110 protein-coding genes and 3 tRNA genes (2 of these 113 running past the window's edge) are annotated in these 113,468 nt (G+C 69.9%); 58 read left to right on the top strand and 55 right to left on the bottom strand.

The window, feature by feature from the left end; all coding sequences use genetic code 11:
* The 5 genes in view from M3190_RS01115 to M3190_RS01095 are tightly spaced (at most 38 nt apart) and all read right to left on the bottom strand, a layout consistent with a single transcriptional unit that may run on beyond the window.
* On the bottom strand, positions 1-119 hold the 5' portion of the coding sequence (locus M3190_RS01115; protein ID WP_251577456.1) for an AAA family ATPase. Its footprint begins 1,498 nt before the window's first position; 119 of the gene's 1,617 nt are visible here — the first part of the coding sequence; the start codon lies at positions 117-119; its stop codon lies beyond the left edge, outside the window.
* 23 nt (positions 120-142) lie between these two features.
* Entirely contained in the window at positions 143-994 is an 852-nt protein-coding gene (locus tag M3190_RS01110; protein ID WP_251577454.1) for a hypothetical protein, read from the bottom strand.
* Positions 898-1,713, bottom strand: coding sequence for a hypothetical protein (locus M3190_RS01105; protein WP_251577452.1), 816 nt, complete (start codon positions 1,711-1,713; stop codon positions 898-900). Before M3190_RS01105 ends, M3190_RS01110 begins: the two co-directional genes overlap by 97 nt.
* Positions 1,714-1,751: 38 nt before the next feature.
* The gene (locus M3190_RS01100) at positions 1,752-2,882 is read right to left on the bottom strand and encodes a lactonase family protein (RefSeq protein ID WP_251577450.1); all 1,131 of its coding nucleotides are present in this window, start codon (positions 2,880-2,882) and stop codon (positions 1,752-1,754) included.
* Between the two features lie 3 nt (positions 2,883-2,885).
* Positions 2,886-4,172 carry an adenylosuccinate synthase gene (locus M3190_RS01095; protein WP_251577448.1) on the bottom strand — a complete coding sequence of 429 codons (1,287 nt, stop codon included), beginning with the start codon at positions 4,170-4,172 and terminating at the stop codon, positions 2,886-2,888.
* A 190-nt stretch (positions 4,173-4,362) separates the two neighbouring features.
* Here M3190_RS01095 and M3190_RS01090 point away from each other — a divergent pair, with 190 nt between their 5' ends.
* The 4 genes from M3190_RS01090 to M3190_RS01075 all read left to right on the top strand — a co-directional run bounded on the left by M3190_RS01090 (position 4,363) and on the right by M3190_RS01075 (position 7,719).
* Positions 4,363-5,346 (top strand): methionine ABC transporter ATP-binding protein, encoded by a 984-nt coding sequence (locus M3190_RS01090; protein WP_251577447.1) that lies wholly within the window; start codon positions 4,363-4,365, stop codon positions 5,344-5,346.
* A complete protein-coding gene (locus M3190_RS01085) occupies positions 5,343-6,062 on the top strand; it encodes a methionine ABC transporter permease (RefSeq protein WP_251577445.1) in 720 nt (239 codons plus the stop codon). Before M3190_RS01090 ends, M3190_RS01085 begins: the two co-directional genes overlap by 4 nt.
* A gap of 64 nt (positions 6,063-6,126) precedes the next feature.
* Positions 6,127-6,957, top strand: a complete 831-nt coding sequence (locus M3190_RS01080) for a MetQ/NlpA family ABC transporter substrate-binding protein (protein ID WP_251577443.1) — start codon at positions 6,127-6,129, stop codon at positions 6,955-6,957.
* A 54-nt stretch (positions 6,958-7,011) separates the two neighbouring features.
* Positions 7,012-7,719 carry a Pr6Pr family membrane protein gene (locus M3190_RS01075; protein ID WP_251577441.1) on the top strand — a complete coding sequence of 236 codons (708 nt, stop codon included), beginning with the start codon at positions 7,012-7,014 and terminating at the stop codon, positions 7,717-7,719.
* A gap of 16 nt (positions 7,720-7,735) precedes the next feature.
* Here the strand turns inward: M3190_RS01075 and M3190_RS01070 are convergent, their stop codons facing one another.
* The 6 genes from M3190_RS01070 to M3190_RS01045 form a co-directional block, all read right to left on the bottom strand.
* Positions 7,736-8,743: a LacI family DNA-binding transcriptional regulator gene (locus M3190_RS01070; protein ID WP_251577439.1), complete on the bottom strand. Its 1,008-nt coding sequence runs from the start codon at positions 8,741-8,743 to the stop codon at positions 7,736-7,738.
* The gene (locus M3190_RS01065) at positions 8,740-10,263 is read right to left on the bottom strand and encodes a sugar ABC transporter ATP-binding protein (RefSeq protein ID WP_251577437.1); all 1,524 of its coding nucleotides are present in this window, start codon (positions 10,261-10,263) and stop codon (positions 8,740-8,742) included. The genes M3190_RS01070 and M3190_RS01065 overlap by 4 nt, the downstream gene beginning before the upstream one ends.
* Before the next feature lie 37 nt (positions 10,264-10,300).
* Positions 10,301-11,329: an ABC transporter permease subunit gene (locus tag M3190_RS01060; protein WP_251577435.1), complete on the bottom strand. Its 1,029-nt coding sequence runs from the start codon at positions 11,327-11,329 to the stop codon at positions 10,301-10,303.
* On the bottom strand, positions 11,326-12,375 hold the full coding sequence (locus tag M3190_RS01055) for an ABC transporter permease (protein ID WP_251577433.1): 1,050 nt from the start codon (positions 12,373-12,375) through the stop codon (positions 11,326-11,328). The genes M3190_RS01060 and M3190_RS01055 overlap by 4 nt, the downstream gene beginning before the upstream one ends.
* Positions 12,372-13,964, bottom strand: coding sequence for a sugar ABC transporter ATP-binding protein (locus tag M3190_RS01050; protein ID WP_251577431.1), 1,593 nt, complete (start codon positions 13,962-13,964; stop codon positions 12,372-12,374). Before M3190_RS01050 ends, M3190_RS01055 begins: the two co-directional genes overlap by 4 nt.
* A gap of 91 nt (positions 13,965-14,055) precedes the next feature.
* Complete coding sequence (locus tag M3190_RS01045; RefSeq protein WP_251577429.1) at positions 14,056-15,045, bottom strand: ABC transporter substrate-binding protein; 990 nt, start codon at positions 15,043-15,045, stop codon at positions 14,056-14,058.
* A 344-nt stretch (positions 15,046-15,389) separates the two neighbouring features.
* On the opposite strand from M3190_RS01045, the gene argG reads away from it, so the two are divergent.
* Positions 15,390-16,832: an argininosuccinate synthase gene (argG, locus tag M3190_RS01040; protein ID WP_251577427.1), complete on the top strand. Its 1,443-nt coding sequence runs from the start codon at positions 15,390-15,392 to the stop codon at positions 16,830-16,832.
* Positions 16,833-16,841: 9 nt separating this feature from the next.
* Here the strand turns inward: argG and M3190_RS01035 are convergent, their stop codons facing one another.
* The gene (locus tag M3190_RS01035; protein WP_251577425.1) at positions 16,842-19,127 is read right to left on the bottom strand and encodes a beta-galactosidase; all 2,286 of its coding nucleotides are present in this window, start codon (positions 19,125-19,127) and stop codon (positions 16,842-16,844) included.
* 99 nt (positions 19,128-19,226) lie between these two features.
* Between M3190_RS01035 and M3190_RS01030 the strand changes: the two genes are divergently transcribed.
* From M3190_RS01030 to M3190_RS01020, 3 genes are read left to right on the top strand one after another with little or no spacing between them, the layout of a single operon-like run.
* A complete protein-coding gene (locus M3190_RS01030) occupies positions 19,227-19,838 on the top strand; it encodes a TetR/AcrR family transcriptional regulator (protein WP_251577423.1) in 612 nt (203 codons plus the stop codon).
* The gene (locus tag M3190_RS01025; protein ID WP_251577421.1) at positions 19,835-20,539 is read left to right on the top strand and encodes a hypothetical protein; all 705 of its coding nucleotides are present in this window, start codon (positions 19,835-19,837) and stop codon (positions 20,537-20,539) included. Before M3190_RS01030 ends, M3190_RS01025 begins: the two co-directional genes overlap by 4 nt.
* Positions 20,536-22,431 carry a YhgE/Pip family protein gene (locus M3190_RS01020; protein ID WP_251577419.1) on the top strand — a complete coding sequence of 632 codons (1,896 nt, stop codon included), beginning with the start codon at positions 20,536-20,538 and terminating at the stop codon, positions 22,429-22,431. Before M3190_RS01025 ends, M3190_RS01020 begins: the two co-directional genes overlap by 4 nt.
* 3 nt (positions 22,432-22,434) lie before the next feature.
* Here M3190_RS01020 and mnhG read toward each other — a convergent pair whose 3' ends face one another.
* The 7 genes from mnhG to M3190_RS00985 form a co-directional block, all read right to left on the bottom strand.
* Positions 22,435-22,791 carry a monovalent cation/H(+) antiporter subunit G gene (mnhG, locus tag M3190_RS01015; RefSeq protein ID WP_251577417.1) on the bottom strand — a complete coding sequence of 119 codons (357 nt, stop codon included), beginning with the start codon at positions 22,789-22,791 and terminating at the stop codon, positions 22,435-22,437.
* Complete coding sequence (locus M3190_RS01010) at positions 22,788-23,060, bottom strand: monovalent cation/H+ antiporter complex subunit F (RefSeq protein WP_439957994.1); 273 nt, start codon at positions 23,058-23,060, stop codon at positions 22,788-22,790. Before M3190_RS01010 ends, mnhG begins: the two co-directional genes overlap by 4 nt.
* Entirely contained in the window at positions 23,057-23,668 is a 612-nt protein-coding gene (locus tag M3190_RS01005; RefSeq protein WP_251577415.1) for a Na+/H+ antiporter subunit E, read from the bottom strand. The genes M3190_RS01010 and M3190_RS01005 overlap by 4 nt, the downstream gene beginning before the upstream one ends.
* Positions 23,658-25,229: a Na+/H+ antiporter subunit D gene (locus M3190_RS01000; RefSeq protein WP_251577413.1), complete on the bottom strand. Its 1,572-nt coding sequence runs from the start codon at positions 25,227-25,229 to the stop codon at positions 23,658-23,660. The genes M3190_RS01005 and M3190_RS01000 overlap by 11 nt, the downstream gene beginning before the upstream one ends.
* On the bottom strand, positions 25,226-25,747 hold the full coding sequence (locus M3190_RS00995; protein WP_251577412.1) for a Na(+)/H(+) antiporter subunit C: 522 nt from the start codon (positions 25,745-25,747) through the stop codon (positions 25,226-25,228). The genes M3190_RS01000 and M3190_RS00995 overlap by 4 nt, the downstream gene beginning before the upstream one ends.
* A complete protein-coding gene (locus tag M3190_RS00990) occupies positions 25,744-28,659 on the bottom strand; it encodes a Na+/H+ antiporter subunit A (RefSeq protein ID WP_251577410.1) in 2,916 nt (971 codons plus the stop codon). The genes M3190_RS00995 and M3190_RS00990 overlap by 4 nt, the downstream gene beginning before the upstream one ends.
* An 81-nt stretch (positions 28,660-28,740) precedes the next feature.
* The gene (locus M3190_RS00985; RefSeq protein ID WP_251577408.1) at positions 28,741-29,781 is read right to left on the bottom strand and encodes a LacI family DNA-binding transcriptional regulator; all 1,041 of its coding nucleotides are present in this window, start codon (positions 29,779-29,781) and stop codon (positions 28,741-28,743) included.
* Between the two features lie 66 nt (positions 29,782-29,847).
* Here M3190_RS00985 and M3190_RS00980 point away from each other — a divergent pair, with 66 nt between their 5' ends.
* Positions 29,848-31,062 carry an MFS transporter gene (locus M3190_RS00980; RefSeq protein WP_251577406.1) on the top strand — a complete coding sequence of 405 codons (1,215 nt, stop codon included), beginning with the start codon at positions 29,848-29,850 and terminating at the stop codon, positions 31,060-31,062.
* Positions 31,063-31,069: 7 nt separating this feature from the next.
* On the opposite strand, the gene nucS is transcribed toward M3190_RS00980, so the two are convergent.
* Positions 31,070-31,756, bottom strand: coding sequence for an endonuclease NucS (gene nucS / locus M3190_RS00975; RefSeq protein WP_251577403.1), 687 nt, complete (start codon positions 31,754-31,756; stop codon positions 31,070-31,072).
* Positions 31,757-32,018: 262 nt separating this feature from the next.
* Between nucS and M3190_RS00970 the strand changes: the two genes are divergently transcribed.
* Together M3190_RS00970 and M3190_RS00965 are read left to right on the top strand one after the other, a co-directional pair.
* Positions 32,019-32,957: a hypothetical protein gene (locus tag M3190_RS00970; RefSeq protein WP_251577401.1), complete on the top strand. Its 939-nt coding sequence runs from the start codon at positions 32,019-32,021 to the stop codon at positions 32,955-32,957.
* Positions 32,954-33,631 (top strand): HAD hydrolase-like protein, encoded by a 678-nt coding sequence (locus tag M3190_RS00965; RefSeq protein ID WP_251577399.1) that lies wholly within the window; start codon positions 32,954-32,956, stop codon positions 33,629-33,631. The genes M3190_RS00970 and M3190_RS00965 overlap by 4 nt, the downstream gene beginning before the upstream one ends.
* Positions 33,632-33,635: 4 nt before the next feature.
* On the opposite strand, the gene M3190_RS00960 is transcribed toward M3190_RS00965, so the two are convergent.
* Positions 33,636-33,842, bottom strand: a complete 207-nt coding sequence (locus M3190_RS00960) for a cold-shock protein (protein ID WP_064002832.1) — start codon at positions 33,840-33,842, stop codon at positions 33,636-33,638.
* Positions 33,843-34,015: 173 nt separating this feature from the next.
* On the opposite strand from M3190_RS00960, the gene M3190_RS00955 reads away from it, so the two are divergent.
* From M3190_RS00955 to M3190_RS00945, 3 genes are read left to right on the top strand one after another with little or no spacing between them, the layout of a single operon-like run.
* Entirely contained in the window at positions 34,016-35,662 is a 1,647-nt protein-coding gene (locus tag M3190_RS00955; protein WP_251577397.1) for an FAD-dependent oxidoreductase, read from the top strand.
* A gap of 2 nt (positions 35,663-35,664) precedes the next feature.
* Positions 35,665-35,931 (top strand): metal-sensitive transcriptional regulator, encoded by a 267-nt coding sequence (locus M3190_RS00950; RefSeq protein ID WP_251577395.1) that lies wholly within the window; start codon positions 35,665-35,667, stop codon positions 35,929-35,931.
* A gap of 59 nt (positions 35,932-35,990) precedes the next feature.
* Complete coding sequence (locus M3190_RS00945) at positions 35,991-36,386, top strand: VOC family protein (protein WP_251577393.1); 396 nt, start codon at positions 35,991-35,993, stop codon at positions 36,384-36,386.
* On the opposite strand, the gene M3190_RS15475 is transcribed toward M3190_RS00945, so the two are convergent.
* Positions 36,377-37,399, bottom strand: coding sequence for an FUSC family protein (locus tag M3190_RS15475; RefSeq protein ID WP_251577392.1), 1,023 nt, complete (start codon positions 37,397-37,399; stop codon positions 36,377-36,379). The genes M3190_RS00945 and M3190_RS15475 overlap by 10 nt on opposite strands.
* Positions 37,400-37,490: 91 nt before the next feature.
* A tRNA-Leu gene (locus M3190_RS00935) sits at positions 37,491-37,574 on the bottom strand.
* Positions 37,575-37,717: 143 nt separating this feature from the next.
* Between M3190_RS00935 and M3190_RS00930 the strand changes: the two genes are divergently transcribed.
* The 7 genes from M3190_RS00930 (at position 37,718) to pknB (ending at position 46,660) form a co-directional block, all read left to right on the top strand.
* A complete protein-coding gene (locus M3190_RS00930) occupies positions 37,718-38,449 on the top strand; it encodes an FhaA domain-containing protein (RefSeq protein WP_251577390.1) in 732 nt (243 codons plus the stop codon).
* Complete coding sequence (locus tag M3190_RS00925) at positions 38,446-38,982, top strand: FHA domain-containing protein FhaB/FipA (RefSeq protein WP_251577388.1); 537 nt, start codon at positions 38,446-38,448, stop codon at positions 38,980-38,982. Before M3190_RS00930 ends, M3190_RS00925 begins: the two co-directional genes overlap by 4 nt.
* 12 nt (positions 38,983-38,994) lie before the next feature.
* Positions 38,995-40,224, top strand: a complete 1,230-nt coding sequence (locus tag M3190_RS00920) for a PP2C family protein-serine/threonine phosphatase (protein WP_251577387.1) — start codon at positions 38,995-38,997, stop codon at positions 40,222-40,224.
* Positions 40,221-41,597, top strand: coding sequence for an FtsW/RodA/SpoVE family cell cycle protein (locus tag M3190_RS00915; protein WP_251577386.1), 1,377 nt, complete (start codon positions 40,221-40,223; stop codon positions 41,595-41,597). The genes M3190_RS00920 and M3190_RS00915 overlap by 4 nt, the downstream gene beginning before the upstream one ends.
* Entirely contained in the window at positions 41,594-43,048 is a 1,455-nt protein-coding gene (locus tag M3190_RS00910) for a peptidoglycan D,D-transpeptidase FtsI family protein (RefSeq protein WP_251577385.1), read from the top strand. The genes M3190_RS00915 and M3190_RS00910 overlap by 4 nt, the downstream gene beginning before the upstream one ends.
* On the top strand, positions 43,045-44,874 hold the full coding sequence (locus tag M3190_RS00905) for a protein kinase domain-containing protein (RefSeq protein WP_251577384.1): 1,830 nt from the start codon (positions 43,045-43,047) through the stop codon (positions 44,872-44,874). The genes M3190_RS00910 and M3190_RS00905 overlap by 4 nt, the downstream gene beginning before the upstream one ends.
* Before the next feature lie 70 nt (positions 44,875-44,944).
* On the top strand, positions 44,945-46,660 hold the full coding sequence (pknB, locus tag M3190_RS00900; RefSeq protein ID WP_308222228.1) for a Stk1 family PASTA domain-containing Ser/Thr kinase: 1,716 nt from the start codon (positions 44,945-44,947) through the stop codon (positions 46,658-46,660).
* A gap of 9 nt (positions 46,661-46,669) precedes the next feature.
* On the opposite strand, the gene M3190_RS00895 is transcribed toward pknB, so the two are convergent.
* From M3190_RS00895 to M3190_RS00885, 3 genes are read right to left on the bottom strand one after another with little or no spacing between them, the layout of a single operon-like run.
* Positions 46,670-47,308: an anthranilate synthase component II gene (locus M3190_RS00895; RefSeq protein WP_251577383.1), complete on the bottom strand. Its 639-nt coding sequence runs from the start codon at positions 47,306-47,308 to the stop codon at positions 46,670-46,672.
* On the bottom strand, positions 47,305-47,472 hold the full coding sequence (locus M3190_RS00890; RefSeq protein ID WP_251577382.1) for a hypothetical protein: 168 nt from the start codon (positions 47,470-47,472) through the stop codon (positions 47,305-47,307). Before M3190_RS00890 ends, M3190_RS00895 begins: the two co-directional genes overlap by 4 nt.
* On the bottom strand, positions 47,472-48,269 hold the full coding sequence (locus M3190_RS00885) for a class E sortase (protein WP_251577381.1): 798 nt from the start codon (positions 48,267-48,269) through the stop codon (positions 47,472-47,474). Before M3190_RS00885 ends, M3190_RS00890 begins: the two co-directional genes overlap by 1 nt.
* Positions 48,270-48,324: 55 nt before the next feature.
* Here M3190_RS00885 and M3190_RS00880 point away from each other — a divergent pair, with 55 nt between their 5' ends.
* Positions 48,325-48,561, top strand: a complete 237-nt coding sequence (locus tag M3190_RS00880; RefSeq protein ID WP_251577380.1) for a cell division protein CrgA — start codon at positions 48,325-48,327, stop codon at positions 48,559-48,561.
* 78 nt (positions 48,562-48,639) lie between these two features.
* Here M3190_RS00880 and M3190_RS00875 read toward each other — a convergent pair whose 3' ends face one another.
* Together M3190_RS00875 and M3190_RS00870 are read right to left on the bottom strand one after the other, a co-directional pair.
* Positions 48,640-49,515, bottom strand: coding sequence for a rhomboid family intramembrane serine protease (locus M3190_RS00875; RefSeq protein WP_251577379.1), 876 nt, complete (start codon positions 49,513-49,515; stop codon positions 48,640-48,642).
* 7 nt (positions 49,516-49,522) lie between these two features.
* The gene (locus M3190_RS00870; protein ID WP_251577378.1) at positions 49,523-50,080 is read right to left on the bottom strand and encodes a peptidylprolyl isomerase; all 558 of its coding nucleotides are present in this window, start codon (positions 50,078-50,080) and stop codon (positions 49,523-49,525) included.
* Between the two features lie 100 nt (positions 50,081-50,180).
* On the opposite strand from M3190_RS00870, the gene M3190_RS00865 reads away from it, so the two are divergent.
* Together M3190_RS00865 and M3190_RS00860 are read left to right on the top strand one after the other, a co-directional pair.
* The gene (locus M3190_RS00865) at positions 50,181-50,750 is read left to right on the top strand and encodes a DNA helicase (protein WP_251577377.1); all 570 of its coding nucleotides are present in this window, start codon (positions 50,181-50,183) and stop codon (positions 50,748-50,750) included.
* A complete protein-coding gene (locus tag M3190_RS00860; RefSeq protein WP_251577374.1) occupies positions 50,743-51,240 on the top strand; it encodes an aminoacyl-tRNA deacylase in 498 nt (165 codons plus the stop codon). Before M3190_RS00865 ends, M3190_RS00860 begins: the two co-directional genes overlap by 8 nt.
* On the opposite strand, the gene M3190_RS00855 is transcribed toward M3190_RS00860, so the two are convergent.
* From M3190_RS00855 to M3190_RS00840, 4 genes are all read right to left on the bottom strand, one after another.
* On the bottom strand, positions 51,231-51,656 hold the full coding sequence (locus tag M3190_RS00855; RefSeq protein WP_251577372.1) for an NUDIX hydrolase: 426 nt from the start codon (positions 51,654-51,656) through the stop codon (positions 51,231-51,233). The two genes, M3190_RS00860 and M3190_RS00855, sit on opposite strands and share 10 nt — an antisense overlap.
* A 236-nt stretch (positions 51,657-51,892) precedes the next feature.
* Entirely contained in the window at positions 51,893-53,020 is a 1,128-nt protein-coding gene (sfnG, locus tag M3190_RS00850) for a dimethylsulfone monooxygenase SfnG (protein WP_251577370.1), read from the bottom strand.
* Positions 53,021-53,185: 165 nt separating this feature from the next.
* Positions 53,186-53,258, bottom strand: a tRNA-Ala gene (locus M3190_RS00845).
* Between the two features lie 14 nt (positions 53,259-53,272).
* Positions 53,273-53,346: transfer RNA gene (locus M3190_RS00840), tRNA-Ile, on the bottom strand.
* Between the two features lie 114 nt (positions 53,347-53,460).
* Here M3190_RS00840 and M3190_RS00835 point away from each other — a divergent pair.
* Complete coding sequence (locus tag M3190_RS00835; RefSeq protein WP_251577369.1) at positions 53,461-54,186, top strand: VIT1/CCC1 transporter family protein; 726 nt, start codon at positions 53,461-53,463, stop codon at positions 54,184-54,186.
* A 21-nt stretch (positions 54,187-54,207) separates the two neighbouring features.
* Here M3190_RS00835 and M3190_RS00830 read toward each other — a convergent pair whose 3' ends face one another.
* From M3190_RS00830 to dnaA, 7 genes are all read right to left on the bottom strand, one after another.
* Positions 54,208-54,615, bottom strand: coding sequence for a DUF3566 domain-containing protein (locus M3190_RS00830; RefSeq protein WP_251577367.1), 408 nt, complete (start codon positions 54,613-54,615; stop codon positions 54,208-54,210).
* Positions 54,612-57,170 (bottom strand): DNA gyrase subunit A, encoded by a 2,559-nt coding sequence (gyrA, locus tag M3190_RS00825; RefSeq protein WP_251577365.1) that lies wholly within the window; start codon positions 57,168-57,170, stop codon positions 54,612-54,614. Before gyrA ends, M3190_RS00830 begins: the two co-directional genes overlap by 4 nt.
* A 51-nt stretch (positions 57,171-57,221) precedes the next feature.
* The gene (gyrB, locus tag M3190_RS00820; protein WP_251577363.1) at positions 57,222-59,264 is read right to left on the bottom strand and encodes a DNA topoisomerase (ATP-hydrolyzing) subunit B; all 2,043 of its coding nucleotides are present in this window, start codon (positions 59,262-59,264) and stop codon (positions 57,222-57,224) included.
* A 123-nt stretch (positions 59,265-59,387) separates the two neighbouring features.
* Positions 59,388-59,882 carry a DUF721 domain-containing protein gene (locus tag M3190_RS00815; RefSeq protein ID WP_251577361.1) on the bottom strand — a complete coding sequence of 165 codons (495 nt, stop codon included), beginning with the start codon at positions 59,880-59,882 and terminating at the stop codon, positions 59,388-59,390.
* The gene (gene recF, locus M3190_RS00810; RefSeq protein ID WP_251577358.1) at positions 59,869-61,035 is read right to left on the bottom strand and encodes a DNA replication/repair protein RecF; all 1,167 of its coding nucleotides are present in this window, start codon (positions 61,033-61,035) and stop codon (positions 59,869-59,871) included. The genes M3190_RS00815 and recF overlap by 14 nt, the downstream gene beginning before the upstream one ends.
* A 53-nt stretch (positions 61,036-61,088) precedes the next feature.
* Positions 61,089-62,231, bottom strand: coding sequence for a DNA polymerase III subunit beta (gene dnaN, locus M3190_RS00805; protein WP_251577356.1), 1,143 nt, complete (start codon positions 62,229-62,231; stop codon positions 61,089-61,091).
* A gap of 429 nt (positions 62,232-62,660) precedes the next feature.
* A complete protein-coding gene (dnaA, locus tag M3190_RS00800; RefSeq protein WP_439958001.1) occupies positions 62,661-63,962 on the bottom strand; it encodes a chromosomal replication initiator protein DnaA in 1,302 nt (433 codons plus the stop codon).
* 427 nt (positions 63,963-64,389) lie between these two features.
* On the opposite strand from dnaA, the gene rpmH reads away from it, so the two are divergent.
* From rpmH to M3190_RS00750, 10 genes are all read left to right on the top strand, one after another.
* Positions 64,390-64,527: a 50S ribosomal protein L34 gene (gene rpmH / locus M3190_RS00795; RefSeq protein ID WP_022879826.1), complete on the top strand. Its 138-nt coding sequence runs from the start codon at positions 64,390-64,392 to the stop codon at positions 64,525-64,527.
* A 9-nt stretch (positions 64,528-64,536) separates the two neighbouring features.
* Positions 64,537-64,875 carry a ribonuclease P protein component gene (rnpA, locus tag M3190_RS00790; RefSeq protein ID WP_251577352.1) on the top strand — a complete coding sequence of 113 codons (339 nt, stop codon included), beginning with the start codon at positions 64,537-64,539 and terminating at the stop codon, positions 64,873-64,875.
* Between the two features lie 41 nt (positions 64,876-64,916).
* Positions 64,917-65,228, top strand: coding sequence for a membrane protein insertion efficiency factor YidD (yidD, locus tag M3190_RS00785; RefSeq protein WP_251578959.1), 312 nt, complete (start codon positions 64,917-64,919; stop codon positions 65,226-65,228).
* Positions 65,229-65,234: 6 nt separating this feature from the next.
* Positions 65,235-66,329, top strand: coding sequence for a membrane protein insertase YidC (gene yidC, locus M3190_RS00780; protein WP_251578956.1), 1,095 nt, complete (start codon positions 65,235-65,237; stop codon positions 66,327-66,329).
* A gap of 21 nt (positions 66,330-66,350) precedes the next feature.
* Positions 66,351-66,854 (top strand): Jag family protein, encoded by a 504-nt coding sequence (locus tag M3190_RS00775; protein ID WP_251577350.1) that lies wholly within the window; start codon positions 66,351-66,353, stop codon positions 66,852-66,854.
* Positions 66,847-67,491, top strand: a complete 645-nt coding sequence (gene rsmG / locus M3190_RS00770; protein WP_251577348.1) for a 16S rRNA (guanine(527)-N(7))-methyltransferase RsmG — start codon at positions 66,847-66,849, stop codon at positions 67,489-67,491. The genes M3190_RS00775 and rsmG overlap by 8 nt, the downstream gene beginning before the upstream one ends.
* Positions 67,492-67,669: 178 nt before the next feature.
* Positions 67,670-68,599: a ParA family protein gene (locus M3190_RS00765; protein ID WP_308222227.1), complete on the top strand. Its 930-nt coding sequence runs from the start codon at positions 67,670-67,672 to the stop codon at positions 68,597-68,599.
* Positions 68,599-69,579, top strand: coding sequence for a ParB/RepB/Spo0J family partition protein (locus tag M3190_RS00760; protein WP_251577346.1), 981 nt, complete (start codon positions 68,599-68,601; stop codon positions 69,577-69,579). Before M3190_RS00765 ends, M3190_RS00760 begins: the two co-directional genes overlap by 1 nt.
* A gap of 40 nt (positions 69,580-69,619) precedes the next feature.
* Entirely contained in the window at positions 69,620-69,955 is a 336-nt protein-coding gene (locus M3190_RS00755; RefSeq protein WP_251577344.1) for a tryptophan synthase subunit alpha, read from the top strand.
* Between the two features lie 40 nt (positions 69,956-69,995).
* Entirely contained in the window at positions 69,996-70,985 is a 990-nt protein-coding gene (locus M3190_RS00750; protein WP_251577343.1) for a hypothetical protein, read from the top strand.
* A gap of 55 nt (positions 70,986-71,040) precedes the next feature.
* On the opposite strand, the gene trxA is transcribed toward M3190_RS00750, so the two are convergent.
* The 4 genes from trxA to M3190_RS00730 all read right to left on the bottom strand — a co-directional run bounded on the left by trxA (position 71,041) and on the right by M3190_RS00730 (position 76,202).
* Positions 71,041-71,364: a thioredoxin gene (gene trxA / locus M3190_RS00745; protein WP_251577341.1), complete on the bottom strand. Its 324-nt coding sequence runs from the start codon at positions 71,362-71,364 to the stop codon at positions 71,041-71,043.
* Between the two features lie 74 nt (positions 71,365-71,438).
* The gene (gene trxB, locus M3190_RS00740) at positions 71,439-72,431 is read right to left on the bottom strand and encodes a thioredoxin-disulfide reductase (protein ID WP_251577339.1); all 993 of its coding nucleotides are present in this window, start codon (positions 72,429-72,431) and stop codon (positions 71,439-71,441) included.
* Between the two features lie 85 nt (positions 72,432-72,516).
* Positions 72,517-74,133, bottom strand: a complete 1,617-nt coding sequence (gene murJ / locus M3190_RS00735) for a murein biosynthesis integral membrane protein MurJ (protein ID WP_251577337.1) — start codon at positions 74,131-74,133, stop codon at positions 72,517-72,519.
* On the bottom strand, positions 74,133-76,202 hold the full coding sequence (locus M3190_RS00730) for a DUF6049 family protein (RefSeq protein ID WP_251577335.1): 2,070 nt from the start codon (positions 76,200-76,202) through the stop codon (positions 74,133-74,135). The genes murJ and M3190_RS00730 overlap by 1 nt, the downstream gene beginning before the upstream one ends.
* 107 nt (positions 76,203-76,309) lie before the next feature.
* On the opposite strand from M3190_RS00730, the gene M3190_RS00725 reads away from it, so the two are divergent.
* On the top strand, positions 76,310-77,833 hold the full coding sequence (locus tag M3190_RS00725; protein ID WP_251577333.1) for a DUF7059 domain-containing protein: 1,524 nt from the start codon (positions 76,310-76,312) through the stop codon (positions 77,831-77,833).
* Between the two features lie 174 nt (positions 77,834-78,007).
* Entirely contained in the window at positions 78,008-79,435 is a 1,428-nt protein-coding gene (locus tag M3190_RS00720) for a CCA tRNA nucleotidyltransferase (protein WP_251577330.1), read from the top strand.
* Between the two features lie 20 nt (positions 79,436-79,455).
* On the opposite strand, the gene M3190_RS00715 is transcribed toward M3190_RS00720, so the two are convergent.
* Both M3190_RS00715 and M3190_RS00710 read right to left on the bottom strand, forming a co-directional pair.
* A complete protein-coding gene (locus M3190_RS00715; RefSeq protein ID WP_251577328.1) occupies positions 79,456-79,851 on the bottom strand; it encodes a DUF6992 family protein in 396 nt (131 codons plus the stop codon).
* Between the two features lie 96 nt (positions 79,852-79,947).
* Positions 79,948-80,595 carry an FMN-dependent NADH-azoreductase gene (locus M3190_RS00710; RefSeq protein WP_251577326.1) on the bottom strand — a complete coding sequence of 216 codons (648 nt, stop codon included), beginning with the start codon at positions 80,593-80,595 and terminating at the stop codon, positions 79,948-79,950.
* Positions 80,596-80,667: 72 nt separating this feature from the next.
* Here M3190_RS00710 and M3190_RS00705 point away from each other — a divergent pair, with 72 nt between their 5' ends.
* The 9 genes from M3190_RS00705 (at position 80,668) to M3190_RS00665 (ending at position 90,424) form a co-directional block, all read left to right on the top strand.
* Positions 80,668-80,997, top strand: a complete 330-nt coding sequence (locus tag M3190_RS00705) for a winged helix-turn-helix transcriptional regulator (RefSeq protein ID WP_251577324.1) — start codon at positions 80,668-80,670, stop codon at positions 80,995-80,997.
* 69 nt (positions 80,998-81,066) lie between these two features.
* Complete coding sequence (locus tag M3190_RS00700) at positions 81,067-82,380, top strand: helix-turn-helix domain-containing protein (protein ID WP_251577322.1); 1,314 nt, start codon at positions 81,067-81,069, stop codon at positions 82,378-82,380.
* A 229-nt stretch (positions 82,381-82,609) separates the two neighbouring features.
* Positions 82,610-84,160, top strand: coding sequence for an acetaldehyde dehydrogenase ExaC (gene exaC / locus M3190_RS00695; RefSeq protein ID WP_251577320.1), 1,551 nt, complete (start codon positions 82,610-82,612; stop codon positions 84,158-84,160).
* Between the two features lie 9 nt (positions 84,161-84,169).
* Positions 84,170-84,556 carry a DUF779 domain-containing protein gene (locus M3190_RS00690; protein WP_251577318.1) on the top strand — a complete coding sequence of 129 codons (387 nt, stop codon included), beginning with the start codon at positions 84,170-84,172 and terminating at the stop codon, positions 84,554-84,556.
* Positions 84,557-84,620: 64 nt separating this feature from the next.
* A complete protein-coding gene (locus M3190_RS00685; protein WP_251577316.1) occupies positions 84,621-85,598 on the top strand; it encodes a glycosyltransferase family 2 protein in 978 nt (325 codons plus the stop codon).
* Positions 85,595-86,944, top strand: a complete 1,350-nt coding sequence (locus M3190_RS00680) for an alpha-2,8-polysialyltransferase family protein (protein WP_251577314.1) — start codon at positions 85,595-85,597, stop codon at positions 86,942-86,944. Before M3190_RS00685 ends, M3190_RS00680 begins: the two co-directional genes overlap by 4 nt.
* On the top strand, positions 86,941-88,110 hold the full coding sequence (locus M3190_RS00675) for an acylneuraminate cytidylyltransferase (protein ID WP_251577312.1): 1,170 nt from the start codon (positions 86,941-86,943) through the stop codon (positions 88,108-88,110). Before M3190_RS00680 ends, M3190_RS00675 begins: the two co-directional genes overlap by 4 nt.
* 104 nt (positions 88,111-88,214) lie before the next feature.
* Positions 88,215-89,087 (top strand): N-acetylneuraminate synthase family protein, encoded by an 873-nt coding sequence (locus tag M3190_RS00670; protein ID WP_251577311.1) that lies wholly within the window; start codon positions 88,215-88,217, stop codon positions 89,085-89,087.
* A complete protein-coding gene (locus tag M3190_RS00665; protein WP_251577310.1) occupies positions 89,084-90,424 on the top strand; it encodes a DUF6716 putative glycosyltransferase in 1,341 nt (446 codons plus the stop codon). Before M3190_RS00670 ends, M3190_RS00665 begins: the two co-directional genes overlap by 4 nt.
* 10 nt (positions 90,425-90,434) lie before the next feature.
* On the opposite strand, the gene M3190_RS00660 is transcribed toward M3190_RS00665, so the two are convergent.
* The gene (locus M3190_RS00660; RefSeq protein ID WP_251577309.1) at positions 90,435-91,346 is read right to left on the bottom strand and encodes a LysR family transcriptional regulator; all 912 of its coding nucleotides are present in this window, start codon (positions 91,344-91,346) and stop codon (positions 90,435-90,437) included.
* A gap of 144 nt (positions 91,347-91,490) precedes the next feature.
* Between M3190_RS00660 and M3190_RS00655 the strand changes: the two genes are divergently transcribed.
* Positions 91,491-92,873, top strand: a complete 1,383-nt coding sequence (locus M3190_RS00655; RefSeq protein WP_251577307.1) for an MFS transporter — start codon at positions 91,491-91,493, stop codon at positions 92,871-92,873.
* The gene (locus tag M3190_RS00650; RefSeq protein ID WP_251577305.1) at positions 92,870-93,616 is read left to right on the top strand and encodes a 3-hydroxybutyrate dehydrogenase; all 747 of its coding nucleotides are present in this window, start codon (positions 92,870-92,872) and stop codon (positions 93,614-93,616) included. The genes M3190_RS00655 and M3190_RS00650 overlap by 4 nt, the downstream gene beginning before the upstream one ends.
* Before the next feature lie 15 nt (positions 93,617-93,631).
* Here M3190_RS00650 and M3190_RS00645 read toward each other — a convergent pair whose 3' ends face one another.
* Together M3190_RS00645 and M3190_RS00640 are read right to left on the bottom strand one after the other, a co-directional pair.
* Positions 93,632-94,750 carry a hypothetical protein gene (locus tag M3190_RS00645; protein WP_251577303.1) on the bottom strand — a complete coding sequence of 373 codons (1,119 nt, stop codon included), beginning with the start codon at positions 94,748-94,750 and terminating at the stop codon, positions 93,632-93,634.
* A gap of 114 nt (positions 94,751-94,864) precedes the next feature.
* Entirely contained in the window at positions 94,865-95,329 is a 465-nt protein-coding gene (locus M3190_RS00640) for a VOC family protein (RefSeq protein ID WP_251577301.1), read from the bottom strand.
* A 96-nt stretch (positions 95,330-95,425) separates the two neighbouring features.
* On the opposite strand from M3190_RS00640, the gene M3190_RS00635 reads away from it, so the two are divergent.
* From M3190_RS00635 to rplI, 5 genes are all read left to right on the top strand, one after another.
* Positions 95,426-96,373 (top strand): helix-turn-helix transcriptional regulator, encoded by a 948-nt coding sequence (locus tag M3190_RS00635; protein ID WP_251577299.1) that lies wholly within the window; start codon positions 95,426-95,428, stop codon positions 96,371-96,373.
* A 112-nt stretch (positions 96,374-96,485) separates the two neighbouring features.
* Complete coding sequence (gene rpsF / locus M3190_RS00630) at positions 96,486-96,851, top strand: 30S ribosomal protein S6 (protein WP_308222226.1); 366 nt, start codon at positions 96,486-96,488, stop codon at positions 96,849-96,851.
* A 5-nt stretch (positions 96,852-96,856) separates the two neighbouring features.
* A complete protein-coding gene (locus M3190_RS00625) occupies positions 96,857-97,375 on the top strand; it encodes a single-stranded DNA-binding protein (RefSeq protein WP_251577297.1) in 519 nt (172 codons plus the stop codon).
* 53 nt (positions 97,376-97,428) lie between these two features.
* A complete protein-coding gene (gene rpsR, locus M3190_RS00620) occupies positions 97,429-97,683 on the top strand; it encodes a 30S ribosomal protein S18 (RefSeq protein WP_005054609.1) in 255 nt (84 codons plus the stop codon).
* 11 nt (positions 97,684-97,694) lie between these two features.
* The gene (gene rplI, locus M3190_RS00615; protein WP_064002775.1) at positions 97,695-98,147 is read left to right on the top strand and encodes a 50S ribosomal protein L9; all 453 of its coding nucleotides are present in this window, start codon (positions 97,695-97,697) and stop codon (positions 98,145-98,147) included.
* Positions 98,148-98,776: 629 nt separating this feature from the next.
* On the opposite strand, the gene M3190_RS00610 is transcribed toward rplI, so the two are convergent.
* Positions 98,777-100,990, bottom strand: coding sequence for an LPXTG cell wall anchor domain-containing protein (locus tag M3190_RS00610; RefSeq protein ID WP_251577295.1), 2,214 nt, complete (start codon positions 100,988-100,990; stop codon positions 98,777-98,779).
* Positions 100,991-101,086: 96 nt separating this feature from the next.
* Positions 101,087-102,376 (bottom strand): hypothetical protein, encoded by a 1,290-nt coding sequence (locus M3190_RS00605; protein ID WP_251577293.1) that lies wholly within the window; start codon positions 102,374-102,376, stop codon positions 101,087-101,089.
* A 438-nt stretch (positions 102,377-102,814) separates the two neighbouring features.
* Between M3190_RS00605 and dnaB the strand changes: the two genes are divergently transcribed.
* The 5 genes from dnaB (at position 102,815) to M3190_RS00580 (ending at position 108,678) form a co-directional block, all read left to right on the top strand.
* On the top strand, positions 102,815-104,185 hold the full coding sequence (dnaB, locus tag M3190_RS00600) for a replicative DNA helicase (protein WP_064002773.1): 1,371 nt from the start codon (positions 102,815-102,817) through the stop codon (positions 104,183-104,185).
* Between the two features lie 61 nt (positions 104,186-104,246).
* Positions 104,247-104,585, top strand: a complete 339-nt coding sequence (locus tag M3190_RS00595) for an ArsR/SmtB family transcription factor (RefSeq protein WP_251577291.1) — start codon at positions 104,247-104,249, stop codon at positions 104,583-104,585.
* Positions 104,582-105,244, top strand: a complete 663-nt coding sequence (locus M3190_RS00590; RefSeq protein WP_251577289.1) for a cation transporter — start codon at positions 104,582-104,584, stop codon at positions 105,242-105,244. Before M3190_RS00595 ends, M3190_RS00590 begins: the two co-directional genes overlap by 4 nt.
* A gap of 188 nt (positions 105,245-105,432) precedes the next feature.
* Positions 105,433-107,307, top strand: coding sequence for a carbohydrate-binding domain-containing protein (locus tag M3190_RS00585; RefSeq protein ID WP_251577287.1), 1,875 nt, complete (start codon positions 105,433-105,435; stop codon positions 107,305-107,307).
* Between the two features lie 51 nt (positions 107,308-107,358).
* Positions 107,359-108,678, top strand: coding sequence for a S1C family serine protease (locus M3190_RS00580; protein WP_251577285.1), 1,320 nt, complete (start codon positions 107,359-107,361; stop codon positions 108,676-108,678).
* Positions 108,679-108,756: 78 nt separating this feature from the next.
* Here M3190_RS00580 and M3190_RS00575 read toward each other — a convergent pair whose 3' ends face one another.
* From M3190_RS00575 to M3190_RS00555, 5 genes are all read right to left on the bottom strand, one after another.
* On the bottom strand, positions 108,757-110,145 hold the full coding sequence (locus M3190_RS00575; protein ID WP_251577283.1) for a phytoene desaturase family protein: 1,389 nt from the start codon (positions 110,143-110,145) through the stop codon (positions 108,757-108,759).
* Positions 110,142-111,029: a UbiA family prenyltransferase gene (locus M3190_RS00570; protein ID WP_308222235.1), complete on the bottom strand. Its 888-nt coding sequence runs from the start codon at positions 111,027-111,029 to the stop codon at positions 110,142-110,144. Before M3190_RS00570 ends, M3190_RS00575 begins: the two co-directional genes overlap by 4 nt.
* A gap of 91 nt (positions 111,030-111,120) precedes the next feature.
* Positions 111,121-112,038 (bottom strand): NmrA family NAD(P)-binding protein, encoded by a 918-nt coding sequence (locus M3190_RS00565; protein ID WP_251577279.1) that lies wholly within the window; start codon positions 112,036-112,038, stop codon positions 111,121-111,123.
* 77 nt (positions 112,039-112,115) lie between these two features.
* Positions 112,116-112,616 carry a gluconokinase gene (locus tag M3190_RS00560; protein WP_251577277.1) on the bottom strand — a complete coding sequence of 167 codons (501 nt, stop codon included), beginning with the start codon at positions 112,614-112,616 and terminating at the stop codon, positions 112,116-112,118.
* Positions 112,613-113,468: the 3' portion of an L-idonate 5-dehydrogenase gene (locus tag M3190_RS00555; RefSeq protein ID WP_251577275.1), read on the bottom strand. It continues 167 nt past the right edge of the window; the window shows 856 of its 1,023 coding nt (coding positions 168-1,023); its start codon lies beyond the right edge, outside the window; its stop codon occupies positions 112,613-112,615. Before M3190_RS00555 ends, M3190_RS00560 begins: the two co-directional genes overlap by 4 nt.

Below are 113,468 nucleotides of genomic sequence, written 5' to 3'. Positions count from 1 at the left end.
CGCTGCGCGTGGGCGGCATCGGTGATCGCGGCCACGGCACGCACCTCCTCACCGGTCTCGAGGTACAGCAGCGGCAGGCGCGCCTTGAAGGCGGCGTCCAGCGTGGCGTCGAAGGTCACGTCCGTTCCCTTTCCTGTCGTGATCATGATGTTCCGGATGCCGGTTCGTCCAGCGTGATCGTCCATCGCCCGGCGCCCTCGTCCGCGTCGACCCGGAAGATCACGCGCCCCTCCGCCGGCCAGGACTCCCGGATGTCGACACCGTCGACGGCGCGGACGAGGTCGATCGCCTCGCCGGGGAAGGCGGCGTCGACCGTGAAGAAGCCGTCACCGTCGAAGACGAAACGCGCGCTCAGCGCGTCGCCGTCGTAGGACAGCAGCGCCGGGCCCTCTCCGGTCGCGGTGCCGTCCTCGATGGGTGTCGGCGTCTCACGGCTGACCGTCGCCCGCCAGTCGGTCAGGCGGGGCGCGAACCACATGCGACCGTCCGTCCCGGCGGAGACGACGGTGACCTTTCGACTGCCGCTCACGAGTCCGAGATAGTCGGGTCGGTCGTCGTCGAGACCGACTGTGGCATCGGGCTGCTGGTAGATGCTCAGGTAGTCGTCCGCGCCCTCGGTCAGCGGGCCGACCACCCAGACGTCGTCGCCCGCCGGAAGGTCGAGGAAGCCGCTCGCGGCGGTGCCGATCAGCTCGTCCCCCTGGAGCCGCGCCTCCTGGGCGTCGGGGTCGTCCCAGGGCTCGTTCTCGTACCGGTTCGGGTCGGTGAACACGAGATCGCCGGTGCGCGGGTTGATCCCGACGACCGGCAGCAGGACGAAGGCGAGCACGACCGCGACGGCCGATCCCGCCAGCCAGGTGACCGTCGAGAAGCGACGGATCCGGGCATCCGCCGTGGTCACGGTGTCGCCTCTGGTGTCGGTGTCGGTGAGGACGTCGGTGTCGGCGTCGGCGAGGACGGCGGGAACTCGAGACGCCAGCCGGCGTCCTCCCATGCCTCGACGGAGAAGACGACGAGAGGCGCGTCGGGCCAGGCGATCGACTGGTCGAGGGGCGCGTCGCCGTCGAAGGCGTACTCGCTGCCGTGCGGCGTGACGACCTGGATGGAGACGTTGCCCTCGCCGCGTGCGCTGAGCCGCGCGGTCGACGCCTCGCCCGCGTGGGTGAAGACCGCGGACTCGAAGCCTGATGCGACGTCGTTCACCCAGCCGAGACCGCCGAACGTCACGCGCCCGCGCCAGGTCTCGTCGCTGAGGCCGTCGACCCACAGCTCGACGTCCGGCTGCTCCACCAGCACGATGACCCGATCGTCGGCCAGGGAGAAGAATCGTGGCGGCTCACCGTACTCGCCCTCCGTCACGATGCGTCCGCCGGGACCGGTGACCCGCACGCTGCCGATGTACGTCGCATCCTCGGGGGTCAGGACGACGGGGGTGTCGACATCGAGACCGGAGAGGCGGATGACCGCCCCGTCCGGCCCCTCGTAGACTCCCCCGCCGAGATCGTCCGCGACGATCGGGTCCGGACTCGTCCAGGGCTCCAGCGCGTAGTCCGCGTCGGCACCGACGGGGCCCGGGTCGAATCCGCCTTCGTCCGCGTAGACGAGCGCGACGATTCCCGCCACGACCAGGCCCGCGATCCAGACGAAGGCGGTGAATCCACCCAGCCGCGCGATCGCCGTCCGGCTCGCGCCCGTCTGACCGCCCGCGCTCATGTTCCCCCTCCGCCCCGACACGTTACCGGGGACGCGGGTCAGGCGGAGAAGGGTAGGAGCGCCGTCGGCGACGGTGCTATTGTCCGGTGCCGGACCCGCCCCGGGACCCCGGTGCGTCCGTCGATCGCCAGCGAGACGACCTCGTCGGCCCGCTGCCCCGCGACCAGCAGGGTGTCCCGCGCCACGACGTGATGGCGCGGCCACGAGGTGCCGGATTCGGCGAGCGCGACCGGCTGCAGCGTCTCGCCGCCACCGCGCACCTTGACGGTCGCGATCGTGTCACTGCCCCGGAGGCCCGCATACAGGTGCACGCCGTCGGAGGACATCGCGAGCTCGGCCCCCATGTCACCCGGGAAGGCACCCAGCTGCGCTCCGCCGACGAGGCGCCACTCCCCCTGGGCGTCCGGAGCGAGCGCGAACACCTCACCGGAGTACTCCGTCACGACGTACAGGTGGCCGCTCGGGTGAACCCGTAGGTGTCGCGGTCCGGTGCCCGTCGGCAGGACGAGACGCTGCGCCTCGCGACCGCCGCGCCAGAACCGGACGAGGTCGAGACCGAGATCCGTGGTCGCGATGACGCCTCCCGGCAGCGACGCCGCCTGGTGCGCGTGGGAGGGGCGGCCGGCGGCCTGGTGCGCAGGAGACGTCCGGCCCGCGGCATCCGTCTCGTCATCGGCGTGCGGGATGAGGTGCGCATACTCCGCCCCGGCCGCCGCGCGAAGGGCGCGGGCGGCAGCGGAGACATCGGATGTCGGGCCGCCCTCGGCGACGCCGGTCCAGGCTCGCGCGGTTCCCGGACGACCGTCCGGTGCGAGCCCGACGCGGACGACCGCGCCGTCGCCGTAGCAGGAGACGATCAGCGCGTCCTCGAGGGCGAGTACGTGGCAGGGGCTGTCGCCCACGACGACCTCGTGACCGAGCGGGACGAAGGTCCGTTCACCGGTCCGGAGGTACGCGCGGACGGCTCCGCGGCCTTCGAGCGTCGCGTAGACGACGTCGAGCGACGGATGCCGCGCGATCCACGACGGCGATTCCGCCGCGGCGACGTCGCCGCCGAATCCCAGCGGGCCGCTCGCCAGCGACGAGTCGGCGGTGCCGGCATCCAGCAGTCCGATGCCCGTCGCCGACCCGCCCATGTCGGCGGAGTACCCGCCGAGCAGGAACCGCACGGGTCAGTCGAGCAGGTCGTGGCGCACGATGACCGCGTCGCGCGCGGCTCCGACGCCGATGACCGAGATGCGCGTGCCGCTCATCCTCTCGAGCGCGAGCACGTAGTCCTGCGCCGTCTGCGGCAGATCCTCGAACGTGCGCGCGGTGGAGATGTCCTCGCTCCAGCCGGGGAAGTTCTCGAGGATCGGCGTCGCGTGGTGGAAGTCGGTCTGGTTGACGGGCACCTCGTCGAAGCGCTGCCCGTCGACGTCGTACGCGACGCAGACGGGGATCTCCTTCAGCCCCGTGAGGATGTCGAGCTTGGTGAGGACGAGGTCGGTGATCCCGTTGATGCGGGTCGCGTAGCGGGTGATCGGGGCGTCGTACCAGCCGACGCGGCGCGGGCGGCCGGTGGTCGTGCCGAACTCGAACCCGCGCGAGCGCAGGAAGTCGCCGTTCTCGTCGAAGAGCTCCGTCGGGAAGGGCCCGGAGCCGACGCGCGTCGTGTAGGCCTTCACGATGCCGACGATGCGATCGAGGCGGTTCGGTCCGACGCCTGATCCGGTCGAGGCGCCGCCCGCGGTCGCCGACGAGGACGTGACGAACGGGTAGGTGCCGTGGTCGATGTCGAGCATGGTCGCCTGGCCGCCTTCGAAGACGACGACGTCGCCGGCGTCGAGCGCATCGCTCAGCAGCAGGCCGGTGTCGGCGACCATCGGACGCAGGCGGTCGGCGTACGACAGGAGGTCCTCGACCACCTCGTCGACCGTGATGGCGCGGCGGTTGAAGACCTTCACCAGCAGGTGGTTCTTCTGGTCCAGGGCGCCTTCGACCTTCTGGCGCAGGATGTTCTCGTCGAACAGGTCCTGCACGCGGATGCCGGTGCGGTTGATCTTGTCGGCGTAGGTCGGGCCGATGCCGCGTCCCGTGGTGCCGATCATGCGCTTGCCGAGGAACCGCTCGGTCACCTTGTCGAGGGTGCGGTGGTACTGCGTGATGATGTGCGCGTTGGCGCTCACCTTGAGGCGCGAGACGTCGACGCCGCGGGCCTGCAGTGCGCCCAGCTCGGCGAAGAGGACCTCGAGGTCGATGACCACACCGTTGCCGATGACGGCGTTGACCCCGGGCGACAGGATGCCGCTGGGCAGCAGGTGCAGGGCGTACTTCTCGTCGCCGATCACCACGGTGTGGCCGGCGTTGTTGCCGCCGTTGAACTTGACGACCCAGTCGGTGCGCTCACCCAGGAGGTCGGTGGCTTTGCCCTTGCCCTCGTCTCCCCATTGAACGCCGACGATCACGATGCCTGGCATGGGCTCTCCCCCGTTATCGGACGGTTACACCCCATCCTATCGGGCGGGGTCGACGCCTCGAGCCGCCGCAACCGGCGGCGCAACGCGGCGTCACACGATTTGTCGCAGGCGGCACCGATTCGGTTGCATCGAAGGGACTGGGCGCACTCGCTGCCCGATGTTCCCCACCCCGCATCCGAGAGGACGGCCGTTGATCGCGCTCGATCAGGTCTCGAAGCACTACGGCGGCGTACCCGCCGTGGACGACGTCTCGCTGACCATCCCCACCGGCGAGGTGTTCGGCATCGTCGGTCAGAGCGGCGCCGGCAAGAGCACCCTCGCGCGGATCGTCAACCTCCTCGAGCGGCCCGACCGCGGCACCGTGACGGTCGACGACGTCGAGCTCACCGCCCTCGGCGAGACCGAGCTCCGCGCCGCACGTCGACGGATCGGCATGGTCTTCCAGCGGTTCAACCTTCTCAGCAGCCGCACCGTGCGCGGCAACGTCGAGCTCGCCCTCGAACTGGACGGCGGCTCCCGCAGCGCACGTCGGGACCGCGCGCAGGAGATGCTCGACCTCGTGGGGCTCGGTCACCGCGCCGACGCCTCCATCCACGAGCTCTCGGGCGGTCAGCAGCAACGCGTCGGCATCGCCCGCGCCCTCGCCACGCGGCCGAGCGTGCTCCTCTCGGACGAGGCGACGAGCGCCCTCGACCCCGAGACGACCGAGTCGATCCTCGACCTCTACCGCCGCATCAACGAGGAGCTCGGGCTCACCGTCCTGCTCATCACGCACGAGATGGACGTCGTGAAGTCCAGCTGCCACTCGGCCGCCCTGCTCGAACAGGGCCGCGTCGTGGAACAGGGACGCCTGGTCGACGTCATCCGCACACCCGGCTCGCGCCTCACCTCGCAGCTGTTCCCCCTCGGCCCCGTACCCGACGGCGTACCGGCCGACGCGACCGTCATCGACATCACCTTCGCGGGCGGCACCGCTGATCGTCCGGTCATCGCACGTCTCGCCCGCGACCACGACGCCGATGTCTCGATCCTCGGCGCGGTCGTCGAGCGCATCGCGGGGACGCAGGCCGGCCGCACAAGGCTCGAGGTCCCCGGCCACGTCGCGGCAGCCGTCATCGCCGACCTGCGCGCGCAGGGCCTGCTCATCGAGGTCCTCCAGGGGGTGGCCGCATGAACCAGCAGCTGATCGACGTCCTCCTCAAGGCGACCGGCGAGACGCTCTACATGGTCGGCGTCGCCCTGCTCGTGACGATCGTCGTCGGGCTCCCCCTCGGTGTCGTCCTCGTCGGCACCGAGGCGGGGCGCTTCCTCGAGCGCCCGTTCGGATCGCGCGCCGCCGGTGTCGCGATCAACCGCACCCTCGACTTCATCGTCAACTTCGGCCGCTCGGTGCCGTTCATCATCCTGATGGTCGCCCTGATCCCCGTCACCCGGGCCATTGTCGGCACCTTCATCGGATCGACCGCGGCCATCGTGCCCCTGTCGGCCGTCGCGATCCCCTTCTTCGCCCGCATGGTCGAGATCGCGGTCAAAGAGGTCGACCCGGGTCTGCTCGAGGTCGCCTCCTCGCTCGGCGCGAGCCGGTGGCAGCTCGTGACGAAGGTCCTGCTCCCCGAAGCCGCACCCGCCGCCCTGCTGGGCCTGTCGACCACCGTCACATCGATCATCAACTTCTCGGCGATGGTCGGCACGGTCGCCGGTGGCGGCCTCGGCGACGTCGCGATCCGCTACGGCTATCAGCAGTACAGCTGGATCCACATCGTCGCGGTCATCGTCATCATCTTCGCGATCGTCATGGTGCTGCAGAGCCTCGCCGCCTGGGGTGCGAGGCGCCTCGGCCGCCGTGGTACCCGCCGCGGCGTGCGCGTCGCCGCGGCATCCGCCGTCTGACCCGACCCTCGAACCTCCGGCCGCCCCGACGCCGGTCCCCCGCACCATCGACGAAAGGCATCCCATGTCCCGCTCCCTCCGTACCGCCCTCCTGGCCTCCGCCGCCGCCACCGCGCTCCTGCTCTCGGGCTGCGCCTCGACGACCCCCTCCGCCGGTGGCGAAGGCGAGGGCGACGACCTCGGCACACTCAAGGTCGGCGCGCTGCAGACGCCCGCGGGCGACATCCTCAACCACATCGCCGAGACGAGCGCCAAGGAGGCGGGGCTGACGATCGAGTTCGTGCCCTTCACCGACTACAACACGCCCAACACGGCGCTGGCCGACGGCTCGATCGACGCGAACCTGTTCCAGAACGCGACCTTCCTCGAGACCTTCAATGAGCAGGCCGGCGGCGAACTGGTCAGTGTCGGCGAGGCGTACCTGCCGAGCGCCGCGTTCTACTCCGACAAGGTGTCGAGCCTGGACGAGCTCGCCGACGGTGCGAGCATCGCGATCCCGAACGACCCGACCAACGAGGGACGTGCGCTGAAGCTCCTGGCATCCGAGGGCCTCATCGAGGTGGACGACGACGTCGTCGACCTGAGCGGCATCACCGCGAACCCCAAGGACTTCGAGTTCCGCGAGATCGAGAACGCCACGCTCCCGCAGGCGCTGCCCGACGTGGATGCCGCCTTCGTCACGATCTCCTTCGCGCTGCCCGCAGGCCTCACGAGCGACAAGGCGATCCTGCTCGAAGGCGAGGACAGCCCGTACTACAACGTCCTCGCGACCCGACCCGAGCTCGAGGACGACGCGCGCGTGCAGAAGCTCTACGAGCTGCTGACCTCGCAGGAGACCGCCGACTTCGAGAACGAGACCTGGGGAGGCCTCGTCGTCCCCGTCGTCAAGGGCTGACGACCTTCGGCTGCGCGTGGCCCGGATTCCCGGGCCGCGCGCTAGGGTTCGGTCATGCGCACCCGAACCTGGCCGACGGTGTGGTCGGTCGTCAGGCTGCTCGCCGCTGCGGTCCTCATGATCGCCGTCGTCGGACAATTCGTCACGACGATCCGCTTGGCGATTGCGAACGACCGCGACGTGGCGACCACGATCGCGAACTTCTTCAGCTTCTTCACGATCCTGTCGAACCTCGTCGGGGCCATCTCCCTGCTGGCGGCGGTGATCTGGTTCTTCATGCGGCCGCCGCATGAGGACCGCGAGCCGCGCGGAATCGCGGTGGCCCTCGCCGCAGCCACCACCTATCTCGCGATCACCGGCGTGGTCTACAACCTGCTGCTGCGCGGCCTGCCGACCGCGGATGACCACGTCGCCTGGGCCAACGAGATCCTCCACGTCGTCGCACCGCTGTTCCTGGTGGTCGACCTGTTCGTGGCTCCCACCCATCGCGCCCTCCGATGGCGCTCTGTCCTCGTCATCCTGGCCGTGCCGATCCTCTGGATCGTCTACACGTTGATCCGCGGACCGTTCGTCACCGACCCGGTGCGCGGCGTCGCGTTCTGGTACCCCTATCCATTCCTCAACCCGAACGGCGTCGCCGGGTGGGGCGGCGTGTGGGCCTACGTCGCCGGCATCGCCGTGACCTTCGTCGTCGTCGGCGCGATCATCGTCGCGGTCGGGCGTCTGCGCGGACGCTCGTCGAGGACCGCCGCCGCCGTCTGATCGCGCGAGCCGGGCGTCAGCGCCGCGAGGATTCCCGCACGATCAGGTGCGTCGGCAGCGGGGTGTCCTCGGTGAGCCCATCCGGCTCCTCGACGGCGAGGAGGACCTTCTGCATCATGAGCTCGCCGAGGGCGCGGAAGTCCTGCCGCACGGTCGTGAGCGGCGGCGAGAGGTAGGCGGCTTCCGGCACGTCGTCGAAGCCCACCACGGCGATGTCTTCGGGCACCCGCAGACCGCGCGACCGCAGTGCCGACAGCAGGCCGATGGCCATGTGGTCGTTGCCGGCGAAGACGGCATCGCCCGGCGCCAGCTCAAGCGCCCGACCGATCTCGGCGCCGCTGGCTGCTGTCCAGTCACCGTGGGCCGGCGCGATCACGGTCAGCTGACGGGCCGCGAGTTCGTCCCGCCAGCCACGGATGCGCTCGACCGCATCCGGGTTGCGGGCAGGGCCCGCGATGTGCTGGATGCGGCGATGCCCCAGTTCCGCGAGATGACGCACCGCCGACCGCGCGCCACGGTACTGGTCGATCGAGACGAGCTGCGGATGGCGGCGCTGCGTCGCCGCGGCGGCGACCATGGGGACCCCGAGGTCGAGGCCGCGCACGACTTCGAGGACCCCCAGGTCGGTGACGACCAGCACGATCGCATCCACGCGCTGCCGCAGCAGGCCCTCGACGACCGACCGGACGCTCGCCGGATCGGTGTCGGGAGCCGTCACCGAGTCGACGGAGTAGCGCTCGACCCGGGCCGCGACGTTGAAGTGCATCGCGATCGACGTCGGACCGAAGTCCGCCGTGCCCGGTGTGATCAGGCCGATGGTCCGGGTGCGCTTGGTGACCAGGGCGCGCGCGGCCGGCGACGGGCTGTAGCGCAGCTGCGCCATCGCCTGCTCGACGCGGGCGCGCGTCGCGGGGCGGACGTTCGGCAGGTCGTTCAGCACTCGCGACACGGTCTGGTGCGAGACGCCGGCCAGGCGCGCGACGTCGAAGATGTTGGCGGACTTCGCGCCGCGCTCGTCGCTCACGACTCGTCCTCGGGGCGCGCGACGAGCGCCAGCAGCGAGTCGACGGTGAGCGAGTCCGCCGGGATGGTGTCGACGAGTCGACCGCCGCGCATGATCGCGATCCGGTTGGAGACCCGCAAGACCTCCTCGAGTTCCGCCGAGATGAAGAGCACCGACAGACCGTTGTCGGCGAGGTCGGCGACGAGCCGCTGGATCTCGACTTTCGCGCCGACGTCGATGCCGCGGGTCGGCTCGTCGAGAACGAGCACCCTCGGCGAGAGGGCGAGCAGGCGGGCGAGCAGCACCTTCTGCTGATTGCCGCCGGAGAGGGTGCCCGCCGGACGATCCGGGTCCGCCGGGCGGATGTCGAGGGCCTCGATCCAGCTGAGGGCGAGTTCACGTCGGCGTGCGCGCGACAGGCGGTGCAGGATGCCGCGGTCCGCCTGCAGCGCGAGCGTGATGTTGTCCTGCACGCTGAGCTCGCCGATGATGCCCTCGGTCCGCCGGTTCTCGGACGAGTAGACGATGCCCTGGCCGATCGCCCGGCGGGGCGTCGCCAGCACCGCGGGCGTGCCGCGCACCTCGATCCCACCGGCATCCGGTCGGTCCACCCCGGTCAGCGCGCGGGCCAGCTCGGATCGGCCCGAGCCGAGGAGCCCGGCGAGGCCGACGACCTCGCCCTCGCCGATCGTCAGGGTCGCCGCGGTGAGCCCCGTCCCCGAGGCGAGATCGCGTCCGGCGAGGGCCACGGGCGCGGATGCCGCGGCATCCTCCCGCGGATGGACGTCGAGCTCGTCGGCGCCGCGTCCGAGCATCTTCTCGACGAGGTCGATGCGCAGCAGCTCGGTCGGCACGTACTCGCCGATCAGGCGGCCGCCGCGGAGCACCGTGATGCGGTCGCAGATCTCATACACCTGGTCGAGGAAGTGCGAGACGAACAGCACGGCGACGCCGCGGGAGGTGAGTTCGCGGATGACGCGGAAGAGCTCGGCGACCTCGTCGAGGTCGAGGCTCGAGGTCGGCTCGTCGAGCACGACGACGCGGGCGTCGACCGAGATGGCCCGCGCGATCGCGACGAGCTGCTGGATCGCGAGCGAGTGCCGTGACAGACGCGTGCGCGGGTCGATGTCCAGTCCGAGACCTTCGAGGATCTCGCCCGCGCGGCGGTGCGTCTCGCGCCAGTCGATGGCGCCGAGCCGCCGGCTCTCCCGGCCGAGCAGCACGTTCTCGCCGACCGAGAGGTTCGGCAGCAGGTCGATCTCCTGGTAGACGGCGCTGATCCCCGCGGCGAGCGCATCGGCGGGCGAGCCGAAGTGCACCGCCTCGCCGCCCACGCGGATCGTCCCGGCATCCGGCCGGAGCGCACCCGTGATCGCCTTGATGAGCGTCGACTTCCCGGCGCCGTTCTCGCCCATGAGCGAATGGACCTCGCCGGGCAGCAACCGGAAGTCGACGGCGTCGAGCACCGTCTCGGCACCGAAGCGAACGGTCGCGCCGGTCACCTCGACGACCGGCGCGACCGCTGCTTCGCGCGCATCCATACGGACCATCATGCCCGCGGCGGACCTCCCCCGAGGTTCACCGCGACGTTCTCGCCGTCCGCGCCACGAGCAAGCGCTGCACGACGACGAAGACGAGCAGGAGCGCACCGATCGTGATGCGGGTCCACGACTGGTCGACACCGAGGAACGAGATGACCGTCTTGATCGTGCCGTAGACGAACACGCCGATCATCGAGCCGAGGACGAATCCGCTGCCACCCGTGAGGAGGGTGCCGCCGATCACCACCGCGGCGATGGTGTCGAGCTCGGTCCCGATGCCGTTCAACGGGTAGGACGCCCCGGTGTAGGCCGTGAAGACGACGCCCGCGAGTCCGGCGCAGACACCGCTGATGACGTAGGCGAGGAGCTTCGTCCGGACGACCGGCAGGCCCATGAGCCGCGCCGACTGCTCGTTGCCGCCGATGGCGTAGATCGTTCGTCCGAAGCGGGTGAACTGCAGGATCAGGATGCCGGCCAGCACGACCAGCAGCGCCAGGATGCCGGTCGGTGTCAGGTAGAAGCTGCCCGGCCCTCCCTGCATGCGGGTCGACTGCAGCCACAGGATCGCCGGCTCCTCGACGCGGATCGACGACAGGCTGACCATGAACGCGAGCCCGCGGGCCGCGAACATGGCCGCGAGCGAGGCGATGAACGGCTGCACCCCGAAGTACTGCACGAGCACCCCGACGAACAGACCCATGAGCGCCCCGAGGACGAGCATGACGGGGATGACGAGGGCCACCGGCATCCCCTGGCTCAGCATGCTGGCCCCCAGCATCCCGGTGAACGCCATCACCGCGCCGACGGAGAGGTCGATGCCACCGGTGAGGATGACGAAGGTCATGCCCACGGCGAGGATCAGCAGGTACGCGTTGTCGAGCAGGAGGGCGGACAGCACGCGCGGGGTCACGAAGTTGCCGAAGTAGGCCTGCGCGCCGATGAGCATCGCGACGAGGATGACGACGGCGGCGAAGACGGGCACCCACGAGGCGCGCCGGCTGCGGAAGCGCTGCACCGTGTCGGCGAACCCGCCGGTGCGACCGAGGTCTGCGGTGATCGCGCTCACGAGGCCACCTCCGCGGTGCGACGGGTGCCGCCCCGGACGGCATCGGCCCCCTTGGCGAACAGCGACCGCGTCCGGGGCGACTGCACGAGCACGACGATCACGACGACGATCGCGAGGAACAGCGGGCTGACCGCCGGCGGCACCCCGAGGAAGGTGATCGTGGCCTTCAGCGTCTGGATGGTGAAGACGCCGACGACGGTGCCTGCGATCGTGAACTTGCCGCCCATGAGGCTCGTGCCGCCGAGGACGACGGCGAGGATCGCGTCGAGCTCGATGTAGAGGCCGGCCGCGTTCGCGTCGGCCGCCATGATGTTGGACGAGTACAGGATGCCGGCGAACCCGGCGAGCAGGCCGCTCGCCGCGTACGCGCCCCAGATGATGCCGCGCGAGCGCACCCCCGCGAGGCGGCTCGCCTCGGGGTTGATGCCGACCGCCTCGGTGAGGACGCCCAGCGCCGTGCGCCGCTGCAGGACCGCCACGATCACGATCGCGATGACCGAGACGTAGAACGCGAACGGCAGCCCGACGAGGTATCCCTGGGCCATGAAGCGATAGGGCGCACTCGTGATCGTCGTGATGAAGCCGCCCGTGATGAGGAGGGCGACGCCGCGGCCGGCGAGCATCAGGACGAGGGTCGCGATGATCGGCTGGACGCCGACGACCGCGACGAGGAAGCCGTTCCAGACGCCGAGCACGAGGGCGACCCCGACGGCGAGCGCGATCGCGATGAGCACCGTCGAGAGGTCCTCGGGGGCCGGCGACGACGAGATGAAGGTCAGCGCCACCGCGCCCGAGACCGCCATGATCGCGCCGACCGACAGGTCGATACCGCGCGTCGCGATGACGAGCGTCATGCCGAGCGCGACCAGCATGAGCGGTGCGCTGTTGCGCAGGATGTCGATGAGCGGCCCGTAGAGCTGACCGTTCTGCACCGTGATCGAGATGAACGAGGGACGGGCGATCGTGTTGACGATCACGAGCACGAGCAGTGCCGCGATCGGCCAGACGAGACGGTGCGCCAGGAAGCGCTTCAGGGTCGGGTTCATGCCGCTGTCTCCGGGTTGAGGCGAGACGTCGTCGTCTCGCCGGACTCTTGCGCGATGAGGGCGACGAGGTCGTCGACCGTCACGTCGGTGGCGTCCAGTTCGCCGATCTTAGAACGGTCGCGCAGCACCACGATGCGCTGCGCGATGCGGACGACCTCCTCGAGCTCCGAGGAGATGAAGACGACGGAGAGACCCTCCGCCGAGAGCTCGGCGACCTTGCGCTGGATGTCGGCCTTCGCGCCGACGTCGATGCCGCGCGTGGGCTCGTCGAGGATGATCAGCTGCGGCGCCGTCGCGAGCCACCGCGCGAGCAGCACCTTCTGCTGGTTGCCGCCCGAGAGGTTGCGCACGAGCGCGTTCGGGTCGGCGGGGCGGACGCCGAGCGCGGAGATGTACTCGGAGACGATGGCGTCGCGCTCGGCCTTACCGATGGGACGCATCGCGCCGCGCTTGGCCTGGATGCCGAGGACGATGTTCTCGGCGACGGTGAGGTCGGCGATGATCCCCTCGGCGCGACGGTCCTCGCTCGAGAAGGCGATGCGCTTGTCGATGGCGTTTCGCGGGTTGGTGATGCGGGCGGCATCCCCCCGCACCTCGTGGGTACCCGCGTCGGCGCGGTCGGCGCCGTAGACGAGACGGACGAGTTCGCTCCGCCCCGAGCCGAGCAGGCCCGCGATGCCGACCACTTCGCCCTCGTAGACCTCCATGTCGACCGGCTCGATGACGTTCTTGCGTCCGAGACCGTCGATCCGCAGGACCGGCGTCGCAGTGCGGTCGATCTCGCGCTCGGAGGTCCGCGAGAGGGCCTCGAGCTCGTCGAGCTGCCGGCCGATCATCTTGGCGATGAGCTCGCCGCGGGGAAGCTCGGCGGGCAGGTACTCCCCCACGAGCTGGCCGTTGCGCAGCACCGTCAGGCGGTCGGAGATCTCGTAGACCTGATCGAGGAAGTGCGTGACGAAGAGGATGGCGACGCCGCGGTCGCGAAGGCCCCGGACGACGGCGAACAGCTGCTCGACCTCGCTGCGGTCGAGGCTCGACGTCGGCTCGTCGAGGACGAGCACGCGGGCGTCGGCGACGGTCGCGCGGCTGATGGCGACGAGCTGCTGGACGGCGATCGAGTGCGAGGCGAGCGCCGAGCGCGGATCGATGTCGAGCCCGAGAGCGGCGAGGTAGCGCGTCGCCTCGCGGTGGGTGGCACGCCAGTCGATGAAGCCGGCCCGGCGCACCTCGCGCCCGAGCATGACGTTCTCGCCGACCGAGAGGTTGGTGCAGAGGTTGACCTCCTGGTAGACCGTGGAGATCCCGGATGCCTCGGCGTCGGCCGTCGAGCGGAACACCCGCTGCTCGCCGGTCACCTCGATCGTCCCGCCGTCGATGGCGTAGACACCGGTCAGCGCCTTGATGAGGGTCGACTTGCCGGCGCCGTTCTCACCCATGAGGGTGTGGACCTCGCCGGCCCGCAGCGTCAGGTCGACCCGGTCCAGGGCGAGGACGCCGGGGAACCGGATGGTGACGTCCCGCATCCGCACGACCTCGTCGTGCGCGGGGACGGTGGCCGGGGACTCCGGCGTGGCTGCGACATCGACCATGACGCGCACCTTTCCGTGGTGACCGCCGGGGACCGGAATCCGGTCCCCGGCGGTGGTTCGGTGATCCGTACGGACCGTGGGGTTTCGTCGATCAGTAGGGGCGGGAGTCGAGGACCTCGGCGGCCTGCTCCTGCGTGAACGACTGGTCCTCGACGATCGTGCGCTTCTCGACCTCGTCGCCGGCGACGACGGCCTTGACGAGCTCGGCGGCCTTGTCACCGAGGAGCGGGTTGCACTCGACGATGAAGTTGAACTCGCCGCTCGCGAGGGCGGTCATGCCGTCCTTCACCGCGTCGATCGTGACGATCTGGATGTCCTTGCCGGGGGTCAGACCGGCGGCCTTGATGGCGTCGAGCGCACCCAGGCCCATGTCGTCGTTGTGCGCGAACAAGACGTTGATGTCCTTGCCGTACTTCTGGAGGTAGCCCTCCATGACCTTCTTGCCGCCGTCACGGGTGAAGTCGCCGGTCTGCGAGTCGAGCACGTTGACGTCGGTGCCTTCGATCGCCTCGTTGAAGCCCGTCGCCCGGTCGAGCGCGGCCGACGAACCGGTCGTGCCCTCCAGGACGACGAGGTTCGCGCCCTTGCCGTCGAAGTTCTCCTTGACCCACTCGCCGGCGGTGCGACCCTCCTGCTCGAAGTCGAGGCCGACCCACGAGGCGTAGAGGTCGTCGCTGGCCGAGACGGTGCGGTCTTCGAGGATGACGGGGATTCCGGCATCCTTCGCCTCGGTCAGGACGTCGTCCCAGCCGTCGACCGTGATGGGGGCGATGACGATGGCGTCGACACCCTGGTTGATGAAGTTGCGGACGGCGGAGATCTGCGCCTCCTGCTTGTTGTCGGCCGCGTTGAAGATCAGCTCGAAGCCGTTCTCCGCCGAGAAGGCATTCTTCATCGACTCGGTGTTGGCGGCGCGCCAGCCCGACTCGGATCCGGTCTGTGCGAAGCCGACCTTGATGACGTCGTCACCACCGCCACCGCCGTTGCCACCGGCACCGGGTGCTGCACCGCCTGCGCAGCCGGTTGCGACGAGCGCGAATGCCCCCAGCATGGCCGCTGCCGCGAAAACGCTCTTCTTCATCCCAAAACCTCCTTGTTCGGGTCCGGCTCACCGCCGGTGTTCCGGGCCGCCCTGGCTCTCGGATGCTCGAATGTTAGCCTTCACATTTCTCGCAGCGCTAGATTGTGAGCGATAACATTCCGGTAACGCAGCGCCGGCGTCGGAGGCGGGTGCCCGGGTCTTCTTCGTGGCGACTCGCTCCCATGTGAGCACTCACATCTCGGCACCCCGTGCCGAACGACGGGATCTTCGCAGACACGCGGCGCCGCAGCATCCGCTCACCGGCGCGTCGGGCGGATCTCCGCTGCGCGGCCGGGGCGTAACCGCGCCGGAGGCGCGACCGCCCCCTCGATAGGATGGAGGCCATGTCGAAGGTCCTCCAGTCCCTGCCCGTCGGCGAGCGCGTCGGCATCGCCTTCTCGGGGGGTCTCGACACCTCGGTCGCGGTCGCCTGGATGCGCGACAAGGGCGCCGTCCCCTTCACCTACACCGGCGACCTCGGCCAGTACGACGAGGACGACATCGCCTCGATCCCTGGCCGCGCGCTCCAGTACGGCGCCGAGGGATCGCGCCTCATCGACTGCAAGCCGATGATGGTCGAGGAGGGCCTCGTCGCCCTCTCGTGCGGCGCCTTCCACATCCGCTCGGGCGGACGCACCTACTTCAACACGACGCCGATCGGCCGCGCGGTCACCGGCACCATGCTGGTGCGCGCCATGAAGGAGGACGGCGTCGACATCTGGGGCGACGGCTCCACGTACAAGGGCAACGACATCGAGCGGTTCTACCGCTACGGCCTGCTGGCGAACCCCGCGCTGCGCATCTACAAGCCGTGGCTGGATGCCGACTTCGTCACCGAGCTCGGCGGTCGCACCGAGATGAGCGAGTGGCTCGTCGCGCACGGTTTCCCCTACCGCGACTCCGTCGAGAAGGCGTACTCGACCGACGCGAACATCTGGGGCGCGACCCACGAGGCGAAGACGCTCGAGCACCTCGACGTCTCGCTCGAGATCGTCGAGCCCATCATGGGCGTCCGCTTCTGGGACCCCGCTGTCGAGATCGAGACCGAGGACGTGTCCGTCACCTTCGAGGCGGGTCGCCCCGTCGCGATCAACGGCGTCGAGTACTCGGATGCCGTGGCCCTGGTCATGGAGGCCAACGCGATCGGCGGGCGCCACGGCCTCGGCATGAGCGACCAGATCGAGAACCGCATCATCGAGGCGAAGTCCCGCGGCGTCTACGAGGCACCGGGCATGGCGCTGCTGTTCATCGCGTACGAGCGCCTGGTCAACGGCATCCTCAACGAGGACACCCTCGCCACCTACCACGAGCAGGGTCGGCGTCTCGGTCGCCTGATGTACGAGGGCCGCTGGCTCGAGCCCCAGTCCTTCATGCTGCGCGAGTCGATCCAGCGGTGGGTGGGCTCGGCGATCAGCGGCACGGTCACGCTGCGCCTGCGCCGCGGCGAGGACTACACGATCCTGAACACGGAGAGCCGCAACCTCTCGTACTCACCCGAGAAGCTGTCGATGGAGCGCGTCGGCGACGCCGCGTTCGGGCCGACCGACCGCATCGGGCAGCTGACGATGCGCAACCTCGACATCGCCGACTCCCGCGCCCGCCTGGAGCACTTCGTCTCGCTCGGCCTCATCGGCGGCGCGACCGGCGAGCTCGTGGGCGACCTCGAGCGCGGCGGCGCAGCCGCCATCACGGGGCACGCGCAGCCGTTCGACGAGGAGCGCGAGGGTCTCGCCGAGGCGTTCGACGAGGCCGGCGAGTCGGCGTCGTTCGACTTCGGCGCCGACTGACCGCGAGTCTCAGTCCCGGAGACCGCGGTAGGCGAGGCGCGCCGCCGTCTCACCGGGGTGACGGACGAGCCACGTCCCGCTGCGCCGCGCGAGCGCGAACGGCTCGTCGGTCAGCGGTCTCCCGTCGCGTTCGAGCGCGACCGAGGTGTCCCACGGCGACACGTTGATGACGTGCACGAGCTCGACGCCGTCCGAGGTGCGGCACGGCACCACGACGACGCCGCGGCTGTCCGACGTGACCCGGACGGCGGGCGCGGCGTCGAGGCGTGCGAGCAGGGCGTCCCAGATCTCCGGCAGACACGGCAGGTCCGTCGCCGCCACCACGACGCGCCCGGCGCCGAGCGGCACCTCGACGACGCAGGGCTCGCCGCTGCGGGCGAGGTGCGCGAGCGGCGTGACACCGGCATCCGCTCGACGCGCGATGAGCGGCTGAGCGAACCCGACGGCGACCTCGGCACCGCGCCAGACCGGGCCGTCGGCGGTCGCCGTGGGGGCGACGAAGGGCGTGCGGCCGGGTGTCGCCGCGTAGGTCATGGCGTGCAGACCCGATTCGTCGCGCACGCCGGCATCCAGTCCGAGCGCGTCCAGCAGGGCGGTCGCGGGTCGCCCCTCCATGTCGTGCTGGGGAATCGGCCCGCTCAGCAGCAATCGGCCGCCGCGACGCACCCAGTCGGCGAGGGCGCCCTGGACGTCGTCGTCGAGGAACGGCGTCGGGGCCAGCGCGAGCACCCGGTCGTTCGGCAGGTCGGCGAACGCGTCCGGTCCGTCGATCAGGGTCGCGTCGGGTGCGTATCCGCCGACCGCGAGCGCGCGGGTCATGATCTCGCGCGGACCCGAACCGCGGAAGCGTTCGAGCTCGGCGACGAACTCCGCCTCGCGAGGCGACCCCGGGTAGCGGTACTCGGTCATGTAGTGGTCGACGACGAATCCGATCGTCACCGGCGGGCGCTCGGGCCGCGCCGCGCGCAGCAGCTCGGCGGCGTCCGTCACCGCCTCGGTCAGGTGCACGGTCTCGGCGAACCAGGGGGCGAGGTCGCCCTCGGGCCGGATCGGCGCCGCGAACCCGTGCCGCTCGCCCGTGAAGGCGATGCGGTCGTTGCCGTCGCCGACGGGTTCGAACAGCGCAGGGTTCCGGCCGCCCGCCAGCAGGTAGTAGTTGACGAGCGAGCTGCCCTGCGCGATGGCGAGCTGCAACTTGAGCCCCGCGGCCTCGGGCCCGGTCGTGACGTCGAGGGCCTCGCCGTAGTCCCCCGACCCGACCTCGAACTCGAGCACTCCGTACGGCTGATCTTCCCGGCAGGTCGCCGCGAGGAACGCCGTCGACGCCCACAGCCCCGGGAGGGTGTCGAGGTCGAGGTCGCCGATGTAGATGTCGGTGCCGGGGAAGGTCGCCCCATCGGACCACGTGCGGTGCAGCTGCGAGATCCCGAGGGGGAACATCGTGGCGCGCTCCCCCCAGCACCCGTGGACGTTCACGAGCAGCGGCACGTCGTCACCGACGCCGCGGGCGCGCACGCCGTCCCGAAGGTGCTGCACATAGCGGGCGTAGCGGTCGCGCGTGAAGCGGCCGAGGTCACGGTGCAGCGCGAGCACCTGCTCCTCGACGGGCGAGCGGAGCGCCGGGCCCCACGTCTCCGGGTCCGCCACATGGAAGGATGTCGCGCCGACGCTGTACCGGGCCTGGACAGCCGCCGACGAGCTCGCCGCGATGAGGCTCTGCACGAGCTCCGCGACGGTCCGGTCCGAGAGGTCGGGGCTGTTCGTCACCCAGGGCAGCATCCCGATCTCGTTGTCGAGCTGGATGCCGACGATCGGACCGCCGCGGTGGACCGTGCGCGCCGCAAGAAGGGGGATCACGGCGTCGAACCAGCCGTCGGCGGCCGCGAGGTAGGCGGGGTGGAGGTAGTCGACGATCATCTCGGGCCGCGTCTGCCCGTCCCAGCCGATCGCGCGGATCTCGGGATGCCGCCGCAGCACGGAGTAGCCGAGGCCCTCGTTCTTCAACTCGGCCATCACGAACGGGCCGGGCCGCGCGATGACCGCCAGGCCGCGCTCCGCGCACAGACCGAGGAAGCGGCTCAGGTCGAGGTGAGGATGCCGCTCGCCGAAGTCGAAGGAGCCGTCGGGCAGTTCGTGGACGAGCCACGGGACGTAGGTCGCGATCGCCGTCACGCCGGTGCGCAGGGCGGTGTCGAGTCGGTCGGCCCACTCGGCGGGATCGAGACGGAAGTAGTGGATCTCCCCCGAGACGACGAGATCACGGCGAAGGTCGGCGGGACGGTCGGCGGCGCGCATCGGGCGACGGTATCGCCGGTAAACGGTTACATCAAGCCGGCGCTGTGCGTTCGCTGAGTTATCTTGCACACGTATGTGCAAGATATCTACACTGGAGGCGTGACCGACACCGCCTCCCCCCGCCGCCCCCGGCGCGACGCCGTCGCCAATCGGGCAGGCCTCCTGTCCGCCGCCGCTCAGACCCTCGCGGCGGATCCGAACGCCTCCGTCGACACGATCGCGCGCGCTGCCGGCCTCAGCCGCCGCGCCCTGTACAGCCACTTCGACGACCGTGACGCCCTCATCCGAGAGATGATCCACGCCGGCGCCGAGCGCTTCAACGCCATCGCCGACACGGTCGACGACGAGGGACCGGCACCCCTGGCGCTCGCTCGCCTCGCCCTCGCCCTCTGGGAGGGCGCCGCGCACGTGCAGTTCGCCGCCGCCGTCGCGCTCGACGACACGCACGTCGGCGAGACCGCCGCCATCCTCACGCCGGTGCGCCGGCGCGTGCTCGAGATCGTCGACCGCGGACGGTGCGAGGGCACGCTCCGCGGCGACCTGCACGTCACGACGGTCGCCCGCCTCGTCGAAGAAGCGGCCCGCACCGTCATCACGCGGCTGGATTCGAGCCGACCGGATGCCGCGGGCGTCGCCGTCCGCGCCATCCTCGGCGTCGCGGGACTCGGGTGGCGTGAGGCCGACGCGGTGCTGACGGAGGCGCGCGCGTGAGGATCGATCTCGATGCAGTCGCGAAGGGGAGAGACGGCGGCGTCCTCCCGCCCACCTCGGTCTCCGTCGAGACGGGGCGCGTGACGCTCGCGACCGCCGAGACCGAGCAGCGCCCCTCGGTGCTCGGTCTCGTCGCGGTGGGGCGGATGCGACCGGATGCCGGCAGCGTGACCCTCGACGGCCGCCGCGGTGGCCGTCGTCTGCGCCGGGTGGCGGCCCTCGTCGACGCCCCCGAGGTCAACGATCCCGCGCCCGACGTCGCCGTCGTCGGTGTCGTGGAGGAGGAGCTCATGTTCGCAGGGCGGCGCGCCGACCCGCTGTCGGCCCGGCGCTGGCTCGACGAGCACGGCTGGCGTCACCTGACCCGCACGCCGATCGGCGAGGTCGCGGCGGACGTCCGCATCCGCATGCTCCTCGAGCTCGCCGCCCTCCGCCGCGGGATCGAAGCGCTCGTCCTCGTCTCGCCCGACCGTCACGGCGGCGATCCCCGCCAGTGGCAGCGGATCGCCGCCGACTTCGCGGGTCGCGGTTTCGCCGTTCTCGTCATCGCCGGCACCGCCTCGGCATCCGCCCTGGCCCCCACCTCCGCGCGTCCGCGCGTGGGGCGTCCACGGCTCCGCGCCGCCGCCGGACTGCGCGCGTCGCGTCGGCACCCGGCCTCCGCCATCGCCCGCCGTTCCACCGGAAGCATCCGCTCGTGAAGATCCCCGCCCTGTTCGCCGCCGAGCTGCGGCGACTGACCTCGACCCGCATGCGCGTCATCGCGCTGATCGCGCTGATCCTCGTGCCCGTCCTCTACGGCGGGCTCTACCTGTGGGCCAATCAGGACCCGTACGGCAACCTGTCGCAGGTCCCGGTCGCTCTGGTCGTCAGCGACGACGGAGCCGCGCTCAACGGCAGCGATCGCAACCTCGGCGACGAGGTCGCGGACTCGCTCCTCGAGGACGGCAGCTTCGACTGGCACGAGGTGGATGCCGCCGGTGCCCGCCGCGGCCTCGATGAGGGCTCCTTCGACTTCGCCGTGACGCTGCCCGCCGACTTCACCTCGGCCGTCGCCTCGATCTCGTCATCGCACCCGCGGCAGGCCGAGATCGACCTCACGACGAACGACGCCAACAACTACCTCGCCTCGACGATCGGCACGCAGGCGGTCGAGCGGATCCGGACGACGATCAGCGAGAAGGTCGTCCGCGAGGCCGGCCTGACGATGCTCGATGCGCTGAACACGGTCCGCGTGAAGCTCCTCGACGCCGCGGACGGCGCCGGCACACTGACCGACGGCCTCAAGACCGCGGGCGACGGCGCCGACACCCTCGCCGACGGAGCGCACACGTTGGCGCAGGGCACGACGAAGCTCGAGAGCGGCGCGACCGAGCTCGCGTCCGGCGTCGACACGCTCGCCGGTGGCCTGCGCTCGCTCTCGTCCGGAGCCGAGCAGGTGTCGGGCGGCACGGCGACGCTCCGCAGCGTCGCCGACCGGGTGGGGTCGGCCGCCGATCGGGTGTCGTCGGCTGTCCCCACCGTCCGCACCGACCTCACGAGCGCACTCGAGGCGCAGGGACTCGATGAGGCGCAGATCAGGAAGGTCCTGGGCGTCCTCGATCCCCTCGGAGCCCGCGTGTCCGACCTCGACTCGCGCGTGCAGCAGGCGGTATCGCAGATCGACGCGCTCGACGACGGTGCCGCCCAGGTGGCCTCCGGCAGCGCGAAGCTCGCGAGCGGGGCGGCGAGTGCCTCGACGGGTGCGCACACCCTCGCCGACGGCCTCGCGACGGCGGATGCCGGGGCCCAGAAGCTCGACACCGGCGCACACTCGCTGGTCACCGGCATCCACCGGCTCGAGGGCGGTGCGGGCACGCTCCGCGACGCCCTGCGCGACGGAGCGCAGCAGCTGCCCGACGACAGCGCCGCGACCCGGGCCGCGCAGGCGGCGACCCTCGCCGACCCCGTCGGCGTCGCCGAGGACTCGCTCACCCAGGCGCAGAACTACGGCGCCGGACTGGCGCCGTTCTTCGCCGCCCTCGCCGGATGGATCGGCATCTATGCCCTGTTCCTCATCGTCAAGCCGGTCTCGCGGCGCGCGGTGACGGCGCTCCGCTCCCCCGTCCGCGTCGCGATCGCGGGCTGGCTGACGCCGGCCGCCCTCGGCGCCGTGCAGATGGTGTCGCTGTTCGGGGTGCTCTCGATCGCGCTCGGCTTCTCGTTCACGCATCCGCTGCCGACCCTCGGCATCCTCCTGCTCGCGTCCGCCACCTTCGCCGCGATCATCCTCGCGCTCAACGTGTGGCTGGGCTCGGTCGGGCAGTTCCTCGGTCTCGTCCTGATGGTGCTGCAGCTCGTCACCGCCGGAGGGACCTTCCCCTGGCAGACGCTGCCGGCGCCGCTCGCCGCGCTGCACCACGTGCTGCCGATGGGCTACGTCGTCGACGCGATGCGGCAGGTCATGTACGGCGGCCAGGCCGGTCGGGCGTGGGCGGATGCCGCGGTCCTCGCGACGTGGCTCGTCGGTGCGCTGGTGCTCGCCGTCGCCGGCGTGACGCGGATGACGTTCCGACGCACGATGCGCGATCTGCAGCCGAGCCTGATCGGCTGAGGGTCAGCCGCCCGCGCCGGGCGGGGTCTCCTTCGCGTCGGCGAGCTCGTCGACGTGGAGGTTGCGGCGGTCGATCGTGCCGTTGCGGTACGCCTGACGGCCCACCATGTGGGCCGACAGCGGAGCCGTGGCGAACTGGATCACGAGGACCGGGACGAGGAAGGCGACGACCGCCCACGACTGCAGCTCGATCCCGACCGCGATGGCGATGAGCAGCAGGCCGAGCACCTGCGGCTTGGTCGCGGCGTGCAGACGGGTCGGCACGTCGCGGAAGCGCAGCAGCCCGATCGCGGCGGTCAGGCAGAGCAGCGCTCCCGCCAGGATGAGGACGAGAGACACGACGTGCAGGATCTCGGTCATCGCTCCGCTCCATCCCGGCGGGCGACGAACCGTGCGATCGACACCGAGCCGAACACACCGACGGCCGCGACGATCAGCAGGACCGGGAGCGTCCGGGTGTGGTGGTTGATCGCCATCTCGGCGCCGAGCGCGCAGATGAGGAGCGTCAGCAGGACGTCCGAGGCGACGGCGCGGTCGAGGATCGAGGGACCGACGATGATCCGCCAGACGGTGAGCAGGGCGGCGACGCCGAAGACGGCGCAGATGACGAAGATGAGGACGGCGATCACGAGCGCTCCTGCTTCCTGCCGTTCATTCCACCGGTATGGATCTCTGCCGCTCCGGAACGGGACGACCGGATCGCCTCGAGCTGCGCAGGCGAGCCGACGGCGCGCACGATGCGCGCCTCCCAGCGCTGCACCATCCGACGCTGCTCGTCGACCTCGGCGTCCGTCGCCGCACCGAGGACGTGGAGGTAGAGGACGCGGCGGTCGCGATCGGTTTCGAGGACGAGGGATCCCGGGATGAGGGATGCCGTGACCCCCACGTGCGCCATGATCAGGTCGTCGTCGGTCACGAGCGGCACGGCGACGACCGAGACGCCCGGCTGACGGCCGGGCCGCACGACCTGCCAGGCCACGACGAGCGAGCCCTTCACGACCGCGGCGAGGAACTGGACGAAGAAGACGATCAACCACCACGGGTTCAGGCGGCCCGAGAGCTCGACGGGCGGCAGGCGGAAGACGCTCGTCACGAAGACGGCCACGATCGTTCCCGTGAGGAAGGCGAGGAGGGTGAACTGACCCCACAGCAGCATCCAGAGCGCGACGAGCCACAGGAAGAACGGCAGCTGTCGCCAGATCCCGGTCAGGGCGCTCCGCTTGACGTCAGTTCCCATCGTTCACCTCGTCCTGCAGCTGGGTGAGGGTCACGGGATTCAGCAGCGACGACCCGATGCCCGCGCACAGGTTGTAGAGCGGACCGGCGAAGACGGTGAGGGCGACGGTGACCGCGACCATGCCGGCGGTGGACGCGGTCATGATGCGCGGGATGACGCGACGTTCGGTCTGCACCCCGGCCGCGGGGGCGTCCCCGAGGTAGGAGATCCGGTCGACGACGCCCGACTCCTCGGTGAGGTCGTCCTCCTCACGCCAGAACGCGAGGTTCCAGGCGCGCATGAGTGCGAGCAGGGTCAGCAGCGAGGTCATGATGCCCGCGACGATGAGGGCGTACATGAGCGGCGTCCCGACCTCGGCGGCCGCGTTGAAGAGCGCGTACTTTCCGATGAAGCCCGAGAACGGCGGGAGACCGCCGAGGTTGATCGCGGGGATGAAGTAGAGCACCGCCAGGACGGGCGCCGCCTTCATGAGCCCCTTCACCTTGAGGATCGACGTGGACCCCGCTCGACGCTCCACGAGGCCGACCGCGAGGAACAGGGTGGTCTGCACGACGATGTGGTGGACCATGTAGTAGATCGTGGCGCCCAGCGATGCGGGGGTCGCGATCGCGAGCCCGAAGACCATGTAACCGATGTGACTGACGAGCGTGAACGACAGGATGCGTTTGAGCTCGGCCTGCGCGACGGCACCGAGGATGCCGACCACCATCGTGGCGAGGGCCACGATCAGCAGCAGCTGGTTCACGTCGTTGTCGCGGAAGATCTGCGTCTCGGTGCGGATCATCGCGTAGACGCCGACCTTGGTCAGCAGGCCGGCGAACACCGCCGTGACCGGCGCCGGGGCGGTCGGGTACGAGTCCGGCAGCCAGAACGACAGCGGGAAGACCGCCGCCTTGATGCTGAAGGCGAGAAGGAGCATCAGGTGCAGCACGAGCTGCACCTCGTCGGGGAGCTCCCCCATGCGGTCGGCCAGCTGCGCCATGTTGACGGTGCCGAGCGCCCCGTAGATGGCGGCGATCGCGGCCAGGAAGAGGATCGACGAGACCAGCGACACGACGATGTAGACCACGCCGGTGCGGATGCGGGACTCGGTGGAGCCGAGCGTGATCAGCACGTACGACGCGACCAGCAGGATCTCGAACCCGACGTAGAGGTTGAACAGATCGCCCGCGATGAAGGCGTTGAAGATGCCCGCCGCGAGGATCAGGTACGACGGGTGGAAGATCGAGACCGGCGTCTCCTCGTCGCCGTCGGCTGCGCCCTGTCCGACCGAGAAGAGGAGGACCGCGAGCAGCACGATGCTCGAGACCAGGACGAGCAGCGCTGCGAGGCGGTCGACGTACAGCACGATGCCGAACGGGATCGGCCAGCCGCCGACCGAGACCGCCAGCGGCATCCCGCTCGCGTCGACGTACCAGAGGAGCACGGCCGCGATGGTCGCGGCCACGGTCAGGGTCACGATCGACACACCGACCTGGACGCGGCGTCGCCGGCCGAAGATGAGGGCGATGCCGGCGCCGAGGAGCGGCAGGGTGACCAGGAGCGGGACGAGCGCGGTCATCGCGGGCCTCCCGGGGTGTCCGTCGGGGCGTCGTCACGCAGTTCGGCGATGTCCTGCGCGTGGAGGATCACGATGGGCGAGGTCTCCGTCCCGATGAAGTCGGTCGTGGCGTCGTCGTCCTCGTCCGTGATCTCGTCGTCCATCGCCTCCTCGTCGCGGGCACCGCGCTCGCGCACCTCGCGGTCGGCCTCGTCGTCCGTGACGGTGTCCGCCTGACCGAGCTGCCACGACCGGTAGATGAGGGCGAGGAGGAAGGACGAGATCGCGAAGGTGATGACGATCGCCGTCAGCGAGAGCGCCTGCGGCAGCGGGTCGCTGAACGACTCGCCCTCCCCGGCGCTGCCGTAGAACGGCGCGACGCCCGGCGCGCCCATGACGATGAGGAGGAAGAGGTTCGCCGCGTTGCCGAGCAGGAGGAACCCGATGAGCACACGCGTGAGGCTGCGTTCGAGCATCGCGTAGACCCCCGCGGCGAACAGCACGGCCATGATGATGACCAGGACGAGCGAGACGGTCATGCGCTCACCCGCTCCCGCTGCGCCTGCGTCTGACGGTCGACCTCGGCCCCGAGCGACCGCAGCACGTCGAGCACGAGGCCGATGACGACGAGGTAGACCCCAACGTCGAAGATCGTCGAGGTGACGAACTCGATCTCGCCGAGGATCGGCACATCCCACTCCCAGTACGTGCTGGTGAGCGGCGCGGCGCCGAAGAACAGGGGCACGATGGCACAGGCGAGCGCGAGGGTCATGCCGGCACCCAGCAGTCGACCGGCGTCCGTCGGCGCAGCCGCACCGAGCTCCCATCGTCCGCCCGCGACGTAGCGCATCACGAGGGCCATCCCCGCCACGAGTCCGCCCGCGAACCCGCCGCCGGGCAGGTTGTGACCGGCGAACAGCAGATACACCGACACGACGATGATCGAGTGGAACAGCACCCGGACGATGACCTCGAGCAGCAGCGAACGGTTCTCGGGTTTCACCTTGAGTCCGCCGACCAGCCACGCCTGACGGGTCGACCCGGGGGCGGTCGAGCGGGGCCGCGGACCGTCGGCCGTCTCGACGAGAGGGCGGCGGCTACGACCGGTTCCGGAGGGAAGTGACGGCAGGATGCGGCTGTCGGAGCGGTTCGTGACGAACACGAGGGACGCGACACCGGTCGCCGCGAGGATGAGCACCGAGAGCTCCCCCATGGTGTCCCAGCCACGCAGGTCGACGAGGGTGACGTTGACGACGTTCCTGCCGTGCCCGATCTCGTACGCGAGGTCGGGGAACGGCCCGGAGACGGGGTCGGCGACCCGGGCGCCCGTCGCGATGAGGGCGACGGCGGCCATCGTGACACCGACGCCGATGCCGATGACGGCGCGGACGACGGGCAGGACCGACGCGTTGTGATCGCCGAGGCGGGCCGGGATGCGGCGCAGCACGAGTGCGAAGGCGATGAGGGTGACGGTCTCGACGAGGATCTGCGTGAGCGCCAGGTCGGGCGCGCCGCTGGTCGCGAACAGCAGGACCATGCCGAGACCTGTGACCGACACGAGCACGACGCCGGTGTAGCGTTTGCGCGCGCGGATGGCGACGAAGCCCGCCAGGATCATGACGGGCGCCGCCAGCAGCTGAGCCGGGCTCTGCCATGCGTCGACGGCGATGCGCCATTCGCTGCTCGCCAGCAGCGCGGTCGCCTCGGCGGCGATGAAGACGACGAAGATCGTCCCCACGTAGAACGGCAGGGACCCCCGCTGGGTGAGCGACGTCGTCCAGACCGACAGTCGGGCGATGCCGCGCAGCGACAGGTTGTAGGCGTCGTTCGCGGTGAACGGCAGGATGCGGGCCTTCAGCGCGCGGCGCTGGGTGATCCAGAACAGTACGGCGCCGAGGGCGATAGAGCCCAGCGACAGGAACAGCGCCGGCTCCCAGCCATGCCAGAGCGCCAAGTGGTACGCCTTCCCGCCCTCTTCGAGCGGGATGCCGTCGGCGTAGCCGGCGATCGCCGAATCGACCACGGGCGAGGCCACGCCCGCCACCATGGTGAGCCCGCTGAGCACGACGGGGGCGATGAGGAAGCCGATGGGCGGGTCGGGCCATTCGGTGCGCTCGCGCGGGGCGCCCGCGGCATCCTTCTTCGTCCAGAAGGCCCCCCACACGAAACGGATGCCGTATGCCGCCGTCAGCGCGGATCCGAGCAGGATGCCGATCAGCGGGATGAGGGCAGCCGGCTCGGCACCGCCCTCGAGGAAGGAGGTGAGCGCCGCCTCCTTGGCGACGAAGCCGACCGTGGGCGCGACGCCCGCCATCGAGGCGATCGCGATGATCGAGAAGGTCGCGAGTGTCGGCGCCTGGCGGCCCACGCCCGAGAGCTCGGCGATGTCGCGCGTGTTGAGCTGACGGTCGATCACGCCGACGATCAGGAACAGGGCCGACTTGAACAGGGCGTGTCCGACCAGCAGCGCGAGGCCGGCGAGCGCGCTGTTGCGTTCCCCGTAGCCGAGCACGACCGTGAGCATGCCGAGCTGGCTGACCGTGCCGAAGGCGAGGATGCGCTTGAGATCGGACTCCCGCAGCGCCTGGAAGCCGCCGAGCAGCATGGTGAAGATGCCGAGCCCGATGACGATGGGGCGCCACGGATCGGTGTCGGCGAAGGCCGGGGCGAAGCGGGCGATGAGGTAGATGCCCGCCTTCACCATCGCCGCCGCGTGCAGGTAGGCGCTCACGGGGGTCGGCGCCGCCATCGCGCCCGGCAGCCAGAAGTGGAAGGGCAAGATGGCCGATTTGCTGAGCGCACCCACGAGCAGCATCACGATCGCGGCATCCAGGGCCACCGCCTGGCCGCCCTCGAAGACGGGACCGGTCTCGAGCATCGCCGCGATGCTCGTCGTGCCGTACAGGACGACGAGCATGACGACGCCGATGAGCATGACGAGTCCGCCGAGGGTCGTCACGAGGAGCGCCTGCAGCGCCGCTCGTCGGCTCGCGCCGCGGCGGTGGTAGAAGCCGATGAGGAGGTAGGAGAGGACGCTCGTGACCTCCCACAGCATGATGAGCACGACGATGTCGTCGGTGAGCACGAGCCCGTACATCGCGCCCGCGAAGGCCAGGAGCACGGCCGAGAAGGTCGCGAGGCCCTCGGTCTTCCCGGCGAAGTACCACCGGCAGTAGATCATCACCAGTGCGCCGACGCCGGTCACGATGAGCGCCATGACCCAGGACAGCACGTCCATCCGCATGGCGAGTTGGACGTCGAGGTCAGGAATCCAGCTGTATGTCTCGAACGGGATATCCCCCGCGATCACGGCGGGTGCCTGCAGCGCGGTGTGCACGAAGGCGGCGACCGGCACGACGGCAGCGACGAGGAAGGTGCGTGACCCGAGGCGCGCGACGAGTGCCGGCAGGAGGAGGGGCACGAGGGCGAACGCCGCGAGGAGGATCAGCAACCTGGCCTCCTCTGTGTCATCGGGGGTCGAGGCCTCCAGTCTACCGGCTGACCGACAGCGGGTGCCCGGCCGGCTCCCAGGTCAGGCCGGTACCGGACCCGTTGTGTTCCCTCGCCGGAATGTGCAGGTGAGGGTGAGGGATGCCGGCTCGCGCCCCTCGAGCATCGCGACGACGGCCTCGCCCGCGGCGCGTCCCTTCGCGATGGCGTCCTGGACCAGCGTCGTGAGGACGTAGGGCGCCAGACCGTCGACCGTGATGCCGTCGAACCCGGTCACGCTGAGGTCCTCGGGCACCCGCAGACCCGCCTCTTCGGCGGCCCTTATGACACCGGCCGCGAGCAGATCGCTCTGCGCGATGATCGCGGTCGGTCGGTCGCCGGCGAGGAGGACCCGGCCCGCGGCCAGACCCTCGTCGATCGAGCTCGCGCCGACCGCGTAGGCAGCCGCATCGGGGTAGATCTCGCGGGCGCCGCGCAGCCGGTCGCGCGTGACCTCGACGGCGATCTGCGCCGGATCGTCGATGAAGCCGCGGGGTCGGGTGGCGTCCTTCGTCAACGTGATGATCGCGACGTCCTCGTGCCCGAGCGAACGCAGGTGCTCCGCGGCGGTGCGCTGGGCCTCGACGTTGTCGAGAAGGATCTGCGGGACGTCCGGGCCGGCGTCGCCCTCGATGACGACGACCGGGATGCCGCGGCGCCCCAGGACGTCGACCGAGGACTGCAGGATCTCGTTGCAGCCGAGCAGGATCGCCGCATCGACGGGAGCCGTCGTGAGTGTGGGCGCCGACTCGACGGGCCCCTCGTCGTGCAGGAGCAGGACCCCGGCGCCGATCGGTGCGAGCGCGTCGGTGAGGCCGTCCATCATCGCCGCCGTCACGGGGTCGCGGAAGGCCGAGCCGAGGCGCTCACGGAAGAGCACCGCCACGACTCCGGCGCGCCCCGTCCGCAGTGACGCGGCTCGCGGATCCGGCCCCGTATAGCCGAGGATTTCGGCCGCCTGCAGCACCTTGGCGCGGGTGGCGTCCGACACCGACACCTTGCCGCTGAAGACGACGGATGCCGTCGACGCCGATACCCCGGCTTCACGTGCGACGTCGGAGATCGTCGCGCGGCGGGTGCTCATGGTTCGATCGTAACCGCTCGACCGGCGACTTCGAATCGATTCGGAGATCCCGCTAGAGTGACGTCCATGACCCTGCACCTCACCGCCGCCCGCCTGTGGACCTGGCGTCTCGCCGTGTTCGCGATCTTCACGGCGAGCGGTCTGAGCATCGCGACGTGGGCATCGCGGGTCCCGTCCATCAAGGCCGCGCTCGGCATCGAGAACTCCACGATCGGGCTGCTGCTGCTCGGGATGGGCGTCGCCTCCATCCTCGGCCTGTCGGTGTCGTCGGTGATCGCCGCCCGCATGGGCACCCGGCGCGGCATGCTCACCGTGATGCTGGTGCTGTCGGTGGGACTGTTCCTCATCGGCCTCGGAACCGACGTCGCGCCCTCGCTCCTCCTCGTCCTCGTGGGGCTCGCCCTCTTCGGGTTCGGCAACGGCGCGCTCGACGTGCTCATGAACGTGGACGGCGCCGCGATCGAGGTCGAGGTGGGCAAGACGATCCTGCCGCTGTTCCACGCCTTCTTCAGCCTGGGCACCGTCATCGGCGCCGGCATCGGCGCACTGGTGGCAGGTGCGCGCATCGCCGTCTTCCCGCACACCGCAGCCATTGCCGTCGCGATCGTCGTCATCGCGGTCGTCGCCTTCGCCTATGTGCCCCAGCGCGACTTCGGCGCACCCGACGCGGCTCCCAGCGGCTGGCGCTCCCGCCTCAGCGCGGCGCTGTCGGCCTGGCGCGAACCCCGCACGTACGTGCTCGGGATCGTCATGCTCGGCATGGCGTTCGCCGAGGGCGGGGCGAACGACTGGATGGCCCTCGGCGTCAGTGAGGATCACCAGGGCGGTGTCGCCCTCGGTGCCGCTGCGCTGACGGTCTTCTCGGTCGCGATGACCGTGGTCCGGGTCTTCGGGGGTCCGCTCGTCGACCGGTTCGGCCGCGTCGCGACGTTGCGGGTGCTCGCCGTCACGGCCGTGGTCGGCATCCTGCTCTTCATCCTGGCGCCGAACCTGCCTCTCGTCTTCGTCGGCGCCGCGCTGTGGGGCGTCGGAGCGTCACTGGGATTCCCGCTCGGGATGTCGGCGGCGGCGGACGACCCGGAACGGGCCGCCGCGCGGGTCAGCGCCGCCGCGACGATCGGCTACGTCGCCTTCCTGTGCGGGCCGCCGATCCTCGGCGTCATCAGCACGCACATCGGCCTGCTGAACACACTGTTCATCATCGCGGCGCTCGTCGCCGCCTCGGGGTTCGCCTCGGGCGCGGCCAAGCCCCTCCCGGGCACCCGCGGCACGAGCCACTGAGGCGCGGTCAGAACAGGCGGGGCGCTCCCGACTCGATGCCCTTCATCTCGTCGTAGTCGAGGGTGACGCAGCGGATGCCGCGGTCCGCCGCCAGAACCTTGGCCTGCGGCTTGATCTCCTGCGCGGCGAAGACCCCGGTGACGGGCGCGAGGTGCGGGTCGCGCCCGAGCAGTTCGAGATAGCGCGTGAGCTGCTCGACGCCGTCGATGTCGCCTCGGCGCTTCACCTCGACCGCGACGGTGCCCCCTTCCGGGTTGCGCAGAAGCAGGTCCACGGGCCCGATGGCGGTGGGGAACTCGCGGCGCACGAGGGTCAGGTTCTCCCCGATGACGCCGACCTGTTCGGCGAGCAGGCGCTGCAGGTCGGCCTCGACGCCGTCCTTCACCAGACCCGGGTCGACACCGAGCTCGTGCGAGGAGTCGTGCAGCACGTCGTAGATGCGGATCGTGAGCTCGTCGCCCGACTTGGCATGCGTGACCCGCCACTTCTCCACGACGTCGATATCGTCCTCGCCGGGCTCGACGACCGTCAGCGTGCACGGCGGGCTCATCCAGTTGAGCGGCTGGTGCTGGATGTCCCGGTGGAACGCGACCGTGCCGTCCGCCTTGACCATGATGAGCCGGGTGGCGGGAGGCAGGTGGGTGTTGAGGCGACCGGTGTAGTCGACGGAGCAGCGGGCGATGACGAGACGCACGGCGACGAGCCTACCCGCGGGTCTGTACGGGATCGTCCGGGAACGGGTGCTCGACCCGTCACTCCGGATCGCGGTCCGTAGCGTGGATGACGAGCAGGTGCCCGATGGCGGTCCGTCTCCGGGGGGAGCACGAGACCACCCACGCCGTCCGGCTCCGTCGTGCACGCGTACTCGGGCTCGCGCGCAGCTCACTGCGGTGGCGCCGCGTCCGCATCCGCGACCCGGGTCGGGGGCGGCGCCTCCGCGCCTCTACGATGACGGTGTGGGGGGCTCCAGCGACACGGGTGCGGCGCGCGTCGACGAGCTGATCACGGAGCTCCGCACGCTGCGCGACGCGCGCGGCGTCTCGTATCGGGAGCTCGCGGCCAGGGTCACCGAGCAGCGCGTCTCCGCGGGCGCGAGCCCCGCCGCGGCGCGCGTCCCCCACACCACGATCTCGGACACGTTCCGGCTCGGGCGACGACGCCTCAACGCCGGGCTCGTCGCGGAGATCGTCGAAGCTCTCGGCGAGGATGCCGCCGCCGTCGCCGTGTGGCGGGCTCGCGTGGCCGCCGCCCTCGCCGCCGGTCCGAGCGCGGTGCCTGCGCCTCGCCCCGAGACCCTGTCGCCCGAACCGCCCGCCCCCGAGACGACCGGACGATCCTGGGGACGCCTCGTCGCCCTGATCGTCGCGGGCGTGCTGCTGAACTCGACCGGCAAGTTCGTGAACCCCCTGCTCGGCGATGTGTTCTTCTTCGACATGGTCGGCACGGCGCTCGTCGCGATCCTCGCCGGCCCCTGGGCCGCTGCGACCGTCGGGTTGGTGTTCATCGTCGTGGAGCTGCTCAAAGGCCAGGTCGTCGCCGCGGTGTTCTCGGTGACGATGGTGTCCGCCGGGCTCCTGTGGGGCTTCGGGGCGACACGGTTCCGCCTCGCCGCCACCCTCCCCCGCTTCCTCGGGTTGAGCGCCATCGTGGCGGTGGTCACATCGGCGATCGCCGTCCCCATCACCGTCTTCTATCTGGGCGGCTCCACCGACCGCGGGCTCGACGCGCTGCGCGATCTCGTGATGGGGATGACCGGGGTGCACCCCGAGATGGCCATCGGCATCGTGAACGCCACCATCTCGCTCATCGACAAAATGGTCGTCGGCGCCATCGCATACGCGCTCGCGGTCGTCGTCCGTCGGGCGCTGCGGCCCGCCCCTAGGCTGGGAGCATGACGGCGCGCTCCCCCTGGTCCTGCATCCTCTGGGACGTGGACGGCACCATCGTCGACGCATCCGACGGCATCCTCAGCCGTCTCGACCGCTGTCTGACCCACTTCGGGTACCCCGCACCGACGCGCGCGGAGCTGGTCCACTGGATCGGGCCGCCGATGTACGACTCGTTCCAGAAGAACGTCGGCATGACGCCGGAGCAGGCGTCCGAGGCCGTCTCGTACTACCGGGTCCTCGGCAAGCAGGACGGCTACACCGCTCGGACGCGGCTCTACCCGGGAGTCGGGGAGCTCATCGCCGAGATCTCGGCGTGCGGCATCCCGCAGGCGACGGCGAGTTCCAAGCCGGAGGTCCAGGTCGTCGCGCTGATGGAGCACTACGGTCTCGCGGAGCACATGCAGGCCATGGCGGGCGCGACTCCGGACGAGAAGACCCTCGCTACGAAGGCGGACATCGTCGCCGAGTCACTGCGCCGGCTGCGCGCGGTGGGCGTCGACACGAGTCGACCGATCCTCATCGGAGACCGCCATCACGACGTCGACGGAGGCGCGGCGAACGGCGTGCCGGTGATCTTCGTGCGGTGGGGCTTCAGTTGGCCCCACGAATCCGAAGGAGCGCAGGCGGCGGTCGACACGATCGTCGAACTCCGCCGCCTGCTCCTCACGGAAGAGGTGTGAAACCTCAGAGGGGACGGATGTTCTCCGCCTGAAGACCCTTGGGGCCCTGTGCGATGTCGAACTCGACTCGCTGGTTCTCCTCCAGCGAGCGGTAGCCCGAGGATTCGATGGCCGAGTAGTGGGCGAAGACGTCGGCGCCGCCTTCATCGGGAGCGATGAACCCGAAGCCCTTCTCCGAGTTGAACCACTTGACGGTACCGCTGACGCTCATGAACTGCCTTACTGATTGGTGCCGACGACACGTCCGCCGGTCGATCCCCAACCTAGCCGCCCGCGCCCTCGCTGTCTCCCCCTCCGTCCGAAGGTGACATAAACGTTGCCCGGCGTACACCTCTCGGCCCCCGGACGAGCTGCCTGTGATACCCCCAGGGGTATCGTGTCCTCATGCGAACCATCATCATCGGGGGGGTCGCGGCGGGGATGTCTGCGGCGACCCGGCTTCGCCGGCTCGACGAAGAGCGCGAGATCGTCGTGTTCGAGCGCGGCGCCTTCGTCTCCTTCGCGAACTGCGGCCTCCCCTATTACGTCGGCGGCGTGATCGAGGATCGGTCGGCGCTGCTGCTGCAGACACCGGAATCCCTCAGCGCCCGCTTCGCACTCGGGGTGCACGTGCGGCACGAGGTGACTGCGATCGACACCGCGAGCAGGACGGTGACCGTCCGCGACCTCGACACCGACACCGAGCGGGAGGAGCCGTTCGACGACCTGGTGCTGGCCCTGGGAGCGGCGGCGACCGGCCGCATCCCGGGAGAGGGCGTTCCCGTCACCACCCTCCGCACCGTCGACGACGTCGATGAGATCGTCGAGATCCTCACCGGGCTCTCGCTGCCGAGAGTGGTCGTCGCCGGCGGCGGGTTCATCGGCGTGGAGGCGGTCGAGAACCTCGTGACCCGAGGTGCGCAGGTCACGCTCGTGCAGCGGGGAGCGCAGATACTGAGTCCGCTCGACCCCGAGATGGCGTCGCCGGTGCAGCGGGCGCTGTCGGCCGCCGGCGTGGACGTCCGCACCGGGACCACGATCGCCCGCCTCGAGGCGGGCGGGGTCGTCCTCTCGGACGGCACGCGTGTCGCCGCTGACCTCGTGGTGGACGCCCGCGGCGTCCGCCCCGACGTGCGGATCGCGGTCGATGCGGGCATCGCCATCGGCCCGACCGGCGGCATCGCGGTCGACGACCACCACCGCACCAGCGTTTCGGGAGTCTGGGCGGTCGGCGACGCCGTCGAGAAGACCGACCACCTCGACGGCGCGGCGACGCTCGTGACGATGGCGGGTCTCGCCAATCGGCACGGCCGGGCGGCAGCCGACGACATCGCGGGCATCGCCACGGATGCGGCGGCACCCGCGCTCGGGACGACGGTCGTCGGCATCCTCGGCCTGACCGTCGGACTCGTGGGGTGGAGCGAACGGCGATTGCGCGCCGAAGGCCGCGCGCACCGCATCGTCCACACGCACCCCTTCTCCCACGCGACGTACTACCCGGGTGCGGATCAGATGGCGATGAAGCTGCTCATCGACGCCGAGACCGACCTGATCCTGGGCGCGCAGATCGTGGGGCGCGCCGGTGTCGACAAGCGGCTGGACGTCCTCGCCGTCGCGATGACGGCCGGGCTCACGGCATCCGCACTGTCTCAGCTGGAACTCGCGTACGCGCCGCAGTACGGGTCGGCGAAGGACCCGATCAACATGGCCGGGTATGTCGCGGAGAACCTCGCGATGGGGACGGACCGCACGATCCAGTGGCACGAGGTGGATGCCGCCCGCGCGGCCGGCGCCGTGGTGGTCGACGTCCGCACCGCCGAGGAGAACGAGGCGGGTTCGATCCCCGGGGCCGTCCTCCTTCCCCTTGACGAGATCCGCCGGCGTCATGGCGAACTGCCCGTCGCGCCGCTCATCGTCCACTGCCGCGTGGGTCAACGAGGGCACACCGCGAGCCGACTCCTTCAGCAGCTCGGGCACGACGTCCGCAACCTCGACGGCGGATGGCTCACCTGGACCGACGGCCTCGAGGCAGCCGCACGCGAGGAGGCCTGACGATGTCGACCGCCCTGCATGACGAGGATGCCGTGCGCCGGATCGCCAATCGGCTGAAGCGGGCCCAGGGCCAGCTGGCGGCCGTCATCGCGGCGATCGAGGAGGGCGGGGACTGCCGAGAGGTGGTGACGCAGCTCTCCGCCGTGTCGGGCGCGATCGACCGAGCGGGGTTCGCGGTCATCGCGGCGGCGATGCAGCAATGCGTCGAGGACGACGATTCGGAGCTGCGCATGGCCGAGCTCGAGAAGCTGTTCCTCTCGCTCAGCTGAGCGGCGGTCAGTGGCATCCGCTCTGTTCAGGCCGGTACCGAGCGGTCTACGGTGAGCGGATGACCGGTCTCACCCCGTACCTGACGTTCCCCGGTTCGGCGCGCGACGCGCTCACCTTCTATCAGGGTGTCTTCGGCGGCGACCTCGTGCTGAACACGTTCGCCGACTTCGAGCGTGTCGACGGTCCGGGCGACTTCATCGCGCACGGAATGCTCACCGGGCCGGTGCCCCTGTTCGGATCGGACGGCGGGCCGGGCGACGAGGCCTTGCAGCTGCGCGGCGTGATGTTCGCCTTGCTCGGAGCGGCGGAGCCCGCCGTGCTCGAGACGTGGTTCGGGCGGCTCGCCGAAGGGGGTCGGATCGTCGACGATCTGCAGCTGCGCGCCTGGGGCGATCATGACGGAACGGTCACCGACCGCTTCGGCGTGACCTGGCTTATCGGCTATCAGGGCTGACGTCGGATGAGCGCGGAGGCGACCGCCACCGCCGTCCCCGCGATGATGCCGACGAGGGTCTCCGCCAGTCGATCGGTCAGGAGGACGGTCGCCGTCGTGGGCGCCGCGAGCTGCACCATGAGCAGCGCGAGGGGCGTGATGAAGATCATCGCGATCGCGTAGTTGCGGCCGACGAACAGTTCGGCGCCCGCCTGCAGGGCGACGGCGGTGAGGATGACCGCGAGCGGCGGCAAGCCGAGAGCGAGGATGCCGGCCGCCACGAGCACGCCGACCACGGTGCCGATGAGGCGCTGCAGGCCTCGGATCACCCGGGCTTTCACGTGCGGCCCGCTGACCGCGGCGACGGCACCGACCATCGCCCAGTACCAATGCGAATCGAGCAGGAGGTATCCCGCCGTGCCCGCGAGCAGGGTCGCAACCGCGACCGTCACCGCCATCTCCATGGCCACGGCACCGACGGCGAGCCGGTTCTTCGTGCGCGGGAGCCGCGGGAACGACCTCTGGCTCACCGTCTCAGCGGCGAGCGTCACGAGGACGGAGAAGGCGACGGCCGCGAGACCGACGATGAGCACGTCGCCGAAGCGGGCGGCACCCGCCGGGATGGATGCCGTCGCACCGGCGGAGAAGACGACGAAGAGCGCTCCGGGTGGATGCCACTGCGTCGCGTACGCGAGCAAGGTCGCCGTCGCGGCGACTGCTGCCACCACGGCGACGGCCCCCAGGGCGGCAAGCCCCGACACCGACACGGCGGTGCCGATGAGCATCGCGGCGACCATGACGGTGCCGGCGGCCCCCTGCATCCGCATCCGGTCGCCGATCGCATCCGTCCGGCCGTACAGCGCCGCGAAGGCCCCGAAACTCGCGTAGATGCTGAGGTCGAGCCGCCCGATGGACCAGAGGACGAGCAACGGCACACCCACGCTGACAGCGGCGCGGATCGCGACGGTGTGGTCGCGATCGTACGGAGCGACGCGGATGACCCCGGTCCAGATCCGGCCGCGCGACGTGCTCACCGTACGAGCCTACGAGGCGCGCGACATCACCCGGAAACGACGAAGCCGGTCGGGGTTCTCACCACCGACCGGCTTCGTGTCGCACTGTCTGTGCGCGAGGGGGGAGTTGAACCCCCACGCCCTTTCGGGCACTGGCACCTGAAGCCAGCGCGTCTGCCTATTCCGCCACTCGCGCGAACCCGTGTCGCCACGGGATCAACTTTCCGAGGATATCATGGCGCGAGCCCGCCGGAGAAACGGCCGCAGCTGTGTTCCCCAGACCCTGCCAGGGTCGACAACTAGCATGTGAGCACCGGTCCAGACTGCCTGAGGAGCCCCGTGGGACTACTTGACAGCTTCGAGAAGGGAATCGAGCGCGCCGTCAACGGTGCGTTCGCGAAGACCTTCCGCAGCGGTGTGCAGCCTGTCGAGATCGCGTCCGCACTCCGTGCCGAACTCGACGCGAAGGCCGCCGTCGTCTCGCGCGACCGCATCCTCGTGCCCAACACCCTCGTCGTCCGACTCGCCCCCGCCGACCACGAGCGGATGGGCGCCCTCGGCCGCACTCTGCACGACGAGCTCGTGCAGCTCGTCGAAGGTCACGCCAAGGCGCAGAAGTACAGCTTCGCCGGCCCCGTCTCGCTCGCCATCAACCCCGACGAGTCGTTGACGACCGGAACGGTGCGTGTGGACTCCCGGTCCGCGTCGGCCGAAGAGGTCTCGTGGCACGGCGTCGTGGAGATCGACGGCACGCAGCACCCGCTCACCGGCAGCCGCACCGTGATCGGTCGCGGAACGGATGCCGACATCACGATCCCCGACGCCGGCACCAGCCGCCGGCACGTCGAGATCCTGTGGGACGGTCGCCGGGCGATGGTCCGCGACCTCGGCTCCACCAACGGCACGCAGCTCAATGGTCAGAAGGTGTCGGAGGCCGCGCTGGACCCCGACTCCGTCATCACCATCGGGCGCACGCGCATCACCTTCCGCGTCGTCGCGCAGGCATCCCGCATCCCCCCGCGGCCGCAGGATCCCGCGACCCGCTTGTTCGACCTCGGAGGCCAGGCATGAGCGAACTGACACTCCTGCTGCTGCAGATCGGGTTCCTGATCCTGCTGTGGTTCTTCGTCTTCGCGGTGGTCTACTCGCTGCGCGCCGACCTGTTCGGCGTCAAGGTCCGGAAGATGCCCGAACCCGCTCCGGCGGCTCCCGGCCCCGTCGCGACCGCCCCGGCCAACGCCGAGACCTCCATCGTCTCGCCGGTCATGACGCGCCCGGCGGCACCGTCCGGCCCGCAGAAGGCGACCGTGAACACGGTCTCGCGCATCGTCATCACGAGCGGCCCCAAGGCGGGACTCGAGCTCCCTCTCGGGAACGAGCCCCTCACGATCGGCCGCTCGAGCGAGTCGGGACTGGTCATCCGCGACGACTACACCTCGAGCCACCACGCCCGTCTCGTTTTGTGGGGCGAGCAGTGGATGGTGCAGGACCTCGACTCGACGAACGGCACCTGGCACGACGGTGAACGCGTCGCCTCTCCCGTCCCCGTGACCGTCGGCGCCCCGATCAAGGTCGGCGCCACGACGTTCGAGCTGCGGAAGTAACGGCCCGCACCGATGGTCTTCGAGGGCTCGAGCGCCGCCATCTCGCATACCGGGAAGGTCCGCTCCAACAACCAGGATTCGGGCTTCTCGGGCTCGAACCTGTTCGTCGTCGCCGACGGCATGGGTGGTCACGCCGGCGGCGACATCGCCTCGAGCATCGCCGTCCACCACCTCGAAGGCCTCGACCACGCGTTCCCCACACCGGCCGAGGCCGAGCGGGAGCTGCGCGAGTCCATCGTCGACGCCGCCCACGTCCTCGTCGACACGGTCGCCGAGCGTCCCGAGCTCGCCGGGATGGGCACGACCGTCAGCGCCGTGCTCATGGTCGACGACTACGCCGTCATCGCCCACATCGGCGACTCCCGCGTCTACCTCTTCCGCGACGGCGCCCTCACGCAGATCACGACGGACCACACGTTCGTCCAGCGCCTCGTCGACTCGGGACGCATCACTCCCGAAGAGGCCCGCTACCACCCGCGCCGCTCGGTCCTCATGCGTGTGCTCGGCGACATGGGCACCGACCCCGAGGTCGACGCCTTCATCATGCAGACCCAGCCGGGCGACCGCTGGCTCCTCTGCTCCGACGGTCTCTGCGGTGTCGTCGACGACGCGCAGACCGCGAAGGTCCTGCGGCAGGATCTCGCCCCGGGGCGCACCGCGGACATGCTCCTGAAGCTGGCTCTGGATGCCGGTGCCCCCGACAACGTCACGATCGTCCTCGTCGACGTGGGCGGCCGGCATCCGATGTTCAGCGGCACAGCGACCGTCGTCGGTTCCGCCGCCACCCCCAAGGGGATCGAGGTCCCGGTCGCCCGCCCGGCGCGCACCGGCTGGTTCCAGACCGGTCGGCAGGCGGCCAACGAACCCAGCCACTTCGAACCCGCCGCCGAGTACCTCGAGGAGCTCATCGAGGAGGACCGTCGCCGTGCGCGTCGGCGCCGCGTCTGGTGGTTCGTCGGCTTCATCGCGATCGTCGCCGTCCTCGCCGCGGGCGTCTTCGCCGGGTACGCCTGGACGCAGACCCGCTACTTCGTCGGCCCCGACGACGACAGCGTCGTGATCTACCGCGGCATCCAGCAGGACATCGGCCCGATCTCGCTGTCGACGCCCTACGAGGACACGAACATCCTCCTCGCCGACCTGCCCGCGTATCAGCGGCAGTCCGTCGAGCAGACCATCTCCGCCCGATCGCTCGCCGACGCGCAGGCGATCGTCGACAACCTCCGCCAGGGGACCCCATGACAGCGGCCGTAGAGACCGACACGACGGTCATCAAGGCGCTCCGGAAGCTCCGGATGCCGGCGACCCAGCGCAACCGCGAGCTGGGTCTGCTCCTCTTCGCCATCGCGATCACGACCGTGGCCGTGCTCCTCGTCCAGCTCGGCGCGCGCGACGAGATCGACCCGACCTTCCTCTCCTACTGCGGATGGCTCGCGGGACTGTCCTTCGCCCTCCACATCGTGACGCGCATCTGCGCGCGCGACGCCGACCCCTTCGTCCTCCCCATCGCCACCCTCCTCACCGGCATCGGCGTCGCGATGATCTACCGACTCGACATCGCGGAGGACCGCGTCGGCTGGTCGTCCCTCGGGTTCCGCCAGCTCGTCTGGGCGGCGATCGCGATCGGCGGTGCGATCCTCATCGTGGTGTTCCTGCGCAACTACCGCGTGCTCTTCCGCTACACCTACGTGTTCGGACTCAGCGGCATCCTGCTGCTCCTGCTCCCGTTCGTGCCCGGGCTGGGCATCGAGGCGGGCGCGGACGTCTGGGTGTCGGTGGCCGGTGTCTTCTCGTTCCAGCCCGGTGAGCTCGCGAAGATCTGCCTCGCGATCTTCTTCGCGGGCTACCTGGTGCGCACCCGCGAGGCCCTCACCTCGGTGGGCACGCGGTTCCTCGGGATCACGTGGCCGCACGCCCGCCAGCTCGGACCCTTGCTGATCGTCTGGGGCGTCTCGCTGGGAATCATCGTCCTGCAGCGCGACCTCGGTACCGGCATCCTCATCTTCGGGATGTTCATCGCGATGCTCTACGTCGCGACGGGCAAGGCGAGCTGGGCGATCCTCGGTGTCCTGCTCGCCGTCGCCGGAGCGCTGGCGGCCTCGCAGATCCTGCCCTACGTCGCGTCGCGGTTCTCGAACTGGCTCGACGCGTTCAACCCCGACTACATCAACGGCAGCAGCTTCCAGCTCGTCTCCGGCATCTTCGGCCTCGCGCACGGCGGCCTCATCGGAACCGGCTGGGGCCTGGGGCGGCCCGACCTGACCCCGCTCGCCCACAACGACTACATCCTGCCGAGTCTCGGCGAGGAGCTCGGCCTGGTCGGCGTCTTCGCGATCCTCGCGCTCTACATGGTGTTCGTCAGCCGCGGCATCCGCATCGGCATCGCCGGGCAGGACGACTTCGGGAAGCTGCTGGCGACGGGACTCTCGTTCACGCTCGCGCTGCAGGTGTTCATCATGGTCGGCGGCGTCACCCGTCTCATCCCGTTGACGGGTCTGACGATGCCGTTCCTCGCGGCCGGCGGTTCGTCCCTCATCGCGAACTTCCTCATCATCGCGATCCTGCTGAGGATCTCGGATGCCGTCCGCTCCAGGCCCCGGGTGGTGATCGGATGACCAAGCAGCTCCGACGACTGAGCGTCGTCGTCCTCCTCATGTTCCTCAGCCTGTTCGCCTCGACGAGCGTCATCCAGGTGGCCCTGGCAGGTCAGCTGAACGAGAACCCCGAGAACCGGCGCACGCTCTACGACTCCTACGCGGTGCAGCGTGGCACGATCTTCGCCGGCAGCACGGCGATCGCCTCGTCCGCGCCCAGCGACGACGTGTACAGCTGGATCCGGACCTACCCGGATGCCGAGATGTGGGCGCCCGTGACGGGGTTCATCAACCCCGTGCTCCGCTCCTCGACCGGCCTCGAGTATGCGATGAACGCCGCCCTCGCCGGCACCGGCAGCCAGCAGTTCCTCACCCGCCTCGACCAGATCGTCAGCGGTCAGCCTCCGCGCGGGTCGAACGTGCTCCTCTCCCTCGATCCCGAGGTGCAGAAGGCCGCCTACGACGCCCTCGACGGCCTGGAGGGCGCGGTCGTCGCGATGGAGCCCGACACCGGCCGCATCCTCGCGATGGCCACGAGCCCCAGCTTCGACACGAACAAGCTCGCGTCGCACAACAGCTCGGCGGTCAACGCCGCCGATCAGGAGCTGCAGGCCGACCCGCTCCGACCGCTCACCAACCGGGTGACCCGCGAGACGGAGCCCCCCGGATCGACCTTCAAGCTCGTGGTCGCCTCCGCGGCGCTCGCATCGGGTGAGTACACACCCGAATCAGAGTTCGACAACCCGGCGACCTTCACGCTCCCCGGCACGGACAACGTCCTGCACAACTTCGACCGCGGGACCTGCGGCCCGGGCGAGAAGACCACCCTCGAGACGGCCCTGCGCCTGAGCTGCAACATCCCGATGGCGGAGCTCGCGCTCGAGCTGGGTACCGACGCGATCCGCGAGCAGGCGCAGAAGTTCGGATTCAACTCCGCCTTCGAGATCCCCCTCGACGTGACCGCGTCCAGCTACCCCGAGGGCTTCGACCAGCCGCAGACCGCCCTGAGCGGCATCGGTCAGACCGACGTGCGCGCCACCCCGCTGCAGATGGCGATGGTCGCGGCCGGCATCGCGAACGACGGCGTCGTCATGAACCCGCGGATGGTGGACCGCGTCGTCGCCGCCGATCTGACGGTGCAGGACGAGCCCGCGAACACGCAGTTCGGCGAGGCGCTGAGCCGCGAGGTGGCCGAGACGATGACGACCATGATGATCGGCAATGTCCAAAACGGCGCCGCGTCGGGTGCGAGAATAGACGGCGTCGACGTCGCCGGGAAGACCGGAACGGCGGAGCACAATCCGGGGGACCCTTACACGCTCTGGTTCACCGGTTTCGCGCCCGCGGAGGACCCGGAAGTGGTCGTCACGGTGATGGTGGAGAACGGTGGTGGGCTCGGTCAGAACGGCACGAGCAACGGGATCGCGGCCCCGATCGCGAAGAAAGTGATTGAGGCGGTGCTGAGCGAATGAGACCGACGCAGGGTGTGAGCTTCGGCGGACGGTACGAACTGGACTCGCGGATCGCGATCGGCGGCATGGGGGAGGTCTGGGAGGCCACCGACCACGTCATCGGCCGTACCGTCGCCATCAAGATCCTCAAAGACGAGTACATGGGCGACCCGGGCTTCCTCGAGCGCTTCCGCGCCGAGGCCCGTCACGCCGCGCTCGTGAACCACGAGGGCATCGCCAGCGTCTTCGACTACGGCGAGGAGAACGGCTCCGCCTTCCTCGTCATGGAGCTCGTCCCCGGCGAGGCACTCTCGACGATCCTCGAACGCGAGGGCGCCCTGTCGACCGACAAGACCCTCGACATCGTCGCGCAGACCGCCTCGGCGCTGCAGGCGGCGCATGCGGCCGGCCTCGTTCACCGCGACATCAAGCCCGGCAACCTCCTCATCACCCCTGACGGCCGCGTCAAGATCACCGACTTCGGCATCGCCCGCATCGCCGACCAGGTGCCGCTCACCGCGACCGGCCAGGTCATGGGCACGGTCCAGTACCTCTCGCCCGAGCAGGCGTCGGGGCACGCGGCATCCCCCGCCACCGACATCTACTCGCTCGGCATCGTCGCGTACGAACTCCTCGCGGGCCGTCGTCCCTTCACGGGCGAATCGCAGGTCGCCATCGCGATGGCGCAGATCAACGACACTCCGCCGCCGCTTCCCGACACCGTGTCGGAGCCGGTCCAGCGCTTCGTGATGAGCATGATCGCGAAGAAGCCCGAGGACCGTCCGGCCTCGACCTCCGCCGTCGCGCGCGCCGCCGGTGCACTGCGCCGCGGAGACGTCGCGGGCGCGGCGGCCATCGTCCCGGCGATCGCCGGGGCCGCCGACGCGGACGCGTTCACGCAGCTGTTGACCCCGACGCCGGGGTCGGATGCCACGACCCGCCTCCTTCCCTCGGGTGGGGCAGCGGCCGCCGGTGTCGGAGCGGCCGCCGCCGTCGGGACGGGGACGGCCGCGCTGTCCACCGATCAAGCAGCGCCCGATCAGGGGCAGCGCAAGAAGAAGCGCAGCCCGTGGACCTGGCCCCTCGTCGCGCTCATCGTTCTGCTCACGATCGTCCTCGTCGGCTTCCTGATCACGCTGTTCATGCCGCAGAACTCGGCGGGACCCGTGCAGAGCTCGTCGAGGCCTCCGGCGCTGTCGAGCCCCGCGGCATCCTCGCCGACGCCGACGCCGACCGAGACCGAAGTGACGAACCCCAACCCGGCGACGCTCGGGCTCGAGGGCAAGACGTGCGATGAGGCGACGAAGATCCTCAACGACAACGGGTACCCGAACGTGGTGTGCCAAGACGGAGACGCTGCGGATTCCGACGCTCAGGTGGGGCTGGTCTACCGGGTGAACCCGACGGGCAACCCCGAGCCGACAGAGCGCATCACGCTCACTCTGTACACCGAGGCGGCCGAAATGGCGACCCCCGCGGCCCCCCGCATCGAGGGCGGCAACGGCGACGGCACGGTCACCGCGGGTTCGACCGTCCAGGTCATGTGGGACAGCTACACCTGCCCCGCGGGTGCACCGACGGCGTCGAGCTACACGATGACGCTGTCGGGAGGCGTGTTCGACACCAACGGGGAGTCGACGGCGAGTTTCGACATCGATCAGCGCCCGGCGAGGATCGTCGTGGACGACAACGGCAGCCAGGCGCTCTCGGTGACGTACACCGTGACGTGCTCGGGCGAGAGCACCGAGCGCGAGTCCGGGAGTTCTCCGGAAGCGTCCGCGTCGATCGTCGCCGCACCCGAGGAGACGCCGCCGGCCGACGGCGGGGACGACGGCGCCGACGGCTGATCACGTCCGCTTTCAGCAGGCTTTAGAGCGGGGTCGGATAGGCTGTCCGGGTTCCATTCCGGGGAGTGATGTGTCCGTACAGCAACGCGTGCTTTCGGGCCGCTACCGCGTCGATGACCTCATCGGCCGAGGCGGCATGGCTTCGGTGTACCGCGGGCAGGACCTCACCCTGGGGCGCGAGGTCGCGATCAAGATCCTCGAGCCGGATCTCGCCGCGGACGGCGCGTTCCGCACCCGGTTCCGCCTCGAAGCGCAGTCCGCGTCGCGCATGTCGCATCCGGCGATCGTCCGCGTCTTCGATGCCGGCGAGCAGACGCGAACGGATGCCGCGGGGCAGCCGCATCCCGAGCCGTACATCGTCATGGAGCTGGTCTCCGGGCGTCTGCTGAAGGACATCATCAGCGAGGGTCCCGTTCCGATCGAGGACGCCCTGCGCTACACCGACGGCATCCTCGAAGCCCTCGAGTACTCCCACCGTGCGGGCGTGGTCCACCGCGACATCAAGCCCGGCAACGTGATGGTGACGGATGCCGGCCAGGTGAAGGTCATGGACTTCGGCATCGCCCGTGCCGTCTCCGACTCGTCGTCGACGGTCGCCGAGACCACGGCGATCATCGGCACCGCCTCCTACTTCTCGCCCGAGATGGCCAAGGGCGACCCGGTGGACGCGCGCGCCGACATCTACTCCGCCGGCATCGTCCTCTACGAACTGCTGACGGGCCAGCCGCCGTTCCGAGGCGAGAACCCGATCGCCGTCGCGTACCAGCATGTGTCCGAGGCTCCGGTCCCGCCGTCCGAGGTGGTCGACACCGTTCCGCGTTCCCTCGACGCGCTCGTCCTGCGTGCACTCGCGAAGGACCCGTTCCAGCGCCCGCAGACGGCGGTCGCGTTCCGCGACGCCCTCGCCGCGGCGACCGGTCGCAAGGCCCCCAGCAAGCGGCGGGTCGAGCACCTGAGCAACGAGCTCTACGGCCCCGACCCGAAGCAGGCCGCCGAGACGGCCCGCTCGCTGCGCCAGCTCACGAGCGACGACACGATGCGACGCACCCAGGCCGGTCCTCCGGTCGCGTGGGTGTGGGCGGGCATCGCGATGCTCGCCGTCCTCCTCGTGTCCGTCTTCATCTGGGTGGGCACCATCCGCCCCGAAGAAGGCACCGTCACCCCGAACGCCCTCACCGTTCCCGATGTGGTCACGATGACCTGGGACCGTGCGCAGCAGGTTCTCGACAAGGACCAGCTCGAGTCCCAGCAGGTGGGTGAGACGAGCGCCGACATCCCCGAGGGCGCCGTCGTGCGCACAGACCCCGTCGCCGGCACCACCGTCGCACCGGGTGATCAGGTCACCGTCTACGTGTCGGAGGGTGTCGAGACGGCCGCGATCCCCACACTCGTGAACCTCACCGTCACCGAGGTGACCGCCGCGCTCGAGCAGGAAGGCCTGAAGCTCGGTTCCGTCACGCGACGCAACGACCCTGACCGCGCGGCCGATGTCGTCATCAGCGGAGCGGTGGACGGTGCGGCGGCGAACCCCGGCGACGAGGTCCCGCTGGGCACCGCCGTCGACCTCGTCGTGGCCACCGGCACGGTGACCGTCGAGGACTTCGCGCTGAACTACACGGTCGACAAGGCCGTCGAGATCCTGAGCTCGGACGAGTACGGCCTCGAGCCCGTCGTCCAGGAGGATGCGTCGTGCCCGGCCACCGACCCACGGATGGTCAAGGTCCAGTCGGCCATCGGCGAGGTGCCCGTGGGCTCCGAGATCGTCCTCACGACCTGCAGCGGCTGACCCGGTCGATCACACCACGGTCCGGTGCGGCGAGAGCCGGGCGCCGCGGCCGGCGGCATCCGTCACGCCGATGCTCTCCAACCACGTGCCCAGCAGCTGGTAGCCGCCCTCGGTGAGCACGCTCTCGGGATGGAACTGCACACCCTCGATCGGCAGCGACCGATGGGCGAGGCCCATGACCGTCCCCGGTGCGGTCCAGGCCGTCACGCGCAGCTCGCCCGGAACACCGCCGCGCTCGACCGCGAGCGAGTGGTAGCGCGTGGCGGTGAACGGATCCGGCAGTCCGGCGAACACGCCCGCGCCCTCGTGGTGCACGGCCGACGTCCGCCCATGCATGAGATCGGGTGCGTGAGAGACGACGCCGCCGAACGCCGCGGCGATGGCCTGGTGTCCGAGGCAGACGCCCAGCAGCGGCGTCACCGTCGTCGCACATCGACGGACGACCTCGATCGACGCGCCCGCGTCCTCCGGCGTCCCCGGGCCGGGCGAGATGAGGACGCCGTCGGCAACGTCGATGCGGGAGAGGACGTCGGCGGCATCCGATTCGACCATCTCGACATCGGCGCCCAGCTCGACGAGGTAGCCGATCAGGGTGTGGACGAAACTGTCGTGGTTGTCGACGACGAGAACCCGGATGCCGGCGGTCACCCGCCGCCGCCGACGGTGGACTCCTCGCTCGGCCAGAGCGTGTGGAAGACCCACGGGAACGCGTAGTAGAAGAGCAGGTACAGGATGATCGCGGCCAGCACGATCAGGATGAGCACCCGCACCCACCACGGACCGGGCAGTACGCGCCAGAGAGCCGCGTACATCAGGCGTCCACCCCGCCGGTCAGCGACGCCGGCGGTCCGTCGGCGGCGGGAGTGAACTCGTCGAACACGGCGTAGGCGATGATGCGCTCCAGGGAGTTCAGTTTCGGCGCGCAGCTGGTGAGCGTGAGGTAGCGGCCGTTCGCGGCGACGTCCGGCTCGTTGGGGACCGGAAGCAGCACCTCCACCTGGGTCTCCTGCACGTACTCGAGCGAGCGGAATCGGTAGGTGTACCAGCCCGCCTTGGTCTGGATGACGATCGCGTCGCCGATGACCAGGCGATCGATGGGGTCGAAGGGAGCGCCGGAGGTCCACCGGTGCGCGGCGTAGGCGGTGTTCCCGACCGCTCCGGGCATCGCGGTGTCGGGGTAGTGCCCGATCTCCCCGCGATCGAGGATGTCGGGTCGGGTGATGCCGGAGGCGATCTTGAACTGCCAGTTCGCCCCGAACCGCGGCACCTTCATGATCCCGAACACGTCGCCGTGCGACTGGTCGCCGAGGACGGGGATCGCCGCCGGCGATCCGGGCTCCGCCGTCACGTCCGGCGCCGGAGTCTCGGACGGTGCCGGCTGCTCCTGGGCCTCATTCGCCCACTCGTCGGCGAGCGCCTGCGCCGCAGCATGCTGCTCGCTCTGCACGATGGCGTCGCCGATCCAGGTGTGCCAGGACACGTAGAGCAGCGTCAGCACGCCGAAGGTGAGGAGGATCTCGCCGAGGACACTCGCCACCGTGGCGCGACGACGAGGACGCGGGCGACGCGAACGTCGGGTGGGGTGCTCCGTGGGCGAGGAGTCGGTCACGATCGGAGTTTAGCCAGCGAAGGCTGAATCCGGGCTGGCAGGTAGACTTCCCCCCATGGCACGTGGAGACAAGGACGACGACCGACTCGTCCAGACCGAGGGCGAAGCCGCCCCCAACCCCGTCTGGTTCAAGCCGATCATGCTCGGGCTGATGCTCATCGGTCTGATCTGGATCATCGTCTTCTACCTGAGCGGCCAGGCCTTCCCGATCCCCGACATCGGACCGTGGAACCTCGCGATCGGCTTCGGCATCGCGTTCATCGGGTTCTTGATGACCACTCGCTGGCGCTGAGCCGGCGACATCCCTCTCTTCCGACCGGAATTACACCCGTGTGATTCATCCCCACCTGGGGATGAATCTGTGGATAACTCAGAGGTAGAGCAGACCGGGCACCGTGACCGCAAGGGAGACGAGGCCGATCGCGACCGCGATGAGCAGGAGCGCCTGCAGCTTCTGACGGTTCTGCGCGCGGGTACGCGCGAAGACGAAGCCGACCAGCAGGCCGACGAGGCCGCCGCCGATGTGTGACTGCCACGAGACCCCGGCGCCCACGAACGAGAACACCAGGTTGATCCCGAGCAGGATCGCGATCGGCAGGATGTTCGCACCGACGTGGCGCCCGATGATGAGCATCGCCGTCAGCAGGCCCCACACCGCACCGGATGCGCCGACGACCGCCGAGCCCGGCGCGATCAGCGCCACGAGGACCGACCCGCCGATCGCGCTCAGGAGATAGAGGGCCAGGAACCGGACCTTGCCGAGCAGGGGCTCGAGGCTGCGTCCGAGCGCCCACAGCGCGAGCATGTTGAGGGCGACGTGGAAGGGCAGCGGTGTCGAATGCACGAGGGCCACCGTCACCATCCGCCAGGGTTCGAAGGGCGCACCGCTGGCCGGCACGACATAGGGCGGGGCGAATGCGAGAGCACCCGTGACCGCGCCGCCGACGACGGGGATCAGCTGCACCAGGTAGACCGCGACCGTGACGATCATGATGGCGTAGGTGACGACGGGGCGGTCGCTGCGCATCTTGCGTGCGAACCGCCCCGGCATCCGCCTCACCTCGGCCGACCGCGCCCCCTTCTGCTGCTCCGCCAGGCACTCCGGGCAGATGACCCCCACCGGGAGCGGGGTCTGGCACTCGGGGCAGATGGTGCGGAGGCATCGCTGGCAGAGCACGAAGCTCTGACGGTCGGGATGCCGGTAGCAGAAGTTGTCCGGATTGGTCCGGGGGTCGGCCGAGGTCACGAAGGGATCAGGCCTCGGAGATGTCGATCGACGAGATGACGACGGGCTCGATCGGACGGTCCTGCGCACCGGTCGGGACGGCGCTGATGGCGTCGACCACAGCGCGGGACGCGTCGTCGGCGACCTCGCCGAAGATCGTGTGCTTGCCATTCAGCCACGGGGTGGGGTCGGTCGTGATGAAGAACTGCGAGCCGTTGGTGCCCTCGGCCTTGCCCGTGATCGCGTTGCGACGCAGGCCCGCGTTGGCCATGGCGAGAAGGTACGGCGTGCCGAAGTTCAGCTCGGGGCTGATCTCGTCATCGAAGTTATAGCCGGGTCCGCCGATGCCCTGACCGAGCGGGTCGCCACCCTGGATCATGAAGCCGGGGATGATGCGGTGGAAGATGACGTCGGTGTAGAGCGGACCCTCGCCCGGCTTGCCGGTGGCGGGGTGCGTCCACGCCTGGGATCCGTCGGCGAGACCGATGAAGTTCTTGACGGTGCGCGGCGCCTGATCGCCGAACAGGTTGACGACGATGTCGCCGTGGTTGGTGTGCAGGGTTGCGACAGCGGAGTGAATCGGCATACCCATCATCCTCTCACTTGCAACCCCCCTCACAGCCTGAATGCGTCTGGCAGTATGGACCCACTACGTCCCCGGATGAACCCCGAAAAGGGAGGGCCCCGTGAGCCTCAACCGCAAGACCAAGAAGGAACTCCGCAAGCTGCAGAAGCAGGCTGCGAACCTCTGGGAGTCCCAGCAGGTGCTGGTGGGCCAGGCCGGTGAGGTCGCGCGCGAAGCGGGCCGCCAGCTCGGCAAGTACAACCACGACCACGTGGTGCCCGCCGCCAAGCACTCCTACGAGCGTTACGCCGCTCCGTACGTCGGCCGCGGTGTCGAGACAGGCCGCAAGGTCCTCAACGGCGCCCTCGTCCCCGCGGCGGGCGCCGTCGTGGGCACCGCGCTGTCGGTGTGGGATGTCGCCAACGACCAGCGTCACCGCCTGTCGAAGGGCAAGGGCCTCGGCGGCTTCGACGCCGAGGACTTCCGCAAGAAGGCGAAGAAGGCCGGCAAGAAGGCGAGCAAGAAGCTCAGCGTCCCCGAGAAGAAGAGCGGCCCCGGCGCCGGCGGCGTCATCGCCCTCATCCTCGGCATCGCCGCGGCAGCGGGTGTGCTCTACGCCGCGTGGCAGACGCTGCGCGCCGATGACGAGCTGTGGGTGGCGGACGACCCGCTGCGCGCCCCGGATGCCTGAATCCACGCCCGTACCGTCGGAGCGCGTCGCTGAGGCGGCGCGCTCCCGGTCTTTGTCCGTCGAGTTCGTCGCCCGCCCGGCGGCGGGGAGTCTGGAGGAGGCGGCCGGCCTCCTGGGCCTCGCAGCATCCGACATCGTGAAGACGCTCGTCGTCAAGCGCAGCGACGACACCTACCTGTTCGCCCTCATCCCGGGCGACCGGGCCATCTCGTGGCCGAAGCTGCGCGCCGTCGTCGGCGTGAACAAGCTGCGGCTGCCCGAGCCCGAACTCGCGCTGGCCGCGACGGGTTTCGAACGCGGCACGATCACACCGATCGGCAGCACGACGGACTGGCCGGTATACGCGGACGAGTCCATCGTCGGTCGGCGCATCGCGATGGGCGCCGGTGCCCACGGGTTCAGCCTGTTCGTGGATGCCGACGAGCTCATCCGCGCATACGGTGCGACGGTTGCCGACATCTCCCAGCCGATGGGCGGGCGTCAGGCCTGAGGGAGCAGCCTCGCCATCCGCAGCGCGGTGTCGACGAGACCGACGCGGGTCAGACCCGGGACATCGGCGAGGGGGAACCAGGCCGCCTCATCCGTCGACCCGTCCTCCTCGTTCCGAAGGTCGCCGCCGACGACGTGCGCGCGGTAGACGATACGGAGCGCCTGGATGGGTCCCTCGCCGTGCAGTCTGTCCTTGGCGGCGATCACCTGCGAGTCGGTGCCGAGGATGCCGTCGAGTTCCACGTGGAACCCCGTCTCCTCGAAGACCTCCCGGACCGCGGCATCCTTCGGATCCTCGCCCGGGTCGATGCCACCGCCGGGCATTGTCCAGGCCGGTCGCGTGGGGCTGTTCCAGTGAGCGAGCAGGATGCGATCCCCGTCGGTGACGACGGCGTACGCGGCGACGCGGATGTCCACGCGTTCACCCTACGCGTCCCCTCGGCGCCGTGGGACTGCCTGGGGTGCGAGCTCCCCAGCCACGCACCCCAGGCCATGTCGCGGCAGAGCCCCCAGACACTCCGAGTCCCCCCGCGGAGTTGCTGCTCTTCGGTGGATCCGACTTTCGGGGCGTCGTCTCCAACGGCGACATCATTATGGTGTCGCCGCCGCTGCAAGCTCAGCGCAAGGTCACCTCAAGATAAGCGCAAGATTCGTCAGGCGTCGGCGTGGTGTCGCTGCGGAGCACCCTCCTGTGCCTCCAATTCCCGCACGAGCGGGATGACCTTCTCGCCGAACTGCTCGAGCTCCTCCTGGAAGTGCAGGAAGCCGAGGAGGAACAGATCGACTCCGCGCCGCCTGTATTCGACGATGCGTCGAGCCACCTGCTCGGCGGTACCGATGAGCTGCGTGCGGAAGCCGTCGTTGTACTGCACGAGGTCCTCGAAGCTCGAGTCGGCCCACATGCCCTTGCGATCCGCGGTGGCAGCGCCCGCCTGCTGCACCGACTTCCGGAAGCCCTCGACCGCCTCGGTGTCGGCCTTCGCGATGATCTCGCGCAATTGCTCCCGCGCCTCCGCCTCGGTGTCGCGCACGATCGCGAACCCATTGAGACCGAAGCGCACGCGCCTGCCGTGCTCGGCCGCGATCCGCGTCACCTCGTCGTACTGCTCGGTGAAGCCGTCGAAGTCCTTGCCGTTGGAGAAGTACCAGTCCGCGTAGGCACCGCCGTTGAATCGGGCGGCCGTCGAGTTGCCACCCTGGAAGATTTCCGGATGCGGCCGCCCCGGGACCTCGTACGGTCCGGGCCGCAGGGTGAAGTCGTTCACCCGGTAGAAGTCGCCGGCGAAGCGGACGTTCTCCTCGGTCAGGAGCTTGCGCAGGACCTGGAGGAACTCGCCGGAGCGCCGATAGCGCTCGTCGTGGTCGAGCCAGGGGAGTCCGAGCTTGGTGAACTCGTCCTTGAACCACCCGGAGACGACGTTGACGGCTGCGCGACCCTTCGAGAAGTTGTCGGCCGTGAGCAGGAACTTCGCGAGGACCGCCGGTTCCCACAGACCCGGGTGCACGGCGGCGATGACCTTCAGCTTCTCGGTGGCGAGGAGGAGCGCGAGACTCGTCGACGTGGATTCGTGTTGCTGCGCGGCGCCGTAGCTGGACAGGTAGCGGACCTGGCTGAGGGCGTACTCGAAGCCGACGCGCTCCGCGGTGCGGGCCAGCTCGATGTTGTAGTCGAGGTCGAACGACGTCCGCTGCTCGATGGACGACACCACCAGCCCACCCGACACATTCGGCACCCAGTAGGCGAACTTCGTGGGCTCTGCGGCCTCCGTCGTCTCGGTCATCATCCGCTCCCTTCCGCCTCGTGGTGAGGACTCCGGGAACGACTCTCGGACCGCAGCGGCGGCGCGTCAAACACGACGACGATCCGTGACGCGGCGTGACGGGATGTGACGCCGCGCGAGACGCGAAACGCCGGACCCGAACGGGTTCCGGCGTTTCTGTGATTGTGGAGCCTAGGAGATTCGAACTCCTGACATCCTGCTTGCAAAGCAGGCGCTCTACCAACTGAGCTAAGGCCCCCGGTGCGGTGACGGTGGGGCTACCAGGACTTGAACCTGGGACCTCTTCATTATCAGTGAAGCGCTCTAACCGCCTGAGCTATAGCCCCGTCGCTGCCGGCTCGCGCCTGCAACCTCCAAGACTTTACCCGAAGAGGACGCCGTTTGACGAATCCGCGTCGGACGCGGCCCGCGGCATCCGCTCGTTCTGATTCACTGGCCTCATGAGCACGACCACCCCGCGCGAACCCGCCCACCGCGAGCCGCAGGGTGCGGGCCTCGGACAGCGACTGAACTGGCTGCGCGCAGGAGTGCTGGGCGCGAACGACGGCATCGTCAGTGTCGCCGCCGTCGCCGTCGGCGTGGCGGGGGCGACGAGCGATCTCGGCCCCATCCTGACGGCGACATCCGCCGCGCTCGTGGGTGGCGCCATCTCCATGGCCCTAGGCGAGTACGTCTCGGTCAGCAGCCAACGCGACACCGAGCGTGCGCTCATCGCCAAGGAGACTCGCGAGCTGGCCGAGATGCCCGAGGAGGAACTGGCCGAACTCGCCGAGCTCTACCGGGAGAAGGGCCTGACGGAGGAGACCGCACGGAAGGTGGCCGAAGAGCTGACGGCGCACGACGCTCTGCGCTCCCACCTCGACATCGAACTCGGCATCGACCCGGATGAACTGACCAGCCCGTGGCAGGCGGCCGTCTCCTCCGCCATCGCGTTCACACTCGGTGCGCTGCTGCCGTTCCTCGCGATCCTGCTGCCGCCGGCAGAGTGGCGGGTCGCGACGACCTTCGTCGCCGTGCTCATCGCGCTCGGACTGACCGGCACCATCTCCGCGACTCTCGGCGGAGCCGGCAGGCGTCGCGCCGTCGTCCGTCTCGTCGTCGGCGGCGCGCTCGCCCTCGCCGTCACGTGGGGATTGGGTCTGCTGCTGGGCACCTCCGTCGCGTGACGGGATGCCGCGGCATCCGACTCAGTTCGAGGTGAAGCCGACGAGCAGGCCGCCGGTGACCTTGACCATGAGGTTGTAGATCCCCGCGAGGACCGCACCCAGCACCGTGACGACGATGAGGTTCAGGATCGCGACGACCGCGGCGAACGCCATCACCTGCGGCAGGTTCAGGATCGACGCGAGCGTGAATGTGTTCTCACCGTTCACCGCGCCGAGCAGAGCATCGACCTGACCGACGAGACCCGTCGAGCTGATCACGAGGTAGACGAGCAGCGTCGAGATGACGGTGACGATCGCGAGGGCGACCGCCGCCAGGAACGACAGCTTCACGGCCGACCAGAAGTCGACGTAGACGAGACGGAGGCGGACCTGCTTCGCGGTCGTCCGGCTCGAGGACTTCTTGGCCAGCTTGTCGGCTACGGAGCTCATGCGTCACTCTCTTCGGTGGTCTCGGGAGTCGCAGCGGCCTCATCGGCCTCCGCACTCTCAGCCAGTCCACGCTCGCCGTTTCGGGCGATCGCGAGGATCCGGTCGTCGTCATCGGGGCGAGCGAAGACGACACCCATCGTGTCGCGACCCTTCGCAGGCACCTCAGCAACGGCCGAGCGTACCACCTTGCCGCTGGCAAGAACCACGAGGACCTCGTCGTCGGAGCTGACGATCAAGCCGCCGGCGAGCTCGCCGCGGTCGTCGTGCAGCTTGGCGACCTTGATGCCGAGACCGCCACGGCCCTGCACCCGGTACTGGTCCACCGAGGTGCGCTTGGCGTACCCACCCTGGGTGACGACGAACACGTACCCCTCGTCCCGGACGACGGATGCCGAGAGCAGGCTGTCTCCCTCACGGAAGGACATGCCCTTCACACCCTCGGTCGACCGGCCCATGGGACGCAGGGACTCGTCGTTCGCCGTGAAGCGCAGCGACATCCCGAGGCGAGACACGAGCAGGAGGTCATCGGTCGAGTCGACCAGCATCGCGCTGACGAGCTCGTCGCCGTCCTCCTCGTCCTGACCGCGCAGGCGGATCGCGATGATGCCGCCCTGCCGGTTCGTGTCGTACTCCGAGAGCGCGGTCTTCTTGATCTTGCCGTCACGGGTGGCGAGCACGAGGTACTCCGCCGCCGCGTAGTCGCGGATGTCGAGGATCTGCGCCACGTCCTCGCCCGGCTGCAGCGCGAGCAGGTTCGCGACGTGCTGCCCCTTCGCATCGCGTCCGCCTTCGGGGAGCTCGTAGCCCTTGGCGCGGTAGACGCGGCCCTTCGTCGTGAAGAACAGCAGCCAGTGGTGCGTCGTCGAGACGAAGAAGTGCTCGACGATGTCATCGGCGCGCAGCTGCGCGCCCTTCACACCCTTCCCGCCGCGGTGCTGCGAGCGGTAGTTGTCACTGCGGGTGCGCTTGACGTAGCCGTTGCGGGTGACGGTGACGACGATCTCCTCTTCGGGGATCAGGTCCTCCATCGACATGTCGCCGTCGTACCCGTGCAGGATGTGGGTGCGGCGTTCGTCGCCGAACTTCGCGACGATCTCGCTGAGCTCCTCGGCGATGATCGTGCTCTGCCGATCACGCGACGCGAGGATGTCGTTCAGGTCGGCGATCCTGATCTCGAGCTCTGCGGCCTCGTCGATGATCTTCTGGCGCTCGAGGGCGGCGAGGCGACGCAGCTGCATCGTGAGGATCGCATCGGCCTGGTCGGTATCGATGTCGAGGAGTGTCTTCAGACCCTCGCGCGCCTCGTCGACGGTGGGGGAGCGGCGGATGAGCGCGATGACCTCGTCGAGCGCATCGAGCGCCTTGAGGTAGCCGCGCAGGATGTGCATGCGCTTCTCGGCCTCGCGCAGGCGGTAGCGCGTGCGACGGACGATCACCTCGAACTGGTGCGCCAGCCAGTAGCTGATGAACCCGTCGAGGGGGAGCGTGCGCGGCACCCCGTCGACGATCGCGAGCATGTTCGCGCCGAAGTTCTCCTGCAGCTGGGTGTGCTTGTACAGGTTGTTGAGGACGACCTTCGCGACCGCATCCCGCTTGAGGACGATCACCAGTCGCTGACCCGTGCGGTCACTGGTCTCGTCGCGGATGTCGGCGATGCCGCTGAGCTTGCCCTCCCGAGCGAGCGCCGTGATCTTCGCCGCGACGTTGTCGGGGTTCACCTGGTACGGCAGTTCCGTGATCACCAGGCACGTACGGTTCTGGATCTCCTCGACGTTCACGACCGCGCGCATCGTGATCGAGCCGCGGCCGGTGCGGTAGGCCTCGCGGATCCCCTTCGTGCCGAGGATCTGCGCACCGGTGGGGAAGTCGGGGCCGGGGATGCGCTCGATCAGCGCGTCGAGGAGCTCCTCACGGGTCGCATCCGGGTGCTCCAGTGCCCACAGCACACCGTTCGCGACCTCGCGCAGGTTGTGCGGCGGGATGTTGGTGGCCATGCCGACGGCGATGCCGACGGATCCGTTGACCAGGAGGTTCGGGAACCGCGAGGGGAGCACGACCGGCTCGCGCGTGCGGCCGTCGTAGTTGTCCTCGAAGTCGACGGTCTCCTCGTCGATGTCGCGCACCATCTCGAGCGCGAGCTGAGCCATCTTGGTCTCGGTGTACCGCGGGGCCGCGGCGCCCATGTTGCCGGGGGAGCCGAAGTTGCCCTGGCCGTCGGCGAGCGGGTAGCGCAGCGACCACGGCTGGACGAGGCGGACGAGGGCGTCGTAGATCGCGCTGTCACCGTGCGGGTGGTACTGACCCATCACCTCGCCGACGACGCGCGCGCACTTCGAGTAGCTCTTGTCGGGGCGGTACCCGCCGTCGTACATGCCGTAGATGACACGGCGGTGCACGGGCTTGAGGCCGTCTTCGACGCGCGGCAGCGCACGACCCACGATGACGCTCATCGCGTAGTCGAGGTAGCTCCGCTGCATCTCGACCTGGAGGTCGACCTGGTCGATGTTGCCGTGGTTGTATCCGGCGTTCGGGTCGGGACGCTCTTCGTCAGCCATGTTCTCTCAGTTCGTTCGTCGTCGGAGTGCCGGGGCGGGATGCGGGCGGACTCAGATGTCCAGGAACCGCACGTCCTTGGCGTTGCGCTGGATGAACCCGCGCCTCGCCTCGACGTCCTCGCCCATGAGCACCGAGAAGATCTCGTCGGCCGCGGCCGCATCGTCGATGGTCACCTGACGCAGCGTGCGCGTCTCGGGGTCCATCGTCGTCTCCCACAGTTCCTTCGGGTTCATCTCGCCGAGACCCTTGTAGCGCTGCACGCCGTTGTCCTTCGGGATGCGGCGGCCGGCCGCGACGCCCTCGCGCAGCAGCGCGTCGCGCTCGGCGTCGCTGTAGACGTACTCATGGGGAGCGTTCGACCACTTCAGGCGGTACAGCGGCGGCTGCGCGAGGTACACGTACCCGGCCTCGACGAGTCCGCGCATGTAACGGAACAGCAGGGTGAGCAGCAGCGTCGTGATGTGCTGGCCGTCGACGTCGGCATCTGCCATCAGGACGATCTTGTGATACCTGGCCTTTTCGACGTCGAAGTCGGGCCCGATCCCGGCACCGAAGGCCTGGATCATCGCCTGGATCTCGGCGTTGCCGAGCGCGCGGTCGAGCCGGGCCTTCTCGACGTTGAGGATCTTGCCGCGCAGCGACAGGATCGCCTGCCGCTCGGGGTCGCGTCCCGACACGGCGGACCCACCAGCGGAGTCGCCCTCGACGAGGAAGATCTCGCTGATCGAGGGGTCCTTGCTCGTGCAGTCCTTGAGCTTCTCGGGCATGGATGCCGACTCGAACACGCTCTTGCGACGTGCGGTCTCGCGCGCCTTGCGCGCCGCCATCCGCGCGGTCGCCGCCTCGACGGCCTTCGTGATGACGAGCTTCGCCTGCTGCGGGTTGCGGTCGAGCCAGTCGGTGAGCTGGTCGCCGACGACCTTCTGGACGAAGGCCTTCGCCTCGGTGTTGCCGAGCTTGGTCTTGGTCTGACCCTCGAACTGGGGCTCCGACAGCTTGACGGAGATGACCGCGGTGAGGCCCTCGCGGATGTCCTCGCCCGCCAGGTTGACGTCCTTCTCCTTCAGCATCCCCTTCTCGCGGGCGTACCGGTTGATCTGGGTCGTCATCGCCGCGCGGAAGCCCTCTTCGTGGGTCCCGCCCTCGTGCGTGTTGATCGTGTTGGCGAAGGTGAAGACGTTCTCGGTGTACGTCGTCGTCCACTGCATCGCCAGCTCGAGCGAGATGTGTCGGACGGTGTCCTCGGCCTCGATCTCGATGATCTCGTCGTTGACGACGTCGGCCTTGCGCACCTTGTTCAGGTACTCGACGTAGTCGACGAGGCCGCGCTCGTACAGGAAGTCGTCGTGCCGCTGGACGGTGTCCGACCCGCCCTCGGGGAGGTCGACGACGTCGACTGCGTCCGCGCGCTCGTCGGTGAGCGTGATGCGCAGTCCCTTGTTGAGGAACGCCGTCTGCTGGAAGCGGGTGCGCAGCGTGTTGTAGTCGAAGTCGGTCGTCTCGAAGATCGATCCGTCCGGCCAGAACGTGATGGTCGTGCCGGTCGTCCCGCTCTCCTCCCCCTTCACGAGGGGACCCTCGGGCTTGCCGCCGCCGGAGAACGTCTGGCGCCAGATGAATCCCTGGCGCGCGATCTCGACCTCGAACCGCGTGGACAGCGCGTTCACGACGGACGAGCCGACGCCGTGCAGACCACCCGAGACGGCGTAACCGCCGCCACCGAACTTGCCGCCCGCGTGCAGGACGGTGAGCACGACCTCGACCGTCGACTTGGTGGGGTCGGAGGAGTGCGGATCGACGGGGATGCCGCGGCCGTTGTCGACGACGCGCAGACCGCCGTCGGCGAGGATCGTGATCTGGATCGTGTCGCAGTAGCCGGCGAGGGCCTCGTCGACGGAGTTGTCGACGATCTCGTAGACCAGGTGGTGCAGGCCGCGCTCACCGGTCGAGCCGATGTACATGCCGGGGCGCTTGCGGACGGCCTCCAAGCCCTCGAGGACCTGGATCTCGTCGGCCCCGTACTCCGCGGGGATCCGGGGTGCGGCGGGCGGGTCGAGATCCTCGGGAGTGTTGTCGGGGGTATCTGACGTCATCGGTTTCGCGCGCTCCACATCCATCGTCTGGGCTTCTTCCCAGTCTAGTGCCTCGCACCGCTTGTGCGCCGCTGAACGCCGCTGTGGCGGCCCGAAACGTTTCCGAAGGGTCCGGGACGTCGGTCAGCCGTAGGTATCGCGCGGACCCCGCCCTGGAACGGCTCTGGGGCCCCATTTCCAGGAGGGGACGTCGGGTCCCACGAATCGAACCGACTCGACACCGGCCTCCGGGAAGCGTCGAATGAGCTCGGTGACGATCGTCGCCCGCATGAGGTGGAGGTTCTTCGCCCACGCCGTCGAATCGCACTGCACGGTGAGGACGCCGTCGCTGAGGGCGACCGGATCGGCGTGACGAGCCGTCTCCTCACCGGCGACCTCGGCCCACTGGAGGACCAGGTCCTCTTTCGCGAGCTGGGCGTCCCACCCCGACGAGCGGGTGAGGTCCGCGAGCAGGTCGCCGACCCCCTTGGGATCGCGACCCGGGGTGAAGGGCTGGTTCTCGTCGTCGTCGTTCCGCCGCTTGCGGCGGCGCTTCTTCGCGGCCGACGGCTCGAGACCGCGCAGTCGCAGGTAGGTCGCGACCGTCTCGGGGATGCCGGCGGGATCAGACATCGGCATCCGTCACGATCGTCCCCGCCTCGACACGGACGGTGCGGACCCGCAGCGACGCGGGGACGTCGCCCTCGACCGCCGCGGTCACGATGACCTGCTCGAAGTCCGCGACGACGCCGGCCAACCGCGCACGTCGGTCGGCGTCGAGCTCGGCGAAGACGTCGTCGAGGATGACGATCGGGTCGCCGAGGCGCAGCTGATCGCGCAGGAGCTGTGCCGAGGACAGCCGCAGCGACAGCGCCGTCGACCAGGACTCGCCGTGCGAGGCGTACCCCTTCACCGGGAGCCCGCGCAGTCGCAGGAGCAGGTCGTCGCGGTGCGGTCCCACGAGGGTGACGCCGCGCTCGAGTTCCTGACCCCGCTTGGCGGCCAGTCCCGCGCGGAAGGATGCCGCGACAGCATCGGCGCCGATCGCGGAACCGGTCTGCGACACCGGTGCGGCGTCGTCCTCGGGGTCGGCGCCCTCGACGGTGAGCACCCACTCGAGCTGCGGATCGTGGTCGGCGCCGGCGATCGCCTCGTACGCGTCGCGCATCGGCTGGGCGAGATCCTCAGCCAGCCGCAGGCGGGCGAGGATGATCTCGGTCCCGAGCGAGATGAGCTTGTCGTCCCACACGTCGAGGGTGGTGAGCTGATCGGCTTTGAGCCCTCGGGCCCGGGCGGATTTGAGGAGGGCGGTGCGCTGCTTGAGCACGCGGTCGTAGTCGGCGAGAACACCGGTCATGCGCGGCGCGCGCTGCACCAGGAGCTGATCGGCGAACCGACGACGCGCGGAGGGGTCGCCACGGACGATCTGCAGATCCTCGGGGGCGAACAACACGACCTGCGCGTATCGGGGGAGTTCGGACGTGCGGACAGGGGCCCCGTTGACCCGTGCCTTGTTCGATCCCGAACGATTCAGCTGCGCCTCGAGCTGGATGCGGCGGTCGCCGTACCCCAGGCGTGCCCGGACGAACGCGGCATCCGCCCCGTACCGCACCATCGGCGCGTCCTGCGAGACCCGGTGCGATCCGAGCGTCGCGAAGTAGCCGATGGCCTCGGCGAGATTGGTCTTGCCCTGGCCGTTGCGGCCGACGAAGACGTTCGGACCGGCCGCCAGACTCACGTCGGCCGCCGCGTAATTGCGGAAGTCGACGAGACTCAGGTGCTCCACGATCACCAGATCACCCTCCCTCGAGGCACCGACACGCCTCGATGTGGACGGACGCCGGGTCAGCGCAGCAGGAGGTTCGGCTGCAGCAGGTACTTGAAGCTCTCGGGAGTGCCCGAGGTCTGCGGCGTGATGAGGACCGGACTCAGCTTGTTCGCGTTCTCGCTCGAGGTGAACGTGATGCGGGTGAACTCGCTCTTCACGGCGCCGAGCGCCTCGAGCAGGTACTGCGGGTTCAGACCCAGGGTCACCTCGTCGCCGGCGAGCGTCGCGTCGACCGATTCCGTGGCGCGGGCCTGCTCGGTGCCGGCGGCATCCATCGACACACCCTCGTCCGAGAATGTGAACCGCAGCGGGGCGGACCGGTCGAGCACGAGCGAGACACGACGGACGGCCTCGCCGAGCTCGGCCGTGTTGACGACGGCGTAGTGCTCGGTCTGCGCAGGGAACAGCCGGCGGACCGGGGGGAAGTTCCCCTTGATGAGAAGAGAGGTGACGGTCTTGTTGCCCGCCGTGAACGCGATGATCTCGCGGTCGCCCGAACCGGAGAACGAGATCTGGATGTCGCCGGAGTGCGCGAAGGTCTTGCCCACCTCGGTGAGCGTGCGCGCCGGGACGAGCGCGGTCGTCGCCTCCTCGCGAGCGACGGCGCCGCTGTCGAAGTTGATCTCGCGCAGCGCGACGCGGTAGCGGTCGGTCGCCACGAGGCTGAGCTCGTTGCCGGTGACCTCGAGCTGGACACCCGTGAGCACGGGGGTGACGTCGTCGCGGGATGCCGCGAACGCGACCTGCGCGATCGCGGTCGAGAAGTCGTCGCCGGGGACGAGACCCGAGTCGCCCGAGACCTCCGGGATCGCCGGGTACTCCGCGACGGGCATCGCCGCGAGGGTGAACCGCGCGGAGCCGCACGTCAGGAGGATCTCACCGTCGGCATCCTGCGTGATCTGGATCGGCGCGTTCGGCAGTCGGCTCGCGATCTCGGACAGGAGTCGTCCGTGGACGAGGATCGTGCCCGGCTCGTCGACCGTCGCCTCGATGCGGGTGCGAGCGGATGCCTCGTAGTCGAACGCGGCCAGCGAGAGACCGTCGTCACCGGCCTCGATGAGGACACCGGCGAGGATCGGCTGCGGGTTCCGCTGCGGGAGCAGTTTCACGACGAACGACACGGCTTCGCTGAATACATCGCGGTTGACGTGGAACTTCACTGATGCTCCCTTGACGGCGAGATGGGCCCTCTCATGCTAGTGCCCACGACAGGACGCTCCGGAAGCCGTCCTTCGGAGCTGCTCGCGGCCCGACCGCACCGGTGGGTGTGATCGAACCGGGCTTTCAATAGAGAGAGATCTGTCTTCTTGTTAACAGCTGTGGAAACTGTGGATAAGTCGGTGGATGCCAGTCGTCGAGCCGGAACCACATCCGTGTAACTTGTGCACTGACTGCGGAAACACGCGTGAGTCGCGCCGGCGCCGCACGATTCTCTTCAGCCGTTCATCCACAGGCTGTCGCCGTTCGTTCACATCCGAGGCCCCGCGACGCACAGTTATCCACAGGCTTTCCACACTGTGGGAAACGGCATTTTGGTGGTCGCGCGGCACACGTGTCAAGTACGGCCGCACAGCCGGGCGTGTGGGCCGTCAGCGAGCAGATCGACCCAGCTGCGACGTGATCTCGGACACCTGGTTGTAGATCGAGCGACGCTCCTTCATGAGTTCGCTGATCTTCTTGTACGCGTACATGACGGTCGTGTGGTCGCGGTTGCCGAAGAGCTGCCCGATCTTCGGCAGGGACAAGCTGGTGCGCTCGCGGCACAGGTACATCGCGATCTGGCGGGCGGTGGCGACGGACTGCGAACGGCTGGACCCGTAGAGGTCGTCGACCGTGAGGCGGAAGTACTGCGCCGTCGCCGAGATGATGTCGGTCGGCGAGATGACGTTCGCGTCATCCTGATCGACGATGTCCCGGAGAACCGTCTGTGCGAGCGAGATGTCGAGGTTCGACCGGTTGAGGCTCGCAAACGCCGATACTCGGATGAGGGCGCCCTCGAGTTCACGGATGTTGCTCGACACCTTGGTCGCGATGTACTCGAGCACGTCGTCCGGCACCTGGAGACGTTCGGACTGCGCCTTCTTGCGGAGGATCGCGATGCGCGTCTCGAGGTCGGGGGCCTGCACGTCGGTGATGAGGCCCCACTCGAAGCGGCTCCGCATCCGGTCTTCGAAACCGGTGAGGTGACGCGGCGGCACATCGCTGGTGATCACGACCTGCTTGTCGTGGTCGTGCAGCTGGTTGAAGGTGTGGAAGAACGCCTCCTGCGTCTCGGCCCGGCCCTGCAGGAACTGGATGTCGTCGATGAGGAGGATGTCGACGTCCCGGTACCGCGCCTGGAACGCCGAAGCGCGGTTGTTGACGATCGAGTTGATGAAGTCGTTCGTGAACTCCTCGCTCGAGACGTACCGGACCTTGATGCCCGTGTAGAGGTTGATCGCGTAATCGCCGATCGCGTGCAGGAGGTGGGTCTTGCCGAGGCCCGAGTCCCCGTAGATGAAGAGCGGGTTGTACGCCTTGGCCGGAGCCTCGGCGACGGCGACGGCCGCAGCGTGGGCGAACCGGTTGGACTGGCCGATGACGAAGTTGTCGAACGTGTACTTCGGGTTGAGCCGGGTGTCGTTGCGGGATGCCGGCGCCGCCTGCTCGCTGTAATCCTCGGCGTTCGGGCGGGTCGGGGCCGAGGGTGTGGGCGACAGAGCGGACTGCACCGGGACGGGGGCGGTCAGGTGCGCGTCACCGAGCTCGGGGTTGACGACCACGCGGAAGGTGCTCGCGGCCGGCTCGGCGTCGACCTGCGCGAGAGCCTCCATGATCGGCCCGCGCAGACGCTTGTTGAACTGCCCGGCTGTCAGGTCGTTGGGCACATCGAGGTAGAGCGTGCCGCTCATCACTCCCTGCGCGACGGCGAGGTTCACGAAGCCGTGCAGCTGCGGGGTCACCCGGTCGTCGTTCGCCAGCACGTCGAGCACGGCGCTCCAGACGGGGACATCTGGAAGTTCGTGCTCGGACATGACCCTCCCGGGGTGTGGACAGTGGTGTGCACGGTACTGTGCACAACCTGTGGATAAGTGTCCGGATCACGCTAGTCATCGGCGCTCCGCAAGGCAAAACCCACTGTAGAACCGGCCCGCGTGTCGTCGCCAGCAGCCTCCCGGCGTCGGTGGATAATGGCCGGTCGGCGTCCCGGTTTGGGATCTCAGGAATCTCGACGTATCCTAGGTCGGTTGACTTGCGCCTTTTCGACGCGAGTCCCCCATGTACCTGTGTCCCCGGTCTCGAGCGTTCGGGTGACCCCGCCCATCCGGAGTGATCTTCATGAGCAAGCGCACGTTCCAGCCCAACAACCGCCGCCGCGCCAAGAAGCACGGCTTCCGCGCCCGTATGCGCACCCGCGCCGGCCGCGCCATCCTCTCGGCTCGTCGCGCCAAGGGGCGCACCGAGCTCTCGGCCTGACACCACGAGGTGCTGGCGCGCGGGAACCGCATCACCCGCGGGGCGGACTACCGTTCCGTCGTCCGCGGAGGTTCCCGCTGTCCGGCGATACACACCGTGACCCACGTGGTCAGCACGTCTGAACAGCGCCCCCCACGCTTCGGCTTCATCGTGAGCAAGCAGGTGGGGGGCGCTGTCGTGCGCAACACGGTGCGTCGCCGACTGAAGGCGATCTGCGCCGAGGTCCTGCCGGGCGTCCGGCCCGGGGCGGATGTGGTCATCCGCGCGCTGCCGGCCGCGGCATCCGTCGACTTCGCGACGCTTCGCGCCGAGGTCGTCCGCTGCATCGAGCGGAAGGCTGCGGCGTGAGCTCGGCTCCTCTTCCGTCTTACACACGCGGGGACGCGGTGATGGATGCCGGCGCACTGCCGGCGGCGATCGCGCTGCTCCCCCGCAATGCGGCCATTGCGCTGTTGCACGGGTACCGGGCGACGGTCTCCCAGCTGTACGGCGATGTGTGCAAGTACTATCCCTCGTGTTCGGCCTACGCGCTGGGCGCCGTGCAGCAGCACGGGGTCCTCAAAGGGTCGGCACTCGCGGCTGCCCGTCTTGCGAGATGCCACCCCTGGGCCGCGGGCGGCATCGATGACGTCCCCGCTCACACGCACTTCCGGCACGACTTGACTTCGCACGGCTACGTCGTGCCCCGCAGAAAGGATTGATCCTTGGTGGATCTCTTCGCCGCGGCGACCCTCCCGCCGCTTCCGAACCCGACCACACCCGAACCCGGTGATCCTGACTTCTTCAGCATCATCCTGTGGCCGTTCAAGTTCGTCGTCGAGGCGATCCTCGTCTTCTGGCACTGGATCTTCACGTCCATCGGTCTTGCACCGGATGCCGGTCTGACCTGGGTTTTGTCCATCATCGGTCTCGTCGTGGTGGTCCGCGCCGCGTTGATCCCGCTGTTCGTGCGCCAGATCAAGAGCCAGCGCAAGATGATGGAGCTCGCGCCGGAGATGCGCAAGATCCAGGAGCGCTACAAGGGCAAGCGCGACCAGCTGTCCCGCGAGGCGATGAGCCGCGAGACGATGGCGATGTACAAGAAGCACGGCACGACACCGCTGTCGAGCTGCCTGCCGCTCCTCGTGCAGATGCCCATCCTCCTCGGCATGTTCTACACACTCAGCGAGGTGAAGCGGCACGCCGAGTGGGGCGTGGGAGGCACCGGTCTGCTGAACGCGACGCTGACACGCGAGTTCTACAACGCCGAGCTGTTCGGCGTCGCACCGCTGCACGTCAACATGATCGACGCGATCAACACGAATCAGACGGCGACCGTCGTCATCCTGGTGATCCTCGTCATCCTCATGATCCTGTCGCAGTTCTTCACGCAGTTGCAGATCATCTCGAAGAACCTCTCCCCCGAGGCCAAGACCGGCCAGGCCTACCAGATGCAGCGGATCATGCTGTACGTCCTGCCGCTGGCCTTCATCTTCTCGGGTGTCTTCTTCCCGCTCGGCGTCGTCATGTACTGGTTCACGTCGAACATCTGGACCATGGTTCAGCAGTTCGTCGTCATCCGTAACCTTCCGACCCCCGGCTCCGAGGCGGCGAAGGCCCGCGAGGAGCGACTGGCGAAGAAGGGCAAGGCGCTGGATGCCAGCGGCAAGGTGATCCCGCTGGCCAAGTACGAGGCCGAGCAGCAGCGCCTGTTCGAAGAGGCGGAGCGCGCGAAGGCGCAGGCTCCCAAGCGCCAGCAGCCGGTGAGCAAGCAGCGCGCGAAGAAGCAGGCTCAGAAGGGCAAGCAGGACGGCACGTCCTGACGAGGACTGAAGGATCGATCGATGACGACCACTGACCAGACCCCCGGTGCCCGCGCGGTGCCCACCGTCGACGAGCTCGAGCAGGAAGGCGACATCGCCGCGGACTTCGTCGAAGGCATCCTCGACATCGCGGACATCGACGGCGACCTGACGCTCGACGTGCGCGCCGGCCGTGCCTACGTCTCCGTCGAGAACGACCAGCCGGAGGCGCTGGCCCTGTTGTCGGACCCCGACACGGTGCAGGCGCTTCAGGAACTGACCCGGATCGCCGTCCAGACCAAGACCGGCCGATTCTCACGCCTCATCCTGGACGTCGGTGGGTCCCGCGACGCGCGACGCACTCAACTGCAGAAGCTCGTCGAGCGCGCGGTGGAGCGCCTCGACGATGGCGCGTCCCAGGCATCTCTGCCTCCGATGTCGAGCTACGAGCGCAAGCTCGTGCACGATATCGCCGCTGAGCACGGCCTGGTCTCGGAGTCGTACGGCGAGGGCGCGGACCGCCACACCGTTCTCCGCCGTGGCTGACGTTTCACGTGAAACATCCGAGCGCGAACCGGGTGCCGCGGCATCCGTCTTCGGTGACCGGATCGACCTGGCGCGGCGCTTCACTCAGTCGCTGATCGCGCAAGGGGAGGAGCGAGGCCTGATCGGCCCACTGGAACTCCCCCGCATCTGGACGCGCCACATCCTGAACAGCGCCGTCGCTGCACCGCTGTTCACTGCAGGATGGCGCGTCGGCGACATCGGATCGGGAGCCGGCCTGCCGGGTCTCATGCTCGCCATCGCGCGTCCCGACGTGCGCTGGGTGCTCATCGAGCCGATGGAACGTCGGATCGCATGGCTCACCGAGCAGAAGGACGAGCTCGGGCTCGACAACGTCGAGATCGTCCGTGCACGCGGCGAGGACTGGTCCGAGGGGGCCGTCCTGGACGCGGTGACCGCTCGGGCCGTGAGCGCGTTCCGGACACTGATCCCGATCACGGCGCCGCTGGTGCGCGATGGCGGCGAGCTCATTCTGCTGAAGGGTGCGAACGCGGCGAACGAGATCGCCGCTGCGGAGAAGGCGATTCGGCGATTCCGACTGTCGGACGTGCGCGTCGAGCCGATCGGTGATGGCGTCGTCGCGGAGCCGACCCGCGTGATTCGGGCCACCGTCCGCTGACATCCCGCCGTGATGTTTCACGTGGAACGTCGCTCCCCGGACCGGCGACTCCGAGCGTTTCGCGTGAAACGTCGCGGTACGGCAGCCGGATCGTTTCACGTGAAACATGGCCCGCGCAACAGGGCGGTCAACAGCCTCGACTACAGTGGAAACGTCCTCGACACGACAGGAGTAACAGGTGCCGGATCCGGAGAACACCAGCTCTCCCGCACCCTTCTCTTTCGACGACAGTCCGATCGCACGTGAACTTGCGAATCTGACGTCGCGCAGGAAGGCCCTCGCCGAGGTGCAGGTCGACTTCGACGGATCCACCCGGGTGTTCACGGTGTCGAACCAGAAGGGTGGCGTGGGGAAGACCACGACGACCGTCAATCTGGCGGCAGGTCTCGCCTCCGTCGGCGCTCGCGTGCTCGTCATCGACCTCGATCCCCAGGGGAACTCGTCGACGGCTCTCGGGATCCCGCACAGTGCGGACGTCGCGAGCATCTACGACGTCCTCATCGACGGGGAGCCGCTCGCGGAGGTCATCCAGACCAGCCCCGAGTCGGAGAACCTCCTCTGCGCTCCTTCGACCATCCACCTCGCGGGCGCGGAGATCGAACTCGTCTCGCAGGTCGCGCGGGAACACCGCTTGAGGACGGCACTCGAGACGTATCTCGCGGAGAACCACGTCGACTTCGTCTTCATCGACTGCCCGCCGTCGCTGGGTCTCCTCACCATCAACGCCTTCACGGCAGCGACCGAGGTGCTCATCCCGATCCAGTGCGAGTACTACGCACTCGAAGGCCTCAGCCAGCTGCTCGGGAGTGTGTCGATGATCCAGAAGCACCTGAATCCCGCACTCCACCTCTCGACGATCCTGCTGACGATGTACGACGGCCGGACGCGGCTCGCTCAGCAGGTCGCGGACGAGGTGCGCACGCATTTCCCCGACCGGGTGCTGACCACCGTCATCCCGCGCTCGGTCCGTGTCTCCGAGGCGCCGAGTTTCGGTCAGACGATCATCGCGTACGACGGTCAGTCCGCCGGTGCCGTGGCGTACCGAGAGGCGGCCGTCGAGATCGCGCGTCGCGGACGCGCACAGAACTCAGAAGAAGGAGCCCCCTGATGGCGAAGCGAACCGGATTGGGACGGGGCATCGGAGCACTCATCCCCACGCAGGACACGTCGGAGGCCCGTCCCGTCGACGTGTTCTTCCCCGGTGCGTCCCGATCGGCGACGGAGACGGATGGGGGGACCCCAGAGGCGCCTGCGACCGCGGCGGCGGAGGACGACCTCGTCGCCGTCCCCGGCACGCGCCTCATCGAGGTCGACCCGAACGCCATCGTCCCCAACCCGCGGCAGCCGCGGACGAACTTCGACCCGGATGACCTGGCGGAGCTGGTCCACAGCGTCCGCGAGTTCGGCGTCCTGCAGCCCGTCGTCGTCCGTCGCAACGAGGAGGGCGAGTACGAGCTCATCATGGGTGAGCGTCGTACCCGCGCAGCGCGCGAAGCGGGACTCACCGCCATCCCCGCGGTGCTGCGGGAGACGGAGGACGAGCACCTCCTGCGCGATGCGCTCCTCGAGAACCTGCACCGGTCGCAGCTGAACCCTCTCGAAGAGGCGTCGGCGTACCAGCAGCTGCTCGAGGACTTCGGAATCACGCAGGAGGAGCTGGCGACCCGCATCGGACGATCTCGGCCGCAGATCAGCAACACCATCCGCCTGCTCAAACTGCCGGTACCGGTCCAGCAGCGCGTCGCCGCCGGTGTGCTGAGCGCCGGCCACGCGCGTGCCATCCTCTCGGTCGACGACGCGGAGCACATGCAGCGTCTGGCCGACAAGATCGTGAACGAGGACCTGTCCGTCCGCGCGGCGGAGGCGGCGGCCAAAACCATCGGCAATCGGGTGCGCCCGCTCCCCAAGGCCGGCGCGCGCCGCGCGCACCTCGACGACGTCGCTGAGCGGCTCGGTGACCGACTCAACACAAAGGTGAAGATCTCGCTGTCGGCACGTAAAGGCCAGATCAGCATTGATTTCGCTACCATTCAGGACCTGAACCGCATCCTCGCGGAACTGGGAGAGACGGAATACGGCGCCTCCTGATCCGGCCCCGTTCGCACGGGTCCACGCGTAGGCTGGAAGGGTGACCGATCGTCCCAACCTCCCTCGACGCGCGAGCCTCGAGGTGCTGCGCGCAGAGGCGTCGGACGAGTTGTCGGTGCTGGTCGAGGAGCGTCTGCGCGACGGGGAGGACCCGTGGTCTTTCATGGAGGACCTCCCCTCGGTCGACGAGTTGGTTGTCCTGACGCTGCGTGCCGAGAACATCGCCGCGGACGGGGGACAGCGTCCGACGCAGGCCCGGAATTACCGCGTGCTGCGTCAGATCGCCCTCGACTATCCGCCACTCAGCGCTGCGGTGTGGCGTCTGCTGGGGAGCGAACCCCACCGCACATGGAATGTCTCGGTGCGAGCGTCCTGACCGTTCCACGTGAAACACCCTCGGTCGTGAGGGTCCGCGTGTGAGCGAGCGGGACGTGAGGGCGGCGATCCTCGACATCGCCCCGTCCAGCGGTGTCGTCCTGGACGTCGTCACGGTGTCGGCGGCGCTGCGAGAGCGCGGTGTCGTCGCGGTCGTGGGTGAGGAGGACGGCGCCGTGACCGCCCGGGTCGCCGTCACCCCCAGCGGCGGCCTCGTCGTGGCGTCCGAGGAATCCCTGTTCGACACGGCGCCACAGCCTGTTCTCGACGCACTTGCACGCACGTGGGGGGCCGATGTCCTCCTGGAAGCGCAGGACCTCTTCCTCGTCGCTCGTGGCCGGGGTGCCGAGGAGGACGCGGCGACCCGCCTGGTGAATGACGAGGTGGTCCGCGTGCACGTGGTGCTTGGAACCCATGCCCAGCCCTACGCATCGCTTTCACGGCAGCTGGAGGCATCCGTCACCGCAGCTGAGGCCGGCGGTGCGTTGCTCGTCATGGCTCACGAGCGGGGCCGGGATGCGTGGCCGCCGGCGCAGCGCCCCGTAGTCACGATCAGCCGCTCCTGGACGAGTGTCCTCGTCGAGGTGTTCAGCGTCGCTGGACTGGCCGCCTTCCCCGACACGGAGCGGATGCGGGGACGCGGCATCCCTGATCTGACCCTGTCATGGCCGGCCCGGTGGATGTCCGTCCTCGCGGACGACGGACCCGCGGGGGAGGTGCTGCGGTCGTTGCGTCAGGCCTCCCTGGAGCGGATCCCGGAGCTGGTGGATGAGCGTCTGGTGCTCGCCGAGTTGCAGGTGACGCAGTTCGAGCTGGATCGCCTCCGTCGGTTCGAGAACGACGACGACCTGGTCGGGCGGATCGTGCGGACGTTCCATCTTCCCGAGATCGTCGGCGACATCGTGACCAGTCGAACGGAGATCGGGTCCGTGCCGGGCGCCCAGCGCGTCGAGCGCACGGACTGGGGTCGTCGCGCGCGGGAACTGACGACGCGACCGTCGTTGTGGTCGCGGCTGTTCCGGCGAGGGTGAAACGACGAAGGACCCGGCGACCGGGGTCGCGCGGGTCCTTCGGGAAGTGAGCTGCTCAGCCGATGTAGTCGGCGAGGTCCTGCTCGAGGGCGAACTTCGGCTTCGCGCCGATGATCGTCTTCTCGACCTCACCCTTGTTGAAGACCTTCATCGCCGGGATCGACGTGATCTGGTACTCCATGGCGAGGTTCGGGTTCTCGTCGACGTTGAGCTTCAGAACCGTGATCTTCTCGGGGTTCTCGGTCTGGATCTCGTCGAGGATGGGGCCGACCATGCGACAGGGTCCGCACCACGCCGCCCAGAAGTCCACCAGAACGGGGCCTTCGGCGTCGATGACGTCCTGCTGCCAGGTGCTCTCACTCGTGGCCTTGGCGGTCATATGTCTGTCTCCTTAGGAATCGACACGTCGGTGTCAGGGAAAAGAACGCAGCGGATGCCGGAATTGTTCCGCGCTCAGGCCGCGTCGGCCTCGGCATCGGGGCGATCGTCGATGACGGCGGCATCCTGCGCCGGTGCACCCGCATCGCCGCGCGCGGCGAGGTAGTGCTCGAGGTCGAGCGCGGCGACCGTCCCGCTGCCGGCTGCGGTGACCGCCTGGCGGTAGGTCGGGTCGATGACGTCACCCGCGGCGAAGACACCGGGGACCGAGGTCTTCGAGGTGCGGCCGTCGACCCACACCGTGCCGTGCTCCGTGATGTCGAGCACGTTGTGCACGAGGTGGGTGCGGGGGTCGTAGCCGATCGCGACGAACACACCGTCGAGGGCCAGGTCGCGCTCGGAGCCGTCGACGGTGTCGCGCAGGCGGACGCCGCTCACGGCATCCGCTCCCAGGACGTCGATGACCTCGCTGTTCCAGACGAACTCGATTTTCTCGTTCGCCTTGGCGCGGTCCTGCATGATCTTCGAGGCGCGCAGCTCGTCACGACGATGGATGACGTAGACCTTCGAGGCGAACTTGGTGAGGAACGTCGCCTCCTCCATCGCGGAGTCGCCGCCACCGACGACGGCGATGACCTTCTCGCGGAAGAAGAAGCCGTCGCACGTGGCGCAGTAGGAGACTCCGCGCCCGGACAGGCGCGACTCGCCCTCGATGCCGATCTTGCGCGGAGCGGAGCCCGTCGCGAAGACGACCGCCTCGGCCTCGTGCGTCTCGCCACGGCCGAGGGTGACCTTCTTGATGTCACCGGAGACGTCGAGCGAGACGACGTCGTCGTAGACGACCTCGGCGCCGAACTTCTCGGCCTGCTCCTGCATCTTGGTCATGAGGTCGGGACCCATGATGCCCTCGGGGAACCCGGGGAAGTTCTCGACCTCGGTCGTGTTCATCAGTTCTCCGCCGGCCTCGACCGAGCTCGCGACGACGAGGGGCGACAGGTTCGCGCGCGCCGCATAGATCGCCGCGGTGTAGCCCGCCGGACCCGAGCCGATGATGATGACCTTGCGCACGATGAATCCTCTCTTCGTCTGGGCGATGTTCGCGCCCGGACAGTTCAACCCATGGTAGCCGCGTGGCATTCCACGGACCTGGGGCTCACCGGCCGGGGAGGAAGCGGCGCGCGGCGCGGAACGCGACGCCGAGTTCGGGGGTGCGGAACAGGGCCAGGATGCCGCCGTAGACGAGCAGAGTGACGCCGCCGATGAGCGCGGCGCCGACGAAGCCGAGGAGACCATTCGCGGTTGTCCATCCCGACACGCCTCCGGCCAGGAGGAAGACGGCGACACCCGCACCCGCGGCCGGAACGGCCGCGAGGAGGAAGCGGACCACGGCGCGAGCGGCCGCGCCCAGCCCGAGCGGACCGATCTTGCGTCGGAGCAGCGTCACTGCGAGCGAGAACTGCACGATGTTCGCCACCGACTGGCCGAGCGCGATGGCCACTGCCAGGAGCGTCACGGGCAGGACCCCGCCACGCAGCAGCGCACTCGCGGTGAGCGCGGAGGCGATGACGAGCACGGCCTGCACGAGCGTGTAGAAGAACGGCGTCCGCGTGTCCTTCAAGGCGTAGAACGTGCGCTGCAGTCCGAACTGGAACGACAGCGGCAGCAGTGCGACGAGATAGGCCGCGAGGACGGCTGCGAACGCGACCGCATTCTCGGGGCTGTTGGTGAAGATGCGGGAGAGGGGGACGATCGCGGCCACGATGGCCGCGAGCACGCCCACCATGAAGATGCCGACCGTGCGGGTCAACGACGCAAGATCCCGCGTCACCTGGTCGGTGCGTCCCTCCGCCACGTGCTCGCTGAGCCGTGTGTAGTACGGGGTGCCGAGGGAGAGCACGATGACAGAGAAAGGCAGCATGAAGAGCAGCCAAGCGAACTGAAGGCTCGCATTCGCTGCGCCAGTTCCGGACGCGGCACCGACGATGTTGACCTGGAACACCCCCGCCACCTGGCCGACGACGACCATCAGGAAGGTCCATCCGGCGAGACGACCGATGTCACCCAGGCCGAGACCACGCCACTGGAAGTCGGGGCGGACGCGCAGACCCGCACGACGCCAGAAGAGAAGCAGGATCACGGCCTGCACGACGATGCCGAGTGTCGCCGTGCCTCCGAGGAGCGCGACCATGCCGGGCGTCCAGCCGACGACCTCTTCGTGAGGCCCGAAGATCCAGATGAACGCGCCGAAGCCCACGATGGACACGAGGTTGTTGACGATCGGCGACCATGCGAAGGGTCCGAACACCCGATTCGCGTTCAGCACTTCGCCCACGAGCGCGTACAAGCCGTAGAAGAGGACCTGCGGGATGCACCAATACGCGAGGGCGAGCGTCAGGGCCTGCTTCTCCGGCGAGAACTCCCCGCCGTAGAGGAGGATCAGCAGCGGCGCCGCGATCACCGCGATCACCGTGACCGCCGTGAGGACGACCATCCCGAGGGTGAGCAGCTTGGAGACGAAAGCGTCGCCGCGGTCGTCGTGCGTCCGCACCGCCTTCACGATCTGCGGCACGATCACGCCGGCGAGGAGGCCCGAGGAGATCAGGTTGAACACCGTGTTGGGGAGCGCGTTCGCTACCGCGAATGCGTCGGCCGCGCCACCGGCGACGACCGGAAGCGCTGCCGCCAGCACGATGTTGCGGATGAGCCCGGTGATCCGGGACGCCATGGTCCCGGCGGCGACGGTGGCGCTCGCGCGTCCGAGGCCGGCCATCAGGCGTCCACCGGCATCCGCTTGCGACGGCGGATCGTGCGGACGACGCCGAAGACGAGCAGCGCCGAGACGAGGACGCTGAGGATGACGAGGGCGACCGACTCCCACTCGGCGCGCACCGACACCTCGACGCTCTCGCTCGGACCGATCTCGACGCCCGCGGGGGTACGCAGCTGCAGGTCGACGGAGGACTCCCCGCTGCCCACGAGGGCGGAGACGGGGATCGCGACCCGGCTGGTCTGCTGTGCGCCGATCTCGACCTCGGTCGACGCCTCGATCACCAGACGCGCATCGCCCGGTGCGGCCAGCAGGTCGACGCGCGCGGGCCACGGGAGGTCGTTGCGGACAGTGAAGACGAGGGGCGCGGAGGAACCCGCCAGGGTGATGGGACCGCCGAGGACCAGAGCCACCCCGTCGGTCCACGTGGCGATGCGCTCGCGTTGGGCCTGGATCGCGGCATCCCACGCGTCACGATCGTCGAGCCAGCCGTTGCCGAGCAGCTGCAGCTCGGTCGCGCGCTCCGACGACGTGAGCAATGAGGAGTCCTCGAGCACGCCGGCGATGCGCTGCAGCCCGCCCTGAGCCGCGCGGAACTCGTCGATCACCGCGACGCGGTCGACGTCGGCGGGGACGGAATCGACCTCGACCGTCGCCGCAGGTGCGGCGAGAAGGCCGTCGAGGTCCGTCGCGGTCCATCCGGGCAGGTCGGTGGCGGCATCGATCGCGGCGCTGAGGGCCGCCGCGGATCGTTCGTTCGCGCGATCGACCGTCACGAGCAGGGGCGCGGCCGGCTCGCTCAGCTCTGCCCGTGCGGTGAACTCGGCCAGGACGGCACCTCGTGCGGTCTCCGCATCCGTCGTCGAGGCATCCTCGAGCAGACGCGAGAGGTCGGCGTCGTAGACGAGCAGGTCGGCGTCACCCGAGACCGCGTGGGCTCCGGCGTCCGATCGCACGACCGATGTCGGGAGCAGGGTGACCGGGGCGTCTTCGCCACCGGTGACCGCGCCGAGCGCGGCGGCTGTCTCGGCGCCGGCCGTGCCGGTGGCCGGCCAGAAGACGGTGTCGCGATCGGCGCCGATGTCGAACAGCTCCTCGAGGGTGGGGAGCACCGGGTCGACGGGTGCCGGGGTCGGGGTGGGTGTCGCACCGGCGCCGTCGGTCGCGGCGCCGAAGTTCGACGGGTCGAGGTAGGCGGCGAACGAGACCGGACGGACGGGGGATGCCTCACCGGCGCCGATCTGCGCCGCGAGATCTGCGTCGCCGTACTGCAGCGCGAACCGGTCGTTGGGAAGGGCCAGCAGATCGTCCAGCCAGGCGACGGCGTCGGTGGGAGCCGCGGAGCCGAGCGCGCGGATGGACGCCGTGATCGCCGGATCGACGGCGAGGATCGCGGGCGTGCCCGTCACGGCATCCAGCTGGTCGCGGAGCCCGCCCCCGTCGGCGGTGAGCTCGGCGAGGGACTCGGAGCTGATGACGCCACCGGATTGCGGCCCCGCGGTGATCGGGACGACGACACCGATCTGCCGCGTGGTGCCACCGGTCTCGGGCACCAGGAGGACGGTGCGGGTGCGGACGGCGTCGTCCCCCGCGCCGTACACGGCTCGCACCGGGTACACGCCGGGTTCGAGATCGTCGACGCCCGCGTCGTCTGCCTCGATCACGAGAGAGGCGGATGCCGACTGCTCCGACGCGATCTCGGGCATCGCGATCTCGCCGACCGCGTCGAACGAGGCCCCCGTGGAACCGCTGTCGAGCCACGAGGTCAGTGCCGCCGCCGACCCGATCGGTTCAGCCCCGATCTCGACACTCGCCGCGCCGGCGGGAAGGGTGTCGGGCCCCGGGTTGTCGGCCGTGAGCGTCAGGGTGAGCTCGCCGACGGCCGGGACCATGCCGCCGTCGCTCGGCGCGAGCGAGGCGGTGACCGTTTCGTCGGCCGGGTCGTCGACCGCCGCGAACGCTGCCGGTGCGGGCACGGCGAGGGCGAGCACGGCCGTCGTGGCCGCCGCGGCGCGCAGCCACCGGGATCGGCGAGGCGGACGTCGGCCCGGAGCAGGCGAGATGAAGGTCATGAAGAGGTCGATTCCCGTGCGATCGATGACCGCACCATCGGGAGTGATTCTAGGGTCCCGGTCCTGCGGACCCCCTGATTGCCCCCGAGGGCCGGTTGAATGGGACGGTGAGCGACACCCGGCATCCCGACCCGTCCTTGATCGCTGCGCTGCGCGCGGACCTCGCCGCCGCCGGGTACACCGCCGACGCGGTCCGAGCGGCGTGGGGCCCGCTGGCCGACGACGCGATCGGCCGCGGCCTGCTCGCCCCCGCGCGCCGGTCCCTGGAGGGGCGCGACGACGCGCTCGCGGTGCTGTGCCGTGCCTTCTTCCTGGGCGACAGTGCCCCGACCGCAGCGCTCGACCGCGCGTTGCCGACGGCCGGCGCGACCGGTCTCGCCGGCGTGGGCCTCGTGCGGATCGAGGGTGACACCGCGACACCGCTCGTGCTCCTGCGCCCGCAGGACTTCGCGGATGCCGCGGGTGCGGGACAGTGGTGGATCGTGAGCGACCTCGACGAGGCGGCGCTGGGCGGGGCGCTCCCGACCGGGCACGTCCTCGGCGTGGGCGGAGCGTCGCTCACTCTTGCCGGCCTGCAGCTCGACACCCCCGCGCAGCGCGTGCTCGACATCGGGACGGGATGCGGCATCCAGTCCCTGCGGGCACGGCGCACCGCCTCGAGTGTCGTGGCGACCGACGTCTCGGAGAGGGCGCTGCAGTTCACGCTCCTGAACGCCGCGCTGAACGACGTCGACGGGATCGAGGTGCGCCACGGCAGCCTGTTCGAGCCGGTCGTGGGTGAGGAGTTCGACCGTGTGGTTTCGAACCCGCCCTTCGTCATCACGCCGCGCGTCGCCGGGGTGCCCGAATACGAGTACCGGGATGCGGGCTTCGCGGGCGACGACCTCGTCGCGGCGTTCGTGACCGGTGTCGGCGACGTGCTGACGCCCGGCGGCACGGCCCAGCTGCTCGGGAACTGGGAGTACCGCGACGGCCAGGACGGTCTCGACCGCGTGCGCACGTGGGTCGCGGCATCCGCGCAGCCGCTCGACGCGTGGATCGTCGAACGCGAGCAGCTGGACCCCCTCGCCTACGCCGAGCTGTGGGTGCGTGACGGCGGTACGACGCCGGGGAGTCCCGACTACGCCCGGCTCATCGACGCCTGGCTCGCCGACTTCGCCGAGCGGGGCGTCACGGCGATCGGGTTCGGCTACCTGCTGCTTCGACGGACGCCGATCGGGATGCCGCCGCTGGCCCGCTACGAGCGGATCACCCAGCCGGTCGCCGGCGCCCTCGGACCGCACCTGGGATCCGCGCTCGCTGCGTGGGACCGCCTCGGCCTGCTCGACGACGACGGGCTGGCCGAGGCGACCGCGATCGTCGCGCCGGACGTCACCGAGGCGCGCCATCACCGGCCCGGTGCCGAGGAGCCGTCGGTGATCGAGCTGCGTCAGGGAGCGGGGTTCGGCCGCGTGCTGAACGTCGACCCCGCGCTCGCCGCCCTCGTCGGCGCGTGCGACGGGGATCTGCCGCTGGGCGTGCTGATCGACGCCATCGCGGACCTGCTCGAGGTCGACGCGGCAGCGCTGCGCGCCGACCTGCTGCCGCGTGTGCGCGCACTGGCGTTCACGGGGTTCCTCCGCGTCGTATGAGCCGGCGCGACTCGCGCGGCTGGTGTGCGCGGATGCAACAGATCCGCGGCGACGCGCCGGGGACGGATGCCGGGGCGCGGCGTGTCGCGCAGCATCCATCGCATCCGCGAGCGGCACGCCCGAGCGGCGCCCAGGCCCGCGGCGCGGGCGGCCGGCCTCGGTAGGCTCGTAGGCATGCTGAACATGGCCGAGGGTCTCGCGCGCCTGGGTGCGCTCGCCGAGGCTCCCGTGTCGGCCACGCTCGCCCGCGCCTTCGCGGATGCCGGTTTCGAGCTCGCCGTCGTCGGCGGGCCCGTCCGCGACGCGTTGCTCGGCCGCACGGTCAACGACCTCGACTACACGACGAACGCCCGCCCCGACGACATCCTGCGGATCGTGAAACCGCTCGCGACGGCGACGTGGGACATCGGGCGTGCGTTCGGCACCATCGGGGCGAAGGTCCGCGGCGAGCAGGTCGAGATCACGACGTACCGCGCCGACAGCTATGACGGCACGACCCGCAAGCCCACGGTCGAGTTCGGTGACACGCTCGAGCAGGACCTCGTCCGGCGCGACTTCACGGTCAATGCGATGGCCCTCCGCATCCCCGGTCCGTCCCTCGTCGACCCGACCGGCGGCGTCGAGGACCTCGTCGGCGGGTCGTTGCGCACACCGACCGACCCGGACGTCAGCTTCGGCGACGACCCGCTCCGGATGCTGCGAGCCGCGCGCTTCGCGAGCCAGCTCGGCATGGACGTGCATCCCGCGACGCTCGAGGCGATGAGCCGACTTGCGCCGAGCCTGTCGATCGTGAGCCCGGAGCGGATCCAGGGCGAGCTCGTGAAGCTCCTGTCGACGGATGCGCCGGACCGCGGCATCCGTCTGCTCGTCGACGCCGGCCTCATGGCGCTGTTCCTGCCCGAGGTGCCGGCGCTGCGCCTCGAGGTCGACGAGCACCATCACCACAAGGACGTCTACGAGCACTCGCTGACGGTGCTCGCGCAGGCGATCGACCTCGAGAAGCAGCGGCACCCGGGGCAGGCACCCGACGTGACCCTGCGCCTGGCGGCGCTCCTGCACGACATCGGCAAGCCGGCGACCCGCAAGCTCGAACCCGGCGGCGCGGTCAGCTTCCACCACCACGACGTCAAGGGCGCGCGCATGGCGCGCAAGCGCCTGCAGGCTCTGCGGTTCGACGGTGCGACGACGGATGCCGTGTGTCAGCTCATCGAGCAGCACCTGCGCTTCTTCGGGTACGCCGAGGGCGCGTGGACCGACTCGGCCGTCCGGCGGTACGTCCGCGATGCGGGCGAGCAGCTCGAGCGGCTGCACATCCTGACGCGAGCCGACGTGACGACCCGCAACAAGCGGAAGGCGACGCGCCTGCGCACGGCGTACGACGACATCGAGTCGCGCATCGCGGCCCTCGCCGAGCAGGAGGAGCTCGACGCGATGCGCCCGGAGCTCGACGGCAACCGGATCCAGGAGGTCCTCGGCATCCGTCCCGGCCGGGAGGTCGGCGAGGCGTACCGTTTCCTGCTCGACATCCGCCTCGACGAGGGCGTCATCGGGGCGGAGGCCGCCGAGCAGCGCCTGCGCGAGTGGTGGGCCGCACGGGGCTGAGCGCCGCGCCGGCCTGACCCTCAGCGCAGTCGGCGTGCGGCCGTCAGGTCGATGACGAACAACGCGGCGCCCTGGAGGATGACGGCGAGGCCGTGTCCGCGGGCCTGCGCGGGGCTCAGCCGGCCGCCGAAGGACGGGGTGCGGGCTGCGAGGTGGCCGCCGGTCGCGACGTACCCCACGTCGAGGGCGGTGTTGACGAGGAGGATGCGGCGCAGCATCCGCTTCTTCGGAACGCTGTCCTGCCGTCGGGTGAACTCCGCGAGGGCCACGTCGATCGCCCCCCACATCAGGTTCTGCAGACCGAAGGCGCGGGTGCGCGGCAGCAGGGCGAGCGCGCCGCCGATGACGACGGATGCCGTGCCCCACCGTGTCAGGCGGTGGACGACGGTGGCGGCGACGGTCTTCGCGGAGCTCATGGCTTCATCATCGTCCAGCCAGGGGATCCGAGGGCCGCTCGCCCGTCACGATCTGCGGCCCCCCGCGGCGCGTCGTGACGGGCGAACGACGGGTGGTCACGCTGCGCGCGAGGCTGCCAGCGTGCGGCCGGCGTCGACCGCGGCCTGCTCGGCGCCGGCTTTGAGCTCGGCGGCTGCGTCGGTGAACGCGTCGAGCGCGGGGTTCACACCCACGAGCGTGAAGGGGCGGTGGACGACGGTGAGGTCCAGACCCCAGACATCCTCGAAGACGCGGCGGAGCCAGCCGGTCGAGTGGTCCCAGCCTTCCTTCGGGCTGCCCGGCTCGTAGTTGCCGCCGAGAACGGTGACGAGGGTGGCCGGCTTGCCGCGCAGGGCGGTGCCCTGCGGGTCGATGCGCGGGTCGGTGTAGGCGAGGTCGAACCACGTCTTCACGTGCTGCGAGACGCCGTAGTTGTAGAGCGGCACGGTGAACAGCAGCGCGTCCGCGCCGATGAGCTCGTCGGCAAGCTCGGTGCGGAGGGCGATCGCCGACCGCTGCCCGTCGGTGTGCTGGTCGGCGGGGGTGAAGCCCGAGGTCACCGAGTCGCGCCACGCGGTCGCGGGGATCGGGTCGGCGGCGACGTCGCGCCGGACGACGTCGCTCGAGGGGTGGGCGGCGAGCCACTCGGCCTCGACGAGGTCGCCGAGCTCGCGGCTCGCGGACGTGGCGGGCAGGATGCTGGCATCCAGACGGAACAGGGTCATGTGCTTCTCCGATCAGAGTCACTATGAAAAAGAAAGCGGCTTCGGGAACGCTAGCACACGTACGATGGAGGCATGGCCGACGGACACGATGCGCGACAGTGCGACGCCGCCGTCTCGCACGCGTTCTCGGTGCTCGGCAAGCGCTGGAATGGCATGATCCTCGACGTCCTCGGGCAGGGCGAGCTGTCGTTCTCGGGTGTCCGACGCGCCGTCGCCGGCATCAGCGACGCCGTCCTGTCCGACCGCCTGACCGAGCTGGCGGATGCCGGTCTCATCGCCCGCCATGTCGATGCGGGCCCCCCGGTCGCCGTCTCGTACGCGCTCACCGAGGCGGGCTGCCGCCTCATGCCGATCCTGAGCCAGCTCGGCGAATGGGCCGACGGCAACCTCGTGCGTCGCTGAGACCTGTCGCCCGCCGGCACGCCGATCTAGACTGACCGGCACCGCTCCTTCGACGATGATCGGAGCCCCATGAGCTCGCCGTGGTCCGCCCGGGTCGAGGTCGCGCCCGCCACCTCGCGCCTGCTGATCGAGCGTGCGCACGAAGAGCTCCTCGCCGGGAACGCCGGCGACCCGCGACTCGAGGACGTTCGGCCGCTGGTCCGGGAGTCGTGGCGCAGATCGCTGGCCTCGGATGCCGCGGCCGAAGGGCTTCCACGGCTCGACATGACGGCCGACGAGCTCGAGGCCTATCGGCGCGAGCACCCGCTCGCCGGGGTCATGGAGATGGTCCGCTCCCTCCTGCTGCCGGGCTCAGCGGAGGATTCCGGAGTGATCGTCGCGGTCGGCGATGCGTCGGGTCGCCTCCTGTGGGTCGAGGGAGACCGCGGGGTGCGGACACTGACCGGCGACATGGGCTTCGTCGCAGGCGCGGACTGGGCCGAGGCATCCGTCGGCACGTCGGCACCCGGCACGGCGCTCGCGCTCGACCGGGCCGTGCAGATCCGGCAGGCCGAGCACTTCAACCGCTTCGTGCAGCCGTGGTCGTGCACGGCGGCGCCGGTCCACGACCCCGAGACCCGCCGGCTGCTGGGTGTCATCGACGTGACCGGCGGCAGTGAGGCCGTCACCCCGCAGGCACAGCTGCTCGTCGACGCGACCGCACGCGCGATCGAGGGCGAGCTGCTCGTCGGCCGGCTGCGCTCCCGCGCTGAGACGATCCGGCGCCCTCCGTCGCGTCCGGCGGCCGTGCGGCATGCGACCCTGCGGGTGCTGGGACGCGACCGGGCGCTGCTGGAGACCGAGGGGGATGCCGCGGCATCCGTCGTCGAGCTCAGCGCGCGGCACGCGGAGATCCTGCTCATGCTCGCGAGCCACCGCGAAGGCCTGTCTGCCGAGGCGCTCGCCGATCTCGTCTACGGCGAGCCCGCCGTCGAGACGCTGCGGCCCGAGATGGTGCGCCTGCGGAAGGTGCTCGAGAAGCGCGCGCCGCACCTCGTGCCCCTCTCGCGGCCGTACCGGCTGCCCGCAGATCTCGAGACCGATGTGCACCACGTGGTCTCGCTGCTCGGCCGCGGTGCGCACCGGGTGGCGCTCGCCGCCTACACCGGACCGGTGCTGCCCGACTCGGTGGCGCCGGGAGTCGAGGAGCTGCGGACCTCGGTACGCGCGACCCTGCGCGAGACGATGGTCGGTGAGGCCGGCATCGAGGCGCTGCTGGCCTACGCCGACAGCGCCGACGGACGGGAGGATGCCGAGGTGCTGCGCCTCTGCCTGCGCATGCTGCCGGCGCGCTCGCCGCGCCGCCCCGGGCTCGTCGCCCGGCTCGAGGCGCTGGGGGCGTAGACCCCGAGCGTTGGCCGCGCCGGTTGGCCGCGTTCGCCAATGCAATGGATCCGCGGCGACACGCGGGGGTGGGATGCCGGGGCGCGGCTTGTCGCGCGAGATCCCCTGCATCCGCGCACACCGCGGCCGCGCGGCGCCCCCGCAACCGGATGCAACGTTGCGCGGCGTAGCGTGCCGGCATCCGATCCGCGGCGACGTCGCCGCATCCATGTCCGTCGAAGGAGACAGCATGACCATCGTCGAAGAGGGCGTCTCGAGCGTCTACGCCGCACCCGGCCAGCGGGGAGCGGTGGCGGAGTACCGGGCACGCTACGGCCACTACATCGGCGGCGAGTTCGTCGAGCCGGTCAAGGGCCAGTACTTCGAGAACATCACCCCCGTCACCGGCAAGCCGTTCTGCGAGGTCGGCCGCGGCACCGTCGAGGACATCGACCGCGCGGTCGACGTCGCGTGGAAGGCGTTCGCGTCGTGGAGGAAGACGACTCCCGCCGAACGCGCCGTCATCCTCAACAAGATCGCCGACCGCATCGAGGAGAACCTCGAGAAGATCGCCGTCGCCGAGACGTGGGAGAACGGCAAGCCCGTCCGCGAGACGCTCGCCGCCGACATCCCGCTCGCCGTCGACCACTTCCGCTACTTCGCGGGCGTCCTGCGGGCGCAGGAGGGCACGCTCAGCCAGCTCGACGACGACACCGTGGCGTACCACTTCCACGAGCCGCTGGGCGTGGTCGGGCAGATCATCCCGTGGAACTTCCCGATCCTCATGGCCACGTGGAAGCTCGCCCCGGCCCTCGCGGCGGGCAACTGCGTCGTGCTCAAGCCCGCCGAGCAGACCCCGGCATCCATCCTGTTCCTCTTCGAGATCATCGGCGACCTGCTGCCTGCGGGCGTCGTGAACATCGTCAACGGGTTCGGCATCGAGGCCGGCGCCCCGCTCGCCTCGCACAAGCGCATCCGCAAGATCGCGTTCACCGGCGAGACCACGACCGGCCGCCTCATCATGCAGTACGCGTCGCAGAACCTCATCCCGGTGACGCTGGAGCTCGGGGGCAAGAGCCCGAACCTGTTCTTCGAGGACGTCGCCCGCAGCACCGACGACGCGTACTACGACAAGGCGCTCGAAGGGTTCACGCTGTTCGCACTCAATCAGGGCGAGGTCTGCACCTGTCCGTCACGCTCGCTCATCCAGCGCTCGATCTACGACTCGTTCCTCGCCGACGGGCTCGATCGCGTGTCGAAGGTCGTCCAGGGCAACCCGCTCGACCCGGCCACGATGATCGGCGCCCAGGCCTCAAACGACCAGCTCGAGAAGATCCTCAGCTACATCGACATCGGCACGCAGGGCGGCGCGAAGCTGCTCACCGGCGGCGAGCGGGTCGACCTCGGCGGCGACCTGAGCGGCGGCTACTACGTCGCCCCGACGGTCTTCGAGGGAACGAACGACATGCGCATCTTCCAGGAGGAGATCTTCGGCCCGGTGCTGTCGGTCACGAGCTTCGACGACTTCGACGACGCGATCTCGCTGGCCAACGACACCCTCTACGGTCTCGGCGCCGGTGTCTGGAGCCGTTCGGGCGACATCGCCTACCGCGCGGGCCGGGCGATCGAGGCGGGTCGCGTGTGGACGAACACCTATCACCAGTACCCCGCCCACGCGGCGTTCGGCGGGTACAAGCAGTCCGGCATCGGGCGCGAGAACCACCTGCGGATGCTCGACCACTACCAGCAGACGAAGAACCTTCTCGTGTCCTACGCCGAAGGCGCCATGGGCTTCTTCTGAGCCGACACGATGACCGACACCACCTACAGCAGGGTCGCCGTCTCCGACGAGGCGGCGGCCCTGCTGCGCACCCTCACGGCCCAGCACGGTCCGCTGATGTTCCATCAGTCGGGCGGATGCTGCGACGGCAGCAGTCCCATGTGCTACCCCGTGGGCATGTTCCTGACCGGACCGGGAGACGTGAAGCTCGGTGAGATCGACGCGGGTCTGGACGATCCGATCGAGGTCTTCATGTCGGCATCCCAGTTCGAGTACTGGAAGTACACGCACCTCACGATCGACGTGGTTCCGGGCCGGGGGGCGGGGTTCTCGGTCGAGGGGCCGACGGGCATGCGGTTCCTCATCCGGTCGCGGATGCTGACGGACGAGGAGGCCACGGCCTTCGGGCTCGCCTGAGCGCGACAGCGATCGTTCACCCGGACGCCACCTTCCGGTCACACCCGCTTGTTTGTATCGCGGCGTGTCCTCACCGATCGTGACCGTCATCCTGCCGGCGAAAGACGCCGGCCCGTACATCGGCACGACCGTCACGACCCTCGGCCGTCAGTTCGAGGACCCGAGCCGCCTGCGCCTCGTGGTCGTCGACGACGGATCGACCGACGACACCCGCGCGCAGGTGCAGCACTTCGCGCGGGAGATGCCCCACGTCGAGATCATCTCGAACCCGCAGCCCGTGGGTCTGGCAGCCGCGCGCAACCAGGGGCTCGACCTCGTCGACACCGAGTTCTTCTGCTTCGTCGACGGCGATGACTGGATGCACCCGGACCGTCTCGAAAGCCTCGTGGACTCGATGCGACGCCTGGGATGCGACTTCGTCCGCACGGATCATGTCACCGACACCGACGGTCGACGCCGCCTCATGCGCGCGCCGCACGGACGACGCGGACGGGTCGTCTCGCCCCGCGACGCCATCATGCCCGCCGACGAGACGACGATGGTCGACTACCCCTATGCCTGGGCGGGCATGTTCCACCGCCGGGTGCTCGACCGAGGCCTCGCGCACTTCGAGCCGGGCCTGTTCACGGCGGAGGACCGCCCGTGGATCTGGCGCCTGCACCTGCGCGCGGAATCGTTCGCGGTCGTGGACGCCCCCGCGATCCTGTACCGCCGCGGCGTCACCACCTCGCTCACGCAGGTGCTCGACCGGCGCCAGCTCGACTTCCTCCCGGCTTTCGCCGAGGCGATCCGCGTCGTCGAGGAGGACGACGATGCGGACCGCTTCCTCCCGAAGATCGCGACCACGACCATGTCGGTGTGCGCCTACCACCTGTTCCGCGCTCGGGCGATGTCGACCGCCGACCGCACGGCGCTGCGGACCGGCATCCGTGATCTGCTGCGGGCGATCCCAGCGGAGCAGATCGACCCGGCGCTGTCGAGATTGTCGGATCGTCGTCGCCGCATCCTTGCGCGTCTGGTGCGCGAGGTGCGCACGGCATGACGCAGATCTTCGTCCTGAACTCCGCGTACGGACTCATGACCGCGGTCGCGGCCATGGATGCCGGGGCGATTCCGGCATCCCCGTCGGGCCGCATCCTCATCGCGGTGAACGCGGCGATCATCCCCGAGGCTGCGCCCGGCATCGTCGAGGCCCGCGAGCTCGCGACTCTGCGGGCGCGATTCGACCGCGTCGTCGACCTCAACGAGCTGCTCGCGCCCACGCGCCCGCCGCACTGGCGCGTGACCGCGAACGAGGCGCCCGTGCTCGAGCGACTGCTCCGGCAGGCCTGGGACATCGGCGGCGAGGTCGAGCTCTTCCTGCAGAGCCCCCAGGTCGCGCCGTCTCGCGTCTTCATCGACGTGTTCGCCGGTGCGGATGTCGCGATCATCGGCGACGGTCTCATGACGTACTCGCCCATCCGCAACCGCTGGCCGCACACGGTCGCCGGTCGGGTGAGCGCCGTCGTCTACGCCGATACCGTGCCGGGGGTCGAGCCCCTCCTGTTCCCGGACGCCGACCGGATGCCGGTGGCACCCGCCGCCCTGCGCGCGGTCGTCGACGAGGTCGCCGCGGCGACCGACGATCCCGAGATCGGCGCGCTCGCCGGGCTCGACCGCCCGGCGCTGATCCTCGGTCAGTACCTCTCGGCGCTGAAGCTCATCACGCCCGACGAGGAGCTGCGGATGCAGTGCGAGATGATCGACCGGGCGCTCGAGTGGAGCCCCGGCACGATCGTCTTCAAGCCGCATCCGTCGTCGGCCCCGGCGCTGATCGACGGACTCGCCGGACACGCGGCCGAGCGCGGTGTCGCGTTCACCGTCTTCCAGGGCGGCACTCCGGCCGAGGTCCTCGCTGTCCGGGCTCCGTTCGTCGGCGCCGTCGCGGGATTCTCGACCGCGCTGCCGACCCTCCGCGCGCTCACCGGCCTGCCGATCGCCGCCGTCGGGACCGAACTGCTGCTGCAACGGCTCACCCCGTTCGAGAACGGCAACCGCATCCCGGTGACCATCATCGACGCGCTCACCCGGCCAGACTCCGCCCATGCAGGTGAGCGGATGCAGCTGCTCGTCGATGCGGTCGGCTACGCCATGCAGCCCGTCATCGCCGCGCACCTGCGTTCGCGCGCCGAGGAGTTCCTCGCCGCGGCGACGGCCGCTGAACGCCAGCGGTACTTCGCACGCAGCCGCCTGACCTCGCTCGGGCTCCCCGGGGGAGGCGCTCCTGGCCTGCTCGCGCGCGCCCTCGGCCCGCGGGACGGCGCGAGCCGGATCACCGAGGTGCAGCTCGCGCTCCGCGGCGCGCAGCGGCGCAGCAGACGTGCGTGGAAGGCCCTACGAGGAGGATGACCGTGACCCGGACAACCGTCGAGACGGTCGCCGTCATCCCCGCCCGCGGCGGGTCGAAAGGCGTGCCGGGCAAGAACGTGGCCCGCGTCGGCGGCATCCCCCTCGTCGCGCGTGCGGTGCGGGCCGCGCTGGCCTCACGGGCGATCGATCTCGTCGTCGTCTCGACCGATGACGCCGCGATCGCCGACGCCGCACGCACCGCCGGCGCCCGGATCGTCGAGCGACCCGCCGAGATATCCGGCGATCAGGCGAGCTCCGAGAGCGCCCTCCTGCACGCGCTCGACACCCTCGGGGCAGACGGCATCACACCGCGCGTCACGGCGTTCCTGCAGGCGACGAGCCCGTTCATCCCCGCCGAGGCGCTCGCCCGGGCGGTGGCGCTCGTGCGCGACGGCCGCGCCGACAGCGCCTTCTCGGCGCGGGAGAGCTACGAGTTCGTGTGGCGGAGGGATGCCGACGGTGCGGCATCCGCTCTCGGTCACGATGCGGCGCACCGGCCGCGCCGGCAGGACCGCGATCCCCACTACGTCGAGACGGGCGCGTTCTACGTCTTCACGACCGACGGCTTCCGCGCGGCGCGGCACCGCTTCTTCGGACGCACGGAGATCGTGGAGGTCCCCGAGGAGACCGCGATCGAGATCGACGACCCGGCGCAGCTGCGCACGGCGCAGACCCTCGCCCAGCTGCTCGAGCCGCCGGCGCCGCTGGCGGCCCGGGTCGTCGTGACGGACTTCGACGGCGTCCACACCGACGACACCGCGTGGGTGGATGCCGCCGGGACCGAGCACGTGCGGGTCAGTCGCTCCGACGGCATGGGTGTCGCCCTCCTGCGGCGCGCGGGCGTCCCTGTGCTGATCCTCTCGACGGAGCAGAACGCCGTCGTGCGGGCCCGCGCCGAGAAGCTGCAGGTCGAGGTCATCCACGGCGTCGACGACAAGGCGGCCGTGCTGCGGCGATGGGCCGCCGAGCGCGGGGTAGACCTCGCCGAGACCGCCTACCTCGGCAACGACGTCAACGACCTGCCCGCCATGGCCCTCGTCGGCTGGCCCGTCGCCGTCGCCGACGCGCGACCCGAGGTGCTCGCCGCCGCGCGGGTCGTGCTCGCGCGCGCGGGCGGGGCCGGAGCGGTCCGCGAACTGGCCGACCGCGTCCTCGCGTCACGCTGACGCACGCATCCGACAGCCAGTCGTCCGGTCCTCGCCACCGGGGGTTCATCCGTCATTCACGGTCGGAACCCACGCTGGGGACAGCCACGACGAAAGGACTCGCCATGACGGTGACCATCGGAAACCACGTGCTCGGCGGCGGACACCCCGTGTACGTCATCGCCGAGATCGGCCTCAACCACAACGGCGACGTCGAACTCGCCAAGCGACTGATCGACGTCGCCGCCGACGCCGGCGCGAACGCCGTCAAGTTCCAGAAGCGCACCCCCGAGATCGCGACGCCCGCGCACATGCGCGACACCCTGCGCGAGACCCCGTGGGGCACCATGACCTACCTCGAGTACCGCTACCGGGTCGAGTTCGACCGCGACCAGTACATCGAGATCGGCGACCACGCCACGATGCGCGGCCTCGACTGGTTCGCCTCGCCGTGGGACGTCCCGAGCGTCGACTTCCTCGAGGACCTCGGCGTCGTCGCCCACAAGGTCGCCTCCGCCAGCCTCACCGACGTCGAGCTGCTCGAGGCACTCCGCGCGACCGGCAAGCCGATCATCCTCTCGACCGGCATGTCGACCATCGAGCAGATCGACCGCGCGCTCGAGGTCCTCGGCACCGACCGCACCGTCCTCCTGCACGCCACCTCGACCTACCCGATGGAGCCCGAGGAGGCGAACATCAAGATGATCGCCTCGCTCCGCGACCGCTACGCCGGCATCCCGGTGGGGTACTCGGGTCACGAGCGCGGCCTGCAGATCTCGCTCGCCGCCGTCGCCCTGGGTGCCGTCGCGGTCGAGCGCCACATCACCCTCGACCGCACCATGTGGGGATCGGACCACGCCGCCTCGCTCGAGCCGACCGGCCTCGAACACCTCGTGCGCGACATCCGTGTCATCGAGACGGCCCTCGGCGACGGTGTGAAGCGCATCTACGACGGCGAGCTCGCGCCCATGGCGAAGCTGCGGCGCGTCCCGGCATGACCATGCGCGGTGACCGTCCGGGACGCGTGCGCGTCGTCGCGATCGCCGACGCCGACTCCTTCGTGAAGTGGTCGGCGGCGCTCATCGACTCCGCGCCGTCGGTGGATCCCCACCTGCTGCTCGTGCGTACCCCGCTCACGGTGAGCGTGGCGCAGGAGCACGCGGCGCTGGCGGGCACCGGCATCCGTCCCGAGGCGGTCACCCGCCTGGCCTGCGATGACATCGCGGCCTGGCTCGCGAAGGACCGGCCCGATGTCGTGGTCATCGGTGGGCGCGGGCCGTTCGTACGGCTCGTGATGCGCCAGATCGACCGCGTCGCACCGCGTCCGGTCGTGGTCTCGGGGCTGCCGGGCATTTCGATCCCCGCCCAGCGCGGCGCGGCGATGTACCGCAAGCACTGCGATCTCATGATCGTGCACTCGCAGCGGGAGCGACGGGCCTTCCGCCACCTCGCGCAGCGGCTCGGCATCGAGCTGCGCGTCGGTCTCGCGACCCTGCCGTTCGCGCGACCCTCCCGTCCGTCCGGGGGCGGCACGGACCTCGTCTTCGCCGCGCAGGCGATCGTCCCCCGTGAGCCCGCCGACCGGGTCGCGATCGCGGGCATCCTGCGCGCGGCGGCGCTCGCCGACCCGTCCCGCCGCGTCGTCGTCAAGCTGCGCTCACGCCCCGAGCTCGGCGAGACCGAGACGCACTACGAGCGCACCGAGCTCACCGAACTGCTGCGGGACCGCCCCGACAACCTCGTCTTCTCGCACGAGCCGATGGCGCAGGCCCTCGCGCACGCGGAGGGCCTCGTCACCGTCAGCTCCACGGCGGCGATCGAGGCGATGGCGATGGGGGTTCCGGTGATCGCGCTCGACACCTTCGGTGTCACCAAGACGCACCTCAACACCGTGTTCAACGGCAGCGGTGTGCAGGGCAGCGCAGAGGACGTCATCGCACGCCGGTTCCGACACCCGAACGCGCAGTGGCTCGCCGACAACTACTTCCACGAGCCGGAGCAGTCGACCTGGTGGCAGGACGTCGAGCAGCTCGTCTCGCTGCGGCGCCGGGGTCTGCTGCCCCCACGCTTCGTGCCGACCGCGCGCGGAGGTGCGCTCCACGAGGCGTGGCAGCGCAAGGCGGTGCTCGGTCGCGAGGACCGTTCGCTCGTGGGCGCCGTCGCACTCGTGGTCGGGGCTCCGCTGGTGTGGGGCATCCTCACCGCGCGCAAACTGCTCGGTCGCCGCGGTGCCGGCAGCTGGTTCGACGACCAGACCGACATCACCGTCACGCCGGCGCGCTACCAGGACCCCATCGTCCGGCCGCGGCGCGCAGCGCTCGTCGCGATCGACTGACGCGAGCGGCTCAGCCCGCCCGGCCGGCGAGCATGTCGGCAGCCGCGGCGGTCTCGTCGCGCAGCGCCTCGGCGAGGGCGGCGACGGCGGGGATCCGCAGCGATTCGGGCCGCACGATCATCCAGTACGGCAGCCGCTCGTCGAACCGGTCGGGCAGCAGGCGCACCAGGTCGTCGTGCCGGTCCGCGACGAAGCAGGGCAGCAGCCCGATCCCCGCACCGGCACGCGTGGCCTCGACGTGCACGAACACGTTCGTCGAACTCAGTCCGTCGCGCATCTCGGGCACGAGGCGTCGCGGCAGGTCGAGGGCGTCGACCTGCAGGATCGCGTCGACGAAGTAGACGAGCGGATGCCGCATGAGCTCGGCGGCGTCCCGCGGCATCCCCTCCCGTTCCAGGTACGCGCGCGAGGCGTACATCCCGAGTGTGTAGGCGCCGAGCTCGACGCCCTGCGTGCGCCGGGACTGCGGCGCGCCGACGACGACCTCGATGTCGAGACCGGGGCGGTGGGCTGCGGCACGACGGGTGGCCGTGACGATCTCGACGCTCAGGCGCGGATGCCGGCGTCGCAGCCGGGCCACCGCGGGGGCGGCGATGAAGGCGCTGAAGCCGTCGGTCGCCGACATCCGCACCACCCCGGCGATGGGGTCGTGGTCCTCGCCGGCCCCGGCGAGCTGCGTCAGCGCGGACTCGATCCGCCCGGCCGTGTCGACCGCCTGGCGTCCGAGCGCCGTGAGCTCCCATCCGCCGCCGGCCTGAGCGACCAGGCGCCCGCCGACGGCGTCCTCGAGGGCGGCGATGCGTCGCGCGACGGTGGTGTGGTCGACGCCGAGGGCGCTCGCGGCGGTGGTGTACCGACCGGACCGCGCAACGGCGAGCAGAACGAGCAGATCATCGGCGCGGAGGCGACCACGGGCATCCATGTGTGCAATTGTGCACATCCGAGGTGCAGGACTGGGCATTGATCTACATCGAGCCCGCTCCGCAGACTGTGGGGCGGACGCCACCGCGTCCCGTGTCAGAGCAGACCACCCCGGATGTCATCGACGACATCGATCGGAGAGACCATGTCAGCCCCCACCCGCGCCGCCGACCCCGCGGCATCCGCCACCCCGTCCGGCCTGCGCCGTGTCGTCGCCGCCTCGATGGCGGGCACCGTCGTCGAGTGGTACGAGTTCTTTCTGTACGCCACCGCGGCCAGCCTCGTCTTCGGCACCTACTTCTTCCCGCAGACCGGCTCATCGCTCGACGGGATCATCGCCGCCTTCGTCACCTACGCCGTCGGCTTCATCGCGCGGCCTCTCGGCGGCGTCGTCTTCGGCCAGATCGGCGACCGCTTCGGCCGCAAGCCCACGCTGCAGGCGACGATCATCATCGTCGGCGTCGCCACGTTCCTCATGGGTTGCCTCCCCGGCTTCGTCGAGATCGGCTACTGGGCGCCCGCGCTCCTGGTGGCGCTGCGCTTCCTGCAGGGCTTCGCCGTCGGCGGTGAGTGGGGCGGTGCGGTGCTCCTCGTCGCCGAGCAGAGCCCGAACCGCTCGCGCGCGTTCTGGTCGAGCTGGCCGCAGGCCGCCGTCCCCGTCGGCAACCTGCTCGCGACGCTCGTCCTGCTGATCACGTCGTGGGTCCTCAGCTCCGAGGACTTCCTCGGCTGGGGATGGCGTATCGCGTTCTGGCTGTCGGCCGTCATCGTCCTCGTCGGGTTCTACATCCGGCGTCACGTCGAGGAGGCGCCCATCTTCCTCGAGGCCAAGGCGCAGGTCGAGGCCGAGAAGGCCGTGTCCTACGGCGTCGTCGAGGTGCTGCGTCGTTACCCGGTCGGCGTGCTGCAGGCCATGGGTGTCCGCTTCGCGGAGAACATCGTCTACTACATCGTCGTCAGCTTCTCGATCGTCTACTTGAAGACCGTGCACGAGTACGACACCAGCCAGCTGCTGCTCGCGCTCCTGATCGCGCACGTCGTGCACTTCCTCGTCATCCCGCAGGTGGGACGCCTCGCCGACCGGTTCGGGCGACGGCCGGTCGCTCTGACCGGCGCGATCCTCAGCGCGACGTGGGCGTTCTTCGCCTTCCCGCTGTTCGACACCCTGAACCCCGTGCTCATCGTGCTCGCCGTGACCGTCGGCTTGACGTTCCACGCGTTCCTGTACGCACCGCAGCCCGCGATCATGGCCGAGCTGTTCCCCACCCGCATGCGGTACTCGGGCGTCTCGCTGGGCGCCCAGGTCACGGCGATCGCAGCCGGCTCGCTCGCCCCGATCCTCGCGACGCAGTGGCTGCGCGACTTCGGCTCGTGGACCCCGGTCTCGATCTACATCGCGATCGCCTGCCTCATCACCGGGACCACGATCGTCCTCATGCGCGAGACGAAGGGTGCCTCGCTGCAGGCGATCGACGACGCGGATGCCGCCCGTACAGCCGAACTGCTCCGCGAGAAGGAGCGCGCATGACCGATCTCACCGGTCGGACGGCTCTCGTCACGGGTGGCGCGAGCGGCATCGGGGCGGCGTGCGCCTCGGCGCTCGCCGCCGCCGGTGCCCGGGTGACCGTCGCGGACGTCGACGCCGACGGCGCGCAGCGGATCGCTGCCGCCGTCGGCGGTGAGGCGTGGGCCGTGGACCTGAGCGACACGGCTGCACTCGCCGACCTGCGGCTGGACGTCGACATCCTCGTCAACAACGCCGGCATCCAGCACGTGCGCCCCATCGAGGAGTTCGAGCCCGAGCGGTTCTCGTTCATGATGCGGCTCATGCTCGAGGCGCCGTTCCTCCTCATCCGCGCGGCGCTCCCCGCCATGTACGAACGCGGCTTCGGCCGCATCCTGAACATGTCGAGCGTGCACGGACTCGTGGCATCCCCTTACAAGTCGGCCTATGTCGCGGCCAAACACGGTCTCGAGGGACTGTCGAAGGCGACGGCGCTCGAGGGCGGCGCGCACGGCGTCACGAGCAACTGCATCAACCCGGGCTATGTGCGTTCGCCGCTGGTCGAGAAGCAGATCGCCGACCAGGCCAAGCTCCACGGCATCGGCGAGGACGAGGTGCTGTCGCAGGTGCTGCTGGCCGAAGCGGCGGTCAAGCGTCTCGTCGAACCGGAGGAGGTCGCCGCCCTCGCGGTCTGGCTCGCGGGATCGGATGCCGGCATGGTCAGCGGGGCGAGCTACACGATGGACGGCGGCTGGTCCGCGCGCTGACCCCGGTGCGTTCGCTCAGCGGAAGATGGCGTCGAGCAGTCCGCTCTGCATCGCGAAGACACCGAGGACGAAGAGGCCGCCGATGATGATGGCGGGCCACGAGACGCCCCCCTTGAGCCGACGTCCCTGCGGCGCGACGCCGGGCGGCGGGCGCAGCGTGCCGCGCGGCGGCGCGAACGGCAGCGAGTCCGCCGTCGCACCGGGCGCCACTGCGGGCCGCGTCAGCCGATCGTCGCGCCAGCGCTCCCACTGCGCGAGCTTGTCGAGCAGGGCGCCGACGGCCGAGAACAGCCATGCCCACGTGTTCGGGTCGAGCGTGGACAGGTCACGCTTGGCGTAGAGGAACAGCCAGTCGTCCACGATCTCGACGTCGAGCTGTGCGGCGTGGTCGATGAAGCGGGCCATGATGTCGGGCGTGAAGAGGTAGAGCGCGTCCTGCTCGTAGCCCTCGGGGCAGTAGAGGGCGAAGTGCTGGTCGAAGTCGCCCTCGAGGCTGAGCCGCTGATCCTTGTCGAACGCCTGCGGCAGATTCGACCCGAACAGTCCGTTGTTGCCCGTCGCGTCGAGGACGATGTGCGGCAGCGGCGTCGCGAGGCGGATCGCGACGTAGCCCCAGCGGTGGGTGGTCTGGTTCTTGCCCGAGCCCGTCGTGTAGCGATAATTCGCGAACTCGACGAACCGGGGGCGTTCGCCGCGCAGGATGTCGCTCGATCTGCGCGAGTGGCCGCGCGAGAAGATCATGCCCGGCAGCGGTGGAGCGGATGCCTGGGCGTACCAGGTCAGTCCGTTCGCCCGCGCGAAGCGGTCGAGCCGGTAGATCCGCTCGTGCGATCCTGCGAACCCGCGGATGATGAGGGCCACGATCCCGATCGCGAAGATCGCCACCACGACGACGAACCCGACCGCGAGCGGGTTGCGGTCGGAGCCGCTGAGGAACGCGCCGAACACCGTGGCGAAGACACTCGAGATGAAGAAGCCGACGAAGACGAACACCGCGACGGCGATGACGATGCCCCAGACGGTGCCGCCCGAGGGCAGCCGTCCGGCGGCGCGCAGCTCCTTGCGGTGCGCGGCGATGGCCGCACGCTCGACCGGCTCGGTCAGCGGCGTCGGATCGAAGGTCGATGTGCTCATCGGTTCACCTCGTCGGAGTGCATGACCGCCACGGTACCGGCCGGCGGCGCCGCCGAGCGGGACGGATGCGGCGACGCACCGGCATCCGTCCCTTCGGGCCTCAGGCCCGGTCGATCACGCCGGCTGCGGGACGCGGACGTCGACGACCCAGGTCACTCCGAACCGGTCGGTGAGCATCCCGAAGCCCGCGCTCCACGCCGAGGCGGCGAGCGGTTCGACCACGGTCGCGCCCTCGGCGAGGGCGTCCCATCGCGCGGTGACCTCGTCGAGGCTGTCGCCTTGCAGCGAGACGAAGAAGGCGCGATCGGTGAACGTCACGCCGTTCTGACGCGTGGTCGTCCCGGAGACCGCTTCCGCGCCGGCGTCCTGCCCGGGGACGTCGTACGCCATGAGGCGGAACCCGTCGGCCGCGATGAGGATGCCGAAGACGATCCTGTCCGCGCCGGGTGCGTCGGCGGGCATTCCGAGGTCGGCGTAGGTGGTCGTCATCGCCTGGCCATCGAAGACGCGGGCGTAGAACTCCAGGGCCTCGCGCGCGGTGCCGCGGAAGTTCAGGTGGGTGGTGGTGGTGAGGGTCATGATGCGTCCTCCGGTTCGGGGGTGGGTTTCGATGTGATGACCACGCTCCTCTCCGTAGAGGTCGGATCCTGTCCTCTTCTCCCGCAGGATGGAACCATGACCTCGCCGTCGCATCGGATGCTGAACCTGCTGTCGGTCCTGCAGTCGCGACGAGACTGGGGCGGTCAGGAGCTCGCCGACCGGCTCGGCGTCACCGTCCGCACCGTTCGCCGCGACGTCGACCGGTTGCGTGAGCTCGGGTATGCGATCACGGCTGCCAAGGGCCCCTACGGCGGTTACCGCCTCGCGCCGGGCGAGGAGCTGCCGCCTCTCCTGTTCGACGACGAGCAGGCCGTCGCGATCGCGGTGGCGCTGCAGTCGGCATCCGGTGTCGACATCGCGGATGCCGCCGCCCGGGCCCTGGGCACGATGCGGCAGGTCATGCCGTCGCACCTGCGTCACCGGATCGACGCCATCCGGTTCGAGACCGAAGCGCCGGCTGATCAGGCCGCGCCGGATGTGCTCGAGGCGGTGAGCGCCGCTGCGCGCCGCCGCCGCACGCTGCGCGTCGACTACGGCGCCGACGGCCGCGGTCGTCGGATCGAGCCGCATGCCGTCGTCGCGCGCGACGGGCGCTGGTACGCCGTCGCCTGGGACCTGGATGCCGAGGACTGGCGCATCCTGCGGCTCGACCGCGTGCGCCTCCGGCAGGGTGGCGGGGTCCCGTTCGAGCTGCGCGAGATCCCCAATGGCGATGCGCGTACGTACCTCGCGGCCCGATTCAAGGGTGCGTCGGACACGGATCGCTGGCCCGTCACGGCCGACCTCATCCTCTCCGTGCCCGCGCGACGGGTCGTCCCGTTCGCCGGAGACGCGGAGATCGAGGACCTGGGAGACGGACGGACGCGTGTGCAGGTGGGGTCCTGGTCGTGGGCGGGAGCGCTCGCCTGGGCGCTGCGGTTCGACGCGTCGTTCGAGGTGGTCGGGCCGCCGGAGCTGGCGGATGCGGCGGCCGCGCTCGCGGTGCGACTGACCGATTCCGCGGCAGGGCCGGGCATCCGCTAGACTGTTGTGGTTGTCCGTCTGCGCTCGCGCGCGGAATCACCGGACACGTGCATCAACCCTCCTGATGCCGGGAAACGCCCGGCATCCGTTCTAGTCCGAAGGAGGTGGGTTAGTGACGCACATCCACCAGTACGAACTCATGGTGATTCTCGACCCCGAGGTCGACGAGCGCCAGGTCGCTCCCAAGCTCGACGGGTTCCTGAAGGTCATCACCGCTGATGGTGGCTCGATCGACAACGTCGACGTGTGGGGCAAGCGCCGTCTCGCCTACGAGATCCAGAAGAAGAACGAGGGCATCTACGCCGTCGTCAACTTCACCGCCACGAGCGAGGCCACGCAGGAGCTCGACCGTCAGCTCAAGCTGAACGAGCAGATCATGCGCACCAAGGTCCTCCGCGCCGAGGAGGCGATCGCTCAGGTCGCCGCCGAGAAGGAGCGCGCCGAGGCCAAGGCCGCCCGCAAGGCTGCGAAGGCCTGACGCTCATGGCCGGCGAGACCATCATCACGGTCGTGGGTAACCTCACGGCGGACCCCGAGCTGCGCTACACGCAGAACGGCCTTCCCGTCGCGAACTTCACGATCGCATCGACGCCGCGCAGCTTCGACCGCCAGGCCAACGAGTGGAAGGACGGCGAAGCGCTGTTCATGCGCGCGTCGGTCTGGCGCGAGTTCGCTGAGCACGTCGCAGGCTCGCTCACCAAGGGCATGCGGGTCGTCGCGACCGGCCGCCTGAAGCAGCGCTCCTACCAGGACCGCGAAGGCAACAACCGCACGGCGATCGAGCTGGAGGTCGACGAGATCGGCCCCTCGCTCCGCTACGCCACTGCCCAGGTCACCCGGGCCGCCTCCAACGGCGGCGGCGGTGGCGGCGGCAGCTTCGGCGGCGGTCAGCAGTCGCGTCCGCAGGTGCAGCAGGACGAGCCCTGGGCCACGCCCGGGTCCTCGGCTCCTGACGCCTGGAGCGCGCCCGGGACGAGCTACGGCGACGACACCCCGTTCTGATTCGAATTGCGGATGCCGCGGGTCGCGGCATCCATCTCTCTTAAGGAAGACACATGGCTGGAAAGGCAACCGGCGATCGCCGCAAGCCGCGGAAGGGCGCGAAGAACGCCGCTCCCGCGAAGGCGATCCGCGTCGGCGTCATCGACTACAAGGACGTCGCGACGCTTCGCAAGTTCATCTCGGAGCGTGGGAAGATCCGCGCCCGTCGTATCACCGGAGTCTCGGTGCAGGAGCAGCGTCTGATCGCCAAGGCGATCAAGAACGCCCGTGAAATGGCTCTCCTGCCCTACGCCGGCGCTGGCCGGTAAGGAGTACCGACATGGCAAAGCTGATTCTCACGAACGAGGTCGCCGGGCTCGGTAGCGCCGGTGACGTCATCGAGGTCAAGAACGGGTACGCCCGCAACTACCTCATCCCCCAGGGCTTCGCTGTGGCCTGGACCCGCGGTGGCGAGAAGCAGGTGGCGTCGATCCGCGCCGCTCGCGAGTCCCGCGCGATCCACGACCACGAAGAGGCCGTGGCGCTCAAGAACACGCTCGAGTCCAACACGGTCAAGCTGACCGTCAAGGCCGGTGCTGAAGGTCGCCTGTTCGGTTCGGTCAAGACCGCCGACGTGGCCGACGCCGTCAAGGCCGCCGGTCTGGGTGACCTCGACAAGCGCAAGATCCACATCACCTCGCCGATCAAGGCCGTGGGCGAGCACGAGGCGACCGTTCGCCTCGGCGACGAGCTCACCGCCGTGATCACCCTGCAGGTGGTCGCCGCCAAGTAATCCTGGCGTGCGGTTCGGATGCCGCGGTCCCTTCCCTCACGGGTCGGGACCGCGGCATCCGTCGTTTCCGGGTGGTGTCGGTGTTCGCGGATGCAATGGATCGCGGCCGACACGCCGTGTCGTGGGGTGTGGATGCCGCCTGTCGCCGCACATCCATTGCATCGACGCACATCAAGGGAGGCCGCGCTTCATCGATTGGCGAGAATCCGTCGGAACCTGACGGGGACGTCACGGCTGTGTCCGCGGCCGGGGTGAACCCGGCGGACGCGATTCACCGCACCAACGGGGCGTTCGGGGCGGCGCCGCCGTTCATCCTCGGCTGACACGTCTCGGGGACGGTGGCGGCGATCGGTCCGGGAGCGACCATCTGAGAGATCGGCGATGAGGTGTTCGCGTTCCCCCGCGGGGCCGGTGCCTCTGCCGACGCACGCTGAGGGCGGATGCCGCAGGTGGGGCCTGCGGCATCCGCCTTTCGGGGGAGGTGTCCGCGGATGCGACGGATCGCGGCCGGCGCGCCGGCACTGGGGATGGGGATCCGGCGTGTCGGGCCGGATCCGTCGCATCCGCGAGGGGGATGGGTGGATGCCACGGGTGGGGGCCCGGGGCATCCACCCCTTTGGGGGAGCGGGTCAGACGGTGCGGCGACGCAGCGTGAGCATGGCTCCGGCGGCGATCAGGGTGATCGCGGCCAGGGGAAGCCACGGGGTCGCCACGCCACCGGTCTGGGCCAGTGCCTGCGGCGTCTCGCCACCGCTGGCCTGGGGGGCCATCTGAGCGGGGCTGCCACCGGGGATCTGACCGTCCGTGCCGTCACCGGGGACCGTGGGCTCGACCGGGGTGGTCGGGTCCGTCGGGTCCGTGGGGTTCACCGGGGTGGTGGGGTCCGTCGGGTCGACCGGGGTGGTCGGGTCCGTGGGGTTCACCGGGGTGGTGGGGTCCGTCGGGTCGACCGGGGTGGTCGGGTCCGTGGGGTCGACCGGGGTGGTCGGGTCGGTCGGGTCCGTGGGGTCCACCGGGGTGGTCGGGTCCGTGGGGTCCGTGGGGTCGACCGGGTCCGTGGGGTCGACCGGGTCCGTGGGGTCGGTCGGGTCGACCGGGTCCGTGGGGTCCGTGGGATCCGTCGGGGTGCCCGGGTCGGTCACCTCGCTGTCGCCGATGATCGAGACCGCGGTGTCACCGACGGTGACCGGGATGTCGACGGGAAGCACGATCTGCGTCCCGCTTCCGACACCTCCCTCGCCCGAGGTGACGGGTCCCGCCGACGTTCCGGTTCCCGGCGTGCCGGCGGAGCCGCCGCCGATCACCGAGCTGTCCCCGATGACCGAGACCGCGGTGTCGTCGACCGTGACCGGGATGCCGATCGGGGCGACGACCTGCGTGCCCGAGCCGACACCGTCGGTGCCGTCGGTGGACGGACCGCCGGTGGTTCCGGTCGCCGGGGCGGCCGGGGCTCCGGCGTCGGTGGAGTCGCTTGAGCTGTCACCGATCACCGAGACCGCCGTGTCGTCGACCGTCACGGGGACCGTGATGGGAGCGACGACCTGGGTTCCGGAGCCGATACCGTCCGAGCCGCCCGTGGTGGGGGCCGTGGAGGTGCCGCCCGAGACCGGCGCCGTGGATCCCGACGTGCTCTCGCTCGAGCTGTCGCCGATGACCGAGACGGCGGTGTCGCCGACGGTCACGGGGACCGTGATCGGAGCGACGACCTGCGTTCCGGAGCCGATGCCGTCCGAGCCGCCCGTGGTGGGGGCCGCGGAGGTGCCGCCCGAGACCGGCGCCGTGGATCCTGACGTGCTCTCACTCGAGCTGTCACCGATGACCGAGACGGCGGTGTCGTCGACGGTCACGGGGACCGTGATCGGAGCGACGACCTGCGTTCCGGAGCCGATGCCGTCCGAGCCGCCCGTCGTGGGGGCCGTGGAGGTGCCACCCGAGACCGGCGCTGTGGATCCCGACGTGCTCTCGGTCGAGCTGTCGCCGATCACCGAGACTGCCGCGTCGTCGACCGTGACCGGGATACCGATCGGGGCGACGACCTGCGTGCCGGAGCCGATGCCGTCGGTGCCGTCTGTGGACGGCGCCTCAGCGGGCTCGGTCGGCTGAGCCGGTGCGGTCGGAGCTGCGGCATCCGTCGACTCGGTCGAGCTGTCGCCGATGACCGAGACGGCGGTGTCGCCGACGGTGACCGGGGCGGTGACGGGGGCGACGACCTGCGTGCCGGAGCCGATGCCATCCGTGCCGTCGGTGGACGGTGCAGAGGCGGACTCGGCCGGCTCGGCGGGCGCTGCGGCATCCTCCGACTCGGTGGTGCTGTCGCCGACGACCGAGATCGCCGTGTCCTCGACCGTCACGGGGACGGTGATCGGGGCGACGACCTGAGTGCCGGATGCGGCGCCGTCGGTACCGTCGGTCGACGGTTCCGCGGCGGGCTCGGCCGGTTCGGCAGGCTCGGCGGGTGCCGCGGCATCCTCCGACTCGGTAGTGCTGTCGCCGACGACCGAGATCGCGGTGTCCTTCACCGTGATCGGGACGTTGACGTCGACCAGCGCCTGCGACCCGGATGCGGCGCCGTCGGCACCGCTCGTGGACGCGGACGAGGTCGTCGACGGCTTCGCCGGCTCGGCCTCGTCCTTCGACGAGCTGGACGAGTCACCGACGACCGAGACGGCGGTGTCGCCGACGGTGATCGGGACGTCGACGTTCAGGACGGCCTGGGTGCCCGAAAGCAGCCCATCCTCCCCGGACGTCGTCGGTTCTGCGGCCTGCGCGGCCGCCGCGCCGAAGAGCGTGATGCCCCCGGCCACGAGCGTGCCCAGCAGGACACGCGACAACGTGGAATTCATTTCATCTCTCCTCAGAAATCGACAGGGAATGGCGCCGTGGCGCCGGCACGCAGGGCGTGCGGATGCATGCCGCGAGCAAGCGCGGCGCGATCCCCGTCAGTCGGGAGAGACGTCGGTGTCGAAGAAGGGCGCAGGGAGGCCCTGCTCGTCGGTCGGACGGCCCCGTCGCGCCCAGGCACGGTGCGCGGCGGGGATCCCGAGCGGGAGCAGGGCGATCAGCCCGGCAGCTCCTCCGGTGGAGGTGGAAGTCAGGGAACCGGACTCCGACGCGGGCGCACTCGGCGCGGGCACGAGGGGGTCGGTGAAGACGAGCGGATGTTGCGCGACCGCAGCGGCATCAGCGGCAGGAACCTGCGCCACGGCCGCCGAGAAGAGGGTCTCGATCTGCACGGGCGTGTGCTCGCGGAGCGGGTCCGGAGTGACCGAGGAGCGCGTCGGGGCGGTGACGATCTGTGCGTCGACGGCAGGCTCGGACGGGATCGACTCACCCTCGGACGCTGCCGGCCCGGACGGGGCGGGCACGCCGGGGTGCACGTTCGAACCGGGGACCTCGACCGGGCTGAGCGGGAGATCAGGGGCGATCGGATCCACAACCGGATCGACGGCGCCGACGATTGGCGGAATCGCCGGCGAGACCGCGTCCACCACCGGGTCGGTGACGGGGCTGACGGCGTCGATCACGGGCGGGACGACGGCCTCCACCACAGGGGTGACGACGGCGTCCGTCACGGGTGCGACCACCTCGACCACCGGGTCCACGACGGCGTCGGCGACGGGCTTCAGGGCGTCCGTCACGGGCTTCACGGCGTCGGTGACGGGCGTGACGACCGGCGCGATCACGGTCTCGGTGACCGGCTTGACGACCTTGTCGGTGACGGGGGTGACGATCGGGGCGACAACGGTCTCGGTGACGGGCTTGACGACCTTGTCGGCGACGGGCTTGACGATCTTGTCCGTGACCGGCTTCACGATCTTGTCCGTGACCGGCTTGACGGCCTTGTCGGTGACGGGCTTGAAGACCTTCTCGGTGACCGGCTTGACGACCTTCTCGGTGACGGGCTTGGCGACCTTGCCGGTGGGCTTGGCGACCTTCTCGACAGTCTTGGCCGCAGGCGCGACGACGTTCGCGACGGGCTCAGCGACCTTCTGCGCCGTCGGCTTGGCGATCTTTTCGGCGACAGGCTCGACGACCTTCTCGACAACCGGGTCGGTGATCTCTCCGACCGCCTTGGACACCCCGCTCAGCAGCCCGTCCTCTGCGCGGTCGGACGCGCGTGCGTCCGATGCGGAAAGAACGGCGGCGACGGCGACCCAGAGCAGCGCCATCCCGAGACCGATCGCGGCCAGGAGACCGAAGCGCGCGAAAGCGCGGAGCGTTGTGTGCACAGGTCACCTCCACGATGGATCATCGGGACGCATGCCGAGAAGGCCGCGTCTGCGGGGTGCCTGGACCCAACAACGTACGCCGTCCCTATGAATTGCGCAAGAGATTTCTGGGGCGCGAAATCGACCCGAAAACGGCCCGCTTTCTCATTTGACAAAAGGCCGATTCTGCACATGGGGTGGGGATAACGCCCAACCTTCAAGCGGCGCTTGAGGTCGGATATCCATCCACAACCTGTGGGGAAGGAAAGTCCAGGCCAAAGATAACTTCGCGCGACCGAATCTCTTGCGATCCCCCGGTTCTCCACAGGCTCTCTGCACAGGGTGGGCGGCGTTTCCCGCATCCTGTCCACACAGTTATCCACAGGCTGGTTTGCGTGTGTCCGAACCCCTCCCTAGCGTGTGCGAGGGCCTTCCAGCGGGCCCGGAAGAGGGGCGTGCATGTCGATCGCGGATCTGTCGGACGACCGAATCGGCGGCTCCCGCGGCCCCGAGCGGACTCCGCCGCACGACATGCTCGCGGAGCAGAGCACCCTCGGCGGAATGCTCCTGTCAGGTGACGCGGTCGCCGACGTCATCGAGGCGCTCCGCGGGACCGACTTCTACGTGCCCAAGCACGAGCTGATCTTCGAGGCCGTCCTCTCCCTGTATTCGCACGGCGAGCCGACCGACGTGGTCGCCGTCACCGATGAGCTGATCAAGACGGGTGACCTCCAGCGCGCCGGTGGTGCGGACTACCTCCACTCACTGACCTCGATCGTCCCCACCGCGGCGAACGCTGCGTACTACGCGTCGATCGTCCGCGAGCGGGCCCTTCTGCGTCGCCTCGTCGAGGCCGGCACCCGGATCGTCCAGATGGGCTACAACGGCCAGGGCGAGGCGCTGGACCTCGTCAACAACGCCCAGGCAGAGATCTACTCGGTCACCGGCGCGGAGCAGTCCGAGGACTACGTCCCCCTCCAAGTCGCCGTCGACGCCGCCGTCGAGGAGATCGAGGCCGCCCGCGGTCGCGACGGTCAGATGACCGGCATCCCCACCGGGTTCGCCGGTCTCGACCAGCTCACCAACGGTCTTCACGGTGGGCAGATGATCGTCGTCGCTGCGCGACCTGCGATGGGTAAGTCCACTCTCGCGCTCGATTTCGCTCGCGCCGCCGCCATCAAGCACAACCGCCCGACGGTCTTCTTCTCGCTCGAGATGGGGCGCAGTGAGATCGCGATGCGCCTGATGAGCGCCGAGGGCTCGGTGCCGCTGCAGAGCATGCGCAAAGGCATGCTCGACAGCCGCGACTGGACGACCATCGCCTCGACCCGTGGTCGTATCAACGACGCACCCCTCTATATAGATGACAGCCCCAACATGACGCTCGTCGAGATCCGCGCGAAGTGCCGCAAGCTCAAGCAGCGCGTCGGTCTCGAGATGGTCGTGATCGACTATCTGCAGCTCATGACGAGCGGTAAGCGCGTCGAGTCGCGACAGCAGGAGGTCTCGGAGTTCTCGCGTGCGCTCAAGCTCCTCGCGAAGGAACTGCAGGTGCCGGTCATCGCGCTGTCGCAGCTGAACCGTGGTCCCGAGCAGCGTGCCGACAAGAAGCCCGCGATCAGCGACCTGCGTGAGTCGGGCTCGATCGAGCAGGATGCCGACATGGTGATCCTGCTGCACCGCGAAGCCGCCTATGAGAAGGACAGCCCTCGCGCGGGCGAGGCCGACCTCATCGTCGCCAAGCACCGTAACGGTCCGACCGATACGGTCGTCGTTGCCTTCCAGGGACATTTCTCGCGCTTCACCGACATGGCCGTCGGGATGGACTGAGCACTACCGCAGGTTCCTGTTCCGGACTCAATAGTTCAGCATCTCGTGTATCGTCGCGTTCATGCCGACGCTGACCGCGACCGCCACGCACACCGCAGCGCTTGCCCGACTCGGTCACGCCCTGTCGGACCCGACGCGAGCGGGTGTCCTCCTCGCGCTGCGCGACGCGCCGGCTTACCCGTCCGGCTTGGCTGACGCGCTCGGGGTGTCACGGCAGGTCATGTCGAATCAGCTGGCGTGCCTTCGCGGCTGCGGCCTCGTCGAGTCGGTTCCCGACGGACGGCGGACCTGGTACCGGCTGGCGGATCAGCACCTGGCGCCGGCGCTGGACGAACTGTTGCGCGTCGTGCTCTATGTCGAGCCCGGATGCTGCGCCGGCGAGAGCTGCAGCTGCGCATGAGCGCCACGCATACGCCCACCGATCACCGCCGCAACGTCCTGCGGCGCCGCATCCGATGGATCGTCTTCGCGACGATCGGCTACAACCTCGTCGAGGCGATCGTCGCGATCACGGCCGGGACGATCGCCTCCTCGGCAGCACTGGTGGGATTCGGGCTCGACTCGACCATCGAAGTGCTCTCCGCAGCCGCCGTCGCCTGGCAGTTCACCCGCCGCGACCCCGAACGCTGGGAGAAGAGCACGCTGCGCGTCATCGCAATCGCGTTCTTCGCCCTCGCCGCCTACGTCACCGCGACTTCTCTGATCGCGTTGATCTCCCGAGTCGAGGTCGAGCACTCCCCGGTGGGTATCGCGATCACCGCGCTCAGCGTGGTCATCATGCCGTTCCTCTCGCTCGCCGAACGCCGGGCGGGGAGCGAGCTCGGATCCGCCACGGCCGTCGCCGACTCCAGGCAGACGCTCATCTGCACCTATCTCTCCGGCGCCGTCCTGATCGGGCTCGTGCTCAACAGCCTGTTCGGCTGGTGGTGGGTCGACGCGATCGCCGGCCTCGTGATCGCCGTCTTCGCCCTCCGCGAGGGAGTCGAGGCATGGCGCGGGGACGCGTGCGCGACCTCGGTGGGCATGATCCTCGAAGATCCGGCGGACCCGCACCACTGAGCTTCGCGCGCCTCGTCGCGCCCGCCGCTTTCTCAAGAGCGCCTGGCGCCCGTCTTGGGAGCCGTTAAGGACTCTTCGGCTCAATGAGGGAACAACGTCGTGAGGCGGCCCTCCAGGATCACCTCCCACACGGCGATCGTCCGCAGGTTGCGTCATCACGGCGCGTCTCCCGTCGCGAAAGGAACGAGATGACTCCCTCCAGCCCCTCCCACACCCCGCGCCCCCCGAAGTGGCGGGGGTGGCTCGTCGCGATGCCGCTGGCCGCTGCCCTGACGCTGGCAGGCTGTTCGACCGTCGCCTCCGTCTCGGCATCCGGCACCTCCACGAGGCAGTCGACCGAGACCGACACCGCCCAGACCGAGACGGCCAGCCAGCTGACCGGCGCCACCGACGCGACGGCCACGGCGGCCGACGTCCGCGCGGGCAACCAAGAGAGTCATGACGCCGACGACGATGCGGAGTGGTCCGAAGCGGATGCCGTGACGATCTCGCTCGACGGCGGCACGGCGACGGCGTCCGACACGTCGGCGGTCAGCGTCGAGGACGGGCTGGTCACGATCAGCGCGGCGGGCACGTACGTCCTCAGCGGCGACTACACCGGACAGGTCGTGGTCGACAGTTCCGGCGAGGGCAAGGTCGTGCTCGTGCTCGACGGAGCGTCCATCACGACGGATGCCGGTGCCGCCATCGACGTGCAGGCCGCCGACGAAGCGGTGGCGATCCTCGCGGACGGCTCGACCAACAGCCTCAGCGACGCGTCGAGCTATACCGAGGATGCCGAGGCGAATGCCGCGCTCTACAGCGCCGCCGACCTCACCATCACCGGCACGGGTGCTCTGCAGGTGTCGGGCAACGGCAACGACGGCATCGCCTCGGCGGACGGTCTCGTGATCCAATCCGGGGCGATCACCGTCACGGCCGTGGACGACGGCATCCGCGGCAAGGACTACGTCATCGTCCGCGACGGCGACATCACCGTCGACGCGGGCGGCGACGGGATCAAGAGCGACAACGAGGAGGACACCGACCGCGGCTACGTCGACATCTCGGGCGGCACGATCGGCATCGTCTCGGGGGACGAGGGTATCGACGCGTTCACCGACGTGGTCACCACGGGCGGCGAGGTCACGATCGTCGCCGGCGGAGGAGCGGATGCCGCGAGCGACACCGCTTCGGCCAAGGGCATCGCAGCCGGCGTGATCGCGGTGCTCGAGGGCGGCACGGTCGACATCTACGCCGCCGACGACGGGGTGCACTCCGACTCGTACGTGCACCTCGCCGGAGCGGCGCTGACCCTCGCGGCCGGCGACGACGGCGTGCACGCCGAGGCGCAACTCGTGCTGTCGGCCGGCGACGTGACCATCACCGACTCGTACGAGGGCCTCGAATCCGTTTCGATCACGGTGACCGGCGGCTCGGCCGATGTCACCGCGAGCGACGACGCCGTCAACGGCTCGGCGCCCGGCGGCGGCGCATCCGAGCCCGGCACGGGGAGCACGACGGCCGAGTTCACCATGAGCGGAGGAGAGCTCGTGCTGCTCGGGGGCGGCGACGGCATCGACATCAACGGGACGTGGACGCAGACGGGCGGCACGATCGCGGCATCCGGTCCCAACGCGGGCGGCGACGGCGCGATCGACGCGGACGGCGGGATCGACGTCTCGGGCGGCGTCCTGGTCGCCGCCGGAGGCACGCCGGAGGTTCCCGAGGAGAGCTCGGAACTCGACTCGGTGCAGTTCACCTTCGACGCGGTGTCGGCGGGCACGGTGCTGACCGTCGTCGACGCGGACGGCAACGCCGTCGCGTCGTTCACGACGGTGCAGTCCACGTCCGGGTTCCTCTTCACCTCGGCCGACATCGTCGACGGCGAGTCGTACTCGCTCCTGAGCGGTGGCTCCGCGGGCGAGGCGATCGCGGGAACGTACGCGGCGGGCGGCTCCGGCGGCACCGCCGTCGCGACGGCGACAGCCGGTGAGCTGACCTCGACGATGGGCGGCGCCGGGGGCGGCGCGGGCGGCGGCATGGCCGGCGGCGGCATGGGCGGACCCGGCGGCGACCGCTGACCGCATCGACACATCGGCGAACCGACGAGATCCAGAACAGGGAGCAGAGCAATGAACATTCGCGAGGACGACACCGCGCCCGCGGGCGCCCCGGGCGGGGAGAGCGGGAGGCAGCCCGCCGCACGGCAGACGACACCAGGGTGGCGGCGCCGCGGAACACTCATCTCGTGCGGTGTGCTGGCGGCGACCCTGGTCGTGACGGTGCCGACGGTGTCGGCCGCCGTCTCGGCGGGCGCGACGACGTCCGCGACGACCGAGATCGCGGCCTCCGGGACGGTGCAGACGAACCCGAGGGGAGAGACCGAGAGCGCGCGGAGCGGCCCGTTCGCCGCCGACCCCCGAGGCTCCGCCTCGTCGGACCCGCAAGCCTCGTCGGGATCGACGACCATGACCGCGGCGACCACGGCCGACGCGGAGGAGTCGACCGGGGTCGTGATCATCGAGACGGAGATCGACTACGGGTCATCCGCCGCGGCCGGCACGGGTCTGGTGCTCAGTTCCGACGGACTCGTGCTCACCAACAACCACGTCGTCGAGGGTGCCACCGAGATCTCCGTGACGGTCGCCGACACCGGTGAGACCTACACGGCGACCCTCGTCGGGATGGATGACGAGGACGACGTGGCGCTCCTGCAGCTCGAGGGCGTCGCAGGCCTCGACACGGTCACGGTCGACGACGACGCCGAGACGGTCGGCGATGCCGTGACCGCCGTGGGCAACGCCGACGGCGGCGGTGTGCTGATGGCGGCCGACGGATCGATCACCGCGCTCGAGGCGAGCGTCACGACGTCGGAGACGCAGGGCTCGGCATCCGAGACCCTCGACGGCATGATCGAGATCGTGGCCGACGTCGTCTCGGGCGACTCCGGCGGCGCGCTCCTCGACGCTGAGGGCGAGGTGATCGGCGTCACGACGGTTGCATCGACGGGGAGCGCGACCACCGTCGCCTACGCGATCCCGATCGAGGACGCGCTCGACATCGTGGAGCTGATCCTCGACGGCGACGAGTCGGACGGCGTCACGATCGGCTACCCCGCGTTCCTCGGCGTGCAGATGGCGGATGCCGCCGCGTCCGCGGCCGGCTACGGACCGCGCGGCGGGTTCGGCCCCGGGACCTCCGACCCGCGGAGCTCGGACGTCACCGGCGCCACGATCGCCGGAGTGATCGAGGGAACACCCGCGGCCGAGGCGGGACTCGCCGCGGGCGACACGATCACCGCGATCGACGGCGAGGCGGTCACCGATACGACCGACCTCTCCGACGCGCTCGCCGACGAGGACCCGGGCGACACCGTCACGATCGAATGGGTCGACAGCGCGGGATCGTCGCACTCGGCATCCGTCACCCTCATCGAGGGACCGGTGGGGTGAGGCACGGTTCCGGGGAACCCTCCTGTCGCCTACCGCGGGAGTGTGCGGCAGATCGCGTCCCCGGAACGCCGCGAACGCTCAGACCGGATGCCGCCGCAGCAGCTCCGCGGCGACCATCATCGCCCCGCCGAGCACGGCCGGGATGCCGCCGCCGGGATGCACGGACGCGCCCACGCGCCAGAGCCACGGCGTGCGCGGGTCGTGATGCGCGGGCCGGTGCAGCGGACCGCTCATCCACAGCGGACGCGCGGCTCCGTACAGGGCGCCGTGGCGCTCGCCGAAGGTCCCGAAGTAGCGCGGGTCGAGGACCGCGGCATCCGTCATCGTGTCGGTGAGCAGCTGATCGAGGCCCATCGTCCGCGAGATCCGCTCGACCTCGCGCCGCACGAACGGGTGCTCGAGGTCGTACCCCGACCCGTCGGCGGGGGCGGTCAGCAGGACGGCGACCGTGCTGCGCTCGTTCGGGTAGATCTCGCCCGCCCGATACAGGTTCACGAACGCCATCGTGTCGGCCGGCTCGTCACCCGCGGCGAGGCTGCGGAACAGCGCATCGGGCTTGGTGGGGAGGATGACGCTGTGCGCCGCGATGCGCTCGGGCAGGGGCTCGCGCAGCGCGCCGTAGATCGCGACCGCCGAGCACGACAGGGCGCGCGCACGTAGCGGCCGTCGGCCGAGCAGCGCGTCGACCCGGTCCGCATCGAGTGCGCTGACGACGACATCGGCCGAGAACGACTCACCGGCCGTGGTCACGCGTCCGCGTTCGATGCGCGTCACGGTCTCACCGGTGCGGATGTCGACGCCCGCGGCATCCGCCATCCGCGCCAGCGCGAGCGGGATCTCGTACACGCCGCCGCGCGGCACCCACACTCCGGACGCCGCCATGATCGCCGGCATGCTCGCGTAGAGCGCGGGCGTCTGAGACGGTGACACTCCGGCGTTGAGCGTGTGGATTGCGATGATCTCGCGCAGGCCCTCGGGCATCCACGTGAGGCCGTCGAGGTACGACCGCGTGCTCAGCCGCGGACCGTACACCGCGAGCAGCCGGCGCAGAGCCGGGAGCGAGCGCCGGTCGAGCGGGGCGGCCACGAGGAGCGCCGTCACGTCACCCGCCAGCGGAGCGTGCAGGTCGCTGAACCGCTTCCACGCCGGGTACCAGCGGTGATCCGGCGGTACCGGGAGCATGACCTCTTCGCCGCCGTAGTAGTAGCGCCCCACCTCGGGCAGCCGCTCCAGCGCGAGGGAGCCGGTGTCGGCGCCGAGGCGGCGGCACAGCTCGTCCCAGACTCCCGGGAAGGTCACGAGCGACGGCCCCGAGTCGATGCGCTCGCCGTCGACCTCGAGTCGTCGGCTCTTGCCGCCGACCCGGTCCGCGGCCTCGAGCAGGGTCACGTCGTGCCCGGCGCGAGCGAGAAGAGCGGATGCCGCCAGCCCGCCGAGCCCGGCACCGACCACCACGATGCGGCTCATCCGTACGCCTCGAAGAACATCTTCGCGAGCTGCAATCCGCTCGCGAGCGACCCTGCGACGTAGGGGAACGCGATCGACACCGGATACAGTCTCCGCCCGGTGGCGGGCGTCGGGCGCACCAGCATCCACACGACGAGGACACCGGCGATCGCGAGATTGAGGGCGGCCACCGGGATGCTGACGAACGCGAACAGCACGCTCGACGCCAGCCACCAGACGCCGCTCCACACCGCGGTGCCGCGCGGGCCGAGCAGCACCGCGGTGGTCCGGATGCCGGCCTCGCGATCCTCGTCGATGTCCTGCACGGCGTCGTACGCATGCTTCGCGACGCTCCACACGAGCAGGCCCGCCACCGCCGGCCACAGCGGCGGGGCGCCCAGCGCCACCGGCACGATCAGGAGCGGCAGCCCGTAGGCGGCGTTGCTCAGCGAGTCGAGGAACGGTCGCTGCTTGAAGCGCAGCGGCGGCGCCGAGTAGAAGACGAACACCGCGGTGTAGAGCAGGATCAGCGCCACCGCGGCGGGCGGATACGCGATCACGAACCACAGAAGGAAGGGCACGTTGGTGATCGCGACCGCCCAGACGATGAGTCGCACCTCGCGCGACTCGATCCGGGCGCCCTCGATGGATCCCTTCCGCGGGTTCAGCGCGTCGGTCTCCTGATCGAAGATGTCGTTCACGCCGTAGATCAGCAGGTTGAACGGCAGCGTCAACCACACGAGCAGGGGAATCGCCGCCGGATCGAGCAGCGCGCCCGTGAGCCACATGCCGAGCACGCCGGTGCCGATCGTGTTGATCCAGAGGACCGGGCGCGAGATGTGCACCAGGCGGCCGAGGGTCGACCAGGCGGAGACGCGGGATGCCGGTGCGCGGTGGTCGTCGATGGCGGGACTCCTCGGGTGGCGACGGCGCGGACGACCGTGTCCCGCGATTGTATGCGGCGTGGGTGCGTTGTGACGGGGGAAGCCCGCAGTCTCAGGCTGCGGGCGACCCGGTGCCGGCGAGCCACGGCTGCAGGATGTCGCGGGCCGTCGTCCAGGTCTGACGCCCGTAGCGGTCGTTGTCGACGTGGCGCAGTTCGCCCTCTCCGCTGAACATGCTCACGAAGTACTGCATCCCCTGCCAGGCGGGGAACGTCTCGTCGGGGTCGCGCGAGAGTCGTCGCCCTACCGCGGCCATGGCCGAGAGCGTCCCCGTCGTGCCCGCCCACTGCAGCTTGAACGTGCCGCCGCTGAGCTCGGTCGCGAGTTCCGCGACCTGCCGGGCGGTGACCCGGTCGCCGGCGACCTCGACGACGCGCGGGGCATCGGCGTCGAGGGCGACCAGCGCGACGGTCCGCGCGGTGTCGTCCTTCGTCGTGACGTCGAGTACCTGATCCGCCGACGACCAGTAGAGGACGCGTTTGCGGTCGCGGAGGATCAAGGGCGCCTGGCCCGCGAGCAGCTCGGTGAACATGCCGTTCAGCACCGATGTCGCCTGGATCGGGGCCGCATCGAGGTCGGCGGCGAACTCCCGGCGCAGTTCGAGGTTGCGGTTGGTCCCCGGGGTCAGGCGCCGATGATCGGCGGAGTAGTCCGACGGGAGGAAGCGGGGCACGCCGGCTGCGACCGCCGCGGCGAGGAGTGCGCGTTGCGCGTCGACGATGACCGGTCGCGTCCCGCTGACCGCCGAGACGACGACGTCGACACCGGATGCCGCGGCCACCAGTGCGTCGTGGTCCGCGTAGTCGGCGGTCACGATCTCTACCCGCGGGTCGTCGCCGAAGCGGTCGACGGCTGTCGAGGTGCCCGGCCGGGTCAGCACCCGGAGTCGGGTGTCGTGCGAGAGGAGCTCGCGGGAGATGCGGCTGCCGAGGTCGCCGGTTGCTCCGGCGACGAGAACGGTGGTGCTCACGAGAGCAGTCTGCGGGCGGCTGGAGGATCCGGGCGAGGGGTTGCGCTCCGCTGACGCTTCAGCCTCAGCCCGCGGGCTCAGTCCAGCGCGATGCGCGCTTGCCGTGCGACGTCGAGGATGCGCCCGACGTTCTCGACGGCGACGCCCGGCTCGTCGGCTTCGAGGTGCTCGAGGGTCGAGAGCTGCGAGGCGAGGAGCGCCGGCGGCATGAAGTGCTGACGCGACCGCATCCGACGGTCGAGTTCCTCAGACGAGACCAGCAGCTCCACGAAGCGGACGTCGGGCGCCGCGGCCCGGATGCGGTCGCGGTACCGGCGGGCGAGAGCCGAGCACGCGACGACGAGACCCGGTGCGTCGGCGAGAGTCCGGCCGACGATGTCGAGCCACGGTGCGCGGTCGTCGTCGTCGAGCGGGTGCCCGGCCTCCATCTTCGCCACGTTCGCGGCCGGATGCAGGTCGTCGGCGTCGACGAAGTCCACGCCCAGGTCGACCGCGAGCGCGGCTCCGACCGCGGTTTTGCCCGACCCGCTCGGTCCCATGACGACGACGCGGGGCGCAGAGGGGATGCCGGGTGTCATGCGTCCACCGTCGCAGATCCCAGCGTGACGATCACCTTGCTGCTGTCGGCGGGTCGTCGTGCCGTCTCGAACGCCTCGACGGCGTCGGCTGCGCCGAACTCGTGCGTGATCACCGCCTCGATCTCGGGTCGGCGAGCGAGGATCTCGATCGCCTCGTCGATCTCGTCCAGGAACCGGAACGCACCGGTGATGGTCGCCTCCTTCGAGATGAGCGGAGCGACGTTCACCCCCACCGGCTGATTCGGCAGCATCCCGATCTGTACGACGGTGCCGCGCCGTCGCACGGCGGCGATCGCCGACGACACCGCGGGTGCGGCACCGGAGCACTCCAGGACGACGTCGTAGGCGTCGGCAGGGATCTCATCCTCGCCCACGCGGTGCACCCCGTCGGCACCGAGGGCGAGGGCGCGCTCGAGCGGCTGGGGCAGCAGGTCGGTGATCTCGACGCTCGCAGCACCCGCCTCCTTCGCGGCGACGAGGGCGAGCAGGCCGATGGGACCGGCGCCACTGACGAGCACCCGCGCGCCCGCCAGCGAGCCGGCACGGCGCGCGCCGTGCACCGCGACCGCGAGCGGCTCGGCGAGCACCGCACGCCGCACCGGGAGCTCGGCGGGCAGCGCCCGGATCATCCCGGCATCCACGACGAGGTAGTCGCTCATCGCGCCCTGCGTGTGCGGCGTGGTCGCGGCACTGCCGAGGTAGCTGCCGCCGGGACGCAGGTGCGGCTCGACGGGAGTCGACCCTTCGGGGCCAAATCGTGCCGGATGAACCGTCACCGGCGTGCCGGGCTGCAGGCGCTCGGCAGGGTCGAGATCGACCCAGCCCGACAGCTCGTGCCCCGGCACGAGCGGT

The sequence above is a fragment of the Microbacterium oleivorans genome, from assembly GCF_023715745.1.
GTDB classification, from domain to species: Bacteria; Actinomycetota; Actinomycetes; order Actinomycetales; family Microbacteriaceae; genus Microbacterium; species Microbacterium oleivorans_D.
Note: the sequence above shows the minus strand (reverse complement) of the source record. Positions and strands in the feature narration are given on the sequence as shown.

Excerpts from the sequence above, each read along its gene's own strand:
- M3190_RS01110 (WP_251577454.1), bottom strand. The coding sequence starts at position 994 with ATGGGAGGACGCCGGCTGGCGTCTCGAGTTCCCGCCGTCCTCGCCGAC.
- M3190_RS01105 (WP_251577452.1), bottom strand. The coding sequence starts at position 1,713 with ATGAGCGCGGGCGGTCAGACGGGCGCGAGCCGGACGGCGATCGCGCGG.
- M3190_RS01095 (WP_251577448.1), bottom strand. The coding sequence starts at position 4,172 with ATGCCAGGCATCGTGATCGTCGGCGTTCAATGGGGAGACGAGGGCAAG.
- M3190_RS01085 (WP_251577445.1), top strand. The coding sequence starts at position 5,343 with ATGAACCAGCAGCTGATCGACGTCCTCCTCAAGGCGACCGGCGAGACG.
- M3190_RS01080 (WP_251577443.1), top strand. The coding sequence starts at position 6,127 with ATGTCCCGCTCCCTCCGTACCGCCCTCCTGGCCTCCGCCGCCGCCACC.
- M3190_RS01075 (WP_251577441.1), top strand. The coding sequence starts at position 7,012 with ATGCGCACCCGAACCTGGCCGACGGTGTGGTCGGTCGTCAGGCTGCTC.
- M3190_RS01065 (WP_251577437.1), bottom strand. The coding sequence starts at position 10,263 with ATGGATGCGCGCGAAGCAGCGGTCGCGCCGGTCGTCGAGGTGACCGGC.
- M3190_RS01055 (WP_251577433.1), bottom strand. The coding sequence starts at position 12,375 with ATGAACCCGACCCTGAAGCGCTTCCTGGCGCACCGTCTCGTCTGGCCG.
- M3190_RS01050 (WP_251577431.1), bottom strand. The coding sequence starts at position 13,964 with ATGGTCGATGTCGCAGCCACGCCGGAGTCCCCGGCCACCGTCCCCGCG.
- M3190_RS01045 (WP_251577429.1), bottom strand. The coding sequence starts at position 15,045 with ATGAAGAAGAGCGTTTTCGCGGCAGCGGCCATGCTGGGGGCATTCGCG.
- argG (WP_251577427.1), top strand. The coding sequence starts at position 15,390 with ATGTCGAAGGTCCTCCAGTCCCTGCCCGTCGGCGAGCGCGTCGGCATC.
- M3190_RS01035 (WP_251577425.1), bottom strand. The coding sequence starts at position 19,127 with ATGCGCGCCGCCGACCGTCCCGCCGACCTTCGCCGTGATCTCGTCGTC.
- mnhG (WP_251577417.1), bottom strand. The coding sequence starts at position 22,791 with ATGACCGAGATCCTGCACGTCGTGTCTCTCGTCCTCATCCTGGCGGGA.
- M3190_RS01005 (WP_251577415.1), bottom strand. The coding sequence starts at position 23,668 with ATGGGAACTGACGTCAAGCGGAGCGCCCTGACCGGGATCTGGCGACAG.
- M3190_RS01000 (WP_251577413.1), bottom strand. The coding sequence starts at position 25,229 with ATGACCGCGCTCGTCCCGCTCCTGGTCACCCTGCCGCTCCTCGGCGCC.
- M3190_RS00995 (WP_251577412.1), bottom strand. The coding sequence starts at position 25,747 with ATGACCGTCTCGCTCGTCCTGGTCATCATCATGGCCGTGCTGTTCGCC.
- M3190_RS00985 (WP_251577408.1), bottom strand. The coding sequence starts at position 29,781 with ATGAGCACCCGCCGCGCGACGATCTCCGACGTCGCACGTGAAGCCGGG.
- M3190_RS00980 (WP_251577406.1), top strand. The coding sequence starts at position 29,848 with ATGACCCTGCACCTCACCGCCGCCCGCCTGTGGACCTGGCGTCTCGCC.
- M3190_RS00965 (WP_251577399.1), top strand. The coding sequence starts at position 32,954 with ATGACGGCGCGCTCCCCCTGGTCCTGCATCCTCTGGGACGTGGACGGC.
- M3190_RS00960 (WP_064002832.1), bottom strand. The coding sequence starts at position 33,842 with ATGAGCGTCAGCGGTACCGTCAAGTGGTTCAACTCGGAGAAGGGCTTC.
- M3190_RS00955 (WP_251577397.1), top strand. The coding sequence starts at position 34,016 with ATGCGAACCATCATCATCGGGGGGGTCGCGGCGGGGATGTCTGCGGCG.
- M3190_RS00950 (WP_251577395.1), top strand. The coding sequence starts at position 35,665 with ATGTCGACCGCCCTGCATGACGAGGATGCCGTGCGCCGGATCGCCAAT.
- M3190_RS00945 (WP_251577393.1), top strand. The coding sequence starts at position 35,991 with ATGACCGGTCTCACCCCGTACCTGACGTTCCCCGGTTCGGCGCGCGAC.
- M3190_RS00925 (WP_251577388.1), top strand. The coding sequence starts at position 38,446 with ATGAGCGAACTGACACTCCTGCTGCTGCAGATCGGGTTCCTGATCCTG.
- M3190_RS00920 (WP_251577387.1), top strand. The coding sequence starts at position 38,995 with ATGGTCTTCGAGGGCTCGAGCGCCGCCATCTCGCATACCGGGAAGGTC.
- M3190_RS00915 (WP_251577386.1), top strand. The coding sequence starts at position 40,221 with ATGACAGCGGCCGTAGAGACCGACACGACGGTCATCAAGGCGCTCCGG.
- M3190_RS00910 (WP_251577385.1), top strand. The coding sequence starts at position 41,594 with ATGACCAAGCAGCTCCGACGACTGAGCGTCGTCGTCCTCCTCATGTTC.
- M3190_RS00905 (WP_251577384.1), top strand. The coding sequence starts at position 43,045 with ATGAGACCGACGCAGGGTGTGAGCTTCGGCGGACGGTACGAACTGGAC.
- M3190_RS00890 (WP_251577382.1), bottom strand. The coding sequence starts at position 47,472 with ATGTACGCGGCTCTCTGGCGCGTACTGCCCGGTCCGTGGTGGGTGCGG.
- M3190_RS00880 (WP_251577380.1), top strand. The coding sequence starts at position 48,325 with ATGGCACGTGGAGACAAGGACGACGACCGACTCGTCCAGACCGAGGGC.
- M3190_RS00870 (WP_251577378.1), bottom strand. The coding sequence starts at position 50,080 with ATGCCGATTCACTCCGCTGTCGCAACCCTGCACACCAACCACGGCGAC.
- M3190_RS00860 (WP_251577374.1), top strand. The coding sequence starts at position 50,743 with ATGCCTGAATCCACGCCCGTACCGTCGGAGCGCGTCGCTGAGGCGGCG.
- sfnG (WP_251577370.1), bottom strand. The coding sequence starts at position 53,020 with ATGACCGAGACGACGGAGGCCGCAGAGCCCACGAAGTTCGCCTACTGG.
- M3190_RS00835 (WP_251577369.1), top strand. The coding sequence starts at position 53,461 with ATGAGCACGACCACCCCGCGCGAACCCGCCCACCGCGAGCCGCAGGGT.
- M3190_RS00830 (WP_251577367.1), bottom strand. The coding sequence starts at position 54,615 with ATGAGCTCCGTAGCCGACAAGCTGGCCAAGAAGTCCTCGAGCCGGACG.
- gyrA (WP_251577365.1), bottom strand. The coding sequence starts at position 57,170 with ATGGCTGACGAAGAGCGTCCCGACCCGAACGCCGGATACAACCACGGC.
- gyrB (WP_251577363.1), bottom strand. The coding sequence starts at position 59,264 with ATGACGTCAGATACCCCCGACAACACTCCCGAGGATCTCGACCCGCCC.
- M3190_RS00815 (WP_251577361.1), bottom strand. The coding sequence starts at position 59,882 with ATGCCGATGTCTGATCCCGCCGGCATCCCCGAGACGGTCGCGACCTAC.
- dnaA (WP_439958001.1), bottom strand. The coding sequence starts at position 63,962 with ATGAGCGGCACGCTCTACCTCGATGTGCCCAACGACCTGACAGCCGGG.
- rpmH (WP_022879826.1), top strand. The coding sequence starts at position 64,390 with ATGAGCAAGCGCACGTTCCAGCCCAACAACCGCCGCCGCGCCAAGAAG.
- yidD (WP_251578959.1), top strand. The coding sequence starts at position 64,917 with ATGGATGCCGGCGCACTGCCGGCGGCGATCGCGCTGCTCCCCCGCAAT.
- M3190_RS00775 (WP_251577350.1), top strand. The coding sequence starts at position 66,351 with ATGACGACCACTGACCAGACCCCCGGTGCCCGCGCGGTGCCCACCGTC.
- M3190_RS00760 (WP_251577346.1), top strand. The coding sequence starts at position 68,599 with ATGGCGAAGCGAACCGGATTGGGACGGGGCATCGGAGCACTCATCCCC.
- trxA (WP_251577341.1), bottom strand. The coding sequence starts at position 71,364 with ATGACCGCCAAGGCCACGAGTGAGAGCACCTGGCAGCAGGACGTCATC.
- murJ (WP_251577337.1), bottom strand. The coding sequence starts at position 74,133 with ATGGCCGGCCTCGGACGCGCGAGCGCCACCGTCGCCGCCGGGACCATG.
- M3190_RS00730 (WP_251577335.1), bottom strand. The coding sequence starts at position 76,202 with ATGACCTTCATCTCGCCTGCTCCGGGCCGACGTCCGCCTCGCCGATCC.
- M3190_RS00720 (WP_251577330.1), top strand. The coding sequence starts at position 78,008 with ATGCTGAACATGGCCGAGGGTCTCGCGCGCCTGGGTGCGCTCGCCGAG.
- M3190_RS00715 (WP_251577328.1), bottom strand. The coding sequence starts at position 79,851 with ATGAGCTCCGCGAAGACCGTCGCCGCCACCGTCGTCCACCGCCTGACA.
- M3190_RS00710 (WP_251577326.1), bottom strand. The coding sequence starts at position 80,595 with ATGACCCTGTTCCGTCTGGATGCCAGCATCCTGCCCGCCACGTCCGCG.
- M3190_RS00705 (WP_251577324.1), top strand. The coding sequence starts at position 80,668 with ATGGCCGACGGACACGATGCGCGACAGTGCGACGCCGCCGTCTCGCAC.
- M3190_RS00700 (WP_251577322.1), top strand. The coding sequence starts at position 81,067 with ATGAGCTCGCCGTGGTCCGCCCGGGTCGAGGTCGCGCCCGCCACCTCG.
- exaC (WP_251577320.1), top strand. The coding sequence starts at position 82,610 with ATGACCATCGTCGAAGAGGGCGTCTCGAGCGTCTACGCCGCACCCGGC.
- M3190_RS00690 (WP_251577318.1), top strand. The coding sequence starts at position 84,170 with ATGACCGACACCACCTACAGCAGGGTCGCCGTCTCCGACGAGGCGGCG.
- M3190_RS00680 (WP_251577314.1), top strand. The coding sequence starts at position 85,595 with ATGACGCAGATCTTCGTCCTGAACTCCGCGTACGGACTCATGACCGCG.
- M3190_RS00675 (WP_251577312.1), top strand. The coding sequence starts at position 86,941 with ATGACCGTGACCCGGACAACCGTCGAGACGGTCGCCGTCATCCCCGCC.
- M3190_RS00670 (WP_251577311.1), top strand. The coding sequence starts at position 88,215 with ATGACGGTGACCATCGGAAACCACGTGCTCGGCGGCGGACACCCCGTG.
- M3190_RS00665 (WP_251577310.1), top strand. The coding sequence starts at position 89,084 with ATGACCATGCGCGGTGACCGTCCGGGACGCGTGCGCGTCGTCGCGATC.
- M3190_RS00660 (WP_251577309.1), bottom strand. The coding sequence starts at position 91,346 with ATGGATGCCCGTGGTCGCCTCCGCGCCGATGATCTGCTCGTTCTGCTC.
- M3190_RS00655 (WP_251577307.1), top strand. The coding sequence starts at position 91,491 with ATGTCAGCCCCCACCCGCGCCGCCGACCCCGCGGCATCCGCCACCCCG.
- M3190_RS00650 (WP_251577305.1), top strand. The coding sequence starts at position 92,870 with ATGACCGATCTCACCGGTCGGACGGCTCTCGTCACGGGTGGCGCGAGC.
- M3190_RS00645 (WP_251577303.1), bottom strand. The coding sequence starts at position 94,750 with ATGAGCACATCGACCTTCGATCCGACGCCGCTGACCGAGCCGGTCGAG.
- M3190_RS00640 (WP_251577301.1), bottom strand. The coding sequence starts at position 95,329 with ATGACCCTCACCACCACCACCCACCTGAACTTCCGCGGCACCGCGCGC.
- M3190_RS00635 (WP_251577299.1), top strand. The coding sequence starts at position 95,426 with ATGACCTCGCCGTCGCATCGGATGCTGAACCTGCTGTCGGTCCTGCAG.
- M3190_RS00625 (WP_251577297.1), top strand. The coding sequence starts at position 96,857 with ATGGCCGGCGAGACCATCATCACGGTCGTGGGTAACCTCACGGCGGAC.
- rpsR (WP_005054609.1), top strand. The coding sequence starts at position 97,429 with ATGGCTGGAAAGGCAACCGGCGATCGCCGCAAGCCGCGGAAGGGCGCG.
- rplI (WP_064002775.1), top strand. The coding sequence starts at position 97,695 with ATGGCAAAGCTGATTCTCACGAACGAGGTCGCCGGGCTCGGTAGCGCC.
- M3190_RS00610 (WP_251577295.1), bottom strand. The coding sequence starts at position 100,990 with ATGAATTCCACGTTGTCGCGTGTCCTGCTGGGCACGCTCGTGGCCGGG.
- dnaB (WP_064002773.1), top strand. The coding sequence starts at position 102,815 with ATGTCGATCGCGGATCTGTCGGACGACCGAATCGGCGGCTCCCGCGGC.
- M3190_RS00595 (WP_251577291.1), top strand. The coding sequence starts at position 104,247 with ATGCCGACGCTGACCGCGACCGCCACGCACACCGCAGCGCTTGCCCGA.
- M3190_RS00590 (WP_251577289.1), top strand. The coding sequence starts at position 104,582 with ATGAGCGCCACGCATACGCCCACCGATCACCGCCGCAACGTCCTGCGG.
- M3190_RS00585 (WP_251577287.1), top strand. The coding sequence starts at position 105,433 with ATGACTCCCTCCAGCCCCTCCCACACCCCGCGCCCCCCGAAGTGGCGG.
- M3190_RS00580 (WP_251577285.1), top strand. The coding sequence starts at position 107,359 with ATGAACATTCGCGAGGACGACACCGCGCCCGCGGGCGCCCCGGGCGGG.
- M3190_RS00575 (WP_251577283.1), bottom strand. The coding sequence starts at position 110,145 with ATGAGCCGCATCGTGGTGGTCGGTGCCGGGCTCGGCGGGCTGGCGGCA.
- M3190_RS00560 (WP_251577277.1), bottom strand. The coding sequence starts at position 112,616 with ATGACACCCGGCATCCCCTCTGCGCCCCGCGTCGTCGTCATGGGACCG.